Here is a 112707-nt window from a genome sequence, read left to right on the forward strand (position 1 = left end):
TGGCAGATCGATTGGCACGGCGCATTCGCACGCTTCTGATCTCGGGAGAGCTTTCTCCCGGCCAGCGCCTGTCGGAAGCCGCCTTCAGCGATCGTTTCGACGTCTCGCGCAATTCGCTGCGCGAGGCCTTCCGCCTGCTCACCAAGGACGGGCTGCTGCGCCACGAGGCCAATCGCGGCGTCTTCGTCGCCGTGCCCTCCATGGCCTCGATCATCGACATCTACCGCGTGCGGCGCATGCTCGAATGCGGCGCGCTGCGCCAGGCCTGGCAGCAGCACCCGGCGATCCGCGCGATGCGCACGGCGGTGGAGATGGCGCGCGAGCGGCGTGCCGAAGGCGACTGGATCGGCGTCGGCAGCGCCAACATGATGTTCCACACCGCCGTCATCGACCTCTCCGACAGCGCGCGGCTCAACGAATTCTACGAGCGCATCTCGGCGGAACTGCGCCTCTGCTTCGGGCTGCTCAACGACCCGGAGCACCTGCACTCCCCCTTCGTCGACATGAACGACGCCATCACGACGCTCGTCGAGACGAACCGGCCGCATGAGGCCGCGGCCCAGATGGAGACCTATCTCAACCTCGCCGAGCGCACGATGCTGAAGGCGCTGGAGCGGGCATCCGAGCTGGCCTGAGCCTGCCGGCTAAGCGGCGCCGACGCGGCGGAGCGGCGCGGCAAGGCCTGTCGTTTCCGGCAGGAAAGGCTCCGGCCGGCTGAGAAAATAGCCTTGCGCATAGTCGACGCCGATCGTCTGCAACGCCGCAAGAATCTCGGCGTTTTCAACGAATTCGGCGATCGTCCTGCGGCCGGCGAGATGGGAGATCTGGTTGATCATCTCGACGGTCATCCAATCCGCCTTGTCCGTCAGCATGTCGCGCACGAAGCTGCCGTCGATCTTCACATAATCGACCGGCAGGCGCTTGAGATAGGTCAGCGACGACATGCCGACGCCGAAATCGTCGAGCGCGAAGCGGCACCCCATCGCGCGCATCGCGTTCATGAAGGCGATGGCCTCGTCGAGGTTCTCGATCGCGCTGGTTTCGGTGATCTCGAAGCAGAGCGCCCCGGCCGGCACGCGGCTGTGGCGCAGCGCCTCGCGCAGGAACGGCAGGAAGGTCTCGTCCTTCAGCGTCAGGCCGCTAAGATTGATGGAATAGGTGCCGGCAGCCGCGCCCTTGCGCCGGCTGATGATCTCGAGCGCGTGGCGCACCACCCAGCGATCGAGCGCCGGCATGAGGCCGAAGCGTTCGGCCGCCGGAATGAAGGCGCCGGGCGACAGCAGCGTGCCGTCCTCTTCGAGCCGCAGCAGGATTTCGCGATGCTCGCCCGTCTCGCCATCCTGCCGGACGGTGGCAATGGCCTGGGAGAACAGCCGGAAGCGATCCTCCTCCAGTGCGCGGTGCAGGCGCTGCACCCAGTTGAGATTGGCGGTGAACTGGGTCTGCGCCACGTCGGTCGTCTCGTAGACATGCACGCGGTTGCGGCCCTTCTCCTTGGCCATGTAGCAGGCGATGTCGGCCGCGCGCAGCGCTTCCTGGAGCGTGTAGCTGCGCCCGGCGAGGTGCACCACGCCGATGCTGGCGCTGATCGAATAGCGATGCCCGTTCCAGACGAAATCGATAGCCTCGGTGATCTCGCGAAGACGCATGGCGATCCGCAGCGCATCCTCCGGCGCGCAGTTCGGCAGGACGATGCCGAATTCGTCGCCGCCGAGCCTTGCGAGAAGATCCGTGCCGCGGATCGCGTTGGCGAGATCGCGCGAGACACGGCGCAACAGTTCGTCGCCGGCCGCATGGCCGCCATTGTCGTTGACGGCCTTGAACTGGTCGAGATCGATGAACATCAGCGCATGGCGGGTTTTCGGCCCCGCCAGCATGCGCTCCAATTCGTCTTCGAAGAGCCGACGGTTCGCAAGGCCCGTCAGGTCGTCGTGATTGGCGCTGAAGGACAGTTGCTCCTCGATCTTGCGCCGGTGGGTGAGGAAGCTGTCGAGCCGCCAGACCGTCAGCACGATGAAGAGCAGCGCCATCGCCACATTGGCCGCGAGAAGCACGTCCTGGACCTGCCGCGTCCCCGCGCCGAGGCGATCGGAGAAGCGCTTGGTGAGCGGCGTGACCAGCGCGTTGATCTCGTCGAGCTGGCGCGTGATGTCACGGCGGTCGATTTCGCTGATATGGCGGGACGCATCGATCGCCTCGCCAATCGGCAGCAATTGCAGCAGCACCCCTTCCGCCGTGCGCCAGTCGCGCAAGCAGGCCTCCATCACCGGAAGCCAGCGGAAGTAGCGGAACAGCCAGATCACGTTCGGAATGTCGTCCGGATGATTACCGCCCTCAAGGAAACCCTGATAGGCAGCCTGGATATCCGGCGGGTCGGCCTCGAGCGCAAGCCGCGCCGCACGGTCGCCCAGCGGGACCAGCATCGCCTGACGATAACGATCGACGAAGGAACGGTTGCCGGTGTCGGCATAGCGGTTGAGGTAGTAGAGCGCGTCGTGCTGCCCCTTGGACCACAGGCTTTCGCCCGTCACGAAGGCGCGCAGCGAGGTGCTGACCTGCAGGCTGAATGTGGCAAGCGCAGTCTGCAGGAGAACGATCAGGACGAAGGGCCAGGCGACGGAGATCAGGCGAAGCGTGCTTCGAGGGTATCGCGTCATGGCCGGCACCGTGCCGCCCGGTTCACACCGAAGCATGTCGTCTCCACCCCGATGCGGCATTCCCCGTCACTCGCGATCGCTGTGGTCCTGTTCAAAGGCCGCACCCGTCTCACCACGCCTGCCCCCTGCGCGCAGGCGGCCGGAAACCGGCAACCGCACCATCGCTTCGGTACGGACGAGTGGAGCACAAGAGTGTGAGAAAACCCCTAATGCAACCATGAGATTGCATTCCATCGGCACGTTTGCGCCCCGGTTCGGAACGCTAGAACGCCCAGGGATCGACGAGCTCGATGCCGGTACCGGTAAAATCGCGGATGTTGCGGGTCGCAAGCCGGCCGCCGTTGACGCGGACGATCGCGGCGATCATGCCGTCGGGCGCCGACATCGGGCGCCCCTCCCGCACCGCCTGGCCCATGATCTCGCCATAAACAAGCGCTGCCGCCTCCGTCAGGCCGAAAATCCGTCCGGCAAAACGGCGTCGCCATTCGGCCAGGCCCTGTGCCAGCCGGTCTGCCCGCTCGTCCGGCCTGATCTTCTGGATGCCGAAGGCGATCTCGGCAATCGTCACCGTCGGCAGCGCCAGTTCGGCATCGAAACGCACGAGCCAGGCGAGCACGTTTTCCGAAGGCGCCTTCTTCAGCGTCTCCGACACGACATTCGTATCGAGGAAGATCACAGGTCGAGGCCCGTATGGGGCGTGCGGTGTTCGCGGATCGTGGCCTCCAGATCGACCTCCGCGCCGAAATCGGCGGCAAGTCGCTGGTAGAAGCGAGCCGCCGGCTCGCTGCCGGCCTCCCGCACCTCATAGGCCTCCAGCGCCCGCTCGACGATATCGGCGATCGTACGGTTTTCCCGCCGCGCGAGGCGGTGGGCGAGATCGCGCGCGCGGGCGCTGCGGACGGAAAGCTGCGGTTCTGCCATGATGGCCTCCTTCAAGGGAAATATAGTCCCTCCCGGCCCTGCCATCAAGATGGCATCTGGTGGCAAGCCGTCACCCCTTCGCCAATATAGCCTCCGCCGCCTTCTCCGCGATCATGATGACAGGCGAATTGGTGTTGCCGGAGACGATGGTCGGCATGATCGAGGCGTCGACGACGCGCAGCCGGTTCAGGCCGTGCACGGCGAGCTTCGTGTCCACCACCGCCATCGGATCGCTGCCCATCCTGCAGGTGCCGACCGGGTGGAAGATGGTGGTGGCGATGTCGCCGGCCCGGCGGATCAGATCCTCCTCGCTCTCGTATTCCCGGCCGGGCAACATTTCCTGCGGGCGGAAGGGCGCGATGGCCCTCGTCTGCATGAGGCTGCGGGCATGGCGGATGGATTTCGCCGCAAGCAGCCGGTCGCCGGCCGTCGAGAGGTAGTTCGGGCGGATTTCCGGTGCCTCGGCAAGGTCGCGGGTCGTCACATGCACCGTGCCGCGGCTTTCGGGCCGGAGGTTGCAGACCGAAACGGTGACCGCCGGGTAGCGGTGCAAGGGCTCGCCGAGCCGGTCGGTGCTGAGCGGCTGGACGTGATATTCGAGGTCTGGCGTCGCGACGGCGGGATCGCTCCTGGCGAAGATGCCGAGCTGGCTCGGCGCCATGGAGAGCGGGCCGGAGCGGGAGAACGCATATTGCAGCCCCATGCCGGCCCGGCTGAAGAGGTTGTGGTAGAGCTGGTTCAGCGTGCGCGCGCCTTCGATCCGGAAGACCGTACGGATCTGCAGGTGGTCCTGCAGGTTCTCGCCGACGCCGTTCAGTTCATGGCGCACAGGAATGCCGAGGGCGGAGAGCAGGTCCGGCCGGCCGATGCCGGACAGTTCCAGGATTTTCGGCGAGTTGATCGCGCCGGCCGACAGCACCACCTCGCGCGTGGCGCGGGCAAGGCAGATGCGGCCCCGCAGGCGAAAGCGCACGCCGGTCACCGTCCTGCCGTCGAATTCCAGCCGCTCGGTCTCCGCTCCGGTCAGGACACGCAGGTTCGGCCTTTTCATGGCCGGCCGCAGGAAGGCCTTCGTGGTGTTCCAGCGCAGGCCGCCGCGCTGGTTGACCTCGAAATAGCCGGAGCCTTCGTTGTCGCCGTCGTTGAAATCGTCGGTCTTCGGAATGCCGAGTTCCTCGGCCGCATCGCGGAAGGCGTCGAGGATCGGCCAGGAGAGCCGCTGGCGCTCGACGCGCCATTCGCCGCCGGCCCCGTGCAGGGCGGATTTTCCGCGGTAGTTGTCCTCCGACTTCAGGAACCAGGGCAGCACGTCGTCCCAGCCCCAGCCGGCATTGCCCGCCTGCCGCCAGCCGTCATAGTCGGCGGCCTGGCCGCGCATGTAGATCATGCCGTTGATCGACGAGCAGCCGCCGAGCACCTTTCCGCGCGGATAGTTGAGCGCACGGCCGTTGAGGCCGGCCTCCGCGGCCGTCTTCATCATCCAGTCCGTGCGCGGATTGCCCATGCAGTAGAGATAGCCGATCGGCACATGGACCCAGTGGTAGCGATCCGAGCCGCCGGCCTCGATGAGCAGCACCCGGTTCTTCGGATCGGCCGAAAGCCGGTTCGCCAGAACGCAGCCGGCCGAGCCGGCGCCGACGACGATGAAGTCGTAGCTGCCCTCGTCCACCGCCATTTCCTGTCCATCGACGGTCACGCTGCAACTCCTGCTGCCATGTCCCGAGACGCCGAGAGCCGCCGCCACAGCGGCGTCATCGCCTCGCCGATATCCCTGTAGAGCGCGTAGCGCCGGTCGTAGTGGGCTGACAGCGCGCCGTTCGGCCTGTAGTGCCGGTCGGCCCGCACCATGGCATTGGCGCCGTCGGTGAAATCGGAAAAGAGGCCGACCCCGGTGCCTGCCGCAATCGCCGCGCCGAGCGCGCCCGTCTCGCGCGAGACGGCGACGGAGACCGGCACGCCGAGCACGTCGGCGAAGATCTGCGGCCAGAGCCTGCTGCGCGAGCCCCCGCCCGAAAGGACCGCCTCCTCGAAGCTCGCGCCGGCCTTGCGGATCGCCTCGACATGCTGGCGGTGGCCGAAGGCGACGCCTTCGAGCAGGGCGCGGACCAGATGGCCCCTGGTGTGCCAGCCGGCAATGCCGTAGAAGCCCGCCCGCGCATGGCCGTCCTGCTGGGCGCCGTAGAGATAGGGGTGGTAGAGCGGATCGTCCGCCGCCGGCTCCACCGCCGCGGCATGCGCGCAGCACGCGTCGAAGGGCGAGATTTCCGCCGCGTGGTCGCCCTCGAAGAACTCCCGCACCAGCCATTCGAGATTGGCCGCCGAGGTGGCGCTGTTCTCCATCGCCATGTAGCGGGTCCGGTCGAAGGTCGAGGACATGAAGACGGGACCGTCGAGATCCGGGCCTTCGATGACGACCTGGTTGATGCTCCAGGTGCCGGCGATGATCGAGGCGCTGCCGGTGCGCGAGACGCCCGAGCCGAGCGCCGATGCGACGACGTCGAAGAGCCCGCCGATGACGGGCGTGCCGGCGGCAAGGCCGGTCTCTGCCGCCACCGCCGCCGTCACCCGCCCGGCAATGTCGGCGCTTTCGATGAGCGGCGGCAGGAGATCCATGCAGTCGCCAAGGCCATAGGCCTCCATCAACGCCTTGTCGTAGCGGCGGGCGGCAAGGTCGATGAGGCCGGCGCCGGACATGTCCGAGACCTCGCTGACACGCTGGCCGGTCAGGCGGTTGACGACGAAATCCTTGGAGAAGAACACCGTGCCGATGCGCTGGAAGAGCTCGGGCCGGTAACGCTTCAGCCAGGCGAGCAGGGTCGGCGTCTGCGACGGCCAGGGACGCTGGCGGGCGATCGGATAGGTCCGTTCGCCGACGCCCTCGGCCAGCCAGGTCTCGACGAGACCGGTCGCCCGCGTGTCGAGCGACTGGATGCCGATGAGCGGCTCACCCGCCCGGTCGAGCGCATAGAGCCCGTTGCCGTGGCCGGCGCAGCCGATGGCGGCGATGTCGCCGGCCGCAATGCCCGCCTTGTCAAGGCAGGTGCGGATGACGCGCCGCGCATTGGCCCAGAGCTCGCCGAGATCGCGCTCGACATGGCCGGGGCTCGGCATGCTGCTGTGGCCCTCCTCGCCCGCATGCGCCAGCTCCCGGCCCGTCCGGTCGAAGATCACCGCCTTGATCACGGTGTTTCCGGCATCGAGCCCCAACAGATAATCCTGCATGCTGAACCCCTCCCAAGGTTCGTTTCATCCTATCCCTGCCGGTAAAGCGCGAAAGCCTCTTCGCCACTCGCATCCGCATGGATGATCGCCATCAGCCCGCGCACCACGGCGCTCGGATTGGCGTGCTGGTAGATGTTGCGTCCATAGACCATGCCCACCGCGCCCTGCCGCATCAAGGCCGCGGACTTGTCGAAGACCGCGCGAAGGTCCTCCTTGCCGCCGCCGCGCACGAGGACGGGGCAGCGCGCCGCCTCGATGACGCGGTGGAAATCCTCCGCATTGGTGGTCGGGTCCGCCTTGACGATATCGGCGCCCATCTCGCGGGCAAGCCGCGTCAGGGTGACGATCTTCTCCGCATCGCCATCGACCATATAGCCGCCGCGCTCCGTGACGGGCTGCATGACGAGCGGCTCGATCATCAGCGGCATGCCGTATTTCTCGCAATCCGCCCGGACGCGCGCGATGTTCTGCACGCACTGGCGGAAGAGGTCGGGCTCGTCCGGCAGCATGAAGAGATTGACCACCACGCAGGCCGCATCCATCTCCAGCGCGCCGATGAGCGGCTCCGCCTCGTTCTGCAGCACGGCCCACATGTCGCGATGGCGGATGCGGTTATAGGGATTGCCCATGTCGATGCGCATGACGAGGGCGGGCTTGTCCTTGCCGGGAAGCCCCTGCAACAGGTCGGCCTGGCCGTAGTTCATCTGGATCGCGTCGGGCCTCGCATCGACCAGCGCCTTCACCACGGCCGGCATGTCCTCCAGCCCGTCGAGGAAGGACGGCTCGTTGCACACGCCGTGATCGATCGCCACGTCCAGGCAACGGCCGTTGCCGAACAGCCGGTTCATCCGGACCTTGCGGTTGTCTCGCATACATCACTCCTTTGTTCGTTCCTTGCGGAAAGGGTTTCCTCCGTAACGCCGTGGCGCTCGTGCAGGAGGGTCAGAAAACGGGTGCGCTCCTCGGCCCTGCGCGCCGCAGGCCAGCCTTTTTCGGCGGCCAGCACATCGAGCGCGGCCTCCGTCATGGCGAGCGAGAGCTCGCCGGTAATGGCAAGCGCGGTGCGGCGCAGGAGCAAATCGTCCAGATGCTCGACCGCTTCGGAGCGGATGAGGCAGAGAAGTTCGCGGGCGCTGTAGGCCGGATGGGGCATGGGGTGATCCGGCCCGGCGGCGATGAAAAGGGCGATGTCACGCGCATCCGTGCCGTAGCGGGCAAACAACGTCACGGCCCGTTCCGGGGAAAGGCCCGTCGAGGCCGAGAGCGCCCGCACCCAGCCGTCGCCGTCCTTCGGATAGTCCCGCCCGCCGCCGAGCGGGCGATCCGCCGTGTCGATGCGGCGCGGCAGGCCGAGCCGGTCGAGCGCCATGTCGGCGGAGAGTTCGCCGAAGGAGCGGAACGTCGTCCATTTGCCGCCGATCATGCAGAGCACCGGCGGCCCGCCGTCGCGCCCTTCGAGAACGGTGCAGAAGTGGTCGCGCGGAATGCGGCCGGTAAAACTGTCCTTGCTCGTCGGCAGCGGGCGCACGCCGGAAAACTGGAAGACGATCTCCTCCGGGCGGATGCGGATGCCCGGCAGCACGAAAGCGAGCGATTGCAGGATGTAGTCCCGCTCGTCCGCCTCGCAGCGCACCGTGCCGGGATCGTCGACGCGGATATCCGTCGAACCGACCAGCACCTTGCCGAGATAGGGGAAGAGGATGCAGATGCGTCCGTCCTCGTTCTCGTAATAGATCATGTGGCCGTCGAGCATGTCGCGCAGCGCCGGATTGTCGATGATGAGATGCGAGCCCTTCGTGCCGCCCATCAGCGGTTCGGGCCGGCCATCCGCGGCAAAGAGGCCGGCATTGGCGATGTCGACCCAGCCGCCGGTCGCGTTGATGATGAGCCGCGGCTGGAGGTCCAGCGCCTCGCCGGTGAGGCCGTCGTGCAGCCGGTAGCGCCCGCCGCCGGCCGCCTCGATCGTCGCATAGTTGAGCGCCCGGGCCTGCTCCCCGCCGGAAAGGCCGTCGCGCAGCACCTCGATGCCGAGGCGCTCGGGATGGCTGACCCAGGCGTCGTAATAGGTCGCCGAATTGCGGATCGCCGGGTTGAGCGCCGGCCATTTTTCGAGTGTCGCCCTGCGGCTGCGGAACTGGTGCTTCGGCATCAGCGCCCGCTTGCGCGTGAGGAAATCATAGATGCCGAGCCCCGTCTTGATGGCGATCGCGCCGCGGCGGCTGGGGCGGCGGGTGAGGCCGAGGAAGCGGACGATGCCGTTGGCAAGGCCGGAGAAGATGTCGAAGATCGGCACCGCGGTCGGCAGCGGCGCAACATAGTGCGGCGCATTGCGCAAGAGGCGGTCGCGCTCGACGAGGGATTCCCTGACGAGGCTGAACTCGCCGTTTTCGAGATAGCGCAAGCCCCCATGCACCATGCGCGAGAGGGCGGCGCTCGCACCGGAACAGTAGTCGGCCTTCTCGACGACGAGCACGTCGACGCCCTGCAGCGCCAGCTCGCGGAAGACGCTGAGCCCGTTGATGCCGCCGCCGAGGACGCACACGTCCACCTTCGGGCTCCGGCGGAGCCCGTCCAATGTCTGTTTCCGGTTCATGATGGCAGTCCGTTATCCGTCCATGGAGACGAGGTGCGCCGTAATGGCGGCGTCGATGGCCGCCAGATCGTCCGCCGTAAGCCGCAGCGTGCCGGCCCGCGCATTGTCGAGCGCCTGTGCCGGGTTCCTGGCGCCGCAGAGCGCGAAGGTCACGCCCGTCTGCGCCAGCGTCCAGGCGATCACGACCTGGGCGATGCTCGCGCCATGGCGCTCGGCGACGGGGCGGATCGCATCGGAAAAGGCCTTCGCCTTCTGCCGGTTGGCGACGGAGAAGCGTGGATTGTCCTTGCGCTGGTCGTCGCCGGAGAAGACGCGGTCCGGGCCGATCGTGCCGGAGAGCAGGCCGAGTGCCAGCGAAGAATAGCTGAGCGTCGCCACGCCGTTTCGAACGGTGAGCGGCAGCAGGTCCGCCTCGATCTTGCGATCGATCATGCTGAACCGCTCCTGGATCGCGTCGAGCGACCCGGTCTCTATATACTGTTCGAGCTCCGACCGATTGACATTGCTCGCGCCGATGGCGCGGATCTTGCCGGCCGTCTTCAGCTCTTCCAGCGCTGCGACCGTCTCCCCGATCGGCGTCGTCGCGTCCTGCCAGTGGGTGATGTAGAGGTCGATATAGTCCGTGCCGAGCCGGCGCAGGCTCTCCTCCACCTCGTGGATGATCGCGTCCCGGCCGAGATAGCGATGGACCGGCCTGCCGTCCTGGTCGAAGAAATGGCTGCCCTTCTGCGTGTGCCAGACGAGGCCGCATTTCGTGGCGATGACGGCCTTGTCGCGGCGCCCGGCGATGGCCTTGCCGACGATCTCCTCCGCGCGGCCGAGGCCATAGGCGGGCGCCGTGTCGATGAGCTTCACGCCGGCGTCGAGCGAGGCCTCTATGGCGGCGATGGATTGCGCCTCGTCCGTGCCGCCCCACATCCAGCCGCCGATCGCCCAGGTGCCGAGGCCGACGGCCGAGGCCTTGACGCCGGAGCGCCCGATGTCGCGGATCAATTGTTCGCCGCTCATGCGGAAATTCCTTCTTCGGATGCCAGTTCAAGAATGCGCGCGCCGGTCGCCTCGTCGGTGACGAGCGTGTCGAGATGATCGCCGCGCAGGACGCTGAGGATGGAGCCTGCCTTGTTGAAGCCGCTCGCGACGCCGATCTTCGTCGGGATCGAGGCGAATTCCGAAAGCGTCAGCGAGACCAGCGCGCGGTTGAGGCTGTAGTCGCAGAGCCGGCCTTCGCCATCCAGGAGATGGGCGAGAAGCTCCGAGCTCGCGCCGGAATGCTCGATGGCCTTGCGGTCCTCGCTCGACGAGGGATGCAGGTCGTAATAGGTCGAGTCCGGGCTGAGGATCGAGCCGATGCCGACGACGGCCACCTTCGCCTCGCGCGCCCGCTGGAAGACGTCGGCGACGGAGCGCATGTTCATCAGCATTTCCCGCTGCTCGGCATCGTCGGCGAAAAGCGGCGCGTGGATCTGGTAGGAGCGCCCGCCGAGCCGTTCGGCCATCAGCGTCGAGACATGGTTGACGTCCGTATAGTGTTTTCCCTGCACGCAGCCCGTCGCGGGGATGACCTCGACATCAAAGCGGCGCGGCGCCTGCAGGCCAGCGACGACGGCGCTGACGCCCTTGCCGCCGGTGATGCAGATCGTGTCGCCGTCGGCGATCTCCTTAAGCAGCAGGCGGGCTGCCGCTTCGCCGACGGCCTGGAGCGCCGTCTGCGGATTGTCGGAGACGGTCGGCACCACGACGGCGCGGCGGATGCCGCCGAGCGCCAGGAGCCGCTCCTCCATGTCGACCAGCGGCTCGACCGGCGACTTGATCTTGATCTCGACGAGGCCGAGCTGGCGGCCGCGCTTGATGAGGCGGTTGACGGTGGCGTGCGACAGGCCGAGCTGGTCGGCGATCTGCGCCTGCGTCAGGCCTTCCAGGAAGTGCAGCACGAGCGCCTGGTGCATCTGTCGGGCAATCACGATCTCTTCGCGCGGCGCCGTGGTCTTGGGTTTCAGCTTGGCGATCGGCATGTCAGGCGACCTTCCGCTTGTGCAGGAAATGGTCGATCGAGACGGCGGCGAGCAGGATGCAGCCCTTGATCATGTCCTGCCAGTAGACCGAGACATTGAGCAGGATCAGCGAGGAGGTGACGACCGAGAGCAGCGCGATGCCGAGGATGGCGCCGAGGATGGTGCCCGAGCCGCCATTGAGCGAGGCCCCGCCGATCACCGCTGCCGCGATGATGTTGAGCTCCATGCCGACGCCGAAGGTGGGGGTCGCGGCGCCGAAACGGGACATGTAGATGACGCCTGCGACACCGGCGAGCGTCGAGCACAGCACCGTCACCCAGAACTTCACCTGGTTGGTCTTGATGCCGGAATAGAGCGCGGCCTTTTCGTTGCTGCCGGTATAGAAGACCTTGCGGAAGGCGGTCGCCCGGCGCAGCAGGAAATCGAACAGGATGACGACGGCGACGAAGATCAGGATGACATAGGGCACGCCGTAGAAGGTGCCCTGCCCCACGGCCTTGAAGCCGGCCGGCAGCGTGAAGAGCGAGAGCGGCGTGCCCTTGGTGATGATGAGGCAGAGGCCGCGCACGATCACCATGGCTGCCAGAGACGTGATGAAGTGGTTGAGGCCGATGACCGTCACGAAGAAGCCCATGGCGGCGCCGATGGCGCCCGAGGCGAGGATGCCGATCAGCGAGGCCGTCCACGGATCGAGCCCGGCGAGGAACAGCGAGCCGGACAGCACCATCGCGAAGCAGACGACGGAGCCGACCGCAAGGTCGATGCCGCCGACGATCAAGAGGATCGTCATGCCGACGACGACGATGCCTTCCACCGAAAAGCTCATCAGCATGGCGCGGAAGTTGCCGAGCGTCAGGAAGTGCGGCGAGGCGAAGCTCATGATCACGCAGAGCGCGAGGATGATCGCGATCAGCCCGGCCTCGCGCATGGTGCCGATGCGCCTGAAGGACGATGTCTTCGGCGTGCCTGCCGCCATCGTGTCGATTGCCATTCCCGTCTCTCCCAGTTTCTTCTCACGCGGCATGGTTTGCCGCCCTTACCGTGCCCAGGCCCGAAGCGAGCCGGATCACGGCCTCCTCCGTCATTTCCCTTGCGCCGAGTTCCCCCGCGATGCGTCCCTCCCGGACGACGAGCACGCGGTCGCAGAGCCCGAGCAGCTCCGGCATTTCCGAGGATATGACGAGGATGCCGATGCCCGCGCGCGCAAGCTCGCGCAGCAGGCGGTGAATTTCGGTCTTCGCGCCGACATCGATGCCGCGCGTCGGCTCGTCCATCAGGATGACCTTCGGCTTAACGGCGAGTTGCTTGGCGATGGCAACCTTCTGCTGGTTGCCACCCGAGAGCGATTTTACCGGCGCATCGATACCGCCCATGCGCACCGCGAGGCGCTTCGCAAAGTCCTCCGCCAGCACCGCCTCGGCACGGCCGTTGAGCAGGCCAAGCGGGCTCGTCAGCGACTTAAGGTCCAGGACGGAGATGTTCTGCGCGATGGAAAGGTCGAGGAAGACGCCGGATCCCTTGCGGTCCTCGGAGAGGTAGACGATGCCGGCCTTCACCGCATCCGCATAGGAGCGGATCGCCTGCGCCGCGCCGTGCAGGCGCACCGTGCCGACGGTGTGCGGCCGCAGCCCGCAGATGCCCTCGGCGATCTCCGTGCGGCCGGAGCCGATGAGGCCGCCGATGCCGAGGATCTCGCCCTTGCGCAGGGTGAAGCCGATGTCGTGGAAACGGTCGCCGTCACCGAGGCGATCGACTTCGAGGATCGTCGCGCCCGGCTCCGTGTCGAGCTTGTCCGGATAGAGCTGCGTGATCTCGCGTCCCACCATGCGGCGCACGACATCGTCAGGCGTGATGTCGGCGATGCGGTCGGTACAGACATAGCGCCCGTCGCGGAAAACGGTCACGCGGTCGCAGAGCGAGAAAATCTCGGCCATGCGGTGGCTGATATAGATGATCGAGATGCCGTTCGCCTTGAGGTCGCGGATGATGGAGAAGAGCTGCTGCGCCTCGGTTTCGGTGAGGGCGGCGGTGGGTTCGTCGAGGATCAGCACGCGGCAGTCGAGCGTCAGCGCCTTGGCGATCTCGACGAACTGCTGGCTGGAAATCGGAAGGTCCGCCACCTTGCGGCGGACGTCGATGGCGGCAAGGCGGTTCATCACGGCCTGCGCATCGCGCTCCAGGGCGCGGTAGTTCATGAAGGGCGAGCGACGACGGTTGGTGGCGGCCATGAACATGTTTTCCGCCACGCTCGCATCCGGGCAGAGCGCGATCTCCTGGTGGACGAGGCCGATGCCGAGCGCCTGGGCGGCGGCAGGGGATGCGATGCGCACGGCCTTGCCGTCGACGCGAATCTCCCCCTCGGTCGGCTGCAGCACGCCGGCGATGATGTTCATCAGCGTCGACTTGCCGGCGCCGTTCTCGCCGCAGAGCGCATGGACCTCGCCGCGTTCCAGGGTGAAGTCGACCTCGGTCAACGCCTTCACCGCCCCGAAATGCTTGGTCACGCCATGAATGGTGAGCACCGGCTCCGCCATCGTCTTTCCTTCCAAATCGTCGTCCATAGCTCCCCCCTCTGCCCGGCAGGGCAGAGGGGGGAAGCCACAGTGGAAGCGGCCAAAGGCATGAGCCGCCGATACTACTCCTCGATGCCCTTGGTGCCGCGACGCTTCAGGTACTTGTCCCAGTAGAAGTCGTCGGCATTTTCCGCCGTCACGATGGACAGGCCATTGTCGACGACCGGGATGCTCATCGGGTTGAAGCCCGAGCGCTTGGCATCGTTCATCGGGTCGATCAGTTCCGGATGCTTGGCGAGCCACAGCAGCATGAAGCCCATATAGCCCTGCATGCCCTGGTTCGGGTTGATCGAGCCGAACACCTCGCCGGCCTTGATCATGTCGAGGATGTTGGCGTTGACGTCCGCGCACATGACGAGGACCTTGCCGCCGGCCTCCTTGTTGGCCTGTGCCGCGCCGATGGCGGAGTTGGCTTCCGGCATGAAGACCGCGCCGAGATTCGGATTGGCCTGGATGATGCTGGAAAGCCCCTGATAGGCCTTGGTCGGATCCTGGTTGGAGGCGGCGCGGCCGACCAGCTTCATGTCCGGCCACTTCTCCTCCATGCGGGCGATGAAGGCGGCGATGCGCTTGTCGTGGTTGTCCTGGCCGGGGTTTTCGAGCACCGCATATTCGCCCTTGCCGCCCATCTTCTCGGCGATCGCATCGGCCGCATAGGTGCCTTCGCGGGTGTTGTCGGAGGTGATGAAGGACACACGCTTGGAAAGCGGCGAGTCGGCGGCGAAGGTCACGACCGCCGTGCCCTGGTCGATGGCGCGGTTGATCGGCTCGATGAACGGATCGGAGTTCATCGGATGGACGAGGATGCCGGCCGGGTTCTGCGCCAGCGCCTGGTCGAAGGTGGCGATCTGCTTGTTGACGTCATATTCCGGCGTGCCGGTATATTCCGTCTCGCAGCCGAGCTGCTGGCCGGCCTGCTTGAACATCTCATAGACCGGGAACCAGTATTCGACGCCCGAGACCATGACATTCATGACGTATTTCTCGCCCGGCTTGCAGCGGAACGGGTTTTCCGTCTCGGCCGCCGCGGAACCGGCAAAAAGCGTCGTCGCAAGGACCGCCAACGCGGTCGTCGTCAGAAAAGTGCGCAAGTATCCTCCTCCGGGGCGAAAGCCCCTCCCAAAAAGCCCGTGGGCGTCGTTCCGACGCCGGTGATCTCCGTGAAGACCGGAATTCCTCCTCGAAGTCCGGTATGGGCAGCTAATCGCAAAGCAGAGGGAGTGTCAATATAATTCAGACAATGAAATATATTTCATATCCAAATCATGAAATCAAGCCCGACGGCTGAAATATCTTTCATCCCTTCGCGACGGCCGCCACCGACGCGGCAAAGACCGGATCGGCCATCAGCGCGCGGCAGCGGGCAAAGCGCCCGTCCGCATAGGCCCGGAAATCGGCAGCCGGGTTGCCGTTCGCAAGCTGGATCAGCCCCCAGAGCGTCCAGAGCAGGTCGCACATCGCCTTGTAGATGACGATGCGGCCGCGCTCGGCCGGTTTCGGCTCGCCGCCGAAATAGGCGCGGATCATCGCTTCCTCCTGCTCGCGGTCGAACTCCGCCTCGACCGAGAGATCGCCGAGGTCCCACATCGGGTCGTTCATGCCGGAATATTCCCAGTCGACGATCCACATGCGGTCTCCCGTATCGAGGAAGTTCTCGCAGAGCGGATCGCAATGGCAGGCGACGACGGGCAGCGGATGGGCGGCGAGCGCGGCGCGCACCGTTTCCGCCTCGCGCAGCCCCTCGTGATAGCCTTCCGGCAGGGCGACATCCTTGGTGGAGAGCACCGCAAGGTAGTCGTCGATCATCTGGAAGAGCTCGAAGCGCGCCGGAAAGACCACGCCGCTGCCGTGCAGGCGCCGGAAGGCCTCACCCGCCCGCGCCGGCGCGCCGGCGACGGACTTGAAGCCCTCCGGCGTCATCGTCGTCGCGCCGGGAATGAAACGGGTGACCATCAATCCGCTCGCCGCATCCGCATGAAAGACCTCCGGCCCCACGCCGACCCGCGCCGCTTCCCGCGCCGCAACGGCCTCGTTGCCGCGGTCGATATATTCCTCCGTGCCCCTGCCGGGCACGCGCAGGCACCAGTCGCGGACGCGGAAGACGAGATTGGTGAGGCCGCCGAGCCGTTCAACCGGGCCGTCATACCCTTCCAGAAGGGGAATTTTCGCGATTGCATCCAGGGCCTGCCGCTCTTCGCTCATGAACACCTCCTTTTGGCCGTCCGCGACGGTTTCACAGATTTCAGCCTTTCGCTATCATCATCAAAACATGAGGGAAGGCCATGGCAAACGGACATCATGAGGGTGCACTCGGCGCGGTCTACAATGCAAGCGGCACGGAGGAGGTCGCGGCCCTCTACGACGGCTGGGCGGAGACCTACGACGCCGACATGGCGAGCGCCGGCTACCGCCATCCATCGATCTGCGTCGCGCTCCTCGCGCGCCACCTGCCGCGCGGCGCCGCGCCCCTGCTCGATGCGGGCGCCGGCACCGGGCTCATCGGCGAATGGCTGGCGATCCTCGGCTATGCCCATGTCGAGGGCCTCGACATCTCCGAGGGCATGCTCCAGCGGGCGGCGGCGAAGGCCGTCTATGCCGCCCTGCACCGCGCCGCCCTCGGCAACCCCCTGCCCTTTCCGGACGGGCATTTCGCCGGCATCGTCTCGGCCGGCGTCTTCACCTCCGGCCATGTCGGCGTCGAGGGCCTGCCGGAACTCATCCGCATCACGCGGCCGGGCGGCGTCCTCGTCCTGACGGTGAAGAACACGCTGTGGAACGACGGCTTTTCCGACCGGCTGGCGGCCCTGGAGCGCGAGGGCATCCTCGCGCGGGCCGAGGAGACCGCGCCCTATGTCTCGATGCCCGGCGAGACGGGCACCGTGCCGAGCCGCGGTGTGGTGCTGAAGGTGCTGCGCCACGCCTGAGGCAGCGCCGCCGGTCAGGCCGGCTGCACCTCGACCGTCACATGCGACAGCCCGCCGAGATGGGCAAGCCGTGCCTTGTAGTCGGACGGCGCCTTCGGGTGTGGGGATGAGAGCGAGACGATCGCCGCGTGATGGCCGGGACCGACCTGCCAGACATGCAGGTCGGTGATGTGCTCGTCGCCGCGTTCCAGCACCGTGCGGATATCCTCCGCCAGCGCCCCGCCCTCCGGCACCGCGTCGATCAGCACGCCGCCCGCCTCGCGGATGAGGCTCCACGACCAGCGGGCGATGACCAGCGCCCCGACGACGCCCATCACCGGATCGGCCCAGAGCCAGCCGTAGCTCCGGCCGAGCAGCAGCGCGACGATGGCAAGGATGGAGGTCAGCGCATCCGCCAGCACATGCAGGTAGGCGGCGCGCAGGTTGTTGTCGCGCGCCGAATGCGGGTGGTGATGCGCATGGTGGTGATCGTGGCCGTCATGGTGATGATGGTCATCGTGGTCATGATGATGGCCGCCGTGAGCGTGATGGCCGTGATGGTGATGCGCATGGTCGTCCCGCAGCAGCCAGGCGCTGGCAAGGTTCACCGCAAGGCCGGCGACGGCCACGGCGATCGCCTGACCGAAATGGATCTCGACCGGATCGGCAAGGCGCAGGACGCTTTCCCAGCCGATGAGCAGGGCGATGAAGGCGAGGACGATGGCGCTGGCAAAGCCCGCGAGATCGCCGAGCTTGCCCGTGCCGAAGGTGAAGCGCGGATCGCGCGCATGCCGCCGCGCATAGGAGTAGGCGAGTGCCGCGACCAGCATGGCGCCGGCATGGGTGGACATGTGCCAGCCGTCCGCCACCAGCGCCATCGAGCCGTAGATCGTGCCCGCGACGATTTCCGCCACCATCATGCCGGCCGTCAGCGCGATGACGAGCCAGACCCTGCGCTCGTTGCGGCTGTGGTCGGCGCCGAGGAAGACGTGGTCATGGGTGGGCCTTGCCGTCGTATCGTTTGCCATGGGACTCCCTTTCGTTGCGGCGGGCGGGACCGAATGCCCTCGGCAGCGCCCGGGGCAAGGCTGCTTCGCCCTGCTGCGGGACCTGCGCTACTTCATGTAGGTCCGGATGACCCCGATCAGCTCCTCGCCGCCCTGAAGACAGCCTGCCTTCGTCTCGGCTTCCATCACATGATGGCGCAGATGATCCTCCATCACCTCCGCCGTCAGGCCGCCGAGCGCGCCGCGCACGGAGGCGAGCTGGCGCATGATCTCCGCACAGCCCGCCTCGCCTTCCAGCGCGCGTTCGATGCCCTCGATCTGGCCGCGGATGCGGCGCACCCGGGCGATCAGCTTGTCCTTCTGCTGGATGGTGTGACTCATGCGGGGTCGCCTTTCGAATCCATAGCATAGGGGGGTATACTATAGGTTGGCCGATCCGGAAAGGTCCGGAGGCCTTCCCTGCCGCAGGATCAGGCTTTCACGCGCGCACCGGCCGGGTCGTAGAGCGGTTCGAGATGGATCTTCGCCGGCGTGCGTTCCATGGCGACGACGAGCTCGTAGTCGCCGCCCGTCAGGAAATCGTCGTCCACACCCTCGGCGCGGCGCACATAGCCGTAGCCGACATTCTTGCCGAGTGTATAGCCGTAGCCGCCGCTGGTGAGGTAACCGACGGGCTCGCCGTTGCGCAGGATCGTCTCGCGGCCGACGAGCACGATGTCCGGATTGTCGACCGTGAAGCCGGCCAGCGCCTTCTTGCGCTTTTCACCCTGCAGCGCCTCCAGCGCCCGGCGGCCGAGGAAATCGGTGTTCTTGCGCAGCTTCACCGCCCAGCCGAGGCCGGCATCGAAGGGCGTGTCGTTCGGTGTGATGTCAGCCCCCCAGGCGCGGTAACCCTTTTCGAGACGCAGCGATTCCAGCGCGCGATAGCCGACCGGACGGATACCGAACGGAGCGCCCGCCGTCATCAGCGCATCGAAGACCGTGCCGATGGCCTCGATCGGCACATGCAGCTCCCAGCCGAGCTCGCCGACATAGGTGACACGCAGCGCCCGCACGACATGGCCGGCAAGCACGATCTCCCGCACATGACCGAAGGGGAAGCCGGCATTGGAGACATCGGTGTCGGCAAGTGCAGCCAGCACCTCGCGCGCCTTCGGCCCCATCAGCGAGAGCGTGCCGAAATCTTCCGTCACGTCGCGAAGCGTCACGTCGAGGCCGCCGGGAAGATGATCGGCGATCCAGCCGAGGTCATGGGTGCGGAAGCCCGTGCCGGTCACGATGTAGAATTTCTCCTCGGCGAGCCGCGCCACCGTCAGGTCCGCCTCGATGCCGCCGCGGGTGTTGAGAAGCTGCGTGTAGGTCAGCCGCCCCACCGGCTTGCCGACATCGTTCGCGCAGATCCAGTCGAGCGCCTTCAGCGCGTCCGGCCCCGTCATCTCGTATTTGGCGAAGGAGGACTGGTCGAAGATGCCGACGGCCTCGCGCACATGGCGGTGCTCGTCGCCGACCGTCGAGAACCAGTTCTGCCTTCCCATCGAATAGACGTCGCGCGCCTCCATGCCCTTCGGCGCGAACCAGTTCGGCCGTTCCCAGCCGAGCTTGGAGCCGAACACCGCGCCATGCGCCTTCAGCCGCTCGTAGAGCGGCGAGACGACGCGCGGGCGGCCGCTCTCGTATTCCTCGTGCGGAAAGCCGATCGTATAGTGCTTGCCATAGGCCTCCAGCGTGCGGTCGAGCACCCATTGGCGGTCGCGGTGCATGCCGGCAAAGCGGCGGATATCGACCACCCAGAGGTCGAGCGGCGCCTCGCCGTCGACGACCCATTGCGCCAGCACCCAGCCCGCCCCGCCGCCGGACGCGATGCCGAAGGCGTTGAAGCCCGCGCCGACGAACATGTTGCTGCATTCCGGCGCCACCCCGAGGATGAAGTTGCCGTCGGGCGTGAAACTCTCCGGCCCGTTGATCATCTGCTTGACGCCGACCTTCTCCAGCGCCGGCACGCGGGCGATCGCCTCCACCATATGCTGCTCGAAATGGTCGAAATCGTCGTCGAACAGCCGGTAGGCCCATTCGTCGGGCACGTCGCCGGTCGTCCAGGGCTGCGGGTTCGGCTCGTAGCCGCCCATGACGAGCCCGCCGACCTCCTCCTTGAAATAGGTGCGGCGATCGGGATCGCGGATCGTCGGCGCATCGGTGGCGAGCCCCGGCACGGTTTCCGTGATGATATACTGATGCTTGACCGGCTGCAGCGGCACGTTGATGCCGGCCATCGCGCCCACCTGCCGCGCCCACTGGCCGGCGCAGTTGACCACCTTGTCGCAGGCGATGTCGCCCAGCGTCGTGCGCACGCGGCGAATGCGGCCGTCCTCGATGTCGAAGCCCGTGACGCGCACGTTCTCGACGATCTTCGCGCCGTGCATGCGCGCGCCCCTGGCGAGCGACTGGGTGATGTCCGAGGGGCTCGCCTGGCCGTCCGTCGGCAGCCAGCTTGCGCCGACGAGGTCGCCGACCTCCATCAGCGGCCACATGGCCTTGACCTCCTGCGGCGTCAAAAGGTGCATGTCCATGCCGAAGCTCTTGGCCGTGGTGGCGAGGCGGCGGAACTCCGTCCAGCGGTCCTGGTTGGTGGCAAGCCGCAGGCACCCCGTCATCTTCCAGCCGGTCGCAAGGCCCGTCTCGGCTTCCAGGCCCTTGTAGAGATCGACGGAATATTTCAGCACCCGGGTGATCGATGCCGACGAGCGGAGCTGGCCGACGAGGCCGGCCGCATGCCAGGTCGAGCCCGAGGTCAGCGTGCCCTGCTCCAGGAGGATCACGTTCGCCTTGTGGTCGCGGGCGAGATGATAGGCCGTCGAGCAGCCGATGATGCCGCCGCCGATGACAACGATCTCAGCATGGGATGGCAGGGTCATTTGGCGTGTTTCCCGTATTTTGTTCTGTAATGGTCGAGCGCCCCGTCGAGACGATCGAGATTTTCGGCCGTGTAGCCGACATAGTCGGCGCCGGGCGCTGCAAGATGGAGTTCGGAGACCATGCTCCACATCGCCTCGCGCAAGAGCGAGGCGCATTGCATGGCGGCATGCGAGCGAAGGATCGCCGGGTCGGGCGCGCCGGCGAAATAGGCGGCGAGGAAATCCTCCGCCTCGTCGGGCGAAAGCCCGGCATTGGAGGTGGCGCCGGCAAGGTCGAACATGGCGGTGGAGAAGCCGGCATATTCGAAGTCGATCAGCCAGAGCCGGGCACCGTCGTCGAGGATATTGGCCGGCAAGAGGTCGTTGTGCGCGAAGACGATGGGCAGCGGCGCCTGTGCCGCCTCCAGTTCCTCGACAAGCGCCAGATAGCCCGGAAGGTGCGGCTTCATGCGGCTGCCGCCCTCTTTCAGCGTGCGGGCATAGTCGCGCACCACATGGAAGGGCCAGAAAAGGAAGGCGGCGCCGCTCACCTCCTGCGGCATCTCGTCGTGGAACCGGCGCAGCAGGTCCGCCACGCGCCGCCGCTCGGCGACGACATCCGCGGCGCCGAATGTCTTCGCGCCGAGGAAGGCCGAGACCATGACACCGGGCTCGGCATAGCGCACCTCCGGGCCGAAGCCGGCCGCATGGGCCGCCCGCGCCGTCATCAGTTCCCGCTCGCGGAAGACATGGTGGAAGGGATAGTCCCGGCCGAAGCGCACGACATGGCGCCCCGCCGCATCGCTGACGAGATAGCTCTCGTTGCTGATGCCGCCCTTCAGCGGCGCGATCTCGATGCGGCCCGCCCAGCAGGGCAGAGCGCGGATGCGGTCCTCGACGGCGCGGCTGGGCTCGACATGGCCCTCCATCAGCTCACCCTCTCGCGGATGCGGTTCGCGCCGGCGGAAATCAGCCGGTCGGCGATGATGGCGATGAAGGCGATCGAAAGGCCGGCGACGAGGCCGCGGCCCGTATCGGCCTTGGTGAGCGCGATATAAACCTCCTGCCCGAGGTCGCGCGTGCCGACCAGTGCGGTGATGACCAGCATGGAGAGGGCGAACATGATCGTCTGGTTGAGGCCGAGCAGGATTTCCGGCAGCGCCAGCTTCAGCTTGATCTTGGCGAGGATCTGCCTCTGCGTGCAGCCCATGGCGCGGCCCGCCTCCACCACGCGCGGATCGACGCGCTGGAGCCCCAGCACCGTGTAGCGGATCGCCGGCACGACGGCGTAGGCGACGACGGCGATCATCGCGGTGAAATCGCCGACGCGGAACAGCATGACGACGGGCATGAGATAGACGAAGGAGGGCAGTGTCTGCAGCGTGTCGATGACGAGCTGGAGCCAGCGCCACAGCCGTTCGCGCTCGGCCGCCAGGATGCCGAGCGGCACGCCGATGAGGCAGGCGAAGACGACGGAGATGCCGCAGAGATAGACGGTGATCATCGCCTTCTCCCATTGCCCGGTCGCCGCGATCAGGAAGGACAGCGCGCCGACCAGCGCGGCAAGGCGCAGGCCGCCCAGCCGGTAGCCCGAAAGCGCCAGCAGCGCGACGACGCCGGCCCAGGGCAGGTCGCCGAGCAGCCGCTTCAGCGGCACGAGGATGTTCAGGAGGATGACGTTGCGGATCGCCTCCAGCGTGTCGAAGAAGTTGACGTTGATCCAGCGCACCACCTCGGACCAGAAGGTGCCGGTGGAGACCTGCCAGCTTTCCGGGAAACTCTGGAGCGCGGGCACGGCAAGCCCGGCGAGGAAGGTCGCAACAACGATGGCGAGCGCGGCGAGGAGATAGGGGTGTCGGGAGACGAGGCCGCCGCTTGCCGGGAGACCGGCCGCGGGCCGGCCGGCCTTTTCCGCATAGGCCTGGCTCAACCGGTCGAGCGCCACGGCGAGCGCGACGATGGCGAGCCCCGCTTCGAGGCCCGCGCCGATATCGAGGCGGCGGAGCGCGGCGAGCACGTCGAAGCCGAGGCCGCCGGCGCCGATCATCGAGGCGATGATGACCATGTTCAGCGAAAGCATGATGACCTGGTTGACGCCGACCATCAGGCTGTCCTTGGCCGAGGGCACCATGACCTTCCAGGTCATCTGCCGCCGGCTGCAGCCGACCATGTTGCCGAGGTCGCGGATCTCCGCCGGCACGGAGCGCATGGCGAGGATGGTGACGCGCGCCATCGGCGGCAGGGCATAGATCAGCGTCGCGACGATCGCCGCCGTCGGGCCGAAGCCGAAGAAGACGAGCACGGGCACGAGATAGGCGAAGACCGGGATCGTCTGCATGAGGTCGAGAACGGGAACCAGTACCCGCTCGAAGAAAGACCAGCGCCAGGCGGCAAGGCCGAGCAAGAGGCCGGCCACCACGCCGATCGGCACGGCGACGACGATGGAGGCGAGCGTCACCATGGCGCTCGTCCACTGGCCGAAGATGACGAGGAAGCCGAAGCAGGCCGTGACGAGCGCGGCGAGCCGCGCGCCGCCGGCATGGTGGCCGATCAGCGCAACGATGGCGAGCACCGCGAGCCAGGAGAGCGGCGGCAGGTGCTGCACGGCGCTCGAGCCCTGCCCCGACAGGAGGCCGCTCGACAGGAGGCCGAGCGCCACCCGGTAGGGAACGTCGATGATCTCGGCGAGGAAACGGGTAAGGTCCGTAAAGGTGAAGAGGCCGAAGCTCGCCTCGTCCACCAGCCATTTCGTCGCCCTGCCGATCCAGCGCGCCGCCGGGATCTCGAAGGCGCGCGGATAGGAGAAGGCCGATTTCGCAAAGTCCTCGCCGAACTGCCAGAAGAGGACGAAGAGGGCGAGCGCGAGCGGCCACGGCCAGCGCGCCCGCGCCGCACCGCGCGCGGCCGGGTTTTCCGGGATCGGCTCGGAGACGGGCTGGAGGACGGGGAAGGACGCGCCCATGTCGTCAGCCCCGCATCATCACATCGACGACCGCCGCGCGGTCGATGAGGCCGACGGGCGTTCCCGCCCCGTCGAGGGCGGCCAGCGTCTCCGCGCCTTGCGAGAAGAGCGGCGCGGCCTCGGCCACCGGCGCGCTCGCGCGGATCGAGGTCGGCGGCAGCGTGCCGTTCAGCGGCCGCATCAGGGCGGCCACCTTGACGACCTTGGCCCGGGCGACGCTGCGCGTGAACTCCGCCACATAGGGCGTCGCCGGGTTCAGCACGAGATCCTCGGGCGTGCCCGCCTGCACGATCTCGCCGTCCTTCATGATGGCAATGCGGTCGGCAAGGCGGATCGCCTCGTCGAAATCGTGGGTGATGAAGACGATGGTCTTCTTCAGCACCGATTGCAGGCGCAGGAACTCGTCCTGCATCTCGCGGCGGATCAGCGGGTCGAGCGCGGAAAAGGGCTCGTCGAGGAACCAGAGCTCCGGCTCGGCGGCGAGCGAGCGGGCAATGCCGACGCGCTGCTGCTGGCCGCCGGAGAGCTCGCGCGGAAAGGCGTTCTCGCGGCCCGAAAGGCCGACGAGGTCGATCATGCGCCGCGCCCGCTCCTCGCGCGCTGCCCGCTCAATGCCCTGGATCTCCAGCGGAAAGGCGACATTCGCCAGCACGGTGAGGTGCGGCAGCAGGGCGAAATGCTGGAAGACCATGCCCATCTGGTGGCGGCGGATCTCGATCATCCGCGCCTCGCTTGCCGCCAGGAGGTTCTCGCCGTTGAAGAGGATGTCGCCGGAGGTCGGCTCGATGAGGCGCGAGAGGCAGCGCACCAGCGTCGACTTGCCCGAGCCGGACAGGCCCATGATGACGAAGATCTCGCCCTCACGCACCTCGATATTGACGTCGCGCACCGCGCCGACGGCGCCGGCCGCGCGCAGCTCAGCGCTCGTCAGTCGCGCGGCCGAAGGGCCGGCCAGGGATCTGCCGCCTGCGCCAAAGATCTTCCAGACGCCACGGCAGACAAGTTTCGGTTCGCTAGAGGCCATCGTCATTCCGGTCGCGTGATCGAAACGCGGTCCCTATGGGACCGCACGAAAGGCGCCCGGCCTCCCCTGCTGGCGGAGGGCCGGGCCTTGCGCGCTACTTCTTGATCCAGTCGGACCAGCGCGCTTCGTTCGCCGCCATCCACTCGGCGACCACCTCGGAGACCTTCTTGCCGTCGAGGTCCACCTTGGTGATCATCGCCCCCATCTCGTCATTGTTGACATTGAACGCCTTGATGGCGGCATAGGCGCCCGGCCACTTGTCCTTGAGGCCGGACCAGCCGACCTTCCAGATCGGGCCGAAGGGCTTGCCGCAGTCATAGGCGGCATCGGGGTTCACGCCGGCCGCCGGGTCCTCGTAGCATTCCTTCGAATAGGGCGGGAACTCGACCCACTCGCCCTGGTACTTGGCCGGCGCCCAGTGCGGCGCATAGATCCACAGCAGGATCGGCGCCTGGCGCTGGTAGGCGCTTTCCAGCTCCGCGAAGAGCGCGGCGTCCGTGCCGGCATGGATCACCTCGAAGGGCAGGTCCAGCGCCTCGACGCGCTCGTCGTCGAAACCGCCCCAGGTGACGGGGCCGCCGAGATACCGGCCTTTTGGCGCGGTCTCCGGAATCGAGAAGGCTTCCGCGCAGGCTTCGCTCTTCAGCGCTTCCCAGTTCGGCAGGCCGGGGCATTTCTCCTTCATATAGGCCGGATACCACCACTCTTCCTTGGCCTGCATGCCGGTCTCGCCGAAATTCTCGACCTTGCCGGTGGCCGTCGCGGCGTCCATCGCGTCGCGGCCGGTGGTCTCCCACATCTCCATGGCGACGTGCAGGTCGCCGGTCTCCAGGCCCGCGAACTGCGCGAGATAGTCGGCCTGGACATAGTCGACGGAATAGCCGGCCTTCTTCAGCACCTCGCCCATGATTTCCGTGGTGATGAGCTGGCCCGTCCAGTCGTGCAGCGTCAGCTTGATCGGATCGGTGGATTCCTGCGCCGCCGCGGGCGCGATCGTGAAGGCCGCGGACAGGCACAGCGTCGCGGCGAACAGTCCTGACAGGCGAATAGGTTGAAACATGCGTGATCTCCCGGTCGCACTTTGAAGTCGATGCTTTCTGATGCGCCGGATGCCGTTCCCCGTACTTTTGTATCTGTCGGCCTGCGCACGGAGCCGATCACACGCTGGATGAAAGCGGCTGTCAATCCTGAAATGTGGCTTTTTCTGCCTTTGTGACCGAATTTGCGGCTTTCTTGCCAGATGATCCGTCTAGGATTATGAAGCAGGAAACGCATGCGGACACGACGACGATGAACCACTCCAAACGCCACAACGACATTCTGAGGCTGCTCCAGCAGGACGGCACGGTGACGATCGCCGACCTCGCCAAGAAACTCGACGTTTCGCTGGAAACCGTGCGGCGGGACATCAAGCCGCTGACGACGAACGGCACCGTGCTGAAGATGCACGGCGCCGTGGCGCTGCCCTCCGTGGTGGGCGAAGCGCCCTTCGAAAAGCGCATGCGCGAGAACAGCGAGGCGAAGAAGGCGATCGCCGTCGCCATGGCCGCGACGATCCGCGACGGTGATTCGATCATGCTCGATACGGGCACGACGACGAGCTACCTCGCCCGCGAGTTGCTCGGCCACCGGCGGCTGACGGTCGTCACCAACTCCTCCGACATCGCGCGCACGCTTTCGACGGTCAACGACAACCGCGTCTACATGGCGGGCGGTGAGCTGCGCAGCGACAATGGCGCGGCCTTTGGCGTCTCGGCGATCGAGTTCATCAACCATTTCACCGTCGGCCATGCGGTCATTTCCACGGGCGCGATCGATGCCGCGATCGGCGTGATGGACTACGACCTGGAGGAAGCGGAATTCGCGCGCGCCGTGGTCACGCGCGGCAAACGGGCCGTCGTCGTCACCGACCACACGAAGTTCGGCCGGCAGGGGCTGGTGCGCGTCTGCGAATTCAGCATGCTGACCGATCTCTTCACCGACAAGGTGCCGCCCCGCGATGTCTCCGCCTCGCTGAAGGCGGCCGGCGTCAACGTCACGCTGGCGCGCTGACGAAAAAGCGGCCCGGCGGATATCCCACCGAACCGCTTTGGATCCTGCCGAGAGACGGGACGATCAGTTCATCGTCGACCACTGGCTTTCGACTTCCTGTGCGTCCTTGTTCAGATGGACATGGGCGTCGACATGATCGACCCAGTCGAGGGGGATCAGGTGGTGCTGGCCGTCCTTCGAATCGCTCCGGGTGAGCTTGATGCGGCTGTCGCCTTCCATGTGGTCGACGGTGCCGACATGGCTGCCATCGGCGGCGCGGACTTCCATATGTTCACGAATTTCGCTTGCAGCGACCATGGAAATTCTCCTTTCAGGTCAAATTCACCCGAAAGGAACGCGGGGAGCCGTGCGTGGTTCCCCGCGCCCAAGGACCTTGTGGCTAGTAGGCGCTTTCGTAGGCGGCGCAGATCTCCGCCTGCGTCTTGCCCGAGAGATAGGCGATCTCGCCTTCCTTGTGCTTGACATAGACGTCGGCAAAGCCCTCGGGGAACCAGCCGCAGACCGTCGCATTGCCGCGGAACCGCTGGAGCGCGGCCTCCAGCGTCTGCGGCAGGCGCACATAGCCGCGCGCGGCCAGCGCCTCGACGCCCAGCAGCGACAGGTCCTCCTGCGTCGCCTCCGGCACGGCCAGCCCCTCCTCGATGCCCTGCACGCCGGCATGCACAATGGCGGCGAGCGCCAGATGCGGATTGGCCGCGCCGTCCGCGGCGCGGAACTCGAAGTTGAACTGGGCCGCGCGGGCGATGTCGCTGATGTCGGAAACCGGGCAGATGCGCACCGAGGCCTCGCGATCGCGGAAACCGAGATTGTTGAAAGCGGCGCTCCAGCGATGCGGGGTGAGGCGCAGGTAGGAGACGACGCTCGGCGCCGTGATGGCAATGATCGAATCAAGATATTTCAGGATGCCGGCAACGAATTTTCCGGCGACATCGGAGAGTTCGTGCTTGCCGGCCGGGTCATGGGTGACCGGATTGCCGGCCGCATCCAGCATGCTCATATGCACATGCACGCCGTTGCCGACGCCCGCGGAATCGCGGATCGGCGTGAAGGTCGGGTCGTAGCCGAGCTCGCGGGCGACGAGGCCGACGAGTTCGCGGGTGATCAGCGAATGGTCCGCGATGGTGACGCCCTTCTGCGGACCCATCGTCACCTCGAACTGGCCGGCGCCGAACTCCTTGAGGATGGTGTCGGGCGTGACGCCCGCCTCCCGCATCGCCGCGATGATCGCCTCGCAGAAATGCCGCTCCTCCTGGAACCCGCCGAGCGTGAAGGCCTTGCCGATATCGGAGACGAGGTGCTTGATCTGGAACTCGTGCTCGAAGGCGCCGTAGAGCGTAACGCCCGCCACCCTTTGCAGACGATCGAGCGCCGTTTCCAGGATCGAGCGCGTGCAGAACTCCCACGGCCGGCCATCGGTATAGCGGATGTTGCCGATGACGAAATTCTCGTTCGGCGCCCCCTCCTCGCTCTCGATGCTGACGCGTGTCGCGGGATCGGGAATGAGCACGAGGTCGCCGAGCGAGCCGAACGGGCTTTCGGCGATGTTGTCGAAGCAGGTGATCTGCACATTGGTCGGCGTCCAGCCGACGCCGCGCTTCAGGCGTTTGTCCATCTGTGCCAGCGGAAAGGCCTTGCCGCGCACCTTGCCAGAAAGGTCGCCGCAGCAGGCGACCATCATTTCCTCACGTTTCATCGGCGTCCCCGTTGATCTGGTCATAACCCGGCATCGAAAAGCGGATGCCGTCCCAATCCTTGATGCGTTTCTGCGTCGCCTCCCAGTCGGCCTCCGAGACGCGCACGATCAGCGCCTCGACCAGCGCCATGGCGGCGGCCACCGTATCCCAGGCCGTGCCGGCATCGATCGGCAGCGCGACGATATGATCGGCGCTGCGCGCGGCCGGCGACATCCACTTGTCGGTGACGACGACGATGGTCGCGCCGCGCTTCTTGGCGATCGTCTCGGCAAGGCGCGCGAGGCTGAGCTGGTAGCGCCGGAAATCGAACAGCAGCACGACGTCCTTCTTGCGCATGCGCAAGACGTGCTCCGGCCACATTTCCGGATTGTCGGACATGTGGTAGATGCCGCTGCGGATCTGGCGCAGGTGGATCGACAGGAACGCGGCGACATTGTCGCTGACGCGCCCGCCGAGCAGGAAGATGTTGCGCGAGGGATCGGCGAGCAGGTCGGCGAGAATGTCGAACTGCGCCTGCGACACCGTCGCCGTCATCTCCTGCATGACCGCCGAGACGCGCGCCACATATTCCGACAGGAATTCCGAATGGCCGACCGGCTTCTGGCTCGATTTCAGGTCGAGCGGCGAGCGCTGCCCTTCCTTCAATTCGGTGATCAACTGGCGCTGCAGGTCCTGGAAGCCGCCGCAGCCGATCTTGCTGACGAAGCGGGTGATCGAGGGTGCGCTGACCCCGGTCTTGGCCGCCAGCTCCTGGATGCTTTCGAGGCCCGTGAAGGGATAATCGGCAAGAATGGCATTGGCGATCTTGCGCTCGCTGGCGGTGAGCTGCGCTGCGGCATCGCGGATCCTCGTGCGGATCGTCGTCGACGATTTCCCATCGCTCATTGGCGTTCGTTCCCCTGATTGGTTCGGATATTCGCGCCATGAAAAAAATTAGTCAAACGGAAAAATGCAATTGACTATGATCGAAAAATTTCCTTGACTGCCTGTCAGGAAAGCCCGACCCGCCGGGCCCGTTACGGATCCCATTCCATGCTCAGGTTCGCAGACCGCGACACGACCAGATTGCTGCAGACGGGCGACCCGGAGCCGGTGGAACGGATCAACCCTGCCGGCGCCTCGTCGATCTTCCTGACCTGCGAACATGCCGGCCGCGCCATCCCGGCTGCGCTCGGCGATCTCGGCATTCCCGCCGCGGAGATGGATCGCCACATCGCCTATGACGTCGGCGCGGAGGGCGTCGCCCGCAGCCTGGCCGAGCGCCTCGACGCCGCGCTCATCCTGCAGCGCTACAGCCGCCTCGTCATCGACTGCAACCGGCCCTTCGAGGCGAAGGATTGCGTCGTCGAAGAGAGCGACGGCACGCCGGTGCCGGCAAATGCCGATATCAGCGATCTCGACCGCCGCTGCCGCTTCGTGGAAATCCACCAGCCGCTGCACGAGGCGATCGCCGCAGCGCTCGACCAGCGCCAGGCGAGCGGAAGGCCGCTCCTCCTCGTCTCGGTGCACAGTTTCACGCCGGTCATGCGCGCAACGGGCGCCACACGGGATTTCGAACTCGGCCTGCTCTACAACCGCGACGCCCGCCTTGCCGAGCGGCTTGCGCAGACGTTCCGCGCCGCCAATCCGGACGTCACCGTCAAGCTCAACGCACCCTATCACGTCGACGACATCTCCGACTACACGATCCCGGTGCACGGCGAGCGGCGCGGCATAGCGCATGTGCTTCTGGAAGTGCGCAACGACCTCATCAACGATGCCCGCGGGCAAGAGGAATGGGCAGGCCGCCTCGCCGGCCCCCTCCGCCTTGCGGCAGACAGCCTCGAAGGAAACGCCTGATGGCCGCTGACCATCCAACCACCCGCGACGTGCCGCTCGATCCGGCCGCCTCCGCCATCCTCTTCATCGACGTGCAGAACTTTTCCGTGCGCCGCGAGGGCGGTGAGTTCAAGGATGTTTCCGACGCCGATATCGCGGGAAAATACGGCTATTATTTCAAGCGCATCCACGAGGTCGCGATCCCGAACATGCAGCGCCTCATCGCCGGCTTCCGCAAGGCCGGCATCGAGGTGCTGCACACGACGATCGAGAGCCTGACGAAGGACGGCCGCGACCGCAGCCTGGACTACAAGATCACCGGCTTCAACGTGCCGAAGGGCTCGTGGGACGGCAAGGTCATCGACGAACTGGCGCCGCTGGAGGACGAGATCGTCTTCCCGAAGAGCTCGTCCAGCGTCTTCGTCTCCACCCATATCGACTACATCCTGCGCAATCTCGGCGTAAAACAACTCGTGCTGTGTGGACTTCTGACCGACCAGTGCGTGGAATCGGCCGTGCGCGATGCCTGCGACCTCAACTATCTCGTGACGCTGGTGCCCGATGCCTGCGGCACCTATTCGCAGGAGCGCCACGACACCTCGCTGAGCGCCATCAAGGGCTATTGCCGGCAGGTCTCGACCGATGCGCTGCTGAAGGAGATCGGGCAGTAAAGCCCGCAGACGAACCGACGGGACGGAAACGAGGAGCATCCGAAAGCGGGCCGCAGAACACAACAAAAGGCCGGGCCGCGCGACACTTCACTGCCGAAAGGCATCAAAAAGGGGAACGACCATGATGAAGACTTCCAAACTGCTTCTGGCGGCCGCAAGCCTTGCGCTCGCCGCCTCCGCGGCCTTTGCCGAGGACGACAAGATCGTCATCGGCGGCGCGCTCTCGATGACGGGCATCCAGGCCCCGCTCGACACGCCCGGCTACAACGGCGCGCAGGTCGCGGTGAAATATCTCAACGACAATGGCGGCGTGCTCGGCAAGCAGGTCGAGTTCATCAACATCGACGGCAAGTCCGATCCGGTGACGGTCGGCAACGTCGCCGTCGAGCTGATCGACAAGGGCGCGCAGGTCATCGTCGCGCCCTGCGATTTCGATTTCGGCTCGCCGGCGAGCCGCGAGGCACAGTCGGCCGGCCTCGTCGGCATCTCGACCTGCGCCTCCGATCCGCTCTACTCTTCCTGGTCGCTCGGCGACAAGCAGTTCACGCTCTCCATGTGGAACACCACGATGGGCGCGACGGCAGCCGATTTCGCCTTCACGGAGAAGGGCTGGAAGACGGCCTATGTCGTCACCGACCAGTTCATCGCCTACACCAAGTCGCTGTCGAAGTATTTCGTCGAGCAGTTCAAGGCCGATGGCGGCGAGATCATCCTGGAAGACACCTATACGAACGGCGACAACAACTTTTCCGCCCAGCTCGCGCGTCTCCAGGCGCTCGGCAAGAAGCCGGACGTGATCTTCGTCTCGTCCTACGGCACGGATATCGGCGTGATCATCCGCGCGCTGCGCGAAGTCGGCTATGACGCGCCGATCCTCGGCGGCGATGCCTATGACGACCCGGCGATGCACGAGGCGCTCGGCGAAAAGTTCGGCAACGACGTCTATTTCGTCACCCATACCTGGATGGGAACGGGAGCGGACCCGGAAATGGAGAAGTTCATCGGTCTCTACAAGGAGATGTTCGGCAACGACCCGGACACGTCCTTCGTCTCGACGGGCTGGGACACGATCATGATGATCGCCGAGGCGATCAAGGCGGCCGGCACGACGGAAGGCGGCGCGCTTGCCAAGGCGCTGGAAGATGGCCAGTTCAAGCTGCTGACCGGCGACCTCGACTACGGCACGGCCGAAGAGGGCCACGTTCCGAACAAGGCGGCGGCGCTCATCGAGCTGAAGGGCGGCAAGCCGACTTTCGTGGGCTGGCGCAAGCCGGAATCCCTGCCGAAGCCCTGATCGTACTTTACGGGCCGGCCGCCAAAGCCGGCCCATCACCTTCGGAAAAGCCATGTCTGAAACGCGCCTCGCGGTAAACGACGTGTCGGTGGAATTCACCGGCCTCCGCGCCCTCGACCATGTGTCGCTCTCCGTCCTCACCGGCGAGGTCGTCGGCCTGATCGGTCCGAACGGCTCGGGCAAGACGACGCTCATCAACGCCATCACCGGCCAGGTAAAGCTGGCGGGCGGCACGATCACCGCCGGCGACATAACCCTTTCCGGCCTCTCGCCGCGTAGGATCGCCCTTGCCGGCGTCAGCCGCTCCTTCCAGATCGTGCGCCTTTTCAACACGATGACGGTGCTGGAGAACGTCGAGGCCGCAGCCCTGGCGAAGGGCGCCTCCCGCGGGGCCGCCACCGAGCGCGCGAAAAGCCTTCTCGACGAACTCGGCCTCTCGGCGAAGGTGGACGAGCTGGGCGAGAGCCTCAGCTACGGCGACAAGCGCCGCGTCGAGATCGCAAGGGCGCTCGCCGCCGAACCGCGCTTCCTGCTGCTCGACGAACCCGCCGCCGGCATGAACGACGCGGAGACGGAAACCCTGCTGCACACCCTCTCCGAACTGCCGAGGAAACGCGGCCTCGGCCTTCTCATCATCGATCACGACATGGGCCTCATCATGCGCCTCTGCCACCGGCTGCATGTGCTCGCCTCCGGCCGCACCATCGCGGAAGGGGACGCCGCCCATGTCCGCAGCCATCCTGATGTCATCGAGGCCTATCTCGGCAAGGGGGCGGCCCATGCTTGAGATCACCGGCCTCTCCGTCAATTACGGCACGATCCGCGCGGTGCGCGGCATCAGCCTCACCGTCGCCAGGGGCGAGCTGGTGAGCCTGCTCGGCGCGAACGGCGCGGGCAAATCCTCGACCATCAAATGCATCGCCGGCGCGCTGAAGGCGGCGGGCGGCTCGATCGTGCTCGAAGGCCAGGACATCACCGCGGCCAATCCCGAGCAGGTCATCCGTGCCGGCCTTGCCACCGTGCCGGAAACCCGCGACGTCTTCCCGGACCTGACGGTCGCCGAAAACCTCATGCTCGGCGCCTATATCCACCGGCGCGACCAGGCCGGCAACCGGCAGAACCTCGAAAGGCTGCACACGCTCTTCCCGCGCCTCGCCGAGCGGTCGAACCAGCCGGCCGGCACGCTTTCGGGCGGCGAGCAGCAGATGCTCGTCATCGCCCGCGCGCTGATGGCGCGCCCGCGCGTCCTCCTCCTCGACGAGCCCTCGCTGGGTCTCGCGCCCGCGATCGTCGAGCGCATCTTCGAGATGATCGAGACACTCAAAAAGTCCGGCCTCACCATCCTGCTCGTCGAGCAGAACGTGAACCAGGCGCTCGCCGTCGCCGACCGCGCCTATGTCATGCGGCTCGGTGCCATCGTCGCATCCGGCACCGCCGAGGAGATCCGCTCGGGAAGCGATCTCAGCGCACATTATCTGGGAGGCTGATTCCGATGGCTTTCGCGATCCAGTTCGTCATCGACGTCCTCAGCCTCGGCGGGGCCTATGCCCTCATGGCGCTCGGCCTCGTCATCATCTACGGCATCCTGCGGCTGGTGAATTTCGCCTATGGCGAACTCATCATGGTCGCCGGCTACACCATGTATCTTTCCAGCGGCTCGGGCCTGCCCTGGCTCGTCATGGCCGCACTCGCCGTCGCCATGGCGGTGCTCTTCGGCATCCTCACCGACTATGCCGCCTTCCGCCCGGTGCGCGCCAAATCGGTGACGGCGGTGCTGATCACCTCCTTCGCCTTCTCCAACCTGTTGCAGAACGCCGCCCTCCTCTTCATCTCGCCGCGCCCGCGCAACGTGCCCCTGCCGGACATCTTCTCCCAGACCGTCTCGATCGGCGGCGCGATCACGCCGGTGCGCAACCTCATCACCATCGCCGCCTCCATCGTGCTGCTCGCCGCCGTCGCCTTCCTGATGCGCAGGACGACGCTCGGCATCGCCATGCGCGCGGCGGCGACCAACTTCACCATGGCCCGCATGCTCGGCGTGCCGGCGAACCTCATCATCTCCTCGGCCTTCGCCCTCTCCGGCTTCCTCGCCGGCGTCGTCGGCATCCTGTGGATCGGCCGCATCGGCACGGTCGTGCCGGGCGTCGGGCTGGAGCCGCTGCTCGTCGCCTTCATCGCCACCGTGATCGGCGGCATGCGCAGCCTTCCGGGCGCCGTCGTCGGCGGCTTCCTCTTGGCGCTGATCGATACGACGCTCAACTACACCCTGTCGCAGGATCTCCTGAAGTTCCGCGACGCCTTCACCTTCAGCCTCGTCATCCTGATCCTGCTCTGGCGCCCGCAGGGCCTCATCAAGGGCCCGGCGAGCGGACAGCGGACCTGAGGAGCGGAGACCATGAAACATTCCTATCTCACCGCCCTCATCCTCATCGCCGTCATCGCCGCCATCGCCATCGGCAGCCAGCTCATCGGCATCCGCCTCTACGACCGGATCGCCACCAACCTGCTGATCTCGCTGGTCCTCGTCGTCGGCCTGCAGACCTTCATGGGCAATTCGGGCCTGCTCTCCTTCGCCCATATCGGCTTCATGGGCCTCGGCGCCTACACCTCCGCCGTGCTGACCATCCCGGCCCAGATGAAGGGCATGGCGCTGCCGGACCTCTACGACTTCATGAAGGTGGTGGAGATCTCGCCGCTGCTGGCCATGCTGGCTGCGGGCGTGCTTGCCGCGGTCGTGGCGGCCGTCGTCGCCTATCCGCTGATGCGGCTTTCGGATGCGGCCTCCGTCATCACCTCCTTTGCGCTGCTCGTGGTGCTCTACACCGTCATGAACAACTGGAGCGCCTTCACCAACGGCCCGCGCACGCTCTTCGGCCTGCCGAAGACAACGGACCTGCCGATCGCCGCCATCGTCGCGGCCGTCGTGGTGGTCGTCGCGCTGCTCTTCAAGGAATCGCGCACCGGCAAGCTGCTCCGCGCCTCCCGAGAGGACGAGGTCGCCGCCGCCGCGCTCGGCGCGAACATCCCGCACCTGCGCTGGCGTGCCTTCATCCTCGCCGCCTTCATCGCCGGCATCGGCGGCGCTCTCTGGGGCCATTTCATCACCTCCTTCGCGCCGAAGGCCTTCTACCTGAAGGAGACCTTCCTCATCATCACCATGCTGGTGATCGGCGGGGCGAACACGGTGACCGGCGCCGTCGCCGGCACGATCCTCATCACGTTTGCCTATGAAGGCCTTCGCGGCACCGAAAGCGCGCTGAACGCCACCGCCATCGGCGCCGGCCAGGTCGTCGGCCTCACCGAGATCGTGCTGGCGCTCGCCATGATCGCCGTGATGATCGTCAAGCCCGGCGGCCTCTTCCCGAACCGCGAGATCGGCCACATCCTCACCCGCGCCCGCCGCAAGAAGGAGACAGTTGCATGAGCTGGAAGACCGCCTACCGTTCCTTCTACTACGCCAACGCGGAGGCGCCGGACGACATCGTGCTCGATCCGCAGACGACCGCGCTACTCGTCATCGACATCCAGAACACCTATCTCGATCCGAAGGACACGCCGGAAGAGACCGCCCGCTGGCAGCCCTTCTATGATCGCATGCGCAAAACGGTGATCCCGAACACCGCACGGCTGATCAAGGAATGCCGCAAGCGCAAGGTGGAGGTCATCTTCGCCCGCATCGCCTGCCTGAAGCCGGACGGCCGCGATCGCTCGCTGAGCCAGAAGAAGCCCGGCTTCAACTACCTGCTTCTGCCGAAGGACCTGCCCGAGGGCCAGGTCGTGCCGGAACTCGAACCGCGTCCCGACGAGATCGTCATCACCAAGACGACCGACAGCGCGCTGACCGGCACGAACCTCCGCCTGATCCTCCACAATATGGGCATCAAGGACGTCATCTGCTGCGGCATCTTCACCGACCAGTGCGTCTCCTCCACCGTGCGCAGCCTGGCGGATGAAAGCTTCGGCGTGGTCGTCGTCGACGATTGCGGCGCGGCGGCGACGGACGAGCTGCACCGGCGGGAGCTGGAGATCATCAACATGATCTATTGCCACGTCGTCCAGCTTGACGAGGTCCTGACCTTCTTCAAGGAATAGGGAGAGCGACATGTCCGGCCTCTACGCCCGTGAAAGCCGATCGGTCTCGACGATGGCGCATCTGCGGTTCTTTCCGCAGGCGGTGGTCGGCGGAAGCGGCGCGTACCTGACCGGCGACGACGGGCGCAAACTCCTCGATTTCGCCGCCTCCTGGGGCGCAGCGAGCCTCGGCCATTCGCATCCCGCCATCCGCGAGGCGGTGAACCGCGCGCTCTGCGACCAGGCGGGCGCAAGCTATCTCTCCACGGCCAACGAGCCCTCGGTGCTGCTCGCCGAAAAGCTGCTCTCCCTCGTGCCGGAACGCGCCCGCGGCCGCGTCTGGTTCGGCCATTCCGGCTCGGACGCCAACGAGACGGTCGCCCGCATGGTCGTCGCCGCTACCGGCCGGCCGCGCATCCTCGCCTTTAACGGCGCCTATCACGGAGGCACCGTCGGTTCCATGGCCGTCTCCGGCCACCCCGCCCAGCAGGGTGCGCGGGCGAAGGACCTGACGCTGGTGCCCTACCCAAACAGCTACGCCGCCGGCAGCCCCGAAGCCGCGAAGGACGCCGCCCTCGCTTATCTCGAAAAACTCCTTGCGACCGAGATCCCGCCGCAAGAGATCGCCGCCTTCTTCATCGAGCCGATCCAGTCGGACGGCGGCATGCTGGTGCCGCCGGAAGGGTTTTTCAAGGACGTGGAAGCGCTCTGCCGCACACACGGCATCCTCATCGTCTCAGACGAGGTGAAGGTCGGCCTTGGCCGCAGCGGACGCTTCAACGCCTTCGAGCATGCCGGCATCGAGCCCGATATCGTCGTCTTCGGCAAGGGCCTCGGCGGCGGCCTGCCGGTCTCGGCCGTGGTCGGTCCGGAGGCGATCCTGAACCACGCCGTCGCCTTCTCGCTGCAGACCGTGCACGGCAATCCGGTCTGCGCCGCCGCGGCGCTCGCCGTGCTGCAGACCATCGAGCGCGACAATCTCGTCGCCAATGCGGAACGGACAGGACGCATGCTGCGCGAGGCGCTCGACCGCCTCGCCACCCGCCATGCCCTGATCGGCAATGTGCGCGGCCGGGGCCTCGCCCTCGGCGTCGAGCTTGTGGCGAATGGCGCACCGGCCCTGCGGCAGACGGCGTTGGCGGTCTACCGCGCCTTCCAGCTCGGCCTCGTGCTCTACTATGTCGGCGTCAACTCCAACGTGCTGGAATTCACGCCGCCGCTGACCCTGACGGAGGCGGAAGCGCAGGAGGGTGTCGCCATTCTCGACCAAGCGCTCGCAGACGTCGCGGCGGGCCGGGTCGACGAGGCGCTGCTTGCCGATTTCGCCGGCTGGTAGGCTTCAGGCGGCCGAAAGACGAAGCGCCACGCCCAGCAGGATGCGCGCACCGGCGATGATATGCGCGTCGGAAACGAACTCCGCCTCGTTGTGGCTGATGCCGTTGCGGCAGGGCACGAAGATCATCGCCGCCGGGGCGACCCGACCCACGAAGAGCGCATCGTGAAAGGCGCCCGACACCATCGGCCGGCTGCGGATCGCGAGCGCCCGGCACGTCTCCTCGATCGCCGCCGTCACCTCCGGGGCGAACCGGCCGGGAGCCATGTCGACGCGCAGTTCGATGGCCGTTTCGCAGCCCCACCGCGCGCCCGCGGCCTCGCATTCCTCCCTCACGCGCCGGTCCATCGCCGCAAGCGCCGCCGCGTCCGGATGGCGGATGTCGACGGTGAAGGAGACGCGGCTCGGGATGACGTTGATGGAGCCCGGCTCGGCGGTGATGCGGCCGACCGTCAGCCGCGCTGCGGGATCGGCCGGCATGATATCGCCCTGGATGCGCGCGATGGCGGCGGCCGCCGCACCCATCGGGTCCTTGCGGAATTCCAGCGGCGTGGTGCCGGCATGGGCCGCCTCGCCGGAAAAGGCGATCTCCAGCCATTTCGTGCCCTGAACGGCGGTGACCACGCCGATCGGCACGTCCTCGCGTTCGAGAACGGGGCCTTGCTCGATATGCAGTTCGACGAAGGCGGAGATGGCGTGCCCGATGGGCCGCATGCGGGCTTCCGGCAGCGCTTGCAGCGTCGCCGCCAGTTCGTCGGCGAGCAGCGCGCCGTCCGTCGCCCGCGCCCGGCGCCAATCCGAAAGGTTACCCGCGCCAGCGAAGGCCATGGAGCCCATGCAGCCCGGCGAGAAGCGGCTGCCCTCCTCGTTGGTGAAGGCGACGACCTCGATGGCGCGGTCGGTCTCGACGCCCGCATCGGCGAGCGCTTCCAGTACCTCGAAGGCGCTGAGCGTGCCGAGCGCGCCGTCGTAGCGGCCGCCGGTCGGCTGGCTGTCGAGATGGCTGCCGATGAGGAGCGGCGGCAGCGTCGCATCCCGGCCGTCGCGGCGGAGGAAAAGATTGGCCGCCTCATCCTGGAAGACGGTGAAGCCCCGCGCGAAAGCGCGCTCGGCCAGCAAGCGGCGGGCGGTACGGTCTTCGACGCTCAGGGCCTGCCGGTTGACGCCGCCGGCGGGCGTCGCGCCGATGGCCGCGAAATCGGCGATGGATGTGAGGAGGCGCGCGGGATTGACCTCCGGCATTGTGCTCATCGGCCGAGGCCTGCGATGAAGCGCTTCACCCGGTCCGGATCGACCGCGTTCCACCAGACGCCGTCATATTTGAGGGCGCTGGCGATGATCACGCCGTCGGCGACGGCGAGGATGTCGTTGGCATTGTCATGGGTGACGCCGCTGCCGACCAGCGTCGGCAGCGAGGCGGCCTCCTTGATCATGCGGATATAGCCGAGATCGGCCGTATGGCCGGTGCGCTGGCCGGTGGCGATGACGACGTCGGCATCGAAGAAGACGAGGTCCTTGACCTGCTCCTCGACCGGCCGGTCGGCGACGATGGCGTGCGCGCCGTGCTTGACATGGGCGTCGGCGAAGATGCGGATGCCTCTGGCACGCAGTTGCGCCCGGTAGCGCATGGCGCGGGCGGATTCGCCCTCCACGAAGCCCTCGTTGGCGACATAGGCATTGGCCCACTGATTGACGCGGATGAACGAGGCCGAGGAGGCCGAGGCGATGGCAAGCGCCGGGATCGCCGCATTGGCAAGCACGTTGATGCCGATCGGGCGGCCGAGCTCGCGGCGGATGCGGTCGGCGATGACGGCCATGTGGGCGGAGGTCTCGTGGCCGATCTGGTCCGGCTTCGAGAACGGCACGTCGCCGTGGTTCTCGACGATCAGCGCGTCGCAGCCGCCGGAAAGATAGGCGCGCGCATCCGAAAGGCCGCGCTCGTAGATCGCCTCCACGCCTTCGTCGTCATAGCGCGGGGCGCCCGGCAGCGGGAGCAGGTGCACCACGCCGATCACCGGCTTGTCGCGCCCGAAAAGCGTCTTCAGCGTATCCTTGTCCTGCCGTCCGATGGAGTTGCTCATGGCGATCACACGTTTTCCAGTTTCAGTGTCTTGGTGAGGGCGGCGATTTCCGCCGGCGTGGGGAAGGAGGCGAGCGTGCCGGGACGAGCGACCGCGAAGGCGGCCGCCCGAGTTGCCAGCCGCGCGGCATCGGGGAGCGATGCCCCCTGCGCCAGCAGGCCGGCAAGCGTGCCGGCGAAACAATCGCCCGCGCCGCTGGCATCGACGGCCTCCACATCGGAGGGCGGGAGGCAGACGGCGGACGAAGTTCCTGCCTCAAGAAGCAGGGCGCCCGCGCTGCCGAGCGTGACGATGGCGCTGCCGGCACCCATCGCCAGCAAGCGGCGCGCTGCGCGCTCGGCATCGGCCTCGCCGGTCAGGGCCTCCGCCTCCGGCCGGTTGACGACGATGAGCGACACGGCCGCAAGGTCGAGCGGATCGGCGGAGAGCGGGCTCGGGTTGAGTATCGTTACGAGGCCTGCCGCCCGCGCCGTCGCCAGGCAGGCCATCGTCGCGGCCGTCGAAAGGTTCCCCTGCATCAGCAGCATGTCGCCGGCCGCCCATGTGTCGCCGAGGGCGGTCATGGCGAGCGGGTCGAAGGCCTCCGCGCAGGCCGCGGCGGTGATGATGACATTCTCGCCGGCGCGGTCGATCATGATCACCGAGCGGTCGCAGGGCAGGTCGAGATGCACGAGGCGGAGATCCGGGATCTCGGCGGCGATCACCCCCTCGACCCAGTCGCTCGCCGCATCCCGGCCGACCGGCGCCCACAGCGCCACCGCAGCCCCCGTACGGGCCGCGGCAACCGCCTGGTTGGCGCCCTTGCCACCCGGACCGTCGCCGGCAGCGGCCGCATTCAGCGTTTCGCCGGGCAGCGGCAGCCGCGCCAGGCGAAAGCTCGTATCGACGCAGACATTGCCGACGACATGGATGGTCATGGGGCTGTTTCCTGGAACCTCCGGTTCAGTCCGTCGCCCAGGCGAGCATCTGCTCGAACAGGGTCTTGTAGCCGGGCCAGGCGATGAATTCCGGCGGCAGCCAGTGCGGGCCGACATCCGACGTCCAGACCACCGTGCGGCCCTCGCCATAGGTGCCGGTGACGAGCAGCGGCAGCGAACCATATTCGGAGGAGACGGTCATCAACTGGTTGGCGCCGTCCTTCAGCGTCACCTCGTTGAAGCCGAGCAGATAGGGGAACTCGCCGGAAATGCCCGACAGGATCGGGTGCGACGTATCGCCCGAGACGACGGGCGTAAAGCCTTCCGGCACTTCCACGCGGTCGTCGATCGAGAGGCAGGCGACGGGCAGGACCTCTTCGACGGCGGTGTTGCGGAAGCGCGCACCGCCGTTGATGCCCTGGAAGGAATAGTAGCCGCCGAACATCAGGAGGGCGCCGCCCTTGGCGACATAGTCGCGCAGCAGCTTCAGGCGGTTCGGCGTGCGGCGGGAATGAATCCAGGTGTCGGGATGCAGCAGCAGCGTGTTGGCACCAATATCCGAGAGCACGATGGCGTCGTAGGCCTGAAGGCCCTCCAGCGTGCTCGGAAACTCCTTCTGCGCCTCGTGCGCCGGCATGAAGGTGACGTCGAAGGGGCTGTCCTTCAGCGCCTTCAGGAGTTCATCGGCGCCGGTATGGTAGGTGACGGTCGGAAACTGGTCGAAGCCCTTGATGTGGGTCGCGGTCGAAACCCAGGATTCGCCGGCCAGCAGCACTTTCTTCTTGGTCATGGTAGCTCCTTGAACGGTTGGCCGGCGCTCAGTGCGCGGCAGAGAAGACGGATTTCGGATTGTCGATCAGCATGCGGTCGATAGCCGCCTGCTCGACGCCGTGCCGCTTCAGGCGCGGCAGGAAATGCTTGAGGATGTAGCCATAGCCGAAGCCGCCGTAGCGGGTGAGCATGATCTTGAGGAACACGTCCTGCGACAGCAGCAGCCGGTCGGCAAAGCCCCTGTCGACAAGGGCCGCGATGGCGCGGGCGTTCTCTTCGTCGGACGGCGACTGGGCGTCCTGGTCGGCATAATAATAATCCATGCCGATCATGTCGTATTCCAGGAAGGCACCGCGCCTTGCGAGCGCCATCTGGTAGCCGGGATCGCTGTGGCTCGGGTTCATGTGGCAGAGCACGGTGTGCGCCGGATCGGCGCCCTCCTCCTCCACCACGTCGAGCACGCGGTGGGCGAGGCGTTCCCAGCCCGGCAAATGGATGGAGAGCGGCAGGCCGGTGATGCGCGCCGCCCGCGCCGAGGCGCGCAGCGACTTTTCCTCTTCAGTGGTGAAGTTGCGGCTGACGCCGACCTCGCCGATGATGCCCGCCATGATCTCCGGCTGGCTCTCGCCGCCGCCGACATCCTCGACGATGAACTGCGTCACCTCCTCCACATCCATCGCCTTCAGCCAGTCGGGATGGGTGTGCTCGAGATAGAAGCCGGTGCCCATGATGATCCGGAGCCCCGACATGCGGGCGATGCGGGCCAGGCCGGCCGCATCGCGGCCGATGCCGAAATTCGTCGTCTCCACCACGGTGCAGCCACCCAGCGCCTGGAAGCGCTTCAGTTCGCTGAGCGCCAGGTCCCCGTCGTCGAGCGAGACGTTGTCCCGGTTCATGTAGGGGTTCATCCGCAGCTCGCCGACGATCTCGATATTGACCTTCTGCTCGGCGATCGCCTTCTCGTCGGGATGGCAGGGGCAGATCCAGCTGCGCGCACCATCGAGGAAGATATGCTCGTGCATCAGCGTCACGCCGAGATCTTCGACCGGGACCGGCCCCGTCACGGTCATCGCGGTGCCGGACCCGACGCCGATCGGATGACGTTTCCGCGGCTCTTCGGCAAAGAGATGGTCGAGCATGTCAACGCCCCCTCGCCCCGCCCTTGAAGAGGCGGAAGTTGAGCCAGATCGCGACCAGGATGATGAACCCGGTGACGATGGGCGTGAAGAAGGGCGAGAGATGCGACAGGATGAGGCCGTTCGCCAGCACCGCGACCGTCAGCGCCCCGAGGATCGTGCCGACCAGCGAGCCGCGCCCGCCGAAGAGGCTGGTGCCGCCGAGCACCACGGCCGCGATGACGTCGAGCTCGAAACCCTGCCCCGCATTCGAGGAGCCGGAACCGAGGCGGGCGGAGAGGATGACGCCGGCCGCCGCCGAGGCCGTGCCCGACAGGATGTAGACCCACAGGATGATGCGCCGCGTGTTGACACCGGCCCGGCGCGTGGCTTCCGCATTGGCACCGACGCCGGTGACGTAGCGGCCGAAATGGGTCTCGTTGAAGGCGACGTAGGCGACGATCAGTACGACGATGGCGATGAGCGCCGGCGCCGGAATGCCGAGGATCCAGGCCCGGCCGATCGTGACGAACGGGCTCGTCGGCTCGATCGGGATCGAATAGCCGCCGGTGATCAGAAGCGCGAAGCCGCGGATGACGGAGAGGCCGGCCAGCGTGACGATGAAGGCGGGGATGCGCTCATAGGCGATGAAATAGCCCTGGATCAGCCCCACCACGCCGCCGAGCGCGAGCATCAGCAGGATGGCGAGCGGCCAGGGAACGCCGGCCTGCAGGGCGGCGGCGGAGAGCGTCGCGGTCAGCGCCAAGACGGAGCCGACGGAAAGGTCGATGCCGCCCGTCGTGATGACGAAGGTCATGGCGGCCGCGACGATCAGCAGCGGCGCGGACTGGCGGATGATGTTCAGGAGGTTCGGTGCCGTGAGGAAGGCATCCGTCGTCACCGCGAAGAACAGGCAGCAGACGATGAAGAACAGCGCGATCGACATGACGCCGCCATTGGCGACGACCTTGTCGAGGATGGTCGCATCCCGCAGGCGCGGCGGATGGCTGGAATAGGCGTTGGGCTCGGAGCTCATGCGGAGGCGCCTCGTTCCTGGTGGTTGTGGCCGGCGGAACGGGCGGTGAACTTCCGCCCGACGATGAGATTGACGACGTCCTCGATATTGGTGTCCTCGATGCGCCGCTCGGCGACGTTGCGGCCCTCGTACATGACCTGGATGCGATCGCAGACGAGGAAGAGGTCCTGCAGCCGGTGCGTGATGAGGATGACGGAGACCCCGCGCTTCGAGACGGTGCGGATGAGTTCGAGCACGGCCTCCACCTCGGCGACCGCAAGGGCGGCCGTCGGCTCGTCCATGATCAGAACGGAGGGATTGAAGGAGGCGGCGCGGCCGATCGCGATCGACTGGCGCTGGCCGCCGGAAAGGTTCTCCACCTTCATGCTCGTATCGGGAATGACGATGCCGAGATTGGAGAGCATGTCGCGCGCCCGCTCGTGCATCGTCTTCTTGTCGAGCAGCGGCACGCCGGCGAGGCGCCGCTTCGGCTCGCGGCCGAGAAAGAGGTTGCCGGCGACGTCGATCGTGTCACAGAGCGCGAGGTCCTGGTAGACCATCTCGATGCGTGCGGCGCGCGCCTCGGCAGGCGAGGTGAAGGACACCGGCCGGCCATCGATCTCGATCGTGCCGGCGTCGGGGATGACGGCGCCCGAGAGCACCTTGCTCATGGTGGATTTTCCCGCGCCGTTGTCGCCCACCAGCCCGAGCACTTCGCCCGGCATGAGGTTGAGCGAGGCGTTGTCGAGCGATTGCAGCGCGCCATAGCGCTTGGATATGCCGGTCATCCGGACGCGGCTGACGTCAGTGTCGGTCATGTTCGATGGCCCCTGGAGGAGGTTCCGGCTGCCCGGCCCGCTTGCGCGGACCAGGCAACGGCGGTTCGGCTTACTTGAACATGTCGCGATACTGGTCGACGTTCTCCTTGGTGACGATCGTCACCGGCACGTTGATGATCGGCTCGATCGTCTCGCCCTTCTTCACCTTGACGAGCGCTTCGACGGCGGCCTTGCCTTCACCGGCCGGGTCCTGCTGGATGACGGCGGTGACAAAACCCTGGTCGATGCCGTCGATGGCGGATTTCGTCAGGTCCCAACCGAAGACCTTGATGCTGTCGCCGCGGCCCTGGCTGGCGACGGCCGAGACCGCGCCGAGCAGCGCCGGCTCGCCGGTGGCGTAGAGCGCCGTCATGTCCGGGTTGGCGGTCATCAGGTTTTCGGCGGCCGCAAGCGCCACGTCCTGCACGTTCTGGCCGTCGACGGTGTTGAGGAATTCGACGTTCTGGCCGCCCTCTGTCACCGCCGCCTTGAAGCCGTCGAGGCGCTGGTTCTGGATGAAGGAGTTGAGCGCGCCGACGACGCCGACCTTGGCGGTGCCGCCCATGTCGCTCTTCACATAGTCGGAGAAGAACTTGCCGATCTCGCCGCCCGCCGCCGTGTTGTCGACGCCGACGAAGGCGATGTTGTCGCCATCAGGGATCTGCGCGTCGATGGCGATGACGGGAATGCCGGCATTCTTGGCGGCGGTGATGGCGGGCTTCACGCCGTTGACATCGATGGCGACCAGAATGATGCCGTCGACCTTCTGGGTGATGTAGGTCTCGATCGCGTCGTTCTGGGCGGAGGGCACGTTGTTGGCGTTGAAGATGACGAGCTCGGCGCCGGCCTCCTTGGCCGCCGCGCTGGCGCCGTCATTGATCTGGTTGAAGAAGAGCGCCTGCTGGTTGATGGTGACGAGCGCGAACGTATCGGCGAAGGCGTTTGCGGCGCCCATGGAAAGCGTCATGGCGACAGCTGCAGCGCAGCCGAGGAGATATTTGGTCCGACCCATTTTGATGTTCCCCTTGTTTGATGCCGTTGGCGGCAACCGGAATTTACGAGAGGCATTATTCAAGTGACTTGAATTCTTGTCAAGAGACTTGAATGGCGCTGCCGCTGAATCCGCTGGAGGAATTTTTTAAAAGAAATATCAAAAGGTTGGCGGTGTATTCACCCAGAAGATCGAAGCACGCTCGGCCCCTACATTGCGATACCAGTGCGCAAGCTCGGAATTGAACACGAAACTGTCGCCGGCCGAAAGCCGAAAGGTCTTGTCGCCGATCATCAATTCGATTTCGCCGACCAGCACGTAGCCCACCTCTTCGCCGACATGCTGGATCGGCCCGGCGCTCTGGCCGCCGGCATCGATGTGGTGGATGTTGCACTGGAGAAGATGGCCGGCCGAATAGGGAATGATGCGTTCGAGCGAAATGCCCTCGCCGCGCCGAAGGGGATCGAGCGCGATGAGCGGGCGGGTCCCGGCACGGAAGACCACGCCCTCCTCGCCGTCGGTCTCCTCGAACATCCAGCCGATATTGGAATCGAGCGCGCGCACCAGCCGGTGCAGCATGGGCAGCGAGGGCGAGGCCTTGCCGTTCTCGATCTTGGAAAGCAGGCTTTCGGAACACTCCGCCGCCTGCGCCAGCGCCTTCAGCGTCAGGCCGCGCGTCTGGCGGGCGAGCTTCAGGCGTGCGCCGAGCCGCACCGGATTCGACTGGATCCTGTCCTCCCGGCTGCCGTCAGACGGCGAAGGCGGCTTGAGCATGTTCATGATATGAGTATCGCATTGATCGAGACCATAATCATAAATCCTTCGATCGACGGCTGTCCAGAGACCGCCGGCCGTTGACCCGGCACCGTCGCCCGGACGGTGACGTCGCGCGCCGAGACCGCCTCGTCGGCGATGACGAAGCGCGGCCGGTCGGCAGAGGGGGCGCCGCAGACCGCATGCGCCGCGACATCCATCCTGTCCCAAAGCCGTAGAAATCGCCCGTCGTCGCGTATATCGAAGGAAGACGAATTCCTGAGATGGACGGGCAATGAACCTGCGCTTCGTCGAGACATTTGTGTGGGTGGCCCGGCTCGGAAGCTTCCGCGCCGCGGCCGACCGGCTGAACGCCACCCAGGCCGCCGTTTCCAACCGCATCGCCAGCCTGGAGGCGGAGATGGGGTGCGAGCTCTTCGAGCGGGTGCCGGGCGGCGTTCGGCTGTCGGCCGTCGGCCAGCGCGCCATGCAGCCCGCCGAGGAGCTGCTGAAGGCGGCCACCAGCTTCAAGATGGCGGTCGGCAGCCCGCAGCACCTGCGCGCCACCGTGTCGATCGGCACCATCGATTCCATCGTGCATGCCTGGCTGCCGAATTTCATCGAGCGGGTGAAGGAACGCTTTCCCGCGCTCGGCCTCGACCTCAACGTGGACACGTCGCTGGCGATCGGCCGCGACATCAGCGAGAGGCGGCTCGATCTCGCGCTGCTGATGGGGCCGGTTCTAACCCCCGGCCTCAAGAACATCGACCTCGGCACGATGGAATGCGCCTGGGTCGCCGCCCCCGCCTTCCGGCTCGGCGGCCGGGAGTTGCGTCTGCAGGACCTGTCTGCCTATCCCGTGCTCACCTTCTCTCGCAACAGCGTGCCGCATATCTGGCTGCTGCGGCAGTTCGAGGAGCTGGGCGTGCAGCCGCCGGTCATTTCCAACTCCAACTCGCTTTCCGCCATGCTGCGGCTCGCCCGGGACGGCATCGGCATCGCGCTGCTGCCGGTGCCCATGGTGGCGCCGATGATCGCCGACGGCACGCTGGAGGCGCTCGCGATCACGCCGCGCTTCCCGGCCCTGAAGCTCCACGCCGTCTATGCCGACGACCCGGAAAACCTAATCCCGTCAATACTTTCGGTGATTGCCCGGGAGGCCTCGCTCGACACGACGGGCATCACCGCCTAGCGTTTTCGCCACAAGTTTTTTCTATCAGGAACGACAATTCTTTATCGTTTGTCATTCCCGTCGCAAGGCCCGACGATGCCTCCACTGAGACTTGGAGGACTTCGATGAAGATCAGTGTTGTGCAAATGAATTCCGGTTCCGACAAAGCCAAGAACCTCGACGACGCCGAGCGCATGGTGCGCGACGTGGTGGCCGGGGAGAAGCCGGACCTCGTCGTGCTGCCGGAATATTTCGCCTTTCTCGGCGAGGGACGCGACGCCGTGCACGGCAGCGGCGAGAGCTTCCCGGACGGCAGCACCTACCAGCGCTTCGCCGCGCTTGCCAGGGAGCTCGGCGTGACGCTGCACTGCGGCTCGATGGTCGAGAAGGCCGGCAACAACCACTACAACGCCTCGGTCGTCTTCGGCCCCGAAGGCAAGGAAATCGCAAAGTACCGCAAGATCCACCTCTTCGACGTGGACACGCCCGGCGGCGTCTCCTACCGCGAATCCGACACGATCGGCCGCGGCGAGGACGTGGTGACCTACAAGGTCGGCGACACGACCGTCGGCTGCGCCATCTGCTACGACATCCGCTTCCCCGAGCTCTTCCGGGCGCTGCGCGACAAGGGCGCCGACGTCATCGTGCTTCCCGCCGCCTTCACGCTGATGACCGGCAAGGACCATTGGGAAGTGCTCGCCCGGGCCCGCGCCATCGAGACGCAGACCTATTTCGTCGCCGTCGGCCAGGCCGGCGCCCATGCGGACGGCAAGAAATGGTGCTGGGGCCATTCCATGGTCATCGACCCCTGGGGCCACATGGTCGCGCAGTGCTCGGACGGCGTCGGCGCCGCCACGGCCAGGATCGACCTCAGCCGCATCGGCGCCGTGCGCCGCGACGTGCCGGTCGCCCAGCACCACGTCCTCTAGGACATCCCGGCCCTTCCAGCCGGAAAAATCCATCTCTTTGTTTTTGTGCAGGTCCGGACGCAAAAGTGTTACGCATTTTTGCCGGAACTGCCTTATGGAGCAATTCCTGTCATGTTCGTCGTCAATCCCATGCCGCAGCAGATCGCCCCGGCCCTCATCAAGAAGATGGAACAGGTCGAGACCGCCACGGTCGGCCATTTCCTGCATTCCGGCTTCATGAGCCGCGAGCTTCGCGCCGTGCTGCCCGAAAAGCGCATCGCCGGCACCGCGGTCACCGTGCGCCTGCCCCATGCCGACTCGACCATCCTGCACTACCTGACCAAGCTGGTGCGGCCGGGCGACTTCATCGTCGTCGATCGTTGCGGCGACGACAAGCATGCCTGCTGGGGCGGCGTCGTGACCCACTCCATGAAGCTCGGCGGCATCGTCGGCGCGGTCATCGACGGCCCGGCGACGGACTTTTCCGAGATCCGCCGCGTCGACCTGCCGATGTGGTGCCGCGGCCCCTCGCCGATCACCACGAAGATCCTCGGCCTCGAAGGGGCGATCAACGTGCCCGTCTCGGTGGGCGGCCAGACGGTGAACCCGGGCGACGCCATCATTGCCGACGAGAGCGGCGTCCTGGTGCTCGACCCTTCCAAGGCCGAATGGGCCGTGGACAAGGCGCTCGGCATGCAGGAAAGCGAACTCGTCCTGCTCGAGCGACTGCGCAACGGCGAGAAGCTGCCCGACATTTCCGGCGCCACGAAAATCGTGGAAGCCTCGGCCGCCTGAAGCGGCTCAATACGATAAAGCGAATGGGAACAATCGGTTCAAGAGCGGAGGAAAACTCATGACCGCAATGAAGAACGCAACCCGCGCCGGCCTTGCCGCGCTTGCAATGGCTCTCGCCACATCCGTGGCGATGGCCGATACGGTGGTGCTGACCGCCTATTCCGGCATCTTCCAGGAAAACTACGTGAAGGCCGTCGTCGAGCCCTTCATGAAGGCCAATCCCGACATCATCGTGGAATTCTACGGCATGCCGAACTCCGCCCAGATGCTGGGCACGCTGCGCGCCCAGGCAAGCGCGCCGCAGATCGACATCGCCATCATGGACGTCTCGGTCGCCAAGGCCGCGACCGACGAGGGCATCTTCGCGCCGATGGACGAGACGGTGACGCAGCATCTCGCCGACCTCTATCCCCAGGCACGCTACGAGGGCGTCAACGCCGCCGGCGTCACCTTCGACAACCTCATCCTGCTCTACAACACCGACAAGGTGCAGCAGGCGCCGACCTCCTGGAACGCGCTGTGGGACGCGCAATATGCCAAGCAGGTCTCCATTCCGGCCGTGCCGGACATCCAGGGCACGACGCTGACCATCATCACCGACAAGATGGCCGGCGGCACGAACTATATCGAGAGCGTCGAGGCCGGCCTCAAGCGGCTGGAGGAACTTGCCCCCCTCGTCCAGACCTGGGAGCCGCGACCCGACGTCTACCAGCCGATCTCCAGCGGCACGGCGGCGATCGGCATCGGCTGGAACGCCCGCGCGCAGGTCTATGCCGACTTGTCGGACGGCAAGCTCGGCGTGGTTCTGCCTGAGGAAGGCAGCGGCTTCCAGATCAACGTGATCGGCCTCGTCAAGGGCGGGCCGGCCAGCGAAAGCGCCAAGAAGTTCATCGACTACGCGCTGAGCCCGGAGGCGCAGGCCGCCTTCACCGAGCAGATGTTCTACGCGCCCACCAACGCCAAGGCCGCGGCGCTCATCTCGGAGAAGGCGCTGCAGCGCACGGCCGCCGGCGCCATGGACAGGATGATCGACATCAACTGGCTCGAGGTCGCCAAGGTCCGCGACGCCATCACCGAGCAGTGGCGCCGCCGCGTCATTCCGCTCAGCCGCTGATGCCGGCCGGAAGCGTTTCCGTTTTCTCCGATCACGGAAACGCTTTATCTGTCTGTCTTTCCGCAGTTCCGCCCTTGGACAGGCCGCGTTCCCTGCCGGAATTGCCCCAGGAGTTCCCCATGCCCACGACTTCCGCTCCCGACGAGCATCTCAGACTGGAGGGGATCGGCGTCAGCTTCGGCGCCGTCAACGTGATCCCCTCGCTCGATCTTTCCGTTCGCAAGGGCGAGATGGTCGCCTTCCTCGGCCCCTCGGGATGCGGAAAGACCACGACGCTCCGGATCATCGCCGGCCTCAACAAACCCTCCCGGGGCAGCATCATGGTGGGAGGGCGCGACATCACGCACCTTCCCATCCATGATCGCGACATGGGCATGGTCTTCCAGAGCTACGCCCTCTTCCCGCACATGGACGTTTCACACAACGTCCAGTTCGGGCTGCAGATGCGCAACGTCCCCGCCCGCGAGGCGGAAAAGCGGGCGGCGCAGGCGCTGGAGATGGTCCAGCTCGGCCACCTCGCCCATCGCAAGCCGAAGGAGCTGTCGGGCGGCCAGCAGCAGCGCGTGGCGCTCGCCCGCGCCCTCGTCATCGAACCGTCGATCCTGCTGCTCGACGAGCCGCTGTCCAATCTCGATGCCAAGCTGCGCGACGAGATGCGCGTGCAGATCCGCGCCCTCCAGCAGCAGAGCGGCATCACGGCCGTCTTCGTCACCCACGACCAGGTCGAGGCGCTGTCGATGTGCGACCGCGTGGTCGTCATGCGCGGCGGCCATGTCGAGCAGTTCGGCACGCCGACCGAGGTCTACGAGCGCCCGGCGACGGCCTTCGTCGCCAATTTCGTCGGCCGCACGAACCGCCTCAAGGGCGCGCTAACCGCGGAAGGCATCCTCACGGGGGCCGGCCAGCAGCTCCGCTCCGCCACGCGCCTGCCCGCCGGCGCCGTCGACATCCTCGTCCGCCCGCACCGCATCCGCCTCCAGGAGACGGGCGAGGCCGACAACAAGGTCCAGGGCACCGTATCGACCATCACCTTCATCGGCGACCTCGTGCAATACGGCGTCAGCGTCGGCGGCGAGGAGATCGTCGTCGAGGAAGCGACGCGGCGGGGCCGCAGCCCGCTTGCCGCCGGCGACAGCGTCACGCTCGGCTGGTCGGCCGAGGACACGCTCATCTATCCGGCGGGCGAGAAATGAGCGCCGCCCCCGCCCTTCCGCGCGCCTGGCGCGACGGCCAGCTCGCCGTCCTCCTGCTGCTCCCCATCGCGCTCATCAACGCGATCGGCTTCATCCTGCCGGTGCTGAACCTCGCCCGCTATTCCTTCAACCGGTCGCGCATCGGCGGCGGCATCGAGCAGGTCTTCACCTGGGAGAACTGGGTGGGCCTGCTCAGCGATCCCTTCTACCTGGAGCTGGTGCTCAATTCCGTCTGGATCAGCCTTGCCATCACGCTGACGACGCTCGTCGTCTCCTACCCGATCGCGCTCTACCTGCACCGCGCCTCCGGCTCCTGGCGGACGTTCCTCACCGTCCTCGTCATCTCGCCATTGCTCACCTCCGCCGTGGTGCGCACCTACGGCTGGATCGCGATCCTGACCGACGACGGCCCGGTCGTCAGCGCCATCAAGGCGCTCGGCCTGCCGGCGCCGAGCCTGATGTTCAACATCAAGGGCGTCTTCATCGGCCTCACCGAAATCCTGATGCCCTACATGATCCTGGCGCTGATGGCGGGTTTCGGCCGGCTCGATCCGCGGGTGGAGGAGGCCGCGCGCACGCTCGGCGCGACGCCGGCCCGCACCTTCCGCAAGGTCATCCTCCCGCTGACGCTGCCCGGCATCGCGCTCGGCTGCCTGCTCTGCTTCGTTCTGGCCGTCTCGTCCTTCATCACGCCCAAGCTGATGGGCGGCGGGCGGGTCTTCCTGCTGGCGACCGAGATCTACGACCAGGCGATCGTGACGCTCAACTGGCCGCTCGCCTCCACCCTCTCGATCCTCGTGCTCATCGTGTTCGGCGCCGCGCTCTGGGCCTATTCCGCCGTACTGCGGCGTCTCGACTAGGAGGTAAATCCATGGAAATCCACAAGACCTCCTGGCCGATGCGCATCCTCGTCTTCGTGCTGTTCGTCTATCTGCTGGCGCCGGTCATCCTCGTCTTCCCGCTGTCGTTTTCCGGCGACCAGGTGCTGCGCTTCCCGCCCTCCTTCTGGTCGACGCGGTGGTATTCGGCGCTCTTCGCCAACAGCCAGATGCTGAAGGCCTTCTGGACCAGCCTGTCGCTGGCGGCGATCGTCACGGTGCTCTCGATCGTCATCGCCGTGCCGGCCGCCTGGGTGATGACCCGGCTGAAATTCACCGGACGGGATCTCCTGTTCAACCTCTTCACCGCGCCGCTGCTTTTGCCCACCATCGTGCTCGGCCTTGCCATCCTCATCGTCTTCGCCTCCTTCGGGCTGCTCGCGACGATGCAGGGCCTCGTCTTCGCCCATCTGGTGGTGACGCTGCCCTATGCGCTGCGCGTCCTCGCCGTCTCGCTCAGCACGCAGGACCGCGCCTGCGAGGAGGCGGCGCGCACGCTCGGCGCAAAGCCGCTAACCGTGTTCTTCCGCGTCACCGTGCCGATGCTGACGCCCGGCATCGTCGCCGCCGCCGCGCTCTGCTTCCTCGTCTCCTTCGACGAGGTGGTGATCACGCTCTTCCTCACCGGCCCGCGCATCAGCACGCTCCCGGTCGAGCTTTACAACTATGTCTACAACCAGGCCGACCCGCTCGTCGCCGCCGCCTCGGCGCTGCTGATCCTGCTGACGCTCGCCGTGATCATGATCGTCGAGCGCGCGATGGGCCTCGGCAAGGCCTTCGTCAAATAGGCGGCGGCACGACACGACTGCCCAGGCATGCCAAAATCATGGCTGCCTGCGGACAGCAGTCTGATCGAAAATACCGGGCGTTCCCCGCCCGTTTCCCGAGCCCTCTTGCACGCCCGCCTGGTCGTGCAAGGGAGGGGGTTGTCACACCCGGAATGCCCGCGTCAGCGCTTCTAGATTGTCGGCCGTCACCTGTAGGATATCGGGCTTGTCCGCCCCGACGGTCGCAAGCAGGACGGGCCTCACCGCCTTCATGTCCACCGAGAGCTCCGGTCCGGGCGCGGCATCGAGTAGCACGACGGAGACGCTGTTGGCTTTGAGCCATGCGGCGATTTTTTCGGCGCGCGCTGCGGTCCATTCGCCGGGAGCTGCGGTGAGGGTGCCCCGCCTCCATCGCACAGGTGCAGTAGGGGTAATGCGCCCGTGCGGGCGAAGCGATCGCTGCGGCCAGCGCGGCGACGAGCCAGAGATTCCGTTTTCTCATTGCGCTTCTCCGCGCTGCTTCAGCCACGCGATGGTGGCGGGTGATGCTTCGTTTAGAGGAATGGCCACCTGGTGCACGGTGCCATCCCAGCCCTCGACGGTCAGCCACAGGGCGTCGTCAGGCCTGGCGCGCTGCGGGATCGGCACATCGGCCATCTGTCGATAGGGAGCTCCCGACAGGACGACGCCGGCGGCACGCAGTGAGCGCGGCTTGCCGACCTTGAAATAGCTCGCCTTGATATGAGCGGCGTCTTCAGTGTTCCAGCGGATGGCGAAGGTCTTCATATGACCGGCAAGGCCCTGGTCGATCGGCGCATCTGCCATGTATTCGGCAACGCTGACATGCCAGGGGCCGATGGCCATCTCACCCAGTTCGCGCTGGCCGAGGCCGGAATCGCCGAAGAACAACGCCTCCTCGCGGAGGAATTTCGGAGCAAGCGCAATCGGAATGATGAGCAGCAGGACACTGAGATGAAAGCGCCACCGATGCCGCCCGCCGGGCAGACCGGCATGGGGATTGGTCTTTACCTTCGCCGTGCTCATTCCGCCGCCTCCCGCGCACGGCCCACCGACGGCGCGGCACGCTCGGCCCTGACATCGCGCACCAGCTTGGCGGTCGCCTGCGCCGTGCGCTTCAGCCAGATCATCATGCCGGAGAACACCATCATGGTGAGCAGCAGCCCGAAGACGAAATAGACGAGCTTCAGCCAGAGACCGGCGAAGTCGCCGGTATGCAGCGGGCGCATGCTCTCGGTCACGAGTTCGAGCGCCGACCGGTCGGAGACCCGGCGCGTCCATTCGACCTTGCCATTGTAGGGATTGACGTTGGCGGTTTCGAAGATCAGCGGATAGGCCCCACGCCCGCCGACGACGATATGGCTGAAGGCATTGCCGGGCAGCGAGACGAAATCCGGGCTCAGATCCGGAAATTTCTCGCGGACCAGCTCGCCGGCCCGGTCTAGCGAAATCCACGGCGCCTTCGCTCCGCTCCCGGCCGGTATGTCCTCTCGTGCCACGACCGGCGGCACGCCGGCGGTCGAAACGGTGATGCTGTTGTCCGCGAGAATCTGCTGGATCAGGAACCAGCCCGCCGTCACCGCCATGATGGCGATGAACGGAACGGACCAGATGCCTGCCAGCCGATGGAAATCGCCCCAGAAGATGCGCGCACCGTTGCGCAGACGCAGGCGCGGGTTGAGATAGCCGCGCCAGAATTTCTTGTAGACGAGAAGCCCCGTGACGAGCGAGCCGAGCATGGGGATCGACAAGGCCGAGACGAGATACCAGCCCCAGCTCGTCGCCCCGACAAAGGGCACGAGCAGCCAGCCGTGCAGCGCGCGCATGAAGTAGCGGAAGTCGAACACGCCGCCGACGCCCTGGATGGCGCCCGTATACGGGTTGACGTAGAGCGAACGTGTCCGTCCGTCCGGATAGGTCACGAAGACATCCAGCGCGAAGATCGACTTCACCGGGCGCGCGATGGAGTTCACCGCGATACCGGGCTCGGCCTGCTCCACGGCGGCAAGGACCGCATCGTAGCCGAGCGGCACGGCATCCGGCGCCGGGCGGTTCGCCCGAACCTCCGGCTTTGCCAGCCACACGAGCTCCTGGCTGACGGTCGCAATCGTTCCCGTCAGGCAGACGAAGAAGATCAGGACCCACAGCGGCAAGGCCAGCCAGCTATGAACGATCAGCCACAAACGGGACGTCTTCTTCTTTTCCTTCGCGGGCCGCATCGCTTCCAACAATTCCAAACTTCCAAAACGCCAGGACAATGGCTCTACTGTCCAGGACGAACGACGCTGCCCGGCGCCTCACCCCTCAAAGTGAAATATTTTTCCAAGTTGGTGCCGGCCGGCGTCCCGCCCGCCTGTCTTCGTTCCCCGGAGGTGCTGCGGAGCGGCAGGAGGAAGTTTCGCGGTCCGCATGACACGCGATGCCGGCAGAACCGAGAAGGGCGACGTTTCACAACCCGCTACGAACGCAGGACGGTCCACGTCAAAGGCTCATCCATCTCCTCGTCGCGACGATAGGGATGCAGCGCATGCCGATCCGGCCTGGTGCAATTCCGGCAAACGTGCGACGCGTTCTCGCGATTCGAGGAAACGCGCTAATAGGCGGAGCGATACAGTGACAGCGCATCCGCTTCACTCAATGGCACCGGATTGTTGGCGAGAAGCCGGGTCTGCAACATCGCGTCGGCCGCAAGCGTTGGAAGCATGTCTTCCACCACGCCGGCGTCGCGCAGCCGGCGCGGCGCACCGGAAGCATCCATAAGCTCCAGCATGCGATCGAGAAAGCGGCGGGCGCAGTCCATTTCGCTTTTCGCGCCGACGAGATCTGCGCCGACGGGCACGGCAAGCCGGGCGTAAAGCGGCGCTGCGGCCTTCAGGTTGAAATCGAGCACCGGTCCGAGCATGAGCGCATTGGCGAGGCCGTGGGGAATGTGGCAGCGGCCGCCGAGCGGATAGGCCAGGGCGTGGACCGCGGCCACAGGCGCATTCGCGAAAGCCTGCCCGGCCAGCGTCGCGCCGAGAAGCATCGCCTCGCGCGCCGTGCGGTCACTGCCGTTGCGGCATGCGGCAACCAGGTGGGTGGACAGAAGCCGCAACGCCTCGCAGGCGAGAAGGTCGGATATGGGGTTCTTCCTGTGCCGCGACGTATAGGCTTCGATCGCATGCACCATGGCGTCGATGCCGGTTGCGGCCGTGTGGAGCGGCGGCAGGCCGCAGGTGAGCGCCCCGTCGAGCAGCACGCGGTCGGCATAGAGCTGGTCGGCGACCACGCCCATCTTCGTCGTCTCGCCCGTGGTCAGGATCGTGATGTTGGTCACCTCCGATCCCGTGCCGGCCGTGGTCGGGACCTGCACGAGCGGCAGGCGCCCGCCCTCGACCTTGCCGATGCCGTAGAGGCTGGCAAGGCTTTGCCCGGACCGGATGAGAACGGCGGCGAGCTTCGCCACGTCCATGGACGAGCCGCCGCCGAAGCCGAGCACGATGTCGACCTGCGCGGCCCTGGCGCGCGCGACACAATCGAGAAGCACGCTTTCGGGCGGGTCGGCAACGACGGCGTCGAACACGGTGACGGCGAAGCCGCTCGCCTGAAGCGAGGCAAGCGCGGGGTCCAGAACGCCCGAGGCCCTGAGGCCGCCGTCCGTGACGAGCAGGAGGTTGCGCGCGGCAAACCAGGCACCCAGCCTCTCGCCGATATGGGCCGCTCCGCCCCATTCGACGGCAAGGCTCGGAACGGTGTCGAACTGGAACGGCTGCATGGGATCAGGCCGCCAGATAGCCGCCGTCGACGGGCACGATGGCGCCGTGGACATAGGAAGCGTCTTCCGACAGGAGGAACGCCACGACCCGGGCGATCTCCACCGTGGCGGCCCACCGGCCGATGGGAATGCGCGCGTCGATCCGGGCGCGCCGCGCCGCATCCGCCCGCGCCCCTTCCGAAATGCGCGTCTCCACCCAGCCGGGCGCCACCGCGTTGACGCGGATGCCGCTCGCGCCCCAGGCCACGGCCAGCGAACGCGTCAGCGCGGCGACGGCCCCCTTGCTGGTGCCGTAGGCGGGCGCGACGGGGTTGCCGAACCAGCTCCACATCGAGGCGATGTTGACGACCGCGCCGCCGCCGCGCTGGAGCGCGTCGCGGGCCGCGGTGCAGGAGGAAAGGACGCCGGTGACGTTGACCGCCATGACCTTCTCGAAAACCGCTTCCTCCCACTCCCTGCCATACTGGATGGTGCCTGCGCAGGTCACGAGCCCGCCGAGCGTCTCGACCCCTTCGAAGACTTTGGCCAGCGAGGCCGCATCGGTGACGTCGCATTCGACGAAGCGGGCGGCATCGGGAAAGCCGTCCTCCCGCTCCAGGCCCGCAGCCGTCACCTGCCAACCGCGCTCGACGAGCACCTGGGCCGTCGCCAGCCCGATGCCGGTCCCTCCCCCGGTAACCACCACGTTTCGTGTCTCTCCCATCGTCAGTTCCTTTCGTCGAGGCTCCGCATCGCGCGCACGAGATCGCCGGCATCGAGTTTCCGATAATAGTTCGGCGCATAGGGCGCGGCGAGCCCGATCTCGGCCATGCGCCGGAAATCGGCCTCTGCCGTGATGCCGAACGCCTTGAAGCCGGTGGGCAGGCCGATGCGGCGGAAGAAACCGGCAAGCGCGCGGATCTCCTCCGCGCTGCCCTGCCCGGCGGCGAGCTGCGTCAGCGTGCCGAGCGCGACCATTTCGCCGTGCAGCAGGCCGCCTAGTGCCGGCATGACCGATAGTCCGCGCACCATGGCATGGGCAATGGAAAGGCCGCCGCTTTCAAAGGCGAGGCCGCTCAGGAGCACGGCCGCCTCGACGACGCGCTCGAAGGCCTCATCGGGCTCGGTTGCCGCCATGGCAGCCTCGCTGTCGGCGAGAAGGATCTCCTGGGCGCGGGAGACGATCGCCTGCGTCAGTTCCGTCGGCCGGCCCGAGAAGAAGTTGAGCCCGCCGCCGGCCAGCGCGCCCGCAAGCTCGTAGGGCTTCGACATCGCATCGCCGATGCCGGCGGCAAGGAACCGGCGCGGCGCCCCGGCGATGACGGCGGTGTCGACCAGCACCAGCACGGGATTGGTCTTCATGCGGCGCACGCCTTCGACGGCGTGATCCGGCGTGTAGACGACGGCGATGTGGCTGGTGGGGCTGTCGTTGGAAGCGATCGTCGGCACGATGGCGACCGGCAGGCCGCGCTCGATCGCGGCCCCCTTCGCGGTGTCGATCGCCTTGCCGCCGCCGACGCCGATGAGAAGCCGGGCATCGCCCGCTTCCGCGGCGCGCGCGGCGATTTCCGCAGCGGTGCATTCACCCCCGAACGCCATGAGGCGGGCATCGGGCAACTGGCGGAGGATGCGTTCGCCGAGAAGGCTGCGGGCAACCGGATCGATGACCACGGCCACCGGCCCGCCCCCGACGATCACCACCTCTTCCGCCAGCCGGTCGATGGCGCCCGGCCCCTGCACATAGCGCAGCGGCGCCCCCAGGATACGCATGGTCATGGCATCACCCTTTCACGGCGCCGGCCGTCAGGCCCTGGACGAAGTAGCGCGACAGCGCCAGGAAGGCGGCGAAGAGCGGCAGGGCAATCAGCGTCGATCCCGCCATCACGTCGCCCCAGCGCAGGTCGAAGGCGCCGATCATCGAGGCAAGGCCGAGCGGCACGGTCTTGTTGGCGTCCGAGCCGATCATGACGAGCGCGAAGGTATAGTCCGTCCACGACAGCAGGAAGGCGAAGATCGCGACCGTCACGAGGCCGGGAACCGAGAGCGGCAGCACCACCCGCAGGAACGCGCCGAGCCGGGTGCAGCCATCGACCATCGCCGCCTCCTCCAGCTCGAAGGGCATGGTCTTGAAGAAGCCCCAGAGGAACCAGACGCCGAGCGGCATGGTGATCGTCAGGTGCGAGATGACGAGCGAGAGCAGCGTGTCGTTGAGCCCGACGACCGAGAACATCGCATAGAGCGGGATGGCGAGCAGCAGCGGCGGGAACATGTAGGCATAGAGCATGCCGGCGATGATCATCTGCTTGCCGCGGATGCGCTGGCGCGTGACGCCATAGGCGATCATCACCGACAGGACCATCGTCAGCGCCACCGTGGTCACCGCGACGATCAGGCTGTTGAGGAACTGTCGCGGATAGTCGGTCTGCGCCAGCAGGCTGGTATAGTATTCCAGCGTCCAGCGCTGCGGCACCAGCGACGGGTTCATCAGCATTTCCTGCGTGGGGCGCAGGGAGGAGACGATCATCCAGTAGATCGGGAAGGCGCTGTAGACGGCGAGCACGATCGCCGCGAAGTAGAGCCCCATGCGGCCGGCGATCCGCCGGGGTCGGATTTGCCCGCTCATTTGCCTTGCTCCATCGGGAATACGCGGAAGTAGATCGCCACGGCGACCATGAGGACGAAGAAGGAGAGCGTCGCGATGGCCGCACCGCTTCCGATGTCGTAGAGCGCGAAGGCCTCCCGGTAGGACAGGACCGGCAGATGCTCCGTGGCCCCCAGCGGCCCGCCGCCCGTCGCCAGCCAGACGACATCGAACTTGTTGAACATCCACACGCCGCGCAGAAGGATGATGACCGTCAGGATCGGCCGCAGCGAGGGCAGCGTGACATGGAAGAACTGCCGGATCGGCCCGGCGCCATCGACGCGCGCCGCCTCGTAGAGCTGGCCCGGCACCGTCTGCAGGCCGGCGAGGAACGTCGTGGTGACGAACGGCGTCCACAGCCAGACCGAGATCATGATGACGGAGACCATCGAGGCCGTTTCCGTTTCGAACCAGTAGATCGGCGGCAGGCCCCAGTCGTCCATCAGGATCGTCACGATGCCGAGCGAGCCGTCCACCATCCACTTGAACACCAGCACGGCGACGACCGTCGGCAGGAGATAGGGCAGGAAGGCGAGCCCCCGCAGCAGCGACCGGCCGATGAAGTTCTGGTTCAAAAGCAGCGCGAAGCCGATGCCGAGCACCACCTGCAGCACGATCGCAAGCCCGGCATAGACGATGCCGTTCCACAGGGCGTTCCAGAAGGCGGCGCTCGCCAGGACCTGGGCGTATTTTGCAAAACCGACCCAGACCGGATCGGCCGTCAGCGACGGCATGTCGTAAAAGCTGAGGGATACCGCGTACAACGCGGGGCCGACGATCAGCAAAAGGGTCGCAAGGACCCCGACGCCGAGAAAGCCGGGCAGCAGCCAGCGGGTCATTCGAAAACTCCTGTGGGAACGGGCCGGGGGAGAGGCGCGCCCTCCCCCGGCGTCTCGTCACTTGATGACGTCGCGCATCTTGGCCGCAGCCTGCGCCACGGCCTCGGCCGAGTCCATCTCGCGCAGGATCTTGTTCTGCAGCATTTCCGGCATGACGAAGGATTCGAACACCTTGCCCGGCCGCACGTCCGGCCGCGGGCCCTGCGTGTCGATCGAGGTCAGGACGACCGATCCGTCGGTGACGAGGTTGCGCATCTGGTCGATCTCCGCGCCGAACTGCTTGATCAGCGCATTGTCGCGCCAGCGCTGGTCGTCGTAGATGTCGAGCCGGGCCGGCTGGAAGTGCACGGGCGCGCTGTGCAGGAAGTCGACCATGCGGTCGGTCGTCAGCCAGCGCATGAACTCCATGGCATTGCCGGTATTGTCGGTCTTCAGCACGACCCAGCCGTCATAGCCGTGGCTGACCGCCGTCTGCTTTCCGGCGCTGTCCATGTAGGGCATGATGCCGAGGCGCCCGCCCATGTCGGGATTGTCGCGCGCCGCCGCCTCGTAGACGCGCCCCGCATAGGCGCCATGCGCGACCGTGCCGGCAACGAGGTTCGACAGCACGTCCGAATAGCCGGCCTGAAGCGCGCCGGGCGGCATGGTGGCGTAGAGCCGCGCCATGAAGTCGAGATAGGCGGCGGCCTTCGGCTTCATCTCGTCATTGTCGATGATGACGTTCCACTCGTCGTCGAAGAGCTTGACGCCCTCGGCCCACAGGAAGGCGAAGGACATCCAGTTGGCCGCGCCGTTGGAGCCGATGGGGAACAGGCACCCCTTCTGGCGGCCCTCAACCAGCGCCTCGCAATTGCCGGCGAAGGCATCCCAGGTGTTCGGCACCGAGAGGCCCTTCGCCTCGTAGAGATCCTTGCGATAGTAGATGAGCGCGAGGTTGTAGTCGAAGGGATACCAGTAGACCTTGCCGTCGATGGGGAAAAGGATGTTGTTGCCCCATTTGAACTCGTCGGTGAGCTCGTTCAGCGGCACGATCTGCTCCTCTTCGGCGAGGAGAAGGACCTGGCCGATGAAGCCGACATTGGCGACGTCATAGGGCGTGCCGGAGCGGATGCCGTTGGTGATCTTGGTGAAGGCCTCGTCCAGCGGCACCGAATCGACGATGACCTCGACGCCGGCCTTCTCCTTGTATTCCGTGGCCATCCTGGCGAAGAAGGCGAGCGTGTCCTTGCCCGTCTCGCAGTTCAGAAAGCGGATGGGGCGTTTTTCCTGCGCGCGTAGCGCAGGCGCGGCCAGCCCCGACAGCGCAAGGCCCATGCCGAGCGCGCCCGCGCCCTTGAGGGCCTGCCGCCGGGTCCACACGCCACCCTTGGTTTTTTCGTATGTCATGTCTTCTCCTCCCATGATCCGCCCCTTGTGCGGACGCTCCCGATGCGTTGGCCGTTACCGGCCGGTGGTAAGCCTTTCGCCGCTTTCGCGGTCGAAGAGATGGATCGCCGCCTCCGGTACGGCGATCCTCATGCCGCTGCCCAGCGCCACGTCGTCGCGGCGGCCGGTCATGACGCGCAGGCGGCGTCCCGCCAGCTCGCCGATGAACAGGGTCTGCGAGCCGAGCTGCTCGATGCCGCGGATGGTGAAGGGCAGCCCCTCCCCGGCCGGCGCGATCGCCTCCGGCCGCATGCCGACCGTCACGCGCCCCTCCCGGCGCGTAAGGCCCGATGGGGCAGGAAGCGAAACGCCCTCGCCGAGCACCAGCCGCCCGTCGGCAAGGTCCGCGTCGATGAGGTTCATCTCGGGCGAGCCGATGAAACCGGCGACGAAGGCGTTGGCCGGGCGGTCGTAGACCTCCAGGGGCGAACCGATCTGCTGCACCCGCCCGTCCCGCATGATGACGATGCGGTCGGCGAGCGTCATCGCCTCGGTCTGGTCGTGCGTGACATAGAGCATCGCCTTGCCGATGCGCCTTTGCAGCAGGGCGATCTCCTCGCGCATGCGCGAGCGCAGCTTGGCGTCGAGATTGGACAGCGGCTCGTCGAGCAGGAAGACGGCCGGATCGCGCACCAGCGCGCGACCGAGCGCCACGCGCTGCATCTGGCCGCCCGAGAGCTGGCCGGGCTTGCGGTCCAGCAGATGCGTGATGTCCAGCATCTCGGCCGCCGCATCGACCCGCTTCGTGATCTCGGCCGTGTCGGTGCCCCGCATCTTCAGGCCGAAGGACATGTTTCCCCGGATCGTCTTGTGCGGGTAGAGCGCGTAGTTCTGGAACACCATCGCGATGTCGCGATCCTTCGGCTCCAGCGCCGTGACGTCGCGCCCGCCGATATGCAGCTTGCCGTCGCTGATCGTCTCGAGGCCCGCGACCATGCGCAGCGTGGTCGACTTGCCGCAGCCCGAGGGGCCGAGCAGCACGATCAGCTCGCCCTTGGCGATTTCCAGATCGACACCCTCCACCGCGACCACCGGGCCATAGGTCTTGCGCAGCTTGCGCAGACTGACTTCCGCCATCACTTCGCCTCCCTGATTGCCCGGACCGTCTCGTGGTTGACCGGGGTCAGCGCCTCCTTGGCCGCCCGGAAACGGGCAAAGCCCGCATCGTAGATCCCGGCGACGCCTGCGGCCGGGGTCAGGGTTTCGGCCACCTTGATGACGCGGGCCGCGTCCGCCGTGTCGGCAAAGACACCGGCGCCGATGCCGGCGATGAGGGCCGCGCCGTAGGACGCATCGCCTTCCGCCGGCACCTCGATCGTGAGGCCCGTGACATCGGCGATGATCTGGCGCCACAGGGCGCTGCGCGTGCCGCCGCCGACGAGGCGCGCGGTCGCGAAGCCCATGCCGCGGGCGTGCAGCACCGTCAGGCAATCGCGCAGCGTGTAGGCGATGCCTTCGTAGAGCGCGCGGCAGATGTGCGGTGCCCCGTGCTGGAAGCCGAGCCCCACGAAAGAGGCCCGCAGGTCCGGATCCCAATAGGGGCTCCGCTCGCCGTTGAGATAGGGATGGAAGAGCAGGCCTTCCGACCCCGCCGGCGCTTCCCGCGCCTTCTCGTCCATGCCGTCGAAGCCGATCTGCGAAAACAGCGCATCGCGCAGCCAGCGATGGGCGGAAGCGCAGGAATTGGTGCCGAGGATGGCGTAGTGATGGCCCGGAACGAGATGCGGGTAATGGATGACGTCGTCGGAGAAGACCGGCGCGGCGGTGAGCGTGGAGACCGTGCCCGCCGTCGCCAGCTTCAGCGCGCCGATGCCCGGCCGCGTCATGCCGGCCGCATAGGTTTCCGCATTGGTATCGGACGTGCCGCAGACGACGGGCGTTCCCGCCCGCAGCCCCGTCTCGGCGGCGGCCGCCGCCGTCACGGTCCCGGTCGTCGCGGTCGATCCGACGATCTGCGGCAGCACGCCGGGCTCCAGCCCGGCCATCGCGCACAATTCGGCCGACCAGCCGTCGCGCTGCGCGTCGGCCAGCATCAGGCCCCAGGCATCCGTGAGATCCGTGGCATCGCTGCCGTCGAGACGGCGGCGCAGCCAGTCCTTGGCGGGCCGCAGGCGGCGGATGCGGGCATGCACCTCCGGCTCCTCCTCCCGCAGCCAGACGAGCTGCGGCAGGGTCCAGGTCGGGCTGACCCGGTTGCCGGACAGTTCGAGGATGCGCGGGCCGCGGGCGGCCCTTTCCCGCGCGACCTGCGGGCCGGAACGCTGATCGTTCCACATGATGGCCGGGCGCAGGGTCCTGCCCGTTTCGTCCTCCAGGACATGCGTATGGGCGCCCGCCGTCACGGAGACGGCGGCGACGCGGCCGGGATCGATGCCGGCCTGCCAGATCGTCCGGAGCGACTGCACCAGGGCGGACCACCAGCCTTCCGGGTCCTGCTCGCTGAAGCCGGGTTTCGGCGTCAGCGTTTCGACGGGAACAGAGGCGGTGGCAAGGACCTTCCCGTCGCCGGCAATGACCGTCGACTTGAGCGATCCTGCGCCGAGATCGATCCCGAGCAAGAGGATGTCAGACATTGGCACCCCTGTCGCGGTAGGGATCGACGGCGCCAGCACGGGGCGGGAAGCCGAGCTTGCCGGGATTGAACAGGTTCTGCGGATCGACGGACGCCTTGATGCGGCGCAGGAGATCCATCCCGACGCCGTGCTCGCCATCCATCCACGGCCCGCGGAAGAGGCCGCTGCCATGATGATGCGCGATGGAGCCGCCATGGACCAGGGTCTCGCCGGTCGCGATCTCCCACATCTTCTGATGCAGTGGCAGCGCCGCGGCCTGGTCCATGGGTGGCAGGCGCAGGGTCATGTACTGGCAGACGCCTTCCGGATAGACATGCGACCAGTGGGCGCTGAAATGCGCGTCCGGCGACACTTCCGCCGCGATGCGCGCGGCGATCGTGTCATAGAGCGCGGTCGCATTGCTCCAGTTCACCGTCACCTCGATCGTGTCGTTGTAATAACCACGATCGAGCCATTGCTTGGTGATCGAGTGGTAGCGCTTCGCCCGCCACTCGTCGAAGGGACGCGTTTCGGTCTCGACGGCGTCGACCTCCTGCGCAAAGCCGCGCACGAGCGCCGCCTCGGCGGCCACGATGGCCGGCTCGCCGCAGACGACGATGTTGGCCATGACCGGGCGGGTCCGGTAGGCATCGATGCCTTCCGTGCGCAGCGCGGTTTCCTTTTCGTCGTAGAGACGGACGATCCGCGGGTGCAGGCCCGCCTGCATGATGCGCTTGGCAAGCCCCAGCGCGGCGGCCCGGTCCGGCAGGGCCAGCACGATCGCCTCTTCCGCCGCCGGCAGCGTCCAGATGCGCATGGTCAGCTCCGTGATGACGGCGAGCGTGCCCTCGCTTCCCACGATGACATCGAGCACGGAAGGACCGGAGGCGCGCTTGGGCAGCGGGCGGACCTCCAGCACGCGCCCGTCGGGCATGACGGCCTTCAGGCCGACGACGATGTTCTCGATCTTGCCGAAGCGGCTCGATTCCTGGCCGCCGCCGCGGCAGGCGGCCCAGCCGCCGACCGTCGAGATGGTGAGCGACTGCGGCAGGTGGCCGGAGGTGTAGCCTTCGGCATTCAGCGCGTCCTCGAAGGCTTCGCCGTTCATGCCGGCCTCGACCGTCACGAGGTTGTTCTCGCGGTCGATGCCGAGGATGCGGTTCATGCGCTGCATGTCGAGCATCAGCTCCTCGCCGAGCGGAATGATCCCGCCGAGGACGCCGGAGCCGCTGCCATAGGGGATGAGCGGCTTGTCGACCTCGCTGGCCTTGCGGACGATCGCCGAGACGTCCTCGGTGCTGGCCGGGCGCAACACCAGACCGGGCAGCGTGCCGACCAGCGCGCCTTCCCGCGCACGGAAGTTCGCATAGGGCAGACGGTCATGTGCGTAACCGGCACGCGCGGCCTCGTCCACCAGGACGTTTTCCGCGCCGATCAGCTCCGAAAGCTCGGAGACGAGATCACGTTCTTTCAACGGCTTTTCCTCCTCTATGTCCTGCGAAACCCTCGATCTCACTATGGACAAACGTTTGCTCAAGCAATAAACAAGCTATTTCGCGCAGGATGTCAACCCTGAATCCAGATTTTTCAGAGCGCGGTCACGGAGGCCCGGACGATGAGTTCGTCGGGGGGCAGAAGAAGATTGCCGGTGGGTTGCGTGCCATCAGGCGTTACCCCCTGGATGAGGTCGATCAGCCGGCGTGCGGCCACGCGGCCCATCTCCTGCGACGGCAACGCGACGGTCGTCACCTGCGGATAGACGACACGCGCCAGCAGGTCATCATGCATGGTGACGACCGACACCTCCTCGGGTACGCGGACATCCCGCTCGTGCAGTCGCGCGATGGCGGCAGCAGCCGTCAGCAGCGTCGCGGCGTGGATCGCCGTCACGCCGACGGCGAGGAGCTTGTCCACGGCCGCCGGCACCTCGTCAGGACTGTAGCCCGCCTGCGCGACGAGATCATCGCCGTGATCAAGCCCCGCCGCGGCCATCGCCTCTTCCCAGCCGCGCCGACGCATGTCGCCATTGAAACGCCCGAGCCGGCCGGCAAGGTGCCCGATGCGGCGGTGCCCCATCGCGATCAGATGCTCCACCCCCATGCGCGCGGCAAGCCGCGTGTCGATGGCGACGCAGTTCTCGTCACCGGACAGGTGCCGGTTGAGGACGACATGCGGCAGATCGGTGCTTTTCAGCACCTGACGCAGCCGGTCGTCGTCATCGAAGCTGGCGATGATGACGCCCTCGATGATGCTGGAACGGGAGATGTCGGAGATGATCTCGCGCCCGTCCCCCTTGTCATAGGAAACGAGCAGGGCGAACCCCCTGCTGCGCGCCTCGATCTCCGCCCCGATGATGGCGGAGGCGAAAATCGGGTTTTCGATCTGCGGCACCACCATGAGCACGGTCGAGGATTTTGCGGTCTTCAGGGCGCGCGCGACCGGGTTGCCGTGATAACCGAGGCGCTCGGCTGTTTCGAGAATGCGCGTTCGCGTTTCTTCCGAAACACGCCCCTTGTTCTGCAGCACGCGCGAAATGGTCGAGACGTCGACTCCCGTCGCAGCCGCGACGTCACGCAGGGTGACGGACGAATTCCTGTTGTTCATACAATCCTCCCGCGCCCATCCTAAAGGTCAACAGACCGAGAAGGGAACTGCAGAAAATCGCTTTACCTGGAATCCGACTGTAGCTCCTGAACGGATAGGAACCAACGGCCCCGTGATGTGAGCGCCCCACACGCACCGTGTTGATTTGCGCTGAGAGCTTACCCGCACGCAGGTGATCCCTGGCGTTGCCAAGCGTGCGGTGCGCTCTCGCTACCGCTTTGCGAGCAGGTCCGTGATCTTGCGCCTCGTCGCCACGAAATCGGGATCGTCGCGGTGGCGCGGCCTTCTGCTGATGATATCGAAAGTCGCGGCGATGCGCCCGGGCCTCGGCTCCATGACGACGACGCGGTCGGAAAGATAGATCGCTTCCTCCACATCATGCGTCACCATGACCACCGTGCTCTTTTCCCGTTCCCGGATCGCCAGGAGCTCGTCCTGGAGATAGCTGCGCGTCAGGGAATCGAGCGCGCCGAGCGGCTCGTCGAGCAGCAGCAGCGGCGGCCGCGGTGCAAGCCCGCGGGCAATGGCGGCGCGCTGCGACATGCCGCCGGACAATTCATGCGGAAAGGCCTTCTCGAAACCGGTCAAGCCCACGAGATCGATGAGGGACTGCACCCTCTCCTTCTTCGCGGACGGCGCGCCGGCAAGGCTGCGAAGGCTGAGCGCGACGTTTTCCTCCACGTTGAGCCAGGGAAGCAGGCGGTGATCCTGGAAGACGATGCCGCGCTTGAGGCTCGGCCGGTCGACCACCTCGCCATCCACCGTGATCCGGCCGCCGTCCGGCCTGTCCAGGCCGGCGAGGAAACGCAGCAGCGTGGATTTCCCGCAGCCGCTCGGCCCGACGATGCTGATGAATTCGCCCGATGCGATCGCAAGCGACACGTCGTCGAGCGCATGCACCGTCCGGTTCTCGACGTGAAAGGTCTTCGATACATCCTGGATGGTCACCGCGCCGGCATCCCTTGCGACCGGTCGGGAAAGCGTCAGGGCGTCCGCCATGATACGAGCCTCCTTGAAAATCCGAGAACAAACCTGTCGAGGCCGATGCCGATCAGCGCGAGGAACAGGACCCCGAGAAGGACCTGGTCCATGCGGGCATGCTCACGCGCCGCCGCGAGATAGGCCCCGAGCCCGTCGCCCATGCCGTTGATGTAACCCGTGCCGATCAGGTATTCGGCGCCGAAGGTGCCGAGCCAGGCGATATTGAGGGAAAGTTCCAGTCCCGCCAGGATCGACGGCAGGGCCGCGGGAATGATGATCGTGGTGATCGTCGCGCGACGATCGAGCTCCAGCACCCTGCCGACCTCGCGAAACGGCGCCGGGACGTTCTGGCAGCCCGCCTGGGTGCCGAGCGCCATGGGAAAGAAGGCGCCAAGGGCGATCAGCGTGATCTTCATCGCCTCGCCGTTTCCCAGCCAGGCGCTGAGCAGCGGTATCCAGGCGAACAGGGCGATCTGCCGCAGGCTGGAAATCGAGGGATCGAACAGGTTGCGCGCGATGCCGGACAAGCCGAGGACAAGGCCGAAGACGAGCCCGGCAAACGCGCCGATGGCCCAGCCGGTCAGTGCCCGCAGCAGGGTCGCGAGCGCCGCGCCCGGCAACGAGCCGTCGGCAAATCCCTCATGGGCCGTCGCGAAAACCTGTGACGGCGACACCACGATCCCCTCCTTCAGGACACCGAGGGCGTCCAGCAGCACCCAGAGGAGGAGAAGCGCGACCGGCAGCACCAGGGCGCGTGCGACGATGCCGGACCGCGACGCGGCGGAGAAATCCATCGCCGCCATGTCAGGCCGCCTTGAACGACCAGGCGGTTGCCCGGTGCTGGAAGCGTGTCAGGGCATGATCGAGCGCCCAGCCGACCAGACCGATGACGATCATGGTCGCGAAGACGACGTCGAGCTGGAAGGCCTTGCGCCCCCACATCATCAGGTAGCCGAGGCCGGCGGCCGACGCGATCATCTCGACGAGGATGAGCACCTTCCAGCCGCGGCTGAGCGCCTGGCGTACGCCCGTCAGGATGGAGGGCAGAATGGACGGCCAGACCACCAGCCGCACGCGCGAGAACCACGAGAGTTCGAGGGCGCTGGCCACCTCGTCATACTTGCGCGGCCGGCTGCGCAGCCCCTCATAGGCCCCCACCATCAGCGGCAGGAAGCAGGTCTTGGCGATGAGGACGAGCTTCAGCGTTTCACCGATGCCGAAGACGAGCATGAAGAAGGGAAGCCAGCCCAGCGACGGCACGAGGCAGAAGGCGCGGACCGTCGGCGCGACATAGAGGTCGAGCGTGCGGAAGAGCCCGAAGGCGAGCCCGAACAGAAGGCCGAGCCCGCCGCCGATCGCAAGGCCTGCCCCGACGCGGGCAAGACTGACCAAGAGCTCGTCGGCAAGCTGGCCGGTCAGCAGCAGATCGCGCGTCGTTTCGTAGACGAGAAACGGCGCGGGCAGGATCTGCTCCGCCAGCCATTCCTGCCGGACGGCGTAGGACCACAGGGCCAGCAGCGCGAGCGGAGGCACGAGGCCCAGGAGCACCCTGGTGGCCGCATCGGACAGCCACGGCCGAGCCCACGAGCGCGCCGCCCCCTCTCCTGCACCGGCCCGCTGAGGCCGGCGATCGCTGATGATGACGGGCGCCTTGAAGGTGACGTCGGACATGCTCTCTCCTTTCCTTCACCGGAAATCCGGTGAAAGCTGGCGGTCGAAAAATCGGGACAGGCCGGAAGCGTCAGAACTGGACGGCATTGCCCTTGCTGTCGCGCGGGGTCCAGACGTTCTCGTAACCGTAGTCCTTGAGGGCCTTCTTCAGGTAGCTGTCGTCCACCCATTCATTGACGTCGAACGGCTTGCGGATCAGCTTCTGGCTGACGGCGAAATCGACACCGGCCGTGACGTTCGCCCGATAGAAATCGTCGAGAAGCGGGCTCTGGCGATCCTTCAGCACCTCGTCGGCATAGTCCTTCTCGAAGGTGGACCGCGGCGAGCCGGTCAGCGCCCAGATATCGAACAGGGCCTCGCGGTTCTTCTCGTCGGAAGCGAAGTAGGATGCTTCCACGAACTTGTTGACGACCCGCTGCGTCAGGTCCGGATAGGCCTCGCGGAACGCATCCGTGACGACGAAGGACCCGAAATTGCTGCCGGGGGCGGGGCTGCCCTTCGTGGTGAAGACGACCGTGGCGATGTTCTGTTCGACGAGCTGAAGCACGCTGCTGCCCCCGCCGACGACCGCATCGATGTCACCCGAGGTGATCGCGGCGATCTGGTCGGCGGTCTGCAGGTCGAAGAACTGGATATCGTCCGGCGTCAGCCCCCCCTGCTCCAGAATGCGGAAGAGGCTGAGCTCGTTGATCGTGCCGCGCGACGTCGCGACCTTCTTTCCCTTGAGATCGGCGATCGAGGCGATCTTGGCATCCGGCCGCGCCACGACATAGCTCGGGCTGACGCCATAGGACGAGACGACCTTGGTCTTGAGGCCGGCACCGCGCCCGACGATATTCGGCAGGCCGCCGTAATAGGCAAAGTCGAGCTGGCCGTTTGCGATGGCCTCGTTGATCGCGGGGCCGGTTCCGCGCGGGAACTGCCATTCGATCGAAATGCCGTCGGCGGCAAATTCCTTTTCCAGCAGTTCCTGCGCCCGCAGGACCCCGATCGCCCCCGTGCCATAGGGCTTGCCGGCGGGGTTGCCGAAGGAGGCGAGGCGGATCACGCTCGGCTTTTCCGCCGCCAGCGCCGGCAAGGGCGCGGCCTGCACGGCCGCGAACCCGATGACGGCCGTCAGCGCGGCCACGAACATTCTGCGATTGATAGACATTCAAATCCCCATTCGTTCCAATTGCGGTTCATTTTTCGAGGCTCGCAGCCGGCCCGCCTTCAGCGGTGCTCCAGTCGCTGCATGATTTCCGGCGCCGGCCGGGGCCGGCCGCCCCTGATCCAGCCGATCGACTTGCGGTAGCTTCCGAAGAGGTCCCGCGCCTCCAGCTCCGCGACCGTCACATGGGTGATCTCGGTCGCGTGGGGCGCCACGTAGAGCGCGTCGTCCGGGCAATAGACTTCACACATAAAGCACGTCTGGCAGTCATCCTGGCGCGCGATGACCGGGATGCCATCGGCGACCGGAGCGAAGACATTGGTCGGACAGACATTGACGCAGATGTTGCAGCCCGTGCAGCGATCCTCACTGATGACCTCGATCATGCCGCGAGCACCTCTATCTCGGGCGAAGGCGCGCGCTCGTGCCCGATCCAGATCTCGTCGAGGCCGCCGCTCGTCGTGTAGTGAAGCTGGTTGTCGTCCTTCTCGGGAAAATCCTCGCGCTTGTGCATGCCGCGGCTTTCCGTCCGCGACAGGGCGCTGCGGTACATCCACCGGGACGTCGCCAGCATCGCCACGCCTTCGCGAGTGCGCTGCGCCTCGTCGAGGGACGCGGCCTGCGCCGTGCGCGCGCCGCTCCAGAGACCGTCGAGACGGCCGAGCGAATCGGTCAGCCGCTCGCCGGAGCGGAGATAGTTGCGGTCATACGGCCAGACCTCGTCCTGCACCGCCCGGGTGAGCGTCGCGGCGTCGATCGCCCGGCCCGACCCATCGGCAACGCCGACGCCGCCGGCGCGCAGGACCGTCCGGTTGCGGCCGCGCAGATGGCGGCCATGCTCGCCGGCCGCGCTGCCAGCCCAGTAGCCGGACGACATCGCCCAGGCGGCATTGTGGCTGCCGCCGCCGGTGAAGGCGCCGCAAACCAGCTCGCGGGTCGCCGCGTCGCCGGCTGCATAAAGGCCCGGAACGGTCGTGGCGCAGGTGCTGTCGACGATCCGCAGCCCGCCGGTGCCGCGCACCGTGCCTTCCAGGAGCAGCGTCACCGGGAAGCGCTGCCGGAACGGGTCGATCCCCACGCGGTCGAGCGGCAGGAAGAAGTTCGGCTGGGCATAACGCATCGCCTGCTCCGTCTCCGCGTCGGCCTTGTCGAGCTGGGCGAAGACGCGCCGCGACTGGAGCACGCGTGCGATCACCGACCGGCCGCCCTTGGAGGCCGCGCCCGGAATCGGCGAACCGTCCTCGAAGGTGAAGGTCGCCCAATCGTAGAAGCGCGTCTTGGTGACCGAGCCGCCTTCGAGCGCCATGGCATAGGCGGTCGAGAACTCCATTCCCGAAAGCTCGGCGCCAAGCTCGGCAGCGAACAGAAGGCCGTCGCCGGTGAGCACATTGCAGCCGAGCGCCTTGCTGAGGAAGGCACAGCCGCCTGTCGCGATGACCACCGCATTGGCCCTCACCAGCCAGGTGTCCGCCTTCTGGCGCCGGACGCCCGCGGCCCCCGCCACCGCGCCGCTGTCATCGCGCAGCAATTCGAGCGCGGGGCTGTGATCGAGGATTTTCACGCCCGCGGCCTTCGTGCGCTTGCGCATCAGCCGCATGTAGTCCGGGCCGTCGAGGCCGTTGCGGATCGAGCGGCCCTCGGCGTCGTCGCTGAACGGGTAGCCCCATTCGGCAAGCTGGTTCACATTGTCATAGGTCCGGTCCAGCACCCGCCGCATCCAGGCCGGATCCGCCAGCCGGCCGCCGAGATCCCAGCGGCTGTTCATCGCCTTCGCGCGGCGCGCGGGATCCGGCGGCACATACCAGACACCCGTGCCAGAAGGCGCAGTCGCCCCGGACGAGCCGCAAAAGCCCTTGTCGGCGAGGATGACCTTCGCGCCCCTCGCGGCGGCGGCAATGGCCGCCCAGGTCCCTGCCGGCCCGCCGCCGATCACGAGGACATCGGCGTCGAGCTCGAGCGAGGCAGTGGGAATAGTCGATGCGGCGGTGGGTGGAAATGCCATGATATTTCTCCGATGCACGCTGAAGGCGGCCAACCAGAATGTCGGAACCGGATACGGCACCGCGACGTCGGCCAATGACGCACCGATATTATCTATTAAAACTATAGATTAAAGGGATATTGATGCGCCTGATGACGCCGAAGAGAAAAATGCTCCCCGCAAATCAGCCGCACGCCGAAGCGGACCGCAAACCGCCAGGGTAGTCGCTCCACCCATCATGAGGCGATGAATAAACCCGGCATCCGCCGCACAAGAGAACAGATTCGCATCTGCGGCTATTGTGTCGGAGCGGAAGTTCCGTCGATATGGAGAGGGGATTTCGTAACGTTGGAGGGAGGAAAGATGAAGCGTCTGTGCCGATGGATGTCGTTCCTGGCGGCCTTCGTCTCGTCCTACTCGTCTGTCGCTCCCGCTCATGCAGAAGAGATTGCCGCGCGGATCGACCTGACACACCATCTCGCCGGCTATCTGGCCCTCCTGATCTTCTTCATCGCCTACGGGTTCGTGGCTGTCGAGAAGGCCATCCAGTTGCGCAAGTCGAAGCCCGTCATGCTGGCATCGGGCCTCATCTGGGCACTTCTCGGCCTCGTCTACGCCCTGAATGGCCAGAGTGCCGCGCTGGAGGCCGCCGCCAAGCACGTGATCCTCGACTATGGCGAGTTGATGCTGTTCCTGGTGGTGGCCATAACCTATGTGAATACGATGCAGGAACGGCGCGTCTTCGACACGCTGAGGACCAGGCTCGTCAGCCTGCAGCTCTCCTACCGCCAGCTTTTCTGGCTGGTCGGAGGGCTCGCGTTCGTTTTCGGCCCCATCATCGACAATCTGACCACGGCCCTCGTCATGGGCGCCGTGGTGGTCTCCGTCGGGGTCGGCAACTACCGGTTCATCGTCATGGGCTGCATCATCATCGTGGTGGCCGCCAATGCGGGCGGCGTCTTCTCACCCTTCGGCGACATCACCTCGCTGATGGTCTGGCAGAAGGGCAAGCTGGGCTTCTTCGAGTTCTTCCATCTCTTCCTTCCCTCGCTGGTGAATTTCCTCGTGCCGGCGACATTCATGCATTTCAGCGTGCCGAAAGGCACGCCGGAAGCGACGGGCGCCGTCAGGAAGCTCAAGCCCGGCGGGATCGTGGTCATCTGGCTGTTCGTGGCGACCCTCGTCACCGCGGTCTCCTTCAAGAGTCTGTTCGGCCTGCCGCCCGCACTCGGCATGATGCTCGGCCTGGGATACCTGCAGATGTACAGCTATCTCCTCCAGCACATCGGGCGCCGCCTGAACAACCAGGACATGCTGGCATTCGATTCCCTGCGGGAAATGAGGCATGTGGAGTGGGATACGCTGCTGTTCTTCTTCGGCATCATCTTCGCCGTCGCCGGTCTCGGCGTGGCCGGCTACCTCGCCCAGTTGTCGAATTATCTCTACGATGATCTGGGAGCGACCTTCGCCAATATCGCCATCGGCGTGCTGGGCGCCGCATTCGACAACATACCGCTCATGTTCGCGGTGCTGACGATGAATCCCGACATGTCGAGCGGCCAGTGGATGCTGGTCACGCTCAGCACAGGGGTCGGCGGCAGCCTGGTCTCCATAGGCTCGGCGGCGGGCGTGGTGCTGATGGGGCTCGTGCGCAACCACTATACGTTTCTCAACCATCTTCGATGGGCCTGGGCCATCGGGTTGGGCTACATAGCGAGCATCCTCACCCACCTTTGGATCAATGCCGCCTTCATCTGAAGCCGGCCCTGCATCCCGATGGCTCCGGCAGGTTCCAAGCTGAGGCCATATGCGGCCGGGGGGCTTGGCCCGGAACGGCCTCCTACTGGAAGTCGTCCCTCTGTGGCGTGAAGGTGTCGATCAGAAGGCCGGCTGTCAGCGCGACCACGCCATGGACAAGGTTCGGCGCGACGATAAAGCTGCTTCCCGGGCCAAGCCGCGTGGTGACGCCGTCGACGGTGACGTCGAACGTGCCTTCGGCGACGTAGCTGACCTGCGTATGCGGATGGGAATGCAAGGCGCCGACGGCGCCCTCCTCGAAGCGGAAGGCAACAAGCATGAGCTCCGGGCGATGGCTCAGCACGGCGCGGCGATTGCCGGGTGCGACTTCGGTCCAGACCGTGTCTTCAGGCAAGGTATAATGCTGCATGGATCCTCTCATCGGGCAAGCCATCCGCCGTCGACCGGCAGAATGGCGCCATGTATGTAATCGGATGCCGAAGCCGCGAGGAAGACCGCGGCGCCGGCCATGTCCTCCGGCCGCGCCCAGCGGCCGGCGGGAATGCGCTTCAGGATATCCGCGTTGCGTTCCGCATCGGCCCTCAGCGCCGTCGTGTTGTTCGTCTCCACGTAACCGGGAGCGATGGCATTGACATTGATGCCGCGCACCGCCCATTCATTCGCCATCAGCTTCGTCAGGCCCGCAAGACCGCTCTTGGCTGCCGTATAGGACGGCACGCGGATACCGCCCTGGAAGGAGAGCAGGGAGGCGATGTTGATGATCTTGGCCTTTCGTTCCGCCGCGATCGCCGCTTTCGCAAAAGCCTGGCACAGGAAGAAGGCGGACTTCAGGTTGGTGTCGAGCACCGCATCCCAGTCCTCTTCGGTGAAATCCAGCGCATCGGCCCGGCGGATGATGCCGGCATTGTTGACGAGGATATCCGGCGTTGCGCCGGCTGCCAGCGCCTCGGCGACGACCTTGCCCGCCGCATCCGGCTTCGAAAGATCGGCCGCGACGGCAACGAAGTTCCGGCCGGCCGCACTGACGTCCGCCGCGGTCTCCGTCATGGCGGAGCGCCCGACACCGACGATATCGGCACCGGCTTCGGCAAGACCGACGGCAATGGCCCGGCCAATGCCGGTATTGGCGCCGGTGACGATCGCCCACCGGCCGGCGAGATCGAAAAGGCTCATCGCAGCGATTCCATCGGCACCTTGTCCATGTCGGTGAAGCTCATGTTATCCCCGGCCATGGCCCAGATGAAAGCATAGCGCCCGGTGCCCGCGCCGGAATGGATCGACCAGCCCGGCGACAGGACCGCCTCGTGGTTCTTCAGCACCACATGCCGTGTCTCGCCGGGCTCTCCCATGAAATGGAAGATGCGCGTCGCCGCCTGCATGCCGAAATAGAGATAGACCTCCATGCGCCGGTCATGCACATGCGCCGGCATGGTGTTCCACACAGAGCCCGGTTCGAACATCGTCAGCCCGACGAGCAGCTGGCAGCTCTCGCAGACATCAGGATGGACATATTGATTGATGGTGCGGGCGTTGGATTCTTCCGCCGAGCCAAGATGCACCTTCTTCGCCATTTCGCGGGTGATGTGCACCGTCGGGCAGGCGCGGTGCGCCGGTGCGCTCAGGAGATAGAACAACGCCGGCGCGGCCGGATCGTCGCTCGTGAAGCCGAGCGGGCCCTCGCCCATGCCGACATAGATCGCCTCCTGGAAGCCGAGCGCATAATCCCGCCCGCCGACGCTGACCACACCGCTTCCGCCGATATTGACGATGGCGGCCTCGCGACGGTCGAGAAAACGCTCCGTGCCGGTCTCGGTGATGCCGTCGATGACGAGCCTTTCGCCCGTCGGCACGATGCCGCCCACGATCATGCGGTCGAGATGGCTGTAGGTGAGATTGAGCTCGCCCGGCTGGAACATCGCCTCGATGACGAAGCCCTCGCGCAAGCCCTTCGTGTCGCGCCTTGCGGCGTCCTCAGGCCCGACGACCTGGCGTACGGATACGGAAACTGTCACGGCATCTGCCTCTTGCTTTCAGGAATGGAAATCAGGTGAGCACGACATATTCGGTCAGCTGGTTGATCGTCGTATCGGCCTTGGCGACGTCGAAGACCTTCGTGCCGTGGCTCATGATCACGAACCGGTCGCAGACCTGGTAGGCGTGGTAGATATTGTGCGTCACCAGCACGCTGGAGACGTTCTCCGCCTTCAGCTTCAGCACCTGGTTCAGCAGCGCCTCCGTCTCGCGTACGGAGAGCGCCGAGGTCGGCTCGTCGAGCAGCAGCACGCGTTTCTTGAAGTAGACCGCGCGGGCGATGGCGACGGCCTGCTTCTGGCCGCCCGAGAGGTTGCCGACCAGCGTATCCGGTGAATCGATGCCGGAGATGTGGACGGCGTTCTGCAGCACCTCCATCGCGATATCGCGCATCTCGGCCTGCCGGAGAAAGCCGAAGCGGTCCGTCAGCTCCCGCCCCATGAAGATGTTGCGGGTGATCGAGAGACTGTCGACCAGCGCGGTGTGCTGGTAGATGGTCTCGATGCCGGCGTCCGCCGAATCCGAGCGGCAGGTGAAGAGCGTCTTCTTGCCGTCGACGCTCAGATAGCCGTCTGTCGGCTTGTGGATTCCCGAGATGAGGTTGACCGTCGTCGACTTGCCGGCGCCATTGTCGCCGAGCAGGCCCACCACCTCGCCCTCACCGATGTGGAAGCTGAGGTTGCGGAGCGCGGTCAGCGCGCCGAAGTTTTTGGAAATGTTATGGAGTTCGAGGAGATTGGACATCACGCAATGCCTCGCCGCTCGATGAGATGGTTGAAGATGGCGGCCAGCACGATCAGCGTCGCGATGAACATGTCGAGATAGAAACCGGGCGCGCGCAGAAGCAGCAGCACGTCGGTGATGGTGTGGATCAGCAGCACGCCGAGGAAGATGCCGATGATCGATCCGCGGCCGCCCCGCAGAGACAGGCCGCCGATGACGCAGGCGGCGATCGCCTGCAGTTCGAGGCCGGCGCCCTGCCCCGGCTGCACGCTGCCGACGCGGGCCGTGGCGAGAATGCCTGCGACCGCCGCCATGCCGCCGGCGATGGCGAAGGCGATGAGCTTCACGCGGGCCGTGTTGATGCCGATCGCCTCGGCCGCGCCGCGATTGCCGCCCGTCGCGAAGACGTGGTTGCCGAAGCGGTGGCGGTGCAGCAGGAAGTGAAAGCCGACGACGAAAAGGACGATCCAGATGAAGGCGGCGTTGATGCCGAGCAGCGTGCCGGAAAACAGGCTCGTGAAGATCGGCTCGGGATCGAAACGCACTTGCACCGCGCCGTTATAGAGCAGCACGGCGCCGCGCCAGAACAGGAGACCGCCGAGCGTCACGATGAAGGACGGCAGGCCGAAGCGCAACGTGATGTGGCCGTTCAGAAGCCCGATCAACAAGCCGACCACGATGCCGAGCGGCGCGGCGAGGAAGGCGCTCACGCCGGCGCCGACGAGGCTCGCCATCAGCACGGCCGTGAAGGTGTAGACGGAGCCGATGGAGAGGTCGAACTCGCCGGCGATCATCAGGACGCCCGCACCGAGCGCCAGGCACCCGAGCACGGGGATCGCCTTCATCAGGATTGTCAGGTTCTGCGGCGAGAGGTAGCGGAACTCGTTCGGATAGAGCAGCGCGCCGGCGATGCAGACGACCTGCAACGTCATGAAGACGAGGAAGATCGCCCCCGCAGGCATGCCCATGATCTGCTTGAGGAGGGATTGTCTTTGCGTGCGCGAACGGGGCCCGGCACTGTCGGCGAGGATAGGTGTCACGGTCTGGCACTCGATCGTTTCTGGGAACGGGGAACCCGCCGCTCATGGCGGGCTCCCTCTGGACACGATTAGCGGAAGCTGCCGATCAGCGGCTTGACCGAGCTGATGCGCGACTTGTCGAGGAAGGCGCCCTGCCCGGTGTCGATGTCGGTCGGGGTCAGTCCGTACTTCTTGGACAGGGCGATCTGGGCGATCGGATAGTAGCCCTGAAGGTAGGGCTGCTGGTCCATGGTCGCGAACATCGCGCCTGACTCCACCGCATTGACGATCTCGACCGCCAGGTCGAAGCCGCCGAAGGGAATGTCGACGCCAGCATCCTTGATCGCGCCCGCACCGACCGTCGAGGTCACCGAGCCCGTGCCGAACAGCGCCTTCACGTTCGGATTGGCGATGAGGAACTGCGCCATGATGTTCTGCGCCTCCGCCGGGTCGAGGCCGGCGCGCACCGTCTCCACCTTGATGCCGGCTTCCGCCATCGCCTTTTCGATGCCGCCGCCGCGCGCCACCGCGAAGCTCGCCTCGGGAATTTCGCGCGGGTTGAAGACGACGTCGCCGGACTTCAGGCCGAATTCCTTGATCATGCGGTTGCCGAGTTCATAGCCCGAGGCAAACTCGTTCATGCCGACATAGGCCTGGCGGCAATTGCCCTTGGCACCCTCCAGATCGTCATTGTTGAAACCGATGACGACAATGCCGGCCTTGACCGCCGCGCAGATGCTCTCGTCGAAGGCGTCCGACGAGGAGATCGCGACGGCGATGCCGTCGACGCCGCTCGCCGTCGCGCTTTCGATCAGGTCGTTCTGGCGCACCGGATCGTTGTTGGCGTATTGCACGTCGAGATCGACGCCGAACTGGGCGGCCGCGTCTTGCGCGCCTTTCACCACGGGATTAAAGAACTGGACACTCGGATCGAGGTAGATGATCATCGTGGCCTTGACGTCTGCGGCAAGCGCCGTCGACGTCATCATGGTGGCAAGGCCCGCTGCCAGGGCGGCGGTTCTCAACCTGGTCAATTTCATTTGCGTATCCTCCCTTTGGATGTGCAATGCGGGTCCAAAAGACCCAAGTCTCGGCTGGCGGGCTCCGACCAAAGATCACGCCGGCCGAGATTTTCCTCCTCATGACTGCCCGACGGGCAGCCGGTTATGCGAACCACGGCGCAGGGCGCCCGAGCGTGACGTGCACGCCCTTGAACTGGGAATATTCGTCGAAGCCGTAGCGGCCGAGTTCCCGGCCGAGACCACTCTTCTTGTAGCCGCCGATCGGCAGTTCCGGCGTGCCGTCGATCACGCTGTTGATCCAGCAGCGGCCGGCGCGGATGCGGCGGATGCTCTGCAGCGCGTTTTCGAGATTGGTCGACCAGACGCAGGCCGACAGGCCGAATTCGGTGGCGTTCGCCAGCGCCACGGCCTCGTCCGCCGTCTTGAAGCTCAAGGTCGAAAGCACCGGCCCGAAAATCTCCTCGCGGGCGATCGACATGTCGGGCGTGACGCCGGCGAAGACGGTCGGCGCGTAGTAGAGCCCGGCCTCCCTGCCGACCCTTTCACCGCCGAGCAACAGTTCTGCGCCAGAGGCGACGCCGGCCTCTACGTAGGAATGCACCTTTTGCGCATGCGCCTCCGAGATCATCGCGCCGATCTTGGTGCGCTCGTTCAGCGGATCGCCGAAGGTGACCTTGCGGGAAATATCGAGCAGCCGCTCCATCAAGGCATCGCGGATACCTTCCTCGACCAGCAGGCGGCTGCCGGAAATGCAGCACTGGCCGGCATTGTGGTAGACGCCGTAGGCGATGCCGTCCGCAGCCGCGTCGAGATCCGCATCGGCGAAGACGATCTGCGGTCCCTTGCCGCCGAGCTCCAGCCCGACGCGCTTGACGCTGCGCGCCGCGATCTCGCCGAGCTTCGTGCCGACCCGCACCGAGCCGGTGAAGGCGACCATGTCGACGCCGGGATCTTCCGCCAGCACTTGCCCTGCCGGATCGCCATAGCCGGTGACGACGTTGAACACACCGTCGGGAATGCCGGCCTCGCGCGCCAGCTCCGCCATGCGGATCGACGTCCCGGACGTGAATTCCGACGGCTTCAGCACGACCGTGCAGCCGGCGCCGATCGCCCACGGCACGCGCTCGGAGGCGATGATGAAGGGGAAGTTCCAGGGCGTGATGATGCCGACGACGCCGACTGGCTCGCGCAGCACGAGGCCGAGGCGATCGTCGCCGATATTGTTGTGGCTCTGGCCTTCCAGCGCGCGGGCCTGGCCGGCCGCATAGGACCAGAGGTCGGCGCAGAAACCGATCTCGCCGCGGGCCTGGGCGATCGGCTTGCCGACTTCCAGGCTCTCGGCGAGCGCCAGCTCTTCCTGATGGGCGAGGATCAGGTCCGCCACCTTGAACATCAGGCGCGAGCGCTCGGCACCCGACATGCGTGGCCAGGGACCCGTGTCGAAGGCCCGGCGCGCCGCCGCGACCGCAAGGCGCACGTCATCTGCGGAAGCCTCCGGCCAGGTCCCGACAATTACACCCGCATGGCCAGGGCTCACGCGGTCGATCGTCTTGCCGGATGCGGCGTCGACGGACTTGCCATCGACAAGCATCTGATAGCGGGATTTAATATTCAGCCGCGGGTCACGGGAATCGGGTGCAATGAAATTGGACAGCAATATCGTCTTCCGGCCGGCAAGATGGCGCCAGCCCCTCCCTGTTGATCCGGTTTTGAGGCCACCGGATTTTTGTTGCGCATGAATTGTATGGTACTGTATGGTGGCTTCAAATGGATGTCAACGCATGACGGCGGTAAAAGACGTGAACCTTGAATCCCTGAAGATCGACACCGGCGAAACCGCGGCCGCGCAGGTGGAACGGGACCTGCGCGAATCCATCATCCGCCTGGAGCTCGCCCCCGGCATGCGGCTGTCCGAGCAGGAGATCGCAACCCGCATGGGCGTCTCGCGCCAGCCGGTGCGCGAGGCGCTGATCGCGCTCGGCAAGTCCAAGCTGGTCGATATCCGACCGAACCGCGGCACCGTCGTCGTCAGGATTTCCGCACGGCAGATGATGGAGGCCCGCTTCGTACGCGAGGCCATCGAGACCGCCGTCGCCCGGCGCGCCAGCGAAACCTTCGATGCCTGGACGCGGCGCAAGATCGACACGATCCTGGCCCGCCAGAAGGCGGCGATGGACGCGCACGACCACAATGCCTTCCGCCGCGAGGACGAGCAGTTCCATATCGCGATCGCGGAAGGCGCCGGCTGCGGCCTTGCCTGGAACGCCATCTCGGACATCAAGGCCCACATGGACCGCGTCTGCAACCTCCAGCTCCGCCATCCCGATTCCATGACGCGGCTGATTGCCGAGCACGAGGCGATCATCGCCGCCATCGACATGCGCGATGCCGACGCCGCCGCAACCGCCATGCGCAATCATCTCAACGGTATCCTCGCCGACCTGCCGCAGATCGAGGCCGACAATCCCGACCTTTTCGAATAGAGCGATCAGAGCACTTCCGCTTTTCCTCGAATCGAGAAAACGCTCCAACTCTTCGTTTCAACGCAATTCCGGACGCAAAACCGCTTCGCACTTTTGCTGGAATTGCCTTAGCGCCTGTCGACGGTCGCCGTTGTCTCGCGCACCACCAGCGGCCCATCGACCTTGATGGTCATGGGGCGCGTGTGCTTGCCGTGGATTGCCATGTCGATGAGGATTTCCGCAGCCTTCTGGCCCATCTCGTAGTTGGGCAGCACCAGTGTCGAGAGCGGCGGATGGGTGTAGCGCGCCAGTTCCTGGTCGTCGTAGCCCATGACGGACAGGTCCTGCGGCACCCGGAGCCCTCTTTCCTGCGCCGCCTCCATGACGCCGATCGCCATCAGGTCGTTGCCGCAGAAGATCGCCGTCGGCGGATTGTCCATGGCAAGCAAGTCGAGGCCGGCCTCGTAGCCGCGTAGCGGCAGCCAGTCGCCGTCGCGCACAAGGCTCTCGTCGAAGGCGATGTCGGCCGTGGCGAGCGCCTGCTTGTAGCCCTTCAGGCGGTCCATCGCAGCGTCCATCCAGGGCTCGCCGTTGATGAAGCCGATGCGCTTGTGGCCGAGCGCTGTCAGGTGCGCCGTCGCCGCAAAGCCTCCCGCCACCTCGCCCGGCACGATCGCCACATGCTGGCGCGGTTCGCAGTAGCAGTTGAGGAGCACGGTCGGGATGGATTTGAGCGCGGGCGGAACGGAAACCTTGCGCGTAAAGATCGTCGCGTAGATGACGCCGGCAATCGCGGGATCGCGCAGCACCGAGCGCAGCACCGCCTCTTCGAGATCAGGATTCGAACGCGTGGCGTGCGCGGAGACAAGCAGCCCCTGCTCGAACGCATAGTCGCGGATGCCGTCGAGGCTGACGACCGGATGCGGACTGGTGGAGATTTCGTCGACGATGAAGGCGATCGTGTCCTTCTCGACCGTGGGGGCGGCAGCCACCGGGCCGCGTGTCGCAGGCAGTTTATAACCTATTTTATGAGCAGCCTCGCGCACCTTCTGCTGCGTTTCCTGCGAGATGCGCGAACCGGACATCGCGTTGAGCACAAGCGAGACGCTGGACTGGGAGACCCCCGCAATGCGGGCGACATCCGTCATTGTCGGACGTCCGCTGCCCTGCTTGTCCGAATTGCGCCCGTTTCCCTTGGCCATGCGTCGTTCCTCGCCCCTCGGCGTGCTTTGCATCGCACGCGGATTTTTTGCAAGTGCTCATAATTTTGGCTCTTGACTGCTCATATTATTAGCGCAAGATTTGCCCATGTGAAGCAGGAATTTGCTCACGTCCGGTAGAGGAGCACCGGCCAGAACCTGGGAGGAGAACCCGCTCATGACCATGATTTCCCGTCGCACCTTCATGCTTGCGGCAACGGCCGTCGGCGCGCTTGCCGTGGCAGGCGTCGCGATCGCCGAGGTGCCCAAGCTGGCGCAGAAGGACACCTACAAGGTCGGCTTCGCGCAGACCGAATCCAACAATCCCTGGCGCATCGCCCAGACCAACAGCATGAAGGCCGAGGCCGAAAAACTCGGCTTCCAGCTCGTCTATACCGATGCTGCCGGCTCGGCCGCCAAGCAGGTTGCCGACGTCAACTCGATGATCGCCCAGGGCGTCGACGTCATCTTCCTGGCACCGCGCGAGGAAAAACCGCTGATCCCGGCCGTCATGGCCGCCAAGAAGGCCGGGATTCCGGTCATCCTGCTCGACCGCTCGGTCGACCCGTCGCTCGCCAAGGCCGGCGAGGATTACCTGACCTTCATCGGCTCGAACTTCGTCGAGGAAGGCAGGCGCATCGCCGAATGGCTGGTGAAGAACGCCAACGGCAAGTCGAAGATCATCGAACTGGAAGGCACGACCGGTTCCTCGCCCGCCAACGACCGCAAGAAGGGCTTCGACGAGGCGATCCAGGCCGCCGGCGGCTTCGAGATCGTCGCCTCGCAGACCGGCGACTTCGCCCGCGACAAGGGCCGCCAGGTCGCCGAAGCCCTGCTCCAGGCGCACCCGGATGCCGACATCATCTACGCGCACAACGACGAAATGGCGATGGGCGCCATCGCCGCGCTGGAAGCGGCAGGCAAGGTGCCGGGCAAGGATGTGCTCGTGCTCTCCATCGACGGCGGCAAGGAAGCCGTCCAAGCGGTCGTCGACGGCAAGATCGCCGCGGTCGTCGAGTGCAACCCGCGCTTCGGGCCCAAGGCTTTCGAGACGATGATACGCTACGCCAAGGGCGAGGCGATCGATCCGATCCTCGTCAACGAAGACAAGTTCTACGACGCGTCCAACGCGGCCGCAGAACTCGCCAACGCCTACTGATCGCATCTCCCAAGCACTTTGCGGCCGGGGCGGCTCCACCGTCTCGGCCGTTTTTTGAACGGGCCTGACCTTGCGCTTGTTCAGGTGTAGGCTTGGAAGGCCCGCCCGAAGGGCGGATAGAGGAGGACCCCATGCTTCTGTCCATGCAGGGCATTTCCAAGGCATTTGCCGGCGTGGCGGCGCTGAACGCCGCCTCGCTCGAGGTCGAGCCGGCGGAGGTCATGGCGCTTGTCGGCCAGAACGGCGCGGGCAAGTCGACGCTGATCAAGATCCTCACCGGCGTCTACCGCCGCGACGAAGGCAGCATCGCCTTCGCAGGCAAGGAGGTCGATTTCGCGATGCCGGCCGACGCGCAGGCCGCCGGCATCGCGACGATCTATCAGGAGATCAATCTCGCGCCGCAGCGTTCCGTGGCGGAGAACATCCACCTGTCGCGCGAGCCGAAACGCTTCGGCATGATCGACCATGCCGCCATGCGACGCGGCGCCGAAGCGGTGCTGGCGACCTTCAACCTGTCCATCGACGTCGACCGCCCCGTCGCGCATTTCGATGCCGCAACCCGGCAGATGGTGGCCATCGCCCGCGCGGTGACGCAGAACGCCCGTCTCGTCATCATGGACGAGCCGACCTCCTCGCTCGACGAGCGCGAGGTCGCGGTGCTCTTCGAGACGATCCGCACGCTGAAGCGTTCGGGCGTCGCCGTCATTTTCATCGGCCACCGGCTCGACGAACTCTATGCGATCTGCGATCGCGTGACGATCATGCGGGACGGCCAGACGGTGGCGAAGAGCCCGATGGCGGACATGCCGAAGATGGCCCTGGTGCGCCACATGCTCGGCAAGGAGCTCGCCGCCTTCCAGGCGCTGGCACCCGACCGGGAAACACCGGAAAGGCCCGTCCGCCTCGCAATCGAAAACGCCGGCGCCGGCGTGCGCGTGCGTGACGTCAGCCTCACGGTGCGCGAAGGCGAGATATCCGGCCTTGCCGGCCTGCTCGGTTCCGGTCGCACGGAGACGGCGCGCCTCATCTTCGGTGCGGACAAGATGCAGCGCGGCACCCTGCGCATGGAGGGCCGGGAGCGCAGCTACCGCGAGCCGGCGGATGCGATCGCCGATGGCATCGGCCTCGTCTCCGAGGACCGCAAGATAGACGGTATCGTGCCGGATATGAGCATCCGCGAGAACATGACGGTCGCCCTTCTGCCAAAGCTGAAGAAGGCCGGCATTGTCGACCGCGCCCGGCAGGACGAAATCGTCACGCGGTACATCCGGGCGCTCGGCATCAAATGCGCCTCGCCCGACCAGCCGATCAAGGAGCTCTCGGGCGGCAACCAGCAAAAGGTTCTGCTCGCCCGGTGGCTGGCGACGGACCCGCGCGTGCTCATCGTCGACGAGCCGACCCGCGGCATCGACATCGGCGCCAAGTCGGAAATCCTCAAGCTCCTGCGCCGCCTTGCCGACGAGGGATTGAGCGTGCTGATGATCTCCTCGGAACTCGAAGAGCTTCTTGCCGCCGCAGACCGGGTGACGGTGCTCAGCGACGGCACGTCGGTGGCGGCCCTGCCGCGCAAGGACTTGACCGAGGCGGCGCTGCTTTCCGCCATGGCCCATCAGGTGGAATGACATGACGACGATCGAGACTCCCGTTCCCCAGCCCTCCGGCACGCTTTCGCCCGGCAGCCGGCTGTTCACGCTGGCGAGCCGCTACGGCACCTTCGTCGCCTTCCTGGCGCTCATCGCCTTCAATATCGCGGTGACGCCGAACTTCCTGTCCCTGCAGACGCTCAACGTGAACCTCACGCAGGTAGCCACCATCGTCATCGTGGCGACCGGCATGACGCTCGTCATCGCCACCGGCGGCATCGATCTTTCGGTCGGTTCGCTGATGGCGATCTCGGGAGCATTGGCGCCGATGATCTTCATGGGCCAGTTCTGGCAGGTCGAAAACATGGCCTTCGCCGTGGCGCTCGCCATCCTCATCCCGGTCGCGGTCGCCAGCCTGTTCGGCCTGTTCAACGGGCTGCTGGTCACGCGCTTTTCCATCCAGCCGATCATCGCGACACTTGTGCTGTTCATCGCCGGGCGCGGCATCGCGCAGGTCATGACCAACGGCAATCTTCAGGTCTTCAAGAACGAAGGCTTCCAGTTCATCGCCATGGGCCGCATCGCCGGCATTCCGGCGCAGGTCGTGCTGATGATCCTCATCGTCATCCTCGCCTCCGCCATGATCCGCTACACCGTCATCGGCCGCCAGATCATCGCCGTCGGCGGCAACGAGAAGGCGGCGCGGCTGACCGGTGTGCCGGTCAAGCGCGTCAAGCTGCTCGTCTACATGATCAGCGGGGCACTGGCCGGCCTCGCCGGCCTCGTCGTGGTGGCGCGCAATTCGGCAAGCGACGCCAATCTCGTCGGCCTCGGCATGGAACTCGACGCCATCGCCGCCGTCGCGGTGGGCGGAACCCTCCTGACAGGCGGACGGGCCAACATCGTCGGCACCGTGCTCGGCGCCTTCGTCATCCAGCTCGTGCGCTACACGCTGCTGGCCAATGGCGTGCCGGATGCGGCAGCGCTCATCGTCAAGGCGGGGCTGATCGTGCTCGCCGTCTTCATCCAGCAGCGCGCCGACAAGCGTTGAGGAGACCATCCATGTCCACGCTCCTGCGCCCGTTCGCCATCAAGTCCTCCGGTGATCTCGCCCGGCTCAGCGTCATCCTCGCGCTGTTCGGCCTCATCCTCTTCGGGGCACTGCGCTACGACAATTTCGTGTCGTCCTACAACATCCTCTCGTTCCTGCGCTACAACTCCATGTTCGCGCTGATCGCGCTCGGCATGGCCTTCGTCATCATCACCGGCGGCATCGACCTTTCCGTCGGAGGCACGGCGGCGATGGCGAGCGTGGTTGCCGCCCTGTGCTCCCCCTATCACTGGGCAGCCGGGCTTCTCGGCGGCATCGCGGCGGGTCTTGCCGTCGGCGCGCTCAACGGCTTCATCATCACGAAGATGCGCATCCAGCCTTTCATCGCCACGCTGGCGACGATGCTGGCCGCCTACGGCACCGGGCTGCTGCTCGCCAACAACCAGTCGGTCTCCGTCTCCTATGACACCGGCTTTACCGTGATCGGCCAGGACGATTTCCTCGGCTTTCCCATTCCCGCCTGGATCGCGCTCGCCGTCTACGTCCTCGGCTGGCTGGTGCTCGAAAAACTGCCCGTCGGGCGCCACATCCTGGCGATCGGAGACGGCGAGGCCACGGCCGGGCTGATGGGCCTCAAGGTCGAGCGCACGCTCGCCGCCGTCTATCTCGCCTCCGGCGCGCTCGCCGGCCTCGCCGGCGTCATCCTCGCCTCGCAGTTCGGCGCCGGCCAGCCGACGGAGGGCGTGGGCTGGGAGCTCTTCGCCATCGCTTCCGTCGTGGTGGGCGGCACGCTGCTGACGGGCGGCTCGGGCTCCGTCGGCGCGACGCTCGCCGGCGCCCTCCTGCTCGCCATGGTCTTCAACATCCTGAACTTCGAAAACGGCCTCGGCTGGATCTCGCTGTCCGCCTACTGGCAGTCCGTCATCCGCGGCACGTTCCTGCTCATCGTGGTGGTTCTGCAGGCGAAGCTGATGGCGCGGCACAACGCCCCCTGATGCCGGTACCGGCAGACACGTGAAAGCGGGGCATGGCACGAGCGGCGCTTCCGGCGCCGTCCTGACGGCCGGCCGCCTTTCACGCATGGTCGAGGACGCTCCCCCTGTGGGCGGCGATGTGGTCGGTCTTGTCGCTCTTGATCTCGTATTGCGGATCGTCGGGCGTGGCGCGGTGGGTGTGGCCTTTGTAGTCGAAGTCGCTGGTGTGGATGGCGATGATGGTGCCCGACACATGGCCGGCCTCCGAATTCCAGGTGACGTGATCGCCGATTGCAAAGCGTCTGCTCATTGCGGTCTCCTTTCCTGCCGTTCAACGCCGGTGCCGGTGATCAGGCGGGCACTGCGCTGGCCGGTCGAATAGATCCACAGCCAGCTGAGGGCGACGGCGAGACGGTTGCGCAAGCCGATCAGGAAGTAGACATGGGCGATGCCCCAGGTCCACCAGGCAAGCCGGCCCTTGAGCTTGATCCAGCCGAGATCGACGATGGCGGCCCGCTTGCCGATGGTGGCGAGATTGCCGTCGTTGCGATAGGCGAAGGGCTTTGGCGGCGGCTTTCCCTCGCGGCGCACGCGGATGACGCCGGCCACGTAGCGGCCTTCCTGCTTCGCCGCAGGCGCAATGCCCGGCACCGTCCTGCCCTCCCCGGCCGACACATGGGCCGTATCGCCGATCGCAAAGATATCCGGAAAGCCCGGGACGGAGAGGTCCGGCGCGACGATGACCCGCCCGGCGCGGTCGGCCGGCGCCTGCAACCATTCGGCGGCCGGCGAAGCGGCAACGCCCGCCGCCCACAGGATGGTCGCGGCAGGCAGGAACTCGCCGCCGAGCGCGATGCCGTCCGCGCTGCATTCGGAGACGGCGTGGCCCGTGCGCACCTCGACGCCGAGACGGGCGAGCGCCTGCTCGGCATAGGCCGAAAGGTCCTCGGTGAAGGCCGAGAGGATACGCGGCCCGGCCTCGACGAGCACCACGCGCGCCTCGCGCGTGTCGATATGGCGGAAATCGCGGCGCAGCGTCTCGTGGGCCAGCTCGGCGATGGTGCCGGCGAGTTCCACGCCGGTCGGGCCGGCACCGATGATGGCGAAGGTCAGGAGGCGGCGGCGCTCCTCCGCGTTCGTCTGCCATTCCGCCCGCTCGAAGGCGGAGAGGATGCGCCGGCGGATCGTCGTCGCGTCCTCCAGCGTCTTGAGCCCCGGCGCATGGGGCTCCCACTCGTCATGGCCGAAATAGGCATGGCGTGCGCCGGTGGCGAGGATCAGCGTGTCGTAGGAAACCCGCCGCCCGTCCTCAAGCAGCACGGCCTTTCCCGCCGCATCGACGCCGGTGGCCGCGCCCAGCAGCGTGGTCGCGTTCCGGTAGCGCCGCAGAAGCGAGCGGATCGGCCAGGCGATCTCCGAAAGGGCGAGCGAGGCCGTCGCCGCCTGGTAGAGCAAGGGCTGGAACAGGTGATGGTTGCGCCGGTCGAGCACCGTGATACGGAACGGACCAGCCGCCAGATGGCGCGCCGCCTCCAGCCCGCCGAAACCGCCGCCGACGATGACGACGTGGTGATCGTCGCTTGCCGCCACGCCAACCTCCTTTCGTCCTGTCACTCCGGCGAAAGCGCCACGGCCGCTTCCGTCGTCAGCGTGCGGAATGTGAAGCTCTCCTGCACGTAGAGGTCGACGGTGGTCGCGGAATGGCCGAGATAGCCGATGGAAAAATCCTGACCGACAGTCAGTTCGAAATCGCCGCCGCGCAACGACAGGACTAGGCCACCCTCGATGGCCGGCGCCCAGATGATGCCGCCGTCGACGATGCGCTCGATATGGTGGAAGACCGGATAGCCGTCGTCGCTGCCGCCGCTCGCGGCCATGTAGGCATCGCCGCCGAGCACGAGCGCATAAGGGCCTTCGACGCCGGCAAGCCGGAGCCGGCCGACCGCGCGCGCCACCGCGTCCGAATAGCGCTTCACGCCTTGCGGCAACGGTACGGCAGGATTGCTCGCCGCAGCGCGGATGCCCTCGATGCCGGCGGCCGCATAGCCGTCGAACACGGCGCGGTCCTCGGCGAAGGCGATCTTCTGCATCGCCTCCTTGACGGGCGACCAGTCGCTGTCGAGCGCGCCGCGCTCCACATCGTCGACTGCGTTGCGCGAGAGCTGGAAGGGCACACGCAGCTCGACGAGCGCCTTGACCTCGCGCCTCACCGACTGCACGCCTTCGGCCGGCGGCGCGATCGGCACGACATGACCGGTGCCGACCGCCGAAAGGCCGAGGCCCGCCGGGCCGACCATGTCGACGACCCGCCGGGCGGCAAGGTGGCGCTTGAGCGTGCGCGCCGCCTCTTCCTCGATTTCCGTCCAGGCTGCCTCGGAAACGGGAGCGAGTTCACGGTGCAGGTTATTCATGGGTAGCCCCTTTCCTGAGAGAGCCTATGCCGAGCGATCCGTCGCTGCGCGAGGGCGGCTGGTCCGCCGCCGCAGGCGCCGCCGCTGCGGTATCGGACGTCACCGCGTCGAGGAACGAGGCGGAAGGAACGAAGAACAGCGTTCCGGTGACGGCGCGGCTGAAGTCGAGCAGCCGGTCGTAATTGCCCGGCGGGCGGCCGATGAACATGTTCTCCAGCATCATCTCAATGCGCCGCGGCGAGCGCGCATAGCCGATGAAATAGGTGCCGAACTCGCCCTTGCCGACATCGCCGAAGGGCATGTTGTCGCGCAGTATCTCCAACGGCTCGCCGTTCTCCTCGATGGAGGTGAGAACATTATGGGCATAGCTCGGCTTGGCGGCGTCATCGAGCTCGATGTCGGAAAGCTTCTCGCGACCGATGATCCTCTCCTGCTCGGCGACCGGCACGCGGTTCCAGGCCGCAAGGTCGTGCAGGTATTTCTGCACGATCACATAGCTGCCGCCGGTAAAATCCGGATCTTCCGCACCGATGATCGTGGCGGCCGCGGCGGCCGCATCCACGGGGTTTTCCGTGCCGTCGACGAAGCCGATGAGGTCGCGGTCGTCGAAATAGCTGAAGCCGTGCACCTCGTCCTCGGTCGCAACGAAGCCCGCCAACCGGCGCATGATCTGGGTCGCCAGCTCGAAGCAGAGGTCCATGCGCGTGGCGCGGATATGGAAGAGGAGATCGCCGGGCGTGGCGACGGCATGGTGCTGCCCGCGGATTTCGCGGAAAGGATGGAGATCCTTCGGGCGCGGCGTGCCGAAGAGACGGTCCCAGGCATCCGAACCGATGCCGAGCACGCAGGAAAGCCCGCCTTCGAGATCGCGGAAACCGACGGCACGCAAGAGGCCGGAAAGATCGGCGCAGAGCGTTTTCACGGCGCCCTCGGCTTCGCGACCGGGCGCAAGCGTCACGACAAGGAAGATGGCCGCGCGCGTCAGCCGCGCCGCGACCGGCTGCGGAACGACGGAGGGTAAGACTGCATCCATGCTCAATCCATGTCGCGGAAGGCGTGCCCGCTCGCCTCGAAGGCCTTCATCACGTCGGAAGGTAGCGAGTCTTTTTCCGCCGTGCCATCGAAAATCCAGTCCTTCGCATCGGCAATGTCGGGCAGGCGCGCACGTAGAGGCCGATCGCCGGCTTTTCGGGATTGAGATAGAGGTCGTAGTTTTCCATGGCAGGCACCTTGCGCTGGAGGAGAAACGGGCCGGCCGGAGGAGAGCCGGCCCGTTGCCGGTCAGAGGTCGACCGGACGGCCGGATTTTTCCTCTTCCAGCGTGACGGCGATATCGGCATTGGCCGACAGGCGCACCTTGTCGCCCTCGACGCCCGCCACGAAGCCCATCTCGATATAGTGGTGATGGCCTTCGTGACGGCCGAAGCTGTCGCTCTTCTTCAATTTGATGCGGTTGCCTTCCACGCGGTCGACAGTGCCCACATGCACGCCGTCGGCGCCGATGACTTCCATGTTTTCCCTGACCTTGTCGCTCATGCTGCTTCTCCCTTGGGTTGAAGTGGGTCAAACCGTGTCGAACGCGTCCTCATCGACGAATTCCGGTTTCCTGCCGTTGAAGGTGATGTCGCCGTGGGCGGCGGAGGTTGCAGATGCGGGGCCCGTCGACGACCAGGATCGAGGCCTGGGCCAGCCATGGCCCGAATTCCGCAAGGCCGGGTGGTTCCGCCGTGCTTCGGTTCTGCCCCATCATCCTGTCCTTTCCGTTTTGCATGACGATCCGCCGTCAGACGTCCGCCTTGCCCATTTCCCGCCGCAGCTCCGCGAGCGCCCGGCGCATGCCGTGCAACTGGTCCATGAGATGCAGGATCACGTCGATGCCCGCCTCGTTCGCGCCGATGCCGGACTGCAGCTCGCCGATCAGCCGCGCCCGGGCGACGTCGATCTCCCGGAAGCGCAGACCGGACGGCGTCCTCTCCGGCACCAGCCATTCCTGCTCGATCCACAACTCCAGCACCTGCACCTTGAGGCCGGAGGATTTCAGGAATTCCTCTCTGGTCATGGCCATGATCAGCCCTCCTCGCGCGGATTGAACGACTTGCCCTTTTCCCAGCCGGCAACAAAGGCTTCAAGCTCGGGATCGGGCTTGTTCGGCAGGACGACCTTCAGCTTGACGAACTGGTCGCCGAAACCGCCGCCGCGTTTCGGGGCACCCTTGCCCTTCAGCCGCAGCGTCGTGCCGGTGTTGGAGCCCTTCGGCACGGCCATGGTCACGGCACCGGTCGCCGTCGGAACACGCACGCGCCCGCCGAGCACCGCCTCGCTCAGGGAGACGGGCAGCTCGATCGTGATGTCGTCGCCATCGCGGGCAAAACGCGGATCGGGCAGGACCTCCACCTCGATCAGCGCGTCGCCCGGCCCGCCGGTGCCGAAGCCCGGCGCGCCCTTGCCCTTGAGGCGGATCGTCTGGCCGCTGACGAGGCCCGGCGGGATCTTCACGTCCAGCGTGCCGCCATCCGGCAGGGTGATGCGCCGCGTCGCCCCGGCGATGGAATCGGCAAAGCCGATCTCCAGCCGGTAGTGCATGTCCTCGCCGCGACGGTTCGCCCGCCCCCTCTGGCTGCGGCGCAGGAGGTCGGCGAAGATGTCGTCGCTGTCCATGAAGTCGGCATAGCCGGAGGCATCCGCGTAAGGGTGCTCCGCCTGCGCGCCGGCATAGTCGCGGTAGTAGTTCTGGCGCGGCGGACGTTCGGCGCCGGAGGCATCGATCTCACCGGCATCGAAGCGCTTGCGCTTGTCGGCATCGCCAAGAAGATCGTAGGCGCCAGCGACTTCCTTGAACTTTTCCTCCGCCGCCTTGTCGCCCGGATTGAGGTCCGGGTGCAGTTTCTTGGCGAGCTTTCGGTAGGCACTCTGTATCTCGGCCGCCGTCGCGGTGGACGGCACGCCGAGAACCTCATAGGGATTTTTCACGACGGGCTCCGGAAATCATTGAACTGCAATATATATGTGGCTGCGACCGGTATCCGGCAACGCGGCTTCATGTCCCGTTGCCGAATTTTCGCTGCCGCCCTCCGTCTTCCGTCGGCGCGGACGCCGCAGCACCAGGAGAGACGGAAGACTGCGCCAATGCCGCGGCCTTCTCCTCCAGCGCCGTTGCCTTCTTACGGATCACGGCGGCATCCTCGCCGCCCGGCGCATCGCGCACGGCCGCCGCTGCGTTTTCATCCAGCGGCGATCAGAGCCTCGACCGTTTCAGTTGCGCCCTGAGGCGCGGGTTGGGCAACCGGATTGCCGGTTGCGGCGAGGACCTCGGCGAAAGCCTTATTTTAAGCCGACCCCTTATGCTGCTGACTTCAGCTTGACCGAACCTGAGCCGGTACCGAGATCATATCCTGTTGCTTTGCAATACCAACCAGCCATTTGTGGAACCTCTGGCCGAACGGCTTTTCGAGGGCGGTCCTGTCCCACGCCAGATAGTAGCTTTCGGGCAGCTTCATGCGAATATCGAACGGAACCACCAGACTGCCGGCAGCGACCTCGTCCTGCACCATGGAAACTTGTGCGAGAACGAATCCCCTGCCATTGGCGGCGGCGTCGATGGCACTGCTCGACAAGGTGAAGGAAAGGCCGGAAAACGTCTGCCGGCCATCGGCATCGATCAAGCTGGCCCAGTCCTTCCATTGCGGGGAAGCCTTGTAGTCCGCTTCCCATTCCACATTGAGCAGCGGGAACTTGAGGATGTCCTGCGGACAGTCGAGAACGCGGTTTGCGATGAGCGCGGGCGAACAGACCGGCACGACCCAGTCGGTGAACAGAGTCGCGACGTGTTCGTGGGCATAAGAGCGTCGGCCGTAGGTGATGCGGAAATCCACCTGCTCAATGCCGATACGCGGCTCTTCGTCCTGCCCGAGGATGCGTACATTCGATTCCGGACAGAGGGACTGCCAGTCGAAGATTTTGCGGCTGACCCACCTGCTGGCAACCGACGTCAAGGCGCTGAGGACGATGCCGGTCTCGTTCCTCGCACGCGTCAGAACGTTGGCGGCATGGGAGAGCTGCTGAAAACCCTTCGCCACCTCGCGGTAATACAGCCGCCCCCATGACGACAGCTCGACGCGCCGCCCCCGCCGCTCCAGGAGCGTCAAGCCGAGACATTGCTCCAGGTTTCGCACCAACTGGCTGACCGCCCCGGGCGATACTCCGAGATCGGCAGCAGCGGCGCTGACCGAGCCACATCGCCCGATCGCCTCAAAGGCTTGCAGGCCGCGCAAGGACGGGTTCGGCATGGCAGGTCCCTCCAGGACAGGTCGTTCCAATTTAGAATTTCTAAAAAAGAACGCAGGCGCTGGCAACTTGTTGGCACACGAAAAACGACAAACACTCGCTTAGCAAAACGCAAGGAGAGCGAGATGTTTCTCAAGAATGCCTGGTACGTCGCAGCCTGGGACCATGAGGTCGACCGCGCGCTGAAACCCGTCACGATCCTCGGCGAAAACATCGTCCTTTACCGCAAGCAGGACGGAGGCGCGGCGGCGCTCGAAGATGCCTGTCCCCATCGCAAGCTGCCGCTCTCCATGGGCCGCATCAAGGGCGACGACGTGGAATGCGGCTATCACGGCCTGACCTTCGACTGTTCCGGCACCTGCACGCGGGTTCCCGGCGCCGAGCGCATCCCCCATGTCGCCAGGGTGCGTTCCTATCCCGTCCACGAGCGCTACGGCCTGCTCTGGATCTGGATGGGGGATGCCGACAAGGCGGATCCGAAGGACATTTTCGAGGTCGAGTATTTCGACGACCCGTCCTGGGGCATCAATCGCGGCGAGTCCATGACGCTCAACTGCAACTACCTCTACATGACGGACAACCTGCTCGATCCCTCGCATGTCGCCTGGGTCCACCAGTCCTCCTTCGCAAGCTCCGCCTGCGAGGAGACGCCGCTCCAGACGACCGTGAAGGACGACGGCGTGACCGTCTGGCGCTGGATGATCGATTCGGAGCCGGCACCGTTCTACGCGCCCTTCCTGCAGTTCGAGGGCAACACCGACCGCAAGCAGCACTACGAGGTGCGCTATCCGAGCAACGCCATCATCAAGGCGATCTTCGCACCCGCCCATACCGGCGGCGAAGGCCGCGTGCTGCCGGAAAACACCTTCCTCATGGACAGCTACAACTTCATGACGCCGGTCGATGAGAACCGGACGAAGTACTACTGGTTCCAGATGCGCAACTTCGCGCCCGACGATGCCAGGGTTTCGGAAAGCTTCGCCAAATCCGTCCGCGGCGCCTTCGAGGAGGACCGCATCGTGCTGGAGGCGGTCCATCACGGGATGGCCAACATGCAGACGCCGAACCTCGACCTGAAGATCGACGTCGGCCCGATGCGCTTCCGCCGCAAGCTGGCCCAGCTGATTGCCGCCGAGGCGCAGACCGGCACGACCAGCGAAGCGGCCGAATAAGGATCGATCCAGATGCTCGATGCCGCGGCCTCGCGCTTCCGCCCCTTCGCAATCGTCTCGAAGGTGCGCGAAAGCGCCACCATCACGTCTTTCCGCCTCGCCCCTCTGGAGCGGCAGCATTGGCGGCCGTTCGAGGCGGGACAGTTCCTCACGATGCGCGTTCCCGACCGCAAGGGAGGACATGTCCTGCGCAACTACACGGTCTCCTCCTCCCCGCGCGAGGAGGGCACGTACCGGATCACCGTGAAGCGCGAGGCCGCGCCGGCGCAGGACGTTCCGCAGGGCCTGAGCTCCTGCTGGCTGCATGACGAGATCGAGCCCGGCGCCATCGTCGAGATCGACCCGCCGCGCGGCGCCTTCAAGCTCGATGTCGCAAGCGGCCGGCCCGTCGTGCTGCTGTCGGGCGGTGTCGGGCTGACGCCGACGGTCTCGATGCTGGATGTGCTGGCGCGGGAAAGCGACCGACCCGTCTGGTTCATCCATGCCTGCGACAGCGCGGCGGTCCATGCGCTGCGCGAGGAGGTCGAGCACCTGGCGAGCCTCAGGCCCGGCATTGCCGTGCACTTCTGCTACCGTTTCGCGGCGGACGACGATCTCGATGCGGTGCGGTGCCATTCGGCGGGCTTCCTGACGCGCGCCACGCTCCAGCGTCTCCTGCCGCTTGACGACTACGACATCTACATGTGCGGCCCACCTCCCTTCATGCAGGCGCTCTACGGCATCCTCACCGGCCTCGGCGTGCGCAAGGAGCGCATCGCCTACGAATTCTTCGGCCCGGCGAGCCTGCTGTCGGAGGCCGGGCAGCCGGCGCCGCGCACCGTGGCGCCGCCCGTCGCCGACCATGCCGCCGAAGGGGACGGCTTGCGCATTGTCCTCCAGAAGTCCGGGCGAAGCCTTGCCTGGGACGGAACGAGCCAATCCATCCTCGCCTTCCTGGAGGCGCAGGGCATCGAGCCCGAATTCTCCTGCCGGGCGGGGGTTTGCGGGACCTGCGAGCACGGCCTCGTCTCGGGCGAGGTCGATTATTTCGAGGAGCCGCTCGACGTGATGCCGGACGATCGGGTGCTGCTGTGCTGTACCCGGCCGAAATCCTCGATCGTGCTCGATCTCTGAGCGCTGCGAACAAGAGGCTGCGGCCTGAACCAGGGGTGCCCGGTCCCCCGAAGGAGAACCCGTGACGAAAATGCCCCGTGATGCAATCCCGCTCGATCCGCATGTCGCCGGCCTCGATCCCTCGCGCTACGGCGACCCGGCCTGCACGGCCCTGCGCGCGGCGTCCCTCGAACCGAAACGAACAGGGGCCGGACAACGGTCCCGCGGGAGCGAACAATGAGCGCCAATGCCAGCCTGCACAAAGCCAACCGGGAGCCCCTCGCATGTCGCCTTCAACGCCGTCCGGTTTCTTCGCCGGTGACTTTTCCGCCCTGCGCGCCCGGTTCCTTGCCGCCGCGCGCACCGCGGGGGCCAGCCTGGTCGAATACCTGCACCCGCTGCATGGGCCTGATGGCGAGCGGCTCGCCACCGACGTCGCCTATCTCGGGCGCAACGACGCCCGCAAGCTCATGGTGCTGATTTCCGGCACGCACGGCGTCGAAGGTCCCTTCGGCTCGGCCTGCCAGACCGCATGGCTTTGCCAGAACGCTCCCTGGCAGCTCCCCGACGACACGGCCGTCCTCGCGATCCATCTCATCAACCCTTGGGGGACCGCCTGGTCGCGCCGGGTGAACGAGGACAATGTCGACCTCAACCGCAACTTCATCGACTGGCAGCAGGCCCCGCCGAAGAACGAACGCTATGCCGCCCTGCACGACGCGCTCGTCTGTCCGGCCCTCGACGGTGCGGAGCGCGACGCGGCGACGGAGCGCTACGAGGCGGCCAAGCAGCGGTCCGGCGGCTATGCCGGCCTCGCCCCGGTCATCGAAGCCGGGCAGTACGATTTTCCCGACGGCCTGTTCTATGGCGGCGCCGGCCCCGTCTGGTCCAACCGCACGCTTGTCGACATCCTCTCCACCTTCGCGCAGCAGGCCGCCGAGGTCGTCGTCTTCGACCTGCATACGGGGGCCGGTCCCTACGGCTATCCCGCGCTGCTCTCGGTCGCCGAAAGCGAGCATGCCGGGCTGGACTGGGGGCGGCGCATCTTCGGCCCCGCGCTCTCGGTCGTCGTCACCGGCGCGAATGCGACGACGGATACCGGCATCGCCGCGACGGCGACCGGCTATGTCTCGGCTGCCGTGCGAAAGGCGCTGCCGAATGCCCGCGTCCTGCCGCTCGTGGTCGAATGCGGAACGCTCGACGGCGCCGCCGTCTCCGATGCGGTCCAGGCGGACAACTGGCTCCACCTTTACGGCAAGGTCGATACGCCGCTCGGCGGCAGGATCAAGCAGGCCCTGCGCGCCGCCTTCATCCCCGAAGATGCGGACTGGCAGCGCACCTGCCTGGAAACCGCTCTGCGCCACTTCGACCGCGCCTTCGCCGACCTCAAGGCCATCGGCGGCGCGGGGGTGGAAAAGCCGGTCCCCGCCGCCCCGGCCGTTGCCGTCGTCGCCCATCGGGATGCCGGCGGCCCGAGGCTCGACGAGCGGCCGGCGATCGAGGTCCACGACATCCACAAGCGCTTCGGTCCGCTTGCCGTGCTCAATGGCGTCAGCGTCTCCGCGCAGCCGGGCGAGGTTGTGTCGATGATCGGCTCCTCCGGCTCGGGCAAGAGCACGTTCCTGCGCTGCATCAACCTGCTCGAACAGCCGAACGACGGGCGCATCGTCATCGACGGCGAGGAGATCCGCATGAAGAAGGCGGCGGACGGCAGCGCCGTGCCGGCCGACATGCGGCAGGTCGAGCGCATCCGCTCGCGCGTCGGCATGGTGTTCCAGAACTTCAACCTCTGGCCGCACATGACCGTGCTCGAGAACATCATCGAGGCGCCGCTGCATGTGCTGAAGGAGGGGCGGCAGGCGGCCATCGACCACGCCCACGCCCTCCTGAAGAAGGTCGGCCTCTCCGAAAAGCACGCCCAGTATCCCGGCCAGCTCTCGGGCGGCCAGCAGCAGCGGGCCGCGATCGCCCGCACGCTTGCCATGCGCCCGAAGCTCATCCTCCTCGACGAACCGACCTCCGCGCTCGATCCCGAGCTCGTCGGCGAGGTCCTGCGGGTGATCCGGCAACTGGCCGAAGAAGGAAACACGATGATCCTCGTGACGCACGAAATGCAGTTCGCGCGCGAGGTCTCGCACAAGATCCTCTTTCTCCACCAGGGAAAGGTGGAGGAGGAGGGTGCCCCGGCGGATGTCTTCACCAATCCGCGCTCCGAACGCATGCGCCAGTTCCTGGCCCGGACGTTCTGACGGCCGCCGGCTCGACCCGCTCAATAACGATGCTCAACATGGGGAACCAAAACATGAAGCTGAAAAGTCTGTTGCTCACCACCTTCTTCGCCGCCGGCCTCACGGCGGCCCAGGCCGCCGAGGGCGAATTGTCGATCGGAACAGAGGGCGCCTATCCGCCGTGGAGCATGGCCGATGCGGCCGGCAACGTCACCGGCTTCGACGCCGATGTCGGAAACCTGCTCTGTGCCAAGCTGGAATTGAAGTGCCGGTTCGTCGTCCAGGCCTTCGACGGCCTCATCCCCGCCCTGAAGGCCAAGCGTTTCGACGTCATCATCTCGGGCATGTCGATCACCGAGGACCGCAGGAAGGAGATCGACTTCTCCATCGGCTATGCCGAGCTTGCCAACATGTTCGTCGCGCCGAAGGGCTCCGATCTTGCCGGCATCGAGGACTTCGACAGCCTGATCAAGGCACTCGACGGCAGGAAGATCGGCGTGCAGGCCGGCACGACCCATGCCCATTACCTCGAGAAGAACGCGCCGAATGCCGACCTGAAGACCTACGACACGCTCGACCAGATGCAGATCGACCTGGCCAGCGGTCGTGTCGAGACGGCGTTTTCCGACGTCTCCGCCCTCGACGACTTTCTCGCCAAGCCCGAAGGCAAGGATTTCCAGCTTGTCGACGTCAAGATCGCCAGCTCTTCCGATCCGACGCTCGGCGAAGGCATCGGCGTGGGCATCGCTAAGGAAAACACCGACCTGAAGACCCGCGTCGACAAGGCACTTTGTGAACTGGTCGCCGACGGCTCGATCGGCAAGGCGAGCGAGACCTGGTTCAAGACGGACATCTCCCGTCCCTGCCAATAGCGCCGACACGGCGTCTCCCGGACGAGGACGGACGCAAGGCCGCCTCTTTCCGGGAGACGCCCCTCCGACAGGACAACAGACAGGTTTGGGCTGGTTCGATGGAACTTGGATTATGGCAGGTATGGGAGGGCGGCTGGATCGCCGCGATCCTGCGCGGCGCGGCGGTCACCATCGCCCTCGGGGTCGCGAGCATGGCCTTCGGCATCGTCATCGGCGTTGCCTGCGGCCTCATCAAGTGGGCGCGGCTCTTTCCGCTGACGCTGGCCGTGGATTTCTACACGTCGATCGTGCGCGGCGTGCCGGAACTGCTGATCATCTATCTTCTTTTCTTTTCCTCCGTGGAGTTCGTGGCACAGGTCGCCGCCGCCTTCGGCTATGAGGGGCTGGCCGGCAACGGCTATGCCTTCGTCATCGCCGTCATCGCGATCGCGGCCATATCGGGCGCCTATTCGACCGAGGTCGTGCGCGGCGCGCTCGCCGCCATTCCCGGCGGCCATGTCGAGGCGGCCCGGGCGCTCGGCATTCCGGGCGGGCGCATCTTCCGCCGCATCATCGCGCCGCAGATGCTGCGCATCGCCGTGCCCGGCATGAACAATGTCTGGCAGACGACCATCAAGGACACGGCCCTCGTCTCCGTCGTCGGCCTGCAGGAACTGATGCGCGCCGCCTCCGTCGGGGCCGGATCCACCCGCAGCCCCTTCGTCTTCTACTTCATCGCCGCCGTCGTCTACCTCGCCATCACGCTGGTCAGCCAGGGTGGTTTCGACTGGATCGAACGCCTTCTGCGCCCCCGTACGAGGAAATAGGCCATGGATCTGGACTTCATCCGCCTCGCCGTGCCGACCCTCGCCAAGGGATTGGGGCTGACCGCCCTCCTGACCCTCGCCTCGGTCGCCGTCGGCTTCAATCTCGGGCTCGCGCTCGCCGTCATGCGCCTGTCGAAAAATCGCCTGGTCAGCGGCTTTGCCAAGGGCTACAGCACCGTCTTCCGGGGCACGCCGCTGCTGGTCCAGCTCTTCCTCTTCTACTACGGCCTCGGCCAGCTCGCCTTCGTGCGCGACAACCCCGTCCTCTGGTGGATCGTCGGCGACGGCGTCCATTGCGCCGTCATGGCGCTGGCGCTCAACACGGCAGCCTATACGTCGGAGATCCTGCGCGGCGGCCTCATGTCCATCCCGGGCGGGCTCGTCGAGGCGGCACAGGCCTGCGGCATGTCGCGGCTCCTCTGCTTTCGCCGCATCACGTTCCCCCTCGCCATAAGGCAGGCCCTGCCGGCCTATGGCAACGAGCTCGTCCTCGTCGTCAAGGGAACGAGCCTCGCCTCCACGATCACCGTGCTGGAAATCACCGGCCACGCAAAGCGCCTGATGAGCCAGACCTTTGCGATCCTGGAGGTCTTCGCCATCGCCGGCGTGCTCTATCTGCTGATCAACCTCGTGCTGATCACCCTCGTCCGGCTCCTCGAAGCCCGTCTCACGCGCTACCTGCCCCGGTAGGCCGAACACCCGAACCGCAGGACATTCCGGAAGGAAAGACTCATGGACCTACGCGCCCTGAACATCCTGCCGCAAGCCTTCTCGCCGTTCCCGCCTCCATCGACAGGAAACATCGAATGCCTCGACTGCCGCCCGATTTCACCGCCGAGATCCGCAAAATCGTCGGCGAACGGTATCTCAGGGAAGGCGAGGCCATTTCCGCGATCGACCACGGAATCGCCGCCGAAAACCTTGGAGCGGGCCTTGTCGTGTTTCCGGGAACGACCAAGGAGGTTGCGGCCGTCGTCAGGTGTTGCCTTGCCGGCGGGGTTCCGCTCGTTCCCCAGGGAGGACGAACCGGGCTCGTCGGCGGGGCGATCTCGCGGCCGGGCGACCTGGTGCTTTCGACCGCCCGCCTCGATCGCATTCACATTTCACCCGCCGAGCGCGTTGCGGTCGTGGACGCTGGCGTGACGCTGCAGGCGCTGCAGACGGCCGCCGCGGAGCATCGCCTCGAAACCGGGATCGACCTGCCGTCGCGCGGCTCGGCGACGATCGGCGGCATGGCCTCGACGAATGCCGGGGGCATCGCGGCCTTCCGGTTCGGCGTCATGCGGCATCGCATTCTCGGCCTGGAAGTCGTGCTCGCGGATGGCTCGATCTATTCCGACCTGACCCGGGTGGTGAAAAACGCCGCGGGCTATGACCTGAAACATCTCTTCGTGGGGGCGGAAGGCACGCTCGGAATCATAACCCGCCTTGCCGTCAAGCTCGAACCCCAGCCCGCCGCCACGGCGACGGCCCTGTTCGGCTTGCCGTCGGTCGATGCCGCGCTTGCAACGGTCCGCCGCGGGCTCGATGCCGAATATGGTCATCTGCGCGCGGCCGAGGCGATCTGGAGGACCTATTTCCGCCTGACCTCCGGCCATCATCGATGGCCGGCCGCGGGGTACGAGACCGGCCATCCGGTCAACCTCCTGGTCACGCTCGGCGGCGCCGAGGAGGCCGCGCTGCAATCGGAGCTTGGCCGCATCTACGAGGACGTCGCGGCGGCCCACCCTGACGCCTCGGCCGTGATTGCCCTTTCCGGCGCACAGGAGGCCGATCTCTGGCGACTTCGCGAAGACACGGACCTCATCTACCGCAAATATCCCAACGCGCCGTCCTACGACGTCTCGGTCCCCCTTTCCGAGATTGCGCCCTATCTCGACCGCTGCCTTGCGGAGCTGAAGAGAGTGGACGCCGCCATTGATCCCTATGTCTTCGGCCATCTTGCCGACGGGAACCTCCACATCGTCCTCAACATGGCCGGCGGCGACATTGCCGCCGAAAAGGCGGCGGCCCTTGAGAGGGCGGTGTACAGGGGCATCGTCGCGATGGGGGGGTCCTTCTCTGCCGAGCACGGCATCGGCACCAAGCGCGTGGAGGCGCTGTCGGCCGTGTCGGACCCGGTGAAGATGGCGCTGATGCACGGGATCAAGGCCGCGCTCGACGCGCCGGCGCTCCTCAACCCCGGAAAGGTGTTGCGCAGGGGCTCCTCATAGCCGCGGTTTGTCGGGCGCCGTCATTCGGGCACCGTCAAGGGCTCGACATTTCCGACAGCTCGCGGCGCGTCGCCTCCGCCTGCTGCTTCAGCCATTCGCGCAGGCGGGAGAAACCGTCGAGGCGACTTGAGGCCTTCGGTGCGATGAGGCTGTAGCCCGCACCAGCGTCGAGCCGGACCGGATGGGCCTGCACCAGCAACCCGCCGCGCACCGCGGCACCGGCCAGCGCGAGATCGGCGAGCGCAAGGCCCTGGCCCTGCTGGGCGGCCGTCACCGCGAGATCCAGCGTGTCGAACACCAGATGCCGTGCCCCGGCAAGGGAGATCTGCGCCCGTTCGGCCCAGCGTTCCCAGGTCTCGTGGTTCCGGTCCATGTGCAGAAGCACGAGGCCGTCGAGGCTCCCGCGGCTTGCCAGATCGTCGACAAGGCCCGGCCGGCAGACCGGCGTCAAATGCTCCTCCCACAGCCGGTCCTCGGTGAGATTGGGCCATGGGCCGACCCCGTATTCGATCATGCCTTCGATCCCCTCGAGTTCGAAGTCGGGCCTGCGGCTCCAGGCGGTATCGAGGTTGACGCGCACATGGGGATGCTCGCGGTAGAACTCCGGCAGGCGCGGCATCAGCCAGCGAATGGCAAGGGAGGGATGGACGCGCAGGGTCACGCTCTGCGGCTGCTGCATCACGACCTGATCGGCCTGGAGCAGCAAGCCGACCAGCTGCTCGATATAGGGCAGAAGCCGCTGCCCGGCATCGGTTAGGACGACGCGGCGCGTGGTGCGCAGGAAAAGCGTGGTGCGAAAGTGGTTTTCCAGTTGCAGGATCTGCCGGCTGATCGAGCTCTGGCTGATGTGCAGGACCTCGGACGCCTGGCTGAAGGACGCGGTTCGCGCCACGGCCAGAAAGGCCTGCAAGCCGGCCAGCGGAGGGAATCGCCTGGACATCGGCCGACCTTATTTATCCGTTTTCCGGATAAATCTGTTGCACAATGGACATTGGATTGTCCAGCGCCGACTTGCCATAGTCCGTTTCGGCAGGCCGGTGGCCAGCCCCTCCGATCCCCTTCGACAATCAGGACACAGGCTTGCCATGAGCGCCATCGCCGAGACCGGCATCCAGCCGGAAACCAGTTCCCTTGCCCTGCCGCAGCGCGCCGATGTCGTGATCGTCGGCGCGGGCATCATGGGCTGCGCCACGGCCTATTATCTTGCCAGGCGAGGCATCAAGGCCGTCGTCCTCGACAAATCGCGCATCGCCGGGCAGCAATCGACCCGCGCATGGGGCTTCGTGCGCCAGCAGGGGCGCGATCCCTCCGAGATGCCGCTTGCGATTGCCGGCAACCGCCTGTGGCTCACCCTCCAGGAAGAGCTTCAGACGGATATCGGATGGAGGCAGGGCGGCTGCCTCTATGTCGGGCATGACGCCGCGCAGATGGCGCGGTACGAGGCCTGCCTGGAAACGTCCAGGCAGCACGGGGTCGACACCCGCCTTCTTTCGGCGGGCGAGGTGCGGGCGCTGGTGCCCGGTTTCGAGGCGCCGCAGATCGGCGGGCTCTTCACGCCGAGCGACGGCCAGGCCGAACCGCGCGTGGTGGCGCCGGCCTTTGCCCGCAGGGCCGCCGAAATGGGGGCCCGGTTCATCGAGGGATGCGGCCTGACCGGCATCGACGTGGCCGGCGGCAAGGTGGTCGCGGCGCGAACCGAACGTGGCGAGATCCGCAGCGACCGCATCATCTGCACCGCGGGCACCGCGAGCTGGCGCGTGTTGAAGTCCCTCGGCATCACCCTGCCGCAGCACCAGGTGCGGGGAACGGTGGCACGGACATCGCCGGGTCCGGGCGTGGGCGCGGTCGCCTGCATCGGCGGCGGGATCGGCTGGCGCCAGCGCAGCGACGGCAGCTTCAACCTGGCCAACGACGCGCGCGTCGACGTCGATGTCACGCTGGGCCATCTGCGCGCCCTGGAATGGTACATGGGACCGCTGCTGAAGCACTACCGGTCCTTCAATTTCAAGCTGAACGGTGCCCTCCTCGACGATATCCGGCAGCGGCTGCCGGGGTCGGAAACGCGCGCGAACGGCCATCTGGTGGGTGTCCGCGACCCGCTCCTGGCCGCCAACGACGCCGATATCCGCGTTTGCCTCGCCCGGCTGAAAAAGGCCCTGCCCTCGCAGAGGAACGTGCAGATCGTGGAGCGCTGGGCCGGGGGCATCGATGTCCTGCCGGACGGCATCCCGGTGCTGGACGCGCCGGCCGCCCCGAGTGGCCTGATGATCGCGACCGGCTTCTGCGGCCACGGTTTCGCGCTAGGCCCGATCGTTGGCAAGACCCTAGCGGACTGGCTTGCCACCGGCCAGCCGCCGATGGACCTCCACGACCTGCGCCTGTCGCGCTATGCGGAAGGCGACGTCAAGCCGCCGCATTCGCTTTTCTGAACCATATCCGACGGCGCACGGGATGTGCCGAGTTGGCCAAGGAAAGCGCGACCTGCTCCGCCATCCGAAACGCCACTCCGGGGGTGCGCATCGATGATGTCCCATGCGGCGCTGTGCGCCTCATCGAAGGGAGAATCCGCCGTCTCGTTGGCGGCGAACGCGTCGACCTCGATCAGCATTCCGACCTCTACGCCAGGTTCGGTCGAACGTGCAGTCCTGAAGGGATATGACCCACCGCTCCTAGTTCTGATAACCGGGTCGTAGCGCAGCCGCCCCGTGCTCGGACATGGCGAGGATCGCCGCCAGCAGGTCGGAGCGGTCGAGCAGGCCGATCACCACGCTGTCGCGCATGACGGGATAGACGCGGTGCGAACGGGCAAGGAATTCCTCGGCCGCCGAGACGAAGTCCAGGTCGTGCGGCAGCGTCCGCACCGCGTCGCTCATATAGTCGGCAACGCTGCCGCTCCATTGCTGGTAGTAGCTCGCATTGAGCATCGGGCGGAAGCAGTCCTTCTCCGTGAGGATGCCGACAAGGGCGCCCCGGTCGTCGATCACGGGCGCGGCCGACACCGGCGCGCGCGCCAGCACGGCGACCGCCTCGCGGATCGGCATGGCGGGCGAAAGCCGGGGGAAATCGGTCTGCATGATATGCGCGACGGCAGCGTTCGGGTTCATCGCTTTTCCTCGCCATGCGGGCAGCCGTCGCAGCGCGTGCCGCCGATGCAGGCCAGCCCCTCGCAGCCTCTGGCGAGCGGCCTGCGGCCGAGGAGAAGGCCGACGGCGAGCCCGCCGGCCGAGAGACACACGATCACGATTGCAAAAAGCGCTTCCATCGTCCTCACCTCACACCAGATGCCGTTCGAATGCGCCGGTCGTCACGCGCCGGAGCGTTCCGCCGGCGCGGAACAGGAAAAGCGCGGCGATATCCCGCTCCCGCGCAAGCGCCGGCCCCGCGGCACCGGCCGCCATCAGCGCCGTCGCCCAGCCGTCGGCGTGAAGCGCGGCCGGCATGAGGACGGAGACCGAGGCAAGAGCACCCGCGACGGGCTCACGGGTCGACGGGTCGATGATGTGGCTGTAGCGGCGGCCGGCGAGGTCGTACCCGTTCCGCCGGTCGCCGGAGGTGGCGACGGCCATGCCGTCGAGCCCGAGCACGCCTTCCACGCCGTCCGCATCCGGCAGCGGGGTCTCGATCCCCGCATGCCAGGCACGGCCCGACGGGTGCCGCCCCCGCGCGGCAAGCTCGCCGCCGAGATCGACGAGGAAATCCCCGTGGCCGGCGTCGAGCAGGTCCGCCGTCATCCTGTCGAGCGCATATCCCTTGGCGATGCCGCAGAAATCGAGCGTGAGGCCGGGCGAAGCGCGCGCGACATGGCCGTTCTCCGCCCGGATTTCCCGCCATCCGTCAGGCCGCATCTCGCCCCTGTCGATCGGGCCGAACCCCCAGCGCGCAACCATCGGCCCCACGGTCGGGTCGAAACGCCCGCCGCTCGCCTCGGCGATGGCGAGCGCCGCACGCGTGACGCCGACGACCGCGTCGGACACGACCACCTCCCCGGCATCGCCCCGGTTGAACCGTCCGATCACGCTGTCGGCGCGCCAGGGCGAGAAGGCGCGATCGATCGCATCGAGCGTGCCGTCCAATCGGTCCTTGAGGCCGGACGTGTCCGCATCGTCGCGCAGCACGACGCGCCAGCCCGTGCCGAAGGCGGCGCCGGACAGCGCCTTCACCGGCGCCGCCCCCCGCGCGAGCGCCGGAGCCTTGGCAAGCAGCAGCGCGGCACCGCCGAGGGCGAGGAAGCGGCGGCGGCCGGACGGATCTGGTCTGAAGATCATGGGATCAGCCTCCGAAATCGTCGTTGAAGATGGAATGCGGCTCGACGCCGAGGCGTTCGAGCATGGCGAGCACGGCCGAGATCATCACCGGCGGGCCGCAGAGATAATATTCGCATTCGTCGGGCGCAGGATGCGCGGCGAGCGCGGCACGGACCGTCTCGTGGATGAAGCCGGTGGCGCCCGTCCACCGGTCGCCGGGCGCGGGATCGGAGAGCGCGGGCGTCCAGGTGAAGTTCGGGTGCTTTTCCGCGATCTGCCGGAACTCCTCCACATAGAACAGGTCGGCCGCCGTGCGCGCGCCGTAGAAATAGGCCATGCGGCGCGTCGTGCCGAGGCCGATCTGCTCGTGGATCATGGCCCGCAGCGGCGCCATCCCGACCCCGCCGCCGATGAAGACCATGTCCCGGCCGGTCGGCTGCACATGGAACTCGCCGAAGGGGCCGCCGGCCTCCACCGTGTCGCCCGGCCGCAGCGAGAACAGGTAGGACGAGACCACGCCGGGCGGGATGTCGTGCTCGTGGCCGGCGGGCGGCACGGCGAGGCGGATGTTGAAGACGATGCGCCCAGCATCCTCCGGCCGGCTCGCGATGGAATAGGCGCGCACCACGGGCCTTGGCGAGACCGATTTCAGCGCCGGCCAGCCGGCGATCTCCCATGCCCGCGCATGGGCGGGGTCGATGTCGAGCGAGGCGAAATCGAGGCTGTAGGCGGGGGCGGTGAGCTGCGCGAAGCCGCCGGCGCGGAAGCGGAAGTCGCGGCCCTCGGGCAATTCCAGCACCAATTCGCGGATCAGCGGCGCCAGCATGCGGTTGGAGAGAACCCGGCAGGGGAAGGATTCGGCGGCCAGCACGTCCGCCGCCACCGTCACCTCGACCGGGCCGCGCAGCCGCGTCTGGCAGGCAAGGCGCACATGGGCGCGGCGCTCGGCCGGCGAGAGGAGGCCCCGCTCGGTGGCCTGCAATTCGCCCGCCCCCTCCCCCTCGACGGTGACGCGGCAGAGGCCGCAGGTGCCGCTGCCGCCGCAGGCCGCGGGAATGGCGATCCCGGCCTCGTGCAGCACCGAGAGCAGCTGGTCGCCCCGCGCCGCGTCGATGCGCTTGCCGCCGTTCACGGTGACGCCGACGATGCCGTGCGGCAGCAGCCGGCTCCGCGCGGCGATCAGCGCCAGCGTCAGGCCGACGACGAGAAGCGTGATGAAGGCGGTGCCGAGCGCGATCTCCGTCATGGCGCCGCCATCTGCGCGAAGGAGGAGAAGCCGAGCGACATCATGCCCGCCAGCACGAAGGCGATGCCGAGGCCGCGAAGGCCGGCGGGCAGATCGGCATAGGCGAGCCGCGTGCGGATCGCGCCGAGCATGACGACGGCAAGCGCGAAGCCCGCCCCGCTGCCGAGGCCGTAGACCGCCGCCTCAGCCAGATCGTAGCGCCGCTCCACCATGAAGAGGCTGCCGCCGAGGATGGCGCAATGGATGGTGAGCAGCGGCAGGAACGCACCGAAGGACGCCTGCACGCGCGGCAGGTAGCGCTCCAGCACCATTTCGAGGAGCTGCACGCTGGCGGCGACCACGCCGATGAAGGTGAGGAGCGCGAGATAGGAGAGGTCAAGATCCGGCATGCCGATCCAGGCCCAGGCGCCGGGCGCCAGCATGGCCGAATAGATGAGCTGGTTGGCCGGCACCGTCACGCCCATGACGGCGATGACCGCGACGCCGAGGCCGAAGGCGGTCTCGGTGCGCCGCGACAGCGCCAGGAAGGTGCAGAGGCCGAGAAAATAGGTGAGCGGCATGTTCTCGACGAACACGGCCCGAAGGAACAGCGCGCCGAGATCGGCCATCAGCGCTCCTCCCCGAGATCATGAGCCGGGAATTCCGACGCCTCCGCCTGCTCCGGCCAGAGGCTGCGGATCGCCCAGACCAGCCCGCCGAGCAGGAAGAAGGCGCTGGGGGCGAGCAGCATCAGGGAAAGCGGCGTGAACCAGCCGCCCTGGTCGGCCAGCGGAAAGACCTGGAGGCCGAGCAGCGTTCCGCTGCCGAACAGCTCGCGGCAGCTTCCGATCGCCACCAGCACGAGCGAATAGCCGAGCCCGCTGCCGAGGGCGTCGACCATCGAGGGCAAGGGCGGGTTGCTGCGCGAGAAGGATTCAGTCCGGCCGAGCACGATGCAGTTCGTCGCGATCAGGCTGACGAAGACCGACAGGCGCTGGCTCAGCTCGAAGAACCAGGCCTGCAGCGCCTGGTCGATGACGATGACCATCGAGGCGATGATGATGATCTGCACGATCAGGCGGATCGAGGCGGGGATGTGCCGGCCGATGGCGCTGATGACGCCCGCCGCCAGCACCACCACGACCGTCAGCGAGATCGACATGGTGAGTGCGGTGTCAAGGGAGGTGGTGACGGCGAGCGCGGAGCAGATGCCGAGAATCTGCAGCGTCACCGGGTTCTGCCGGATGAGCGGGGCGGTCAGCGTGTTCCAGAGCCCTTCCGTGGCGGCCATCGGCTAGAACTCCCCGCGGCGGATCGCCGCCATGAGCGGCCCGTAGCCCTTCGGGCCGGTCCAGAACCGCACCATCTGCGTGATCGCGTTGCCGGTGCGCGTCGCCCCGGTGATGCCGTCCACCTCGTGCTCGCCGCCCGCCTTGCCGCGCGCGACCGCGAAACGGACGGCGCCGGTATCGTCGGCGATGCGCTTGCCGGCAAAACCCTGCTGCCAGAGCGGTTCGGCGATGCGCGCGCCGAGGCCCGGCGTCTCGGCCTGTTCCGTCACCGCGACGCCGGCGAGCGTGCGCATGTCGCCGCGCAGCGCGATGAGCGCCTGAATGCGCCCGTTATAGCCCGTCCCGACGACCGGCAGGATGGCGAGCGAGACGGCATCGCCATCGCGCAGCAGGTAGATCTGGACGTAATCCGGCCGGGTGCCGATGCCGGCGATGTCCTCGGCCGCCGACAGCGTCGTCCAGTTCGCCGGCTCGGCGAGCGCGGCCTGAAGCGTTTCGGGCGTGACCTCCCTCGCGGCGGCGCCGGCATCAAGATCGATGACGACGGTCGAGAGCGCGGCGCCGCCCGATTGCGCGATGAGGTCCGAGATGCCCGGAACGGCCGCGATCAGTGCCTCCAGGCGCGCCTGCTGCTCGGCCGCCCGGTTCTGCGCCTGGATCGGCCGGAGCATGACGGTGGCGACGGTGACCAGCACCGCGCAGACCGCCGAAACGAGGAAGGCGACGGCCAGCGTCTTCGTCCGGCTTTCGTTCGGCAGCGTCAGGAAGCGGCGCCAGAGGGAGACGGGGTTGAGATCAGCCAAGGCGTTTCCTCCGCGCGAGCCAAAGGCTTATGGCGATTTCGTCGAGAAGCGGCGCGGCGAGCGAGGCGATGAGCGCCGCCGAGACCGCGGCCTGGACCGGCGGCGCGCCATCCCAGCCGACGGCGAAGAGAAGCACCAGCGCGCCGTAGAGCAGGCCGTAGAGCCAGCGCCCGAGCGTCGTGCCGGCGCTCGCCACCGGATCGCAGACCAAGAGGACCAGCACCACCGCCGCCGCCGTCAGCACCGGCATTTCGAGCGCGAGGCCCCAGCAGCCGGCTGCCAGCACGACAGCGGCCGCGGCGACGACCCGCCACGACATCACGCCCGTGACGCCGCCGATCGCGGAAACGGCCGCGACCGACCAGCCGAGCTGCACCGGCAGGTCCGGCCAGGACGCGGCGGGAAAGCCGAAGCCGAGAAAGGTGATGGCGACCGTCGCGGGATTGACCACGTTGCGCCCCCAGCCGCCGAAGGCCAATTCGCCGGCGACGACGCCGAAGCTGATGCCGAGGAGCATCGGCACGAGGCCGAGGTCGACGGGTGCCAGAACCGTAATCGCCAGCGCCGTGAAGGCGCCGGAGAAGGACGGCGGCTGGGCACGCGCCAGCATGAAGGCGAGATGCCAGAGCCCGGCGGCGACCAGCACGAAGATGAGGCGCACGAGCCCGGCCGTGCCCGTCGCCAGCAGCCAGGTGACGACGAGCGGCATGGCCGCCGCCAGCAGCATCAGCGCCACCGTCTCCCGGTCCCACAGACCCCGCGTCACGCCGCTTCCTCCGCCGCGATGCGGTCGAGCATGCCGCGCAGCATGGCCGACAGGCGGGGCGAGGCGCCGGTGACGTAGTCGGCGAGCGCCATGTCCTCCTCGGTGAGCGACAATGCGCCGAGCCGGGTCGCGGTCTCGGCGTCGTTGGATGCGATGGCGCGCACCAGCGGGGCGGCCGGCAGCACGCCGCCGAAAGCCTGGTCGAGCGCGGCGGTCGGGATGATCGGCAGCGGCCGCCGCGCGCGGCGCAGGGCGGCCGAAAACCAGTGCAGGCGGTCGTCGCGCGAGGCCTCCGCGATGCCCGTCACCTGCCGGTGCCAGCGGCCGAGCCAGCGGCTTTCGACGCCATCGAGCATGGAGCCCGACAGGAGACGGTGGGGGCCGGGCCGGGCGATGTCGTAGCTCAGCGCACGCAGATCCGCCCCCGGCTGGCAGCGGACCAGCCGCCGCTCCCGCAGGGCCGATCCCGCGACGGAGACGAGCCGGGTCTCCGGCACCAGGCCGGTGCGCAGCAGCGCGCCGATGCCGGCGACATCTTCGGCATGGATGTCCCAGACGGTGTGGCCCGGCCCGGCCGGGTGACAGGCGGCAAGCTGGAATCCCGCAAGGCCATGCGGATGGATCGGCGCGACCTTTCTGATGTGGCATCGTGCGCCGAGGCCTGCCATGCCGCCGATATCAGGGCCCTGGTCCTGGCAGACGACGACGGCCCCCTCCGTCAGCCCGGCAAGCGCCCGCAACCCGGTCGCAAGATCCTCCTCGCGCCCGTCGAGGGCAAGCCGCGGGGACGGCGCGTCCGGCCGGGTATCGAGCGCCATGACGAAGATGGCCGCCGGCGTTTCGCCCGGCGCGGGGATGCGGCCGAACGGGCGGGAGCGGAACGACGGCCATAGGCCGGCGGAAAGCAGCAGCGCCCGTACCGCCGCCGCATCGCCCCCTCCGGCGGCGGCAACGTCGTGTTGGTGGCGCCCGGCCTCCGGCACATGGAAGAACAGCACCCGCGACAGCCGCCGGCCAGGCCCGAGATCGATGGCCGCAACTTCGCCGGCGACGGGGGCGACAAGGGTCAGTTCGGGATGCCTGCGCGAGCGCAGGACGGGCATGCCCTGCGCGACCCGCGCGCCGCGCGCGACCAGGACCTCCACGCGGAAATCGTCTTCCGGCTGCGCGAAGAGCGCGCACTGATCCGTGATCTCGGTCTCTATGGTCGGGCCTGCCTTTTCCTCTTTCGATCCGGATGCAAGGAAATCCAATGTTTCGTCCTCCGTCCTTGACTTCGATCAAGGCAGCAACGTTGTGCGAACGGGTATAAGCGATTAGCCTCGGCTGTCAGAGGCCGCACATCCCCAGCCCGTTGTGAGGTACGATGCGCCGATTCCTGATACCAGCCGCCGTTGTGTTCGCGCTCACGCCCGTCGCGGGCGCGCTTGTGCACCATACGACAACGGTACAGGCGCAGTCGGCGAACGACAATGCGGGCGACGTCCCGATCTTCGTCATACCGAAACCGGGACCGTTCTCGCCGGAGCGGATCGCCATTCCGCAGAGCGACTATATCGCCGCGTGGGCGCGATCGGGCCATTCGGATTCCGCGTCGGTCTCGTTTTCCTACTGGAACGAGGCCGGCGTCATTCCCCCGGTCTGTTCCGTCTGTCATTCCGGCGCGGGGTTCCGCTCGTTCCACGGCCTCGACGGCAGCGAGCCCGGCCTACCGGCGCATCCCGTGCCGGTCGGCGGC

111 protein-coding genes and 1 pseudogene (2 of these 112 cut by a window edge) are annotated in these 112707 nt (G+C 66.6%); 34 read left to right on the plus strand and 78 right to left on the minus strand.

Annotated features, from left to right (window positions below):
* A protein-coding gene (locus EV665_RS10520; protein WP_064332982.1) for a GntR family transcriptional regulator crosses the window boundary here: on the plus strand, positions 1-635 show its 3' portion. 28 nt of this gene lie to the left of the window's left edge; 635 of the gene's 663 nt are visible here — the last part of the coding sequence; its start codon lies off the left edge, out of view; its stop codon occupies positions 633-635.
* A gap of 9 nt (positions 636-644) precedes the next feature.
* Here EV665_RS10520 and EV665_RS10525 read toward each other — a convergent pair whose 3' ends face one another.
* From EV665_RS10525 to EV665_RS10585, 13 genes are all read right to left on the minus strand, one after another.
* Positions 645-2693: a putative bifunctional diguanylate cyclase/phosphodiesterase gene (locus EV665_RS10525; RefSeq protein ID WP_245507684.1), complete on the minus strand. Its 2049-nt coding sequence runs from the start codon at positions 2691-2693 to the stop codon at positions 645-647.
* A gap of 226 nt (positions 2694-2919) precedes the next feature.
* On the minus strand, positions 2920-3333 hold the full coding sequence (locus EV665_RS10530) for a type II toxin-antitoxin system VapC family toxin (RefSeq protein ID WP_133034062.1): 414 nt from the start codon (positions 3331-3333) through the stop codon (positions 2920-2922).
* Complete coding sequence (locus EV665_RS10535) at positions 3330-3578, minus strand: type II toxin-antitoxin system VapB family antitoxin (RefSeq protein ID WP_064333276.1); 249 nt, start codon at positions 3576-3578, stop codon at positions 3330-3332. The genes EV665_RS10530 and EV665_RS10535 overlap by 4 nt, the downstream gene beginning before the upstream one ends.
* A gap of 70 nt (positions 3579-3648) precedes the next feature.
* Positions 3649-5253: a GMC family oxidoreductase gene (locus EV665_RS10540; RefSeq protein ID WP_133034224.1), complete on the minus strand. Its 1605-nt coding sequence runs from the start codon at positions 5251-5253 to the stop codon at positions 3649-3651.
* Positions 5254-5270: 17 nt separating this feature from the next.
* Positions 5271-6800, minus strand: a complete 1530-nt coding sequence (locus EV665_RS10545; RefSeq protein ID WP_133034063.1) for an FGGY-family carbohydrate kinase — start codon at positions 6798-6800, stop codon at positions 5271-5273.
* A 29-nt stretch (positions 6801-6829) separates the two neighbouring features.
* On the minus strand, positions 6830-7672 hold the full coding sequence (locus tag EV665_RS10550; RefSeq protein ID WP_133034064.1) for a class I fructose-bisphosphate aldolase: 843 nt from the start codon (positions 7670-7672) through the stop codon (positions 6830-6832).
* Positions 7645-9393: a glycerol-3-phosphate dehydrogenase/oxidase gene (locus tag EV665_RS10555; protein ID WP_162853026.1), complete on the minus strand. Its 1749-nt coding sequence runs from the start codon at positions 9391-9393 to the stop codon at positions 7645-7647. The genes EV665_RS10550 and EV665_RS10555 overlap by 28 nt, the downstream gene beginning before the upstream one ends.
* 12 nt (positions 9394-9405) lie before the next feature.
* Entirely contained in the window at positions 9406-10401 is a 996-nt protein-coding gene (locus EV665_RS10560) for an aldo/keto reductase (protein ID WP_133034066.1), read from the minus strand.
* Positions 10398-11405 carry a sugar-binding transcriptional regulator gene (locus EV665_RS10565; protein ID WP_064332975.1) on the minus strand — a complete coding sequence of 336 codons (1008 nt, stop codon included), beginning with the start codon at positions 11403-11405 and terminating at the stop codon, positions 10398-10400. The genes EV665_RS10560 and EV665_RS10565 overlap by 4 nt, the downstream gene beginning before the upstream one ends.
* A gap of 1 nt (position 11406) precedes the next feature.
* Positions 11407-12396, minus strand: a complete 990-nt coding sequence (locus EV665_RS10570; RefSeq protein ID WP_162853027.1) for an ABC transporter permease — start codon at positions 12394-12396, stop codon at positions 11407-11409.
* Positions 12397-12418: 22 nt separating this feature from the next.
* Entirely contained in the window at positions 12419-13939 is a 1521-nt protein-coding gene (locus EV665_RS10575) for a sugar ABC transporter ATP-binding protein (RefSeq protein ID WP_133034225.1), read from the minus strand.
* 101 nt (positions 13940-14040) lie between these two features.
* Positions 14041-15069, minus strand: coding sequence for a substrate-binding domain-containing protein (locus EV665_RS10580; protein ID WP_133034068.1), 1029 nt, complete (start codon positions 15067-15069; stop codon positions 14041-14043).
* Between the two features lie 205 nt (positions 15070-15274).
* The gene (locus EV665_RS10585; protein ID WP_162853028.1) at positions 15275-16180 is read right to left on the minus strand and encodes a phosphotransferase family protein; all 906 of its coding nucleotides are present in this window, start codon (positions 16178-16180) and stop codon (positions 15275-15277) included.
* Positions 16181-16260: 80 nt separating this feature from the next.
* Between EV665_RS10585 and EV665_RS10590 the strand changes: the two genes are divergently transcribed.
* Positions 16261-16902: a class I SAM-dependent DNA methyltransferase gene (locus tag EV665_RS10590; RefSeq protein WP_064332971.1), complete on the plus strand. Its 642-nt coding sequence runs from the start codon at positions 16261-16263 to the stop codon at positions 16900-16902.
* A gap of 14 nt (positions 16903-16916) precedes the next feature.
* Here EV665_RS10590 and dmeF read toward each other — a convergent pair whose 3' ends face one another.
* The 7 genes from dmeF to EV665_RS10625 all read right to left on the minus strand — a co-directional run bounded on the left by dmeF (position 16917) and on the right by EV665_RS10625 (position 25825).
* Positions 16917-17909, minus strand: coding sequence for a CDF family Co(II)/Ni(II) efflux transporter DmeF (gene dmeF, locus EV665_RS10595; protein WP_133034070.1), 993 nt, complete (start codon positions 17907-17909; stop codon positions 16917-16919).
* An 87-nt stretch (positions 17910-17996) separates the two neighbouring features.
* Entirely contained in the window at positions 17997-18269 is a 273-nt protein-coding gene (locus EV665_RS10600) for a metal/formaldehyde-sensitive transcriptional repressor (protein ID WP_133034071.1), read from the minus strand.
* Positions 18270-18358: 89 nt separating this feature from the next.
* A complete protein-coding gene (locus EV665_RS10605; protein WP_133034072.1) occupies positions 18359-20800 on the minus strand; it encodes a GcvT family protein in 2442 nt (813 codons plus the stop codon).
* Positions 20797-21708 carry a choline/ethanolamine kinase family protein gene (locus EV665_RS10610; protein WP_133034073.1) on the minus strand — a complete coding sequence of 304 codons (912 nt, stop codon included), beginning with the start codon at positions 21706-21708 and terminating at the stop codon, positions 20797-20799. Before EV665_RS10610 ends, EV665_RS10605 begins: the two co-directional genes overlap by 4 nt.
* On the minus strand, positions 21708-23741 hold the full coding sequence (locus EV665_RS10615) for an ABC transporter permease (RefSeq protein ID WP_133034074.1): 2034 nt from the start codon (positions 23739-23741) through the stop codon (positions 21708-21710). Before EV665_RS10615 ends, EV665_RS10610 begins: the two co-directional genes overlap by 1 nt.
* A gap of 4 nt (positions 23742-23745) precedes the next feature.
* The gene (locus tag EV665_RS10620) at positions 23746-24765 is read right to left on the minus strand and encodes a quaternary amine ABC transporter ATP-binding protein (RefSeq protein ID WP_064332965.1); all 1020 of its coding nucleotides are present in this window, start codon (positions 24763-24765) and stop codon (positions 23746-23748) included.
* 94 nt (positions 24766-24859) lie between these two features.
* Positions 24860-25825 (minus strand): ABC transporter substrate-binding protein, encoded by a 966-nt coding sequence (locus tag EV665_RS10625; protein ID WP_133034075.1) that lies wholly within the window; start codon positions 25823-25825, stop codon positions 24860-24862.
* Positions 25826-26055: 230 nt separating this feature from the next.
* Between EV665_RS10625 and EV665_RS10630 the strand changes: the two genes are divergently transcribed.
* Positions 26056-26817 (plus strand): DeoR/GlpR family DNA-binding transcription regulator, encoded by a 762-nt coding sequence (locus tag EV665_RS10630; protein WP_133034226.1) that lies wholly within the window; start codon positions 26056-26058, stop codon positions 26815-26817.
* A 63-nt stretch (positions 26818-26880) separates the two neighbouring features.
* On the opposite strand, the gene EV665_RS10635 is transcribed toward EV665_RS10630, so the two are convergent.
* From EV665_RS10635 to EV665_RS10645, 3 genes are all read right to left on the minus strand, one after another.
* Positions 26881-27114: a DUF2171 domain-containing protein gene (locus EV665_RS10635; protein ID WP_064332963.1), complete on the minus strand. Its 234-nt coding sequence runs from the start codon at positions 27112-27114 to the stop codon at positions 26881-26883.
* An 82-nt stretch (positions 27115-27196) separates the two neighbouring features.
* Complete coding sequence (locus EV665_RS10640) at positions 27197-28510, minus strand: type I glutamate--ammonia ligase (protein WP_133034076.1); 1314 nt, start codon at positions 28508-28510, stop codon at positions 27197-27199.
* The gene (locus tag EV665_RS10645; protein WP_064332961.1) at positions 28500-29396 is read right to left on the minus strand and encodes a MurR/RpiR family transcriptional regulator; all 897 of its coding nucleotides are present in this window, start codon (positions 29394-29396) and stop codon (positions 28500-28502) included. Before EV665_RS10645 ends, EV665_RS10640 begins: the two co-directional genes overlap by 11 nt.
* A gap of 147 nt (positions 29397-29543) precedes the next feature.
* Here EV665_RS10645 and EV665_RS10650 point away from each other — a divergent pair.
* The 9 genes and pseudogenes from EV665_RS10650 to EV665_RS10690 all read left to right on the plus strand — a co-directional run bounded on the left by EV665_RS10650 (position 29544) and on the right by EV665_RS10690 (position 37701).
* Positions 29544-30360, plus strand: a pseudogene (locus EV665_RS10650) (N-formylglutamate amidohydrolase).
* Positions 30350-31000, plus strand: a complete 651-nt coding sequence (locus EV665_RS10655; RefSeq protein ID WP_162853029.1) for a cysteine hydrolase family protein — start codon at positions 30350-30352, stop codon at positions 30998-31000. Before EV665_RS10650 ends, EV665_RS10655 begins: the two are co-directional and overlap by 11 nt.
* 121 nt (positions 31001-31121) lie before the next feature.
* Complete coding sequence (locus tag EV665_RS10660) at positions 31122-32294, plus strand: ABC transporter substrate-binding protein (protein ID WP_133034078.1); 1173 nt, start codon at positions 31122-31124, stop codon at positions 32292-32294.
* Between the two features lie 52 nt (positions 32295-32346).
* The gene (locus tag EV665_RS10665) at positions 32347-33081 is read left to right on the plus strand and encodes an ABC transporter ATP-binding protein (RefSeq protein ID WP_133034079.1); all 735 of its coding nucleotides are present in this window, start codon (positions 32347-32349) and stop codon (positions 33079-33081) included.
* The gene (locus tag EV665_RS10670) at positions 33074-33781 is read left to right on the plus strand and encodes an ABC transporter ATP-binding protein (protein WP_133034080.1); all 708 of its coding nucleotides are present in this window, start codon (positions 33074-33076) and stop codon (positions 33779-33781) included. The genes EV665_RS10665 and EV665_RS10670 overlap by 8 nt, the downstream gene beginning before the upstream one ends.
* Positions 33782-33786: 5 nt before the next feature.
* On the plus strand, positions 33787-34677 hold the full coding sequence (locus EV665_RS10675; RefSeq protein WP_064332955.1) for a branched-chain amino acid ABC transporter permease: 891 nt from the start codon (positions 33787-33789) through the stop codon (positions 34675-34677).
* A gap of 12 nt (positions 34678-34689) precedes the next feature.
* A complete protein-coding gene (locus EV665_RS10680; protein ID WP_133034081.1) occupies positions 34690-35718 on the plus strand; it encodes a branched-chain amino acid ABC transporter permease in 1029 nt (342 codons plus the stop codon).
* Positions 35715-36386 (plus strand): cysteine hydrolase family protein, encoded by a 672-nt coding sequence (locus tag EV665_RS10685; RefSeq protein WP_133034082.1) that lies wholly within the window; start codon positions 35715-35717, stop codon positions 36384-36386. The genes EV665_RS10680 and EV665_RS10685 overlap by 4 nt, the downstream gene beginning before the upstream one ends.
* 10 nt (positions 36387-36396) lie before the next feature.
* Positions 36397-37701, plus strand: coding sequence for an aspartate aminotransferase family protein (locus EV665_RS10690; RefSeq protein WP_133034083.1), 1305 nt, complete (start codon positions 36397-36399; stop codon positions 37699-37701).
* Positions 37702-37704: 3 nt separating this feature from the next.
* Here EV665_RS10690 and EV665_RS10695 read toward each other — a convergent pair whose 3' ends face one another.
* From EV665_RS10695 to EV665_RS10740, 10 genes are all read right to left on the minus strand, one after another.
* Positions 37705-38949: a Zn-dependent hydrolase gene (locus EV665_RS10695; protein WP_133034084.1), complete on the minus strand. Its 1245-nt coding sequence runs from the start codon at positions 38947-38949 to the stop codon at positions 37705-37707.
* Positions 38946-39779: a BtpA/SgcQ family protein gene (locus tag EV665_RS10700; RefSeq protein ID WP_133034085.1), complete on the minus strand. Its 834-nt coding sequence runs from the start codon at positions 39777-39779 to the stop codon at positions 38946-38948. The genes EV665_RS10695 and EV665_RS10700 overlap by 4 nt, the downstream gene beginning before the upstream one ends.
* A 5-nt stretch (positions 39780-39784) precedes the next feature.
* A complete protein-coding gene (locus EV665_RS10705) occupies positions 39785-40696 on the minus strand; it encodes a PfkB family carbohydrate kinase (RefSeq protein WP_133034086.1) in 912 nt (303 codons plus the stop codon).
* 25 nt (positions 40697-40721) lie between these two features.
* Positions 40722-41486, minus strand: coding sequence for a glutamine amidotransferase (locus EV665_RS10710; RefSeq protein ID WP_133034087.1), 765 nt, complete (start codon positions 41484-41486; stop codon positions 40722-40724).
* A gap of 28 nt (positions 41487-41514) precedes the next feature.
* Entirely contained in the window at positions 41515-42606 is a 1092-nt protein-coding gene (locus tag EV665_RS10715) for a phosphotriesterase family protein (protein WP_133034088.1), read from the minus strand.
* Between the two features lies 1 nt (position 42607).
* On the minus strand, positions 42608-43528 hold the full coding sequence (locus EV665_RS10720) for an ABC transporter permease (protein WP_245507696.1): 921 nt from the start codon (positions 43526-43528) through the stop codon (positions 42608-42610).
* A gap of 86 nt (positions 43529-43614) precedes the next feature.
* Positions 43615-44415 carry an ATP-binding cassette domain-containing protein gene (locus EV665_RS10725; protein ID WP_133034090.1) on the minus strand — a complete coding sequence of 267 codons (801 nt, stop codon included), beginning with the start codon at positions 44413-44415 and terminating at the stop codon, positions 43615-43617.
* 70 nt (positions 44416-44485) lie between these two features.
* A complete protein-coding gene (locus tag EV665_RS10730) occupies positions 44486-45427 on the minus strand; it encodes an ABC transporter substrate-binding protein (protein ID WP_133034091.1) in 942 nt (313 codons plus the stop codon).
* 138 nt (positions 45428-45565) lie between these two features.
* Complete coding sequence (locus EV665_RS10735) at positions 45566-46180, minus strand: cupin domain-containing protein (protein ID WP_133034228.1); 615 nt, start codon at positions 46178-46180, stop codon at positions 45566-45568.
* Between the two features lie 2 nt (positions 46181-46182).
* On the minus strand, positions 46183-46380 hold the full coding sequence (locus EV665_RS10740; RefSeq protein WP_133034092.1) for a hypothetical protein: 198 nt from the start codon (positions 46378-46380) through the stop codon (positions 46183-46185).
* A gap of 74 nt (positions 46381-46454) precedes the next feature.
* Between EV665_RS10740 and EV665_RS10745 the strand changes: the two genes are divergently transcribed.
* From EV665_RS10745 to EV665_RS10775, 7 genes are all read left to right on the plus strand, one after another.
* Positions 46455-47351, plus strand: coding sequence for a LysR family transcriptional regulator (locus EV665_RS10745; protein WP_133034093.1), 897 nt, complete (start codon positions 46455-46457; stop codon positions 47349-47351).
* Between the two features lie 104 nt (positions 47352-47455).
* Positions 47456-48259, plus strand: a complete 804-nt coding sequence (locus EV665_RS10750) for a carbon-nitrogen hydrolase family protein (protein ID WP_084438403.1) — start codon at positions 47456-47458, stop codon at positions 48257-48259.
* A gap of 111 nt (positions 48260-48370) precedes the next feature.
* Positions 48371-49033 carry an RraA family protein gene (locus EV665_RS10755; RefSeq protein WP_064332942.1) on the plus strand — a complete coding sequence of 221 codons (663 nt, stop codon included), beginning with the start codon at positions 48371-48373 and terminating at the stop codon, positions 49031-49033.
* Between the two features lie 58 nt (positions 49034-49091).
* Positions 49092-50147 (plus strand): ABC transporter substrate-binding protein, encoded by a 1056-nt coding sequence (locus tag EV665_RS10760; protein WP_210234620.1) that lies wholly within the window; start codon positions 49092-49094, stop codon positions 50145-50147.
* Between the two features lie 119 nt (positions 50148-50266).
* Complete coding sequence (locus tag EV665_RS10765) at positions 50267-51340, plus strand: ABC transporter ATP-binding protein (protein WP_133034094.1); 1074 nt, start codon at positions 50267-50269, stop codon at positions 51338-51340.
* Entirely contained in the window at positions 51337-52200 is an 864-nt protein-coding gene (locus EV665_RS10770; protein ID WP_133034095.1) for an ABC transporter permease, read from the plus strand. The genes EV665_RS10765 and EV665_RS10770 overlap by 4 nt, the downstream gene beginning before the upstream one ends.
* Positions 52201-52211: 11 nt before the next feature.
* Positions 52212-53006 (plus strand): ABC transporter permease, encoded by a 795-nt coding sequence (locus EV665_RS10775; protein WP_133034096.1) that lies wholly within the window; start codon positions 52212-52214, stop codon positions 53004-53006.
* A gap of 477 nt (positions 53007-53483) precedes the next feature.
* Here EV665_RS10775 and EV665_RS10780 read toward each other — a convergent pair whose 3' ends face one another.
* The 18 genes from EV665_RS10780 to EV665_RS10865 form a co-directional block, all read right to left on the minus strand.
* Complete coding sequence (locus EV665_RS10780; RefSeq protein ID WP_133034097.1) at positions 53484-54029, minus strand: thiamine pyrophosphate-binding protein; 546 nt, start codon at positions 54027-54029, stop codon at positions 53484-53486.
* Positions 54026-55186 carry a PepSY-associated TM helix domain-containing protein gene (locus EV665_RS10785; RefSeq protein WP_245507685.1) on the minus strand — a complete coding sequence of 387 codons (1161 nt, stop codon included), beginning with the start codon at positions 55184-55186 and terminating at the stop codon, positions 54026-54028. The genes EV665_RS10780 and EV665_RS10785 overlap by 4 nt, the downstream gene beginning before the upstream one ends.
* Positions 55187-55596: 410 nt before the next feature.
* Entirely contained in the window at positions 55597-56757 is a 1161-nt protein-coding gene (locus EV665_RS10790; RefSeq protein WP_133034099.1) for an iron-containing alcohol dehydrogenase, read from the minus strand.
* Between the two features lie 4 nt (positions 56758-56761).
* Positions 56762-57460, minus strand: coding sequence for an SDR family NAD(P)-dependent oxidoreductase (locus EV665_RS10795; RefSeq protein WP_133034100.1), 699 nt, complete (start codon positions 57458-57460; stop codon positions 56762-56764).
* Between the two features lie 2 nt (positions 57461-57462).
* Complete coding sequence (locus EV665_RS10800; protein WP_133034101.1) at positions 57463-58512, minus strand: glycerol dehydrogenase; 1050 nt, start codon at positions 58510-58512, stop codon at positions 57463-57465.
* Between the two features lie 4 nt (positions 58513-58516).
* Positions 58517-59359, minus strand: coding sequence for a carbohydrate ABC transporter permease (locus EV665_RS10805; protein WP_064332934.1), 843 nt, complete (start codon positions 59357-59359; stop codon positions 58517-58519).
* Positions 59356-60216: a carbohydrate ABC transporter permease gene (locus EV665_RS10810; RefSeq protein ID WP_133034102.1), complete on the minus strand. Its 861-nt coding sequence runs from the start codon at positions 60214-60216 to the stop codon at positions 59356-59358. The genes EV665_RS10805 and EV665_RS10810 overlap by 4 nt, the downstream gene beginning before the upstream one ends.
* 57 nt (positions 60217-60273) lie before the next feature.
* Complete coding sequence (locus EV665_RS10815) at positions 60274-61602, minus strand: ABC transporter substrate-binding protein (RefSeq protein ID WP_245507686.1); 1329 nt, start codon at positions 61600-61602, stop codon at positions 60274-60276.
* A 54-nt stretch (positions 61603-61656) separates the two neighbouring features.
* The gene (locus tag EV665_RS10820; protein WP_133034104.1) at positions 61657-62718 is read right to left on the minus strand and encodes an ABC transporter ATP-binding protein; all 1062 of its coding nucleotides are present in this window, start codon (positions 62716-62718) and stop codon (positions 61657-61659) included.
* Positions 62718-64214, minus strand: a complete 1497-nt coding sequence (locus EV665_RS10825) for a xylulokinase (protein ID WP_245507687.1) — start codon at positions 64212-64214, stop codon at positions 62718-62720. The genes EV665_RS10820 and EV665_RS10825 overlap by 1 nt, the downstream gene beginning before the upstream one ends.
* Positions 64207-65667, minus strand: coding sequence for an FAD-binding oxidoreductase (locus EV665_RS10830; protein WP_162853030.1), 1461 nt, complete (start codon positions 65665-65667; stop codon positions 64207-64209). The genes EV665_RS10825 and EV665_RS10830 overlap by 8 nt, the downstream gene beginning before the upstream one ends.
* Positions 65668-65780: 113 nt before the next feature.
* On the minus strand, positions 65781-66797 hold the full coding sequence (locus tag EV665_RS10835; protein WP_064332928.1) for a LacI family DNA-binding transcriptional regulator: 1017 nt from the start codon (positions 66795-66797) through the stop codon (positions 65781-65783).
* A gap of 210 nt (positions 66798-67007) precedes the next feature.
* Positions 67008-67796, minus strand: a complete 789-nt coding sequence (locus tag EV665_RS10840; protein ID WP_133034107.1) for an ABC transporter ATP-binding protein — start codon at positions 67794-67796, stop codon at positions 67008-67010.
* Complete coding sequence (locus tag EV665_RS10845) at positions 67781-68581, minus strand: ABC transporter permease (protein ID WP_133034108.1); 801 nt, start codon at positions 68579-68581, stop codon at positions 67781-67783. The genes EV665_RS10840 and EV665_RS10845 overlap by 16 nt, the downstream gene beginning before the upstream one ends.
* A 1-nt stretch (position 68582) precedes the next feature.
* Positions 68583-69449, minus strand: coding sequence for an ABC transporter permease (locus EV665_RS10850; protein ID WP_133034109.1), 867 nt, complete (start codon positions 69447-69449; stop codon positions 68583-68585).
* Positions 69450-69519: 70 nt separating this feature from the next.
* Positions 69520-70602: an ABC transporter substrate-binding protein gene (locus EV665_RS10855; protein ID WP_133034110.1), complete on the minus strand. Its 1083-nt coding sequence runs from the start codon at positions 70600-70602 to the stop codon at positions 69520-69522.
* Between the two features lie 59 nt (positions 70603-70661).
* Positions 70662-70985: a 4Fe-4S binding protein gene (locus EV665_RS10860; RefSeq protein ID WP_064332924.1), complete on the minus strand. Its 324-nt coding sequence runs from the start codon at positions 70983-70985 to the stop codon at positions 70662-70664.
* The gene (locus EV665_RS10865; RefSeq protein WP_133034111.1) at positions 70982-72601 is read right to left on the minus strand and encodes an FAD-dependent oxidoreductase; all 1620 of its coding nucleotides are present in this window, start codon (positions 72599-72601) and stop codon (positions 70982-70984) included. The genes EV665_RS10860 and EV665_RS10865 overlap by 4 nt, the downstream gene beginning before the upstream one ends.
* A 342-nt stretch (positions 72602-72943) precedes the next feature.
* Here EV665_RS10865 and nhaD point away from each other — a divergent pair, with 342 nt between their 5' ends.
* Positions 72944-74338 carry a sodium:proton antiporter NhaD gene (gene nhaD, locus EV665_RS10870; protein ID WP_133034112.1) on the plus strand — a complete coding sequence of 465 codons (1395 nt, stop codon included), beginning with the start codon at positions 72944-72946 and terminating at the stop codon, positions 74336-74338.
* An 82-nt stretch (positions 74339-74420) separates the two neighbouring features.
* Here the strand turns inward: nhaD and EV665_RS10875 are convergent, their stop codons facing one another.
* The 7 genes from EV665_RS10875 to EV665_RS10905 form a co-directional block, all read right to left on the minus strand.
* Entirely contained in the window at positions 74421-74747 is a 327-nt protein-coding gene (locus tag EV665_RS10875) for a cupin domain-containing protein (protein ID WP_064332922.1), read from the minus strand.
* A gap of 8 nt (positions 74748-74755) precedes the next feature.
* On the minus strand, positions 74756-75511 hold the full coding sequence (gene kduD / locus EV665_RS10880) for a 2-dehydro-3-deoxy-D-gluconate 5-dehydrogenase KduD (RefSeq protein WP_133034113.1): 756 nt from the start codon (positions 75509-75511) through the stop codon (positions 74756-74758).
* A complete protein-coding gene (gene kduI, locus EV665_RS10885) occupies positions 75508-76350 on the minus strand; it encodes a 5-dehydro-4-deoxy-D-glucuronate isomerase (RefSeq protein ID WP_133034114.1) in 843 nt (280 codons plus the stop codon). The genes kduD and kduI overlap by 4 nt, the downstream gene beginning before the upstream one ends.
* 31 nt (positions 76351-76381) lie before the next feature.
* Positions 76382-77113 carry an ATP-binding cassette domain-containing protein gene (locus EV665_RS10890; RefSeq protein ID WP_064332919.1) on the minus strand — a complete coding sequence of 244 codons (732 nt, stop codon included), beginning with the start codon at positions 77111-77113 and terminating at the stop codon, positions 76382-76384.
* Complete coding sequence (locus EV665_RS10895; RefSeq protein ID WP_206362239.1) at positions 77113-78132, minus strand: ABC transporter permease; 1020 nt, start codon at positions 78130-78132, stop codon at positions 77113-77115. The genes EV665_RS10890 and EV665_RS10895 overlap by 1 nt, the downstream gene beginning before the upstream one ends.
* A 68-nt stretch (positions 78133-78200) precedes the next feature.
* Positions 78201-79151, minus strand: a complete 951-nt coding sequence (locus EV665_RS10900) for a sugar ABC transporter substrate-binding protein (RefSeq protein WP_133034116.1) — start codon at positions 79149-79151, stop codon at positions 78201-78203.
* Between the two features lie 124 nt (positions 79152-79275).
* The gene (locus EV665_RS10905) at positions 79276-80790 is read right to left on the minus strand and encodes an aldehyde dehydrogenase family protein (RefSeq protein ID WP_133034117.1); all 1515 of its coding nucleotides are present in this window, start codon (positions 80788-80790) and stop codon (positions 79276-79278) included.
* A 124-nt stretch (positions 80791-80914) separates the two neighbouring features.
* Here EV665_RS10905 and EV665_RS10910 point away from each other — a divergent pair, with 124 nt between their 5' ends.
* Positions 80915-81616, plus strand: a complete 702-nt coding sequence (locus tag EV665_RS10910) for a GntR family transcriptional regulator (RefSeq protein WP_162853031.1) — start codon at positions 80915-80917, stop codon at positions 81614-81616.
* A gap of 107 nt (positions 81617-81723) precedes the next feature.
* Here the strand turns inward: EV665_RS10910 and EV665_RS10915 are convergent, their stop codons facing one another.
* Positions 81724-82797, minus strand: a complete 1074-nt coding sequence (locus EV665_RS10915) for a LacI family DNA-binding transcriptional regulator (RefSeq protein ID WP_064332914.1) — start codon at positions 82795-82797, stop codon at positions 81724-81726.
* 175 nt (positions 82798-82972) lie between these two features.
* On the opposite strand from EV665_RS10915, the gene EV665_RS10920 reads away from it, so the two are divergent.
* From EV665_RS10920 to EV665_RS10935, 4 genes are all read left to right on the plus strand, one after another.
* Positions 82973-83953: an ABC transporter substrate-binding protein gene (locus EV665_RS10920; RefSeq protein WP_133034119.1), complete on the plus strand. Its 981-nt coding sequence runs from the start codon at positions 82973-82975 to the stop codon at positions 83951-83953.
* 131 nt (positions 83954-84084) lie between these two features.
* The gene (locus tag EV665_RS10925; protein WP_133034120.1) at positions 84085-85575 is read left to right on the plus strand and encodes a sugar ABC transporter ATP-binding protein; all 1491 of its coding nucleotides are present in this window, start codon (positions 84085-84087) and stop codon (positions 85573-85575) included.
* A gap of 1 nt (position 85576) precedes the next feature.
* A complete protein-coding gene (locus tag EV665_RS10930; RefSeq protein WP_064332911.1) occupies positions 85577-86587 on the plus strand; it encodes an ABC transporter permease in 1011 nt (336 codons plus the stop codon).
* Positions 86588-86598: 11 nt separating this feature from the next.
* On the plus strand, positions 86599-87582 hold the full coding sequence (locus EV665_RS10935; RefSeq protein ID WP_133034121.1) for an ABC transporter permease: 984 nt from the start codon (positions 86599-86601) through the stop codon (positions 87580-87582).
* A gap of 79 nt (positions 87583-87661) precedes the next feature.
* On the opposite strand, the gene EV665_RS10940 is transcribed toward EV665_RS10935, so the two are convergent.
* The 9 genes from EV665_RS10940 to EV665_RS10980 form a co-directional block, all read right to left on the minus strand.
* Positions 87662-87871 carry a hypervirulence associated TUDOR domain-containing protein gene (locus EV665_RS10940; protein WP_133034122.1) on the minus strand — a complete coding sequence of 70 codons (210 nt, stop codon included), beginning with the start codon at positions 87869-87871 and terminating at the stop codon, positions 87662-87664.
* Positions 87868-89151 (minus strand): NAD(P)/FAD-dependent oxidoreductase, encoded by a 1284-nt coding sequence (locus EV665_RS10945; RefSeq protein ID WP_133034123.1) that lies wholly within the window; start codon positions 89149-89151, stop codon positions 87868-87870. Before EV665_RS10945 ends, EV665_RS10940 begins: the two co-directional genes overlap by 4 nt.
* Before the next feature lie 20 nt (positions 89152-89171).
* Entirely contained in the window at positions 89172-89972 is an 801-nt protein-coding gene (locus EV665_RS10950; protein WP_133034124.1) for a family 1 encapsulin nanocompartment shell protein, read from the minus strand.
* The gene (locus EV665_RS10955) at positions 89965-91005 is read right to left on the minus strand and encodes a Dyp-type peroxidase (protein ID WP_133034125.1); all 1041 of its coding nucleotides are present in this window, start codon (positions 91003-91005) and stop codon (positions 89965-89967) included. The genes EV665_RS10950 and EV665_RS10955 overlap by 8 nt, the downstream gene beginning before the upstream one ends.
* Positions 91006-91054: 49 nt before the next feature.
* Entirely contained in the window at positions 91055-91192 is a 138-nt protein-coding gene (locus EV665_RS10960) for a hypothetical protein (protein WP_245507688.1), read from the minus strand.
* Positions 91193-91253: 61 nt separating this feature from the next.
* On the minus strand, positions 91254-91508 hold the full coding sequence (locus tag EV665_RS10965) for a DUF2171 domain-containing protein (RefSeq protein WP_064332904.1): 255 nt from the start codon (positions 91506-91508) through the stop codon (positions 91254-91256).
* Positions 91509-91755: 247 nt separating this feature from the next.
* Complete coding sequence (locus tag EV665_RS10970) at positions 91756-92037, minus strand: chaperone modulator CbpM (RefSeq protein WP_342636209.1); 282 nt, start codon at positions 92035-92037, stop codon at positions 91756-91758.
* Positions 92038-92039: 2 nt separating this feature from the next.
* Positions 92040-92942: a DnaJ C-terminal domain-containing protein gene (locus EV665_RS10975; protein WP_064332903.1), complete on the minus strand. Its 903-nt coding sequence runs from the start codon at positions 92940-92942 to the stop codon at positions 92040-92042.
* Positions 92943-93325: 383 nt separating this feature from the next.
* A complete protein-coding gene (locus EV665_RS10980; protein WP_133034126.1) occupies positions 93326-94258 on the minus strand; it encodes a LysR family transcriptional regulator in 933 nt (310 codons plus the stop codon).
* A 123-nt stretch (positions 94259-94381) separates the two neighbouring features.
* Here EV665_RS10980 and EV665_RS10985 point away from each other — a divergent pair, with 123 nt between their 5' ends.
* The 7 genes from EV665_RS10985 to EV665_RS11015 all read left to right on the plus strand — a co-directional run bounded on the left by EV665_RS10985 (position 94382) and on the right by EV665_RS11015 (position 102639).
* Positions 94382-95428, plus strand: a complete 1047-nt coding sequence (locus tag EV665_RS10985; protein WP_133034127.1) for an aromatic ring-hydroxylating dioxygenase subunit alpha — start codon at positions 94382-94384, stop codon at positions 95426-95428.
* A gap of 12 nt (positions 95429-95440) precedes the next feature.
* Positions 95441-96541, plus strand: coding sequence for a 2Fe-2S iron-sulfur cluster-binding protein (locus EV665_RS10990; RefSeq protein WP_133034128.1), 1101 nt, complete (start codon positions 95441-95443; stop codon positions 96539-96541).
* A gap of 263 nt (positions 96542-96804) precedes the next feature.
* Positions 96805-98769: a DUF2817 domain-containing protein gene (locus EV665_RS33090; protein ID WP_133034129.1), complete on the plus strand. Its 1965-nt coding sequence runs from the start codon at positions 96805-96807 to the stop codon at positions 98767-98769.
* 53 nt (positions 98770-98822) lie between these two features.
* Positions 98823-99620 (plus strand): transporter substrate-binding domain-containing protein, encoded by a 798-nt coding sequence (locus tag EV665_RS11000; protein WP_133034130.1) that lies wholly within the window; start codon positions 98823-98825, stop codon positions 99618-99620.
* A 98-nt stretch (positions 99621-99718) separates the two neighbouring features.
* A complete protein-coding gene (locus tag EV665_RS11005; RefSeq protein ID WP_064332899.1) occupies positions 99719-100426 on the plus strand; it encodes an ABC transporter permease in 708 nt (235 codons plus the stop codon).
* Between the two features lie 3 nt (positions 100427-100429).
* Positions 100430-101116: an ABC transporter permease gene (locus EV665_RS11010; protein WP_133034131.1), complete on the plus strand. Its 687-nt coding sequence runs from the start codon at positions 100430-100432 to the stop codon at positions 101114-101116.
* 116 nt (positions 101117-101232) lie between these two features.
* Positions 101233-102639 carry an FAD-binding oxidoreductase gene (locus tag EV665_RS11015; protein ID WP_133034132.1) on the plus strand — a complete coding sequence of 469 codons (1407 nt, stop codon included), beginning with the start codon at positions 101233-101235 and terminating at the stop codon, positions 102637-102639.
* A gap of 34 nt (positions 102640-102673) precedes the next feature.
* Here the strand turns inward: EV665_RS11015 and EV665_RS11020 are convergent, their stop codons facing one another.
* Positions 102674-103579, minus strand: coding sequence for a LysR family transcriptional regulator (locus EV665_RS11020; protein ID WP_133034133.1), 906 nt, complete (start codon positions 103577-103579; stop codon positions 102674-102676).
* A gap of 145 nt (positions 103580-103724) precedes the next feature.
* Between EV665_RS11020 and EV665_RS11025 the strand changes: the two genes are divergently transcribed.
* Positions 103725-105068, plus strand: coding sequence for an NAD(P)/FAD-dependent oxidoreductase (locus EV665_RS11025; RefSeq protein WP_133034134.1), 1344 nt, complete (start codon positions 103725-103727; stop codon positions 105066-105068).
* A gap of 240 nt (positions 105069-105308) precedes the next feature.
* Here the strand turns inward: EV665_RS11025 and EV665_RS11035 are convergent, their stop codons facing one another.
* Genes EV665_RS11035 through EV665_RS11070 form a run of 9 tightly spaced genes read right to left on the minus strand, consistent with a single transcriptional unit; the run spans position 105309 to position 112222 of the window.
* A complete protein-coding gene (locus tag EV665_RS11035; protein WP_133034136.1) occupies positions 105309-105743 on the minus strand; it encodes a CBS domain-containing protein in 435 nt (144 codons plus the stop codon).
* A complete protein-coding gene (locus EV665_RS32300; RefSeq protein ID WP_162853032.1) occupies positions 105740-105901 on the minus strand; it encodes a hypothetical protein in 162 nt (53 codons plus the stop codon). Before EV665_RS32300 ends, EV665_RS11035 begins: the two co-directional genes overlap by 4 nt.
* A 10-nt stretch (positions 105902-105911) precedes the next feature.
* Positions 105912-106904: an FAD:protein FMN transferase gene (locus EV665_RS11040; protein WP_133034137.1), complete on the minus strand. Its 993-nt coding sequence runs from the start codon at positions 106902-106904 to the stop codon at positions 105912-105914.
* A 4-nt stretch (positions 106905-106908) separates the two neighbouring features.
* Positions 106909-108129 (minus strand): NADH:ubiquinone reductase (Na(+)-transporting) subunit F, encoded by a 1221-nt coding sequence (nqrF, locus tag EV665_RS11045; protein ID WP_133034138.1) that lies wholly within the window; start codon positions 108127-108129, stop codon positions 106909-106911.
* Entirely contained in the window at positions 108126-108737 is a 612-nt protein-coding gene (gene nqrE, locus EV665_RS11050) for an NADH:ubiquinone reductase (Na(+)-transporting) subunit E (protein ID WP_133034139.1), read from the minus strand. The genes nqrF and nqrE overlap by 4 nt, the downstream gene beginning before the upstream one ends.
* Entirely contained in the window at positions 108737-109399 is a 663-nt protein-coding gene (locus EV665_RS11055) for an NADH:ubiquinone reductase (Na(+)-transporting) subunit D (RefSeq protein WP_133034140.1), read from the minus strand. The genes nqrE and EV665_RS11055 overlap by 1 nt, the downstream gene beginning before the upstream one ends.
* Before the next feature lie 3 nt (positions 109400-109402).
* Positions 109403-110203, minus strand: a complete 801-nt coding sequence (nqrC, locus tag EV665_RS11060) for an NADH:ubiquinone reductase (Na(+)-transporting) subunit C (protein ID WP_133034141.1) — start codon at positions 110201-110203, stop codon at positions 109403-109405.
* The gene (locus EV665_RS11065) at positions 110196-110969 is read right to left on the minus strand and encodes an RnfABCDGE type electron transport complex subunit D (protein ID WP_133034142.1); all 774 of its coding nucleotides are present in this window, start codon (positions 110967-110969) and stop codon (positions 110196-110198) included. Before EV665_RS11065 ends, nqrC begins: the two co-directional genes overlap by 8 nt.
* Positions 110966-112222 carry a Na(+)-translocating NADH-quinone reductase subunit A gene (locus EV665_RS11070; protein ID WP_133034143.1) on the minus strand — a complete coding sequence of 419 codons (1257 nt, stop codon included), beginning with the start codon at positions 112220-112222 and terminating at the stop codon, positions 110966-110968. The genes EV665_RS11065 and EV665_RS11070 overlap by 4 nt, the downstream gene beginning before the upstream one ends.
* A gap of 113 nt (positions 112223-112335) precedes the next feature.
* Here EV665_RS11070 and EV665_RS11075 point away from each other — a divergent pair, with 113 nt between their 5' ends.
* Positions 112336-112707, plus strand: the beginning of a protein-coding gene (locus EV665_RS11075; protein ID WP_245507689.1) for a cytochrome C. Its footprint extends 801 nt past the window's final position; 372 of the gene's 1173 nt are visible here — the first part of the coding sequence; it begins with the start codon at positions 112336-112338; the stop codon falls past the right edge of the window.

It is taken from the genome of Shinella granuli (assembly GCF_004341885.1).
Lineage (GTDB): Bacteria > Pseudomonadota > Alphaproteobacteria > Rhizobiales > Rhizobiaceae > Shinella > Shinella granuli.

Bases quoted from the DNA above. Each gene is read 5' to 3' on its own strand.
- EV665_RS11005 (WP_064332899.1), top strand. From the start codon at position 99,719: ATGGAACTTGGATTATGGCAGGTATGGGAGGGCGGCTGGATCGCCGCG.
- EV665_RS10765 (WP_133034094.1), top strand. From the start codon at position 50,267: ATGCCCACGACTTCCGCTCCCGACGAGCATCTCAGACTGGAGGGGATC.
- EV665_RS10920 (WP_133034119.1), top strand. From the start codon at position 82,973: ATGACCATGATTTCCCGTCGCACCTTCATGCTTGCGGCAACGGCCGTC.
- dmeF (WP_133034070.1), bottom strand. From the start codon at position 17,909: ATGGCAAACGATACGACGGCAAGGCCCACCCATGACCACGTCTTCCTC.
- EV665_RS10565 (WP_064332975.1), bottom strand. From the start codon at position 11,405: ATGCCGATCGCCAAGCTGAAACCCAAGACCACGGCGCCGCGCGAAGAG.
- EV665_RS11025 (WP_133034134.1), top strand. From the start codon at position 103,725: ATGAGCGCCATCGCCGAGACCGGCATCCAGCCGGAAACCAGTTCCCTT.
- EV665_RS10645 (WP_064332961.1), bottom strand. From the start codon at position 29,396: ATGAGCGATGGGAAATCGTCGACGACGATCCGCACGAGGATCCGCGAT.
- EV665_RS10750 (WP_084438403.1), top strand. From the start codon at position 47,456: ATGAAGATCAGTGTTGTGCAAATGAATTCCGGTTCCGACAAAGCCAAG.
- EV665_RS10980 (WP_133034126.1), bottom strand. From the start codon at position 94,258: ATGCCGAACCCGTCCTTGCGCGGCCTGCAAGCCTTTGAGGCGATCGGG.
- EV665_RS10925 (WP_133034120.1), top strand. From the start codon at position 84,085: ATGCTTCTGTCCATGCAGGGCATTTCCAAGGCATTTGCCGGCGTGGCG.
- EV665_RS10735 (WP_133034228.1), bottom strand. From the start codon at position 46,180: ATGCTCAAGCCGCCTTCGCCGTCTGACGGCAGCCGGGAGGACAGGATC.
- EV665_RS10720 (WP_245507696.1), bottom strand. From the start codon at position 43,528: ATGTCGATCGCGCTGTTCTTCATCGTCTGCTGCCTGTTCTTCGCGGTG.
- EV665_RS10730 (WP_133034091.1), bottom strand. From the start codon at position 45,427: ATGGGTCGGACCAAATATCTCCTCGGCTGCGCTGCAGCTGTCGCCATG.
- EV665_RS11055 (WP_133034140.1), bottom strand. From the start codon at position 109,399: ATGGCCGCCACGGAAGGGCTCTGGAACACGCTGACCGCCCCGCTCATC.
- kduD (WP_133034113.1), bottom strand. From the start codon at position 75,511: ATGAGCCTTTTCGATCTCGCCGGCCGGTGGGCGATCGTCACCGGCGCC.
- EV665_RS10635 (WP_064332963.1), bottom strand. From the start codon at position 27,114: ATGGTCGCTGCAAGCGAAATTCGTGAACATATGGAAGTCCGCGCCGCC.
- EV665_RS10560 (WP_133034066.1), bottom strand. From the start codon at position 10,401: ATGAGCGGCGAACAATTGATCCGCGACATCGGGCGCTCCGGCGTCAAG.
- EV665_RS10545 (WP_133034063.1), bottom strand. From the start codon at position 6,800: ATGCAGGATTATCTGTTGGGGCTCGATGCCGGAAACACCGTGATCAAG.
- EV665_RS10805 (WP_064332934.1), bottom strand. From the start codon at position 59,359: ATGAGCGGGCAAATCCGACCCCGGCGGATCGCCGGCCGCATGGGGCTC.
- EV665_RS10965 (WP_064332904.1), bottom strand. From the start codon at position 91,508: ATGAGCGACAAGGTCAGGGAAAACATGGAAGTCATCGGCGCCGACGGC.
- EV665_RS10890 (WP_064332919.1), bottom strand. From the start codon at position 77,113: ATGTCCAATCTCCTCGAACTCCATAACATTTCCAAAAACTTCGGCGCG.
- EV665_RS10990 (WP_133034128.1), top strand. From the start codon at position 95,441: ATGCTCGATGCCGCGGCCTCGCGCTTCCGCCCCTTCGCAATCGTCTCG.
- EV665_RS10555 (WP_162853026.1), bottom strand. From the start codon at position 9,393: ATGAACCGGAAACAGACATTGGACGGGCTCCGCCGGAGCCCGAAGGTG.
- EV665_RS10570 (WP_162853027.1), bottom strand. From the start codon at position 12,396: ATGGCAATCGACACGATGGCGGCAGGCACGCCGAAGACATCGTCCTTC.
- EV665_RS10855 (WP_133034110.1), bottom strand. From the start codon at position 70,602: ATGTCTATCAATCGCAGAATGTTCGTGGCCGCGCTGACGGCCGTCATC.
- EV665_RS10715 (WP_133034088.1), bottom strand. From the start codon at position 42,606: ATGCTCGACCATCTCTTTGCCGAAGAGCCGCGGAAACGTCATCCGATC.
- EV665_RS10850 (WP_133034109.1), bottom strand. From the start codon at position 69,449: ATGTCCGACGTCACCTTCAAGGCGCCCGTCATCATCAGCGATCGCCGG.
- EV665_RS11020 (WP_133034133.1), bottom strand. From the start codon at position 103,579: ATGTCCAGGCGATTCCCTCCGCTGGCCGGCTTGCAGGCCTTTCTGGCC.
- EV665_RS10950 (WP_133034124.1), bottom strand. From the start codon at position 89,972: ATGAATAACCTGCACCGTGAACTCGCTCCCGTTTCCGAGGCAGCCTGG.
- EV665_RS10700 (WP_133034085.1), bottom strand. From the start codon at position 39,779: ATGAGCAACTCCATCGGACGGCAGGACAAGGATACGCTGAAGACGCTT.
- EV665_RS10725 (WP_133034090.1), bottom strand. From the start codon at position 44,415: ATGACCGACACTGACGTCAGCCGCGTCCGGATGACCGGCATATCCAAG.
- EV665_RS10600 (WP_133034071.1), bottom strand. From the start codon at position 18,269: ATGAGTCACACCATCCAGCAGAAGGACAAGCTGATCGCCCGGGTGCGC.
- EV665_RS10835 (WP_064332928.1), bottom strand. From the start codon at position 66,797: ATGAACAACAGGAATTCGTCCGTCACCCTGCGTGACGTCGCGGCTGCG.
- EV665_RS10575 (WP_133034225.1), bottom strand. From the start codon at position 13,939: ATGGCGGAGCCGGTGCTCACCATTCATGGCGTGACCAAGCATTTCGGG.
- EV665_RS10655 (WP_162853029.1), top strand. From the start codon at position 30,350: ATGGCCGCTGACCATCCAACCACCCGCGACGTGCCGCTCGATCCGGCC.
- nqrE (WP_133034139.1), bottom strand. From the start codon at position 108,737: ATGGCCGATCTCGGCGCGCTGTTCCTTCGGGCCGTGTTCGTCGAGAAC.
- EV665_RS10740 (WP_133034092.1), bottom strand. From the start codon at position 46,380: ATGGATGTCGCGGCGCATGCGGTCTGCGGCGCCCCCTCTGCCGACCGG.
- EV665_RS10775 (WP_133034096.1), top strand. From the start codon at position 52,212: ATGGAAATCCACAAGACCTCCTGGCCGATGCGCATCCTCGTCTTCGTG.
- EV665_RS10985 (WP_133034127.1), top strand. From the start codon at position 94,382: ATGTTTCTCAAGAATGCCTGGTACGTCGCAGCCTGGGACCATGAGGTC.
- EV665_RS10940 (WP_133034122.1), bottom strand. From the start codon at position 87,871: ATGAGCAGACGCTTTGCAATCGGCGATCACGTCACCTGGAATTCGGAG.
- EV665_RS10605 (WP_133034072.1), bottom strand. From the start codon at position 20,800: ATGACCCTGCCATCCCATGCTGAGATCGTTGTCATCGGCGGCGGCATC.
- EV665_RS10815 (WP_245507686.1), bottom strand. From the start codon at position 61,602: ATGACATACGAAAAAACCAAGGGTGGCGTGTGGACCCGGCGGCAGGCC.
- EV665_RS10685 (WP_133034082.1), top strand. From the start codon at position 35,715: ATGAGCTGGAAGACCGCCTACCGTTCCTTCTACTACGCCAACGCGGAG.
- EV665_RS10585 (WP_162853028.1), bottom strand. From the start codon at position 16,180: ATGAGCGAAGAGCGGCAGGCCCTGGATGCAATCGCGAAAATTCCCCTT.
- EV665_RS10610 (WP_133034073.1), bottom strand. From the start codon at position 21,708: ATGGAGGGCCATGTCGAGCCCAGCCGCGCCGTCGAGGACCGCATCCGC.
- EV665_RS10590 (WP_064332971.1), top strand. From the start codon at position 16,261: ATGGCAAACGGACATCATGAGGGTGCACTCGGCGCGGTCTACAATGCA.
- EV665_RS10780 (WP_133034097.1), bottom strand. From the start codon at position 54,029: ATGAGCACGGCGAAGGTAAAGACCAATCCCCATGCCGGTCTGCCCGGC.
- EV665_RS10820 (WP_133034104.1), bottom strand. From the start codon at position 62,718: ATGGCGGAAGTCAGTCTGCGCAAGCTGCGCAAGACCTATGGCCCGGTG.
- EV665_RS10910 (WP_162853031.1), top strand. From the start codon at position 80,915: ATGACGGCGGTAAAAGACGTGAACCTTGAATCCCTGAAGATCGACACC.
- EV665_RS10825 (WP_245507687.1), bottom strand. From the start codon at position 64,214: ATGTCTGACATCCTCTTGCTCGGGATCGATCTCGGCGCAGGATCGCTC.
- EV665_RS10665 (WP_133034079.1), top strand. From the start codon at position 32,347: ATGTCTGAAACGCGCCTCGCGGTAAACGACGTGTCGGTGGAATTCACC.
- EV665_RS11015 (WP_133034132.1), top strand. From the start codon at position 101,233: ATGCCTCGACTGCCGCCCGATTTCACCGCCGAGATCCGCAAAATCGTC.
- EV665_RS10615 (WP_133034074.1), bottom strand. From the start codon at position 23,741: ATGGGCGCGTCCTTCCCCGTCCTCCAGCCCGTCTCCGAGCCGATCCCG.
- EV665_RS10755 (WP_064332942.1), top strand. From the start codon at position 48,371: ATGTTCGTCGTCAATCCCATGCCGCAGCAGATCGCCCCGGCCCTCATC.
- EV665_RS10900 (WP_133034116.1), bottom strand. From the start codon at position 79,151: ATGAAATTGACCAGGTTGAGAACCGCCGCCCTGGCAGCGGGCCTTGCC.
- EV665_RS10710 (WP_133034087.1), bottom strand. From the start codon at position 41,486: ATGACCAAGAAGAAAGTGCTGCTGGCCGGCGAATCCTGGGTTTCGACC.
- EV665_RS10745 (WP_133034093.1), top strand. From the start codon at position 46,455: ATGAACCTGCGCTTCGTCGAGACATTTGTGTGGGTGGCCCGGCTCGGA.
- EV665_RS10810 (WP_133034102.1), bottom strand. From the start codon at position 60,216: ATGACCCGCTGGCTGCTGCCCGGCTTTCTCGGCGTCGGGGTCCTTGCG.
- EV665_RS10960 (WP_245507688.1), bottom strand. From the start codon at position 91,192: ATGGAAAACTACGACCTCTATCTCAATCCCGAAAAGCCGGCGATCGGC.
- EV665_RS10540 (WP_133034224.1), bottom strand. From the start codon at position 5,253: ATGGCGGTGGACGAGGGCAGCTACGACTTCATCGTCGTCGGCGCCGGC.
- EV665_RS10935 (WP_133034121.1), top strand. From the start codon at position 86,599: ATGTCCACGCTCCTGCGCCCGTTCGCCATCAAGTCCTCCGGTGATCTC.
- nhaD (WP_133034112.1), top strand. From the start codon at position 72,944: ATGAAGCGTCTGTGCCGATGGATGTCGTTCCTGGCGGCCTTCGTCTCG.
- EV665_RS10770 (WP_133034095.1), top strand. From the start codon at position 51,337: ATGAGCGCCGCCCCCGCCCTTCCGCGCGCCTGGCGCGACGGCCAGCTC.
- EV665_RS33090 (WP_133034129.1), top strand. From the start codon at position 96,805: ATGTCGCCTTCAACGCCGTCCGGTTTCTTCGCCGGTGACTTTTCCGCC.
- EV665_RS10840 (WP_133034107.1), bottom strand. From the start codon at position 67,796: ATGGCGGACGCCCTGACGCTTTCCCGACCGGTCGCAAGGGATGCCGGC.
- nqrF (WP_133034138.1), bottom strand. From the start codon at position 108,129: ATGACGGAGATCGCGCTCGGCACCGCCTTCATCACGCTTCTCGTCGTC.
- EV665_RS10670 (WP_133034080.1), top strand. From the start codon at position 33,074: ATGCTTGAGATCACCGGCCTCTCCGTCAATTACGGCACGATCCGCGCG.
- EV665_RS10860 (WP_064332924.1), bottom strand. From the start codon at position 70,985: ATGATCGAGGTCATCAGTGAGGATCGCTGCACGGGCTGCAACATCTGC.
- EV665_RS10970 (WP_342636209.1), bottom strand. From the start codon at position 92,037: ATGGCCATGACCAGAGAGGAATTCCTGAAATCCTCCGGCCTCAAGGTG.
- EV665_RS10620 (WP_064332965.1), bottom strand. From the start codon at position 24,765: ATGGCCTCTAGCGAACCGAAACTTGTCTGCCGTGGCGTCTGGAAGATC.
- EV665_RS10930 (WP_064332911.1), top strand. From the start codon at position 85,577: ATGACGACGATCGAGACTCCCGTTCCCCAGCCCTCCGGCACGCTTTCG.
- EV665_RS10865 (WP_133034111.1), bottom strand. From the start codon at position 72,601: ATGGCATTTCCACCCACCGCCGCATCGACTATTCCCACTGCCTCGCTC.
- EV665_RS10800 (WP_133034101.1), bottom strand. From the start codon at position 58,512: ATGACCATGCGTATCCTGGGGGCGCCGCTGCGCTATGTGCAGGGGCCG.
- EV665_RS11010 (WP_133034131.1), top strand. From the start codon at position 100,430: ATGGATCTGGACTTCATCCGCCTCGCCGTGCCGACCCTCGCCAAGGGA.
- EV665_RS11035 (WP_133034136.1), bottom strand. From the start codon at position 105,743: ATGAACCCGAACGCTGCCGTCGCGCATATCATGCAGACCGATTTCCCC.
- EV665_RS10790 (WP_133034099.1), bottom strand. From the start codon at position 56,757: ATGCAGCCGTTCCAGTTCGACACCGTTCCGAGCCTTGCCGTCGAATGG.
- EV665_RS11040 (WP_133034137.1), bottom strand. From the start codon at position 106,904: ATGATCTTCAGACCAGATCCGTCCGGCCGCCGCCGCTTCCTCGCCCTC.
- EV665_RS10915 (WP_064332914.1), bottom strand. From the start codon at position 82,797: ATGGCCAAGGGAAACGGGCGCAATTCGGACAAGCAGGGCAGCGGACGT.
- EV665_RS10845 (WP_133034108.1), bottom strand. From the start codon at position 68,581: ATGGCGGCGATGGATTTCTCCGCCGCGTCGCGGTCCGGCATCGTCGCA.
- EV665_RS10795 (WP_133034100.1), bottom strand. From the start codon at position 57,460: ATGGGAGAGACACGAAACGTGGTGGTTACCGGGGGAGGGACCGGCATC.
- EV665_RS10695 (WP_133034084.1), bottom strand. From the start codon at position 38,949: ATGAGCACAATGCCGGAGGTCAATCCCGCGCGCCTCCTCACATCCATC.
- EV665_RS10705 (WP_133034086.1), bottom strand. From the start codon at position 40,696: ATGACCATCCATGTCGTCGGCAATGTCTGCGTCGATACGAGCTTTCGC.
- EV665_RS32300 (WP_162853032.1), bottom strand. From the start codon at position 105,901: ATGGAAGCGCTTTTTGCAATCGTGATCGTGTGTCTCTCGGCCGGCGGG.
- EV665_RS10625 (WP_133034075.1), bottom strand. From the start codon at position 25,825: ATGTTTCAACCTATTCGCCTGTCAGGACTGTTCGCCGCGACGCTGTGC.
- EV665_RS10675 (WP_064332955.1), top strand. From the start codon at position 33,787: ATGGCTTTCGCGATCCAGTTCGTCATCGACGTCCTCAGCCTCGGCGGG.
- EV665_RS10630 (WP_133034226.1), top strand. From the start codon at position 26,056: ATGAACCACTCCAAACGCCACAACGACATTCTGAGGCTGCTCCAGCAG.
- EV665_RS10680 (WP_133034081.1), top strand. From the start codon at position 34,690: ATGAAACATTCCTATCTCACCGCCCTCATCCTCATCGCCGTCATCGCC.
- EV665_RS10760 (WP_210234620.1), top strand. From the start codon at position 49,092: ATGACCGCAATGAAGAACGCAACCCGCGCCGGCCTTGCCGCGCTTGCA.
- EV665_RS11000 (WP_133034130.1), top strand. From the start codon at position 98,823: ATGAAGCTGAAAAGTCTGTTGCTCACCACCTTCTTCGCCGCCGGCCTC.
- EV665_RS10535 (WP_064333276.1), bottom strand. From the start codon at position 3,578: ATGGCAGAACCGCAGCTTTCCGTCCGCAGCGCCCGCGCGCGCGATCTC.
- EV665_RS10640 (WP_133034076.1), bottom strand. From the start codon at position 28,510: ATGAAACGTGAGGAAATGATGGTCGCCTGCTGCGGCGACCTTTCTGGC.
- EV665_RS10955 (WP_133034125.1), bottom strand. From the start codon at position 91,005: ATGGATGCAGTCTTACCCTCCGTCGTTCCGCAGCCGGTCGCGGCGCGG.
- EV665_RS10660 (WP_133034078.1), top strand. From the start codon at position 31,122: ATGATGAAGACTTCCAAACTGCTTCTGGCGGCCGCAAGCCTTGCGCTC.
- EV665_RS10550 (WP_133034064.1), bottom strand. From the start codon at position 7,672: ATGCGAGACAACCGCAAGGTCCGGATGAACCGGCTGTTCGGCAACGGC.
- EV665_RS10875 (WP_064332922.1), bottom strand. From the start codon at position 74,747: ATGCAGCATTATACCTTGCCTGAAGACACGGTCTGGACCGAAGTCGCA.
- EV665_RS10525 (WP_245507684.1), bottom strand. From the start codon at position 2,693: ATGCTTCGGTGTGAACCGGGCGGCACGGTGCCGGCCATGACGCGATAC.
- EV665_RS10690 (WP_133034083.1), top strand. From the start codon at position 36,397: ATGTCCGGCCTCTACGCCCGTGAAAGCCGATCGGTCTCGACGATGGCG.